General features: G+C 38.0%; 70 protein-coding genes and 3 pseudogenes (1 of these 73 cut by a window edge). 69 read left to right on the top strand and 4 right to left on the bottom strand.

Annotated features, from left to right (window positions below; genetic code table 11):
* The first annotated feature begins 211 nt into the window (after window positions 1-211).
* The 17 genes from fapR to uvrC all read left to right on the top strand — a co-directional run bounded on the left by fapR (window position 212) and on the right by uvrC (window position 22,019).
* Window positions 212-772 (top strand): transcription factor FapR, encoded by a 561-nt coding sequence (gene fapR / locus Q7O55_RS00950; RefSeq protein WP_295817144.1) that lies wholly within the window; start codon window positions 212-214, stop codon window positions 770-772.
* Between the two features lie 3 nt (window positions 773-775).
* Window positions 776-1,804 carry a phosphate acyltransferase PlsX gene (gene plsX / locus Q7O55_RS00945; protein WP_303927713.1) on the top strand — a complete coding sequence of 343 codons (1,029 nt, stop codon included), beginning with the start codon at window positions 776-778 and terminating at the stop codon, window positions 1,802-1,804.
* Complete coding sequence (locus Q7O55_RS00940) at window positions 1,788-2,783, top strand: beta-ketoacyl-ACP synthase III (protein WP_303927712.1); 996 nt, start codon at window positions 1,788-1,790, stop codon at window positions 2,781-2,783. The genes plsX and Q7O55_RS00940 overlap by 17 nt, the downstream gene beginning before the upstream one ends.
* A 15-nt stretch (window positions 2,784-2,798) precedes the next feature.
* The gene (gene fabK / locus Q7O55_RS00935) at window positions 2,799-3,743 is read left to right on the top strand and encodes an enoyl-[acyl-carrier-protein] reductase FabK (protein WP_303927711.1); all 945 of its coding nucleotides are present in this window, start codon (window positions 2,799-2,801) and stop codon (window positions 3,741-3,743) included.
* A gap of 11 nt (window positions 3,744-3,754) precedes the next feature.
* A complete protein-coding gene (gene fabD / locus Q7O55_RS00930; RefSeq protein WP_303927709.1) occupies window positions 3,755-4,696 on the top strand; it encodes an ACP S-malonyltransferase in 942 nt (313 codons plus the stop codon).
* 1 nt (window position 4,697) lies between these two features.
* The gene (gene fabG, locus Q7O55_RS00925; protein WP_303927708.1) at window positions 4,698-5,441 is read left to right on the top strand and encodes a 3-oxoacyl-[acyl-carrier-protein] reductase; all 744 of its coding nucleotides are present in this window, start codon (window positions 4,698-4,700) and stop codon (window positions 5,439-5,441) included.
* Window positions 5,442-5,492: 51 nt separating this feature from the next.
* Window positions 5,493-5,723, top strand: a complete 231-nt coding sequence (locus Q7O55_RS00920) for an acyl carrier protein (protein ID WP_004693441.1) — start codon at window positions 5,493-5,495, stop codon at window positions 5,721-5,723.
* Window positions 5,724-5,800: 77 nt separating this feature from the next.
* Window positions 5,801-6,757, top strand: coding sequence for a nitronate monooxygenase family protein (locus Q7O55_RS00915; RefSeq protein WP_004697026.1), 957 nt, complete (start codon window positions 5,801-5,803; stop codon window positions 6,755-6,757).
* A 35-nt stretch (window positions 6,758-6,792) separates the two neighbouring features.
* Window positions 6,793-8,037, top strand: coding sequence for a beta-ketoacyl-ACP synthase II (fabF, locus tag Q7O55_RS00910; protein WP_303927707.1), 1,245 nt, complete (start codon window positions 6,793-6,795; stop codon window positions 8,035-8,037).
* Window positions 8,037-8,777, top strand: a complete 741-nt coding sequence (gene rnc, locus Q7O55_RS00905) for a ribonuclease III (protein WP_303927706.1) — start codon at window positions 8,037-8,039, stop codon at window positions 8,775-8,777. Before fabF ends, rnc begins: the two co-directional genes overlap by 1 nt.
* Before the next feature lie 117 nt (window positions 8,778-8,894).
* Window positions 8,895-10,085: an elongator complex protein 3 gene (locus tag Q7O55_RS00900; protein ID WP_303927704.1), complete on the top strand. Its 1,191-nt coding sequence runs from the start codon at window positions 8,895-8,897 to the stop codon at window positions 10,083-10,085.
* 47 nt (window positions 10,086-10,132) lie between these two features.
* The gene (gene smc / locus Q7O55_RS00895; RefSeq protein ID WP_303927702.1) at window positions 10,133-13,687 is read left to right on the top strand and encodes a chromosome segregation protein SMC; all 3,555 of its coding nucleotides are present in this window, start codon (window positions 10,133-10,135) and stop codon (window positions 13,685-13,687) included.
* A complete protein-coding gene (ftsY, locus tag Q7O55_RS00890; protein WP_004693455.1) occupies window positions 13,687-14,622 on the top strand; it encodes a signal recognition particle-docking protein FtsY in 936 nt (311 codons plus the stop codon). The genes smc and ftsY overlap by 1 nt, the downstream gene beginning before the upstream one ends.
* A gap of 76 nt (window positions 14,623-14,698) precedes the next feature.
* Window positions 14,699-14,995, top strand: a complete 297-nt coding sequence (locus tag Q7O55_RS00885; RefSeq protein WP_259343134.1) for a hypothetical protein — start codon at window positions 14,699-14,701, stop codon at window positions 14,993-14,995.
* Window positions 14,995-17,172: an excinuclease ABC subunit UvrB gene (gene uvrB, locus Q7O55_RS00880; RefSeq protein ID WP_303927700.1), complete on the top strand. Its 2,178-nt coding sequence runs from the start codon at window positions 14,995-14,997 to the stop codon at window positions 17,170-17,172. Before Q7O55_RS00885 ends, uvrB begins: the two co-directional genes overlap by 1 nt.
* Before the next feature lie 134 nt (window positions 17,173-17,306).
* Window positions 17,307-20,159, top strand: a complete 2,853-nt coding sequence (gene uvrA / locus Q7O55_RS00875; RefSeq protein ID WP_303927699.1) for an excinuclease ABC subunit UvrA — start codon at window positions 17,307-17,309, stop codon at window positions 20,157-20,159.
* A gap of 33 nt (window positions 20,160-20,192) precedes the next feature.
* Window positions 20,193-22,019, top strand: a complete 1,827-nt coding sequence (uvrC, locus tag Q7O55_RS00870; protein ID WP_303927697.1) for an excinuclease ABC subunit UvrC — start codon at window positions 20,193-20,195, stop codon at window positions 22,017-22,019.
* 60 nt (window positions 22,020-22,079) lie between these two features.
* Here the strand turns inward: uvrC and Q7O55_RS00865 are convergent, their stop codons facing one another.
* Entirely contained in the window at window positions 22,080-23,438 is a 1,359-nt protein-coding gene (locus Q7O55_RS00865) for an MATE family efflux transporter (RefSeq protein ID WP_303927696.1), read from the bottom strand.
* A gap of 271 nt (window positions 23,439-23,709) precedes the next feature.
* On the opposite strand from Q7O55_RS00865, the gene Q7O55_RS00860 reads away from it, so the two are divergent.
* The 17 genes and pseudogenes from Q7O55_RS00860 to Q7O55_RS00780 all read left to right on the top strand — a co-directional run bounded on the left by Q7O55_RS00860 (window position 23,710) and on the right by Q7O55_RS00780 (window position 37,994).
* Complete coding sequence (locus Q7O55_RS00860; protein ID WP_303927694.1) at window positions 23,710-24,369, top strand: TerC family protein; 660 nt, start codon at window positions 23,710-23,712, stop codon at window positions 24,367-24,369.
* A 201-nt stretch (window positions 24,370-24,570) separates the two neighbouring features.
* Window positions 24,571-25,239, top strand: coding sequence for a TerC family protein (locus Q7O55_RS00855; protein ID WP_278606978.1), 669 nt, complete (start codon window positions 24,571-24,573; stop codon window positions 25,237-25,239).
* Entirely contained in the window at window positions 25,239-26,729 is a 1,491-nt protein-coding gene (gene rlmD / locus Q7O55_RS00850; RefSeq protein ID WP_303927691.1) for a 23S rRNA (uracil(1939)-C(5))-methyltransferase RlmD, read from the top strand. The genes Q7O55_RS00855 and rlmD overlap by 1 nt, the downstream gene beginning before the upstream one ends.
* Before the next feature lie 142 nt (window positions 26,730-26,871).
* Entirely contained in the window at window positions 26,872-27,288 is a 417-nt protein-coding gene (locus tag Q7O55_RS00845; RefSeq protein WP_303927689.1) for a polyketide cyclase, read from the top strand.
* A gap of 360 nt (window positions 27,289-27,648) precedes the next feature.
* Window positions 27,649-28,287: a hypothetical protein gene (locus Q7O55_RS00840; RefSeq protein WP_303927688.1), complete on the top strand. Its 639-nt coding sequence runs from the start codon at window positions 27,649-27,651 to the stop codon at window positions 28,285-28,287.
* Window positions 28,288-28,301: 14 nt separating this feature from the next.
* Window positions 28,302-28,781: a pyridoxamine 5'-phosphate oxidase family protein gene (locus Q7O55_RS00835; RefSeq protein WP_303927686.1), complete on the top strand. Its 480-nt coding sequence runs from the start codon at window positions 28,302-28,304 to the stop codon at window positions 28,779-28,781.
* 113 nt (window positions 28,782-28,894) lie between these two features.
* Window positions 28,895-29,646, top strand: a pseudogene (locus tag Q7O55_RS00830) (hypothetical protein).
* A gap of 28 nt (window positions 29,647-29,674) precedes the next feature.
* A complete protein-coding gene (locus tag Q7O55_RS00825) occupies window positions 29,675-30,094 on the top strand; it encodes a bacteriocin (RefSeq protein WP_303927685.1) in 420 nt (139 codons plus the stop codon).
* Window positions 30,087-30,446 carry a hypothetical protein gene (locus Q7O55_RS00820; RefSeq protein ID WP_303927684.1) on the top strand — a complete coding sequence of 120 codons (360 nt, stop codon included), beginning with the start codon at window positions 30,087-30,089 and terminating at the stop codon, window positions 30,444-30,446. The genes Q7O55_RS00825 and Q7O55_RS00820 overlap by 8 nt, the downstream gene beginning before the upstream one ends.
* Window positions 30,447-30,493: 47 nt before the next feature.
* Entirely contained in the window at window positions 30,494-30,952 is a 459-nt protein-coding gene (locus Q7O55_RS00815) for a glycosyl transferase family 4 (protein WP_303927683.1), read from the top strand.
* A gap of 43 nt (window positions 30,953-30,995) precedes the next feature.
* Window positions 30,996-32,525: pseudogene (locus Q7O55_RS00810) on the top strand (SMI1/KNR4 family protein).
* 95 nt (window positions 32,526-32,620) lie between these two features.
* A complete protein-coding gene (locus Q7O55_RS00805; protein WP_303927717.1) occupies window positions 32,621-33,604 on the top strand; it encodes a DMP19 family protein in 984 nt (327 codons plus the stop codon).
* 123 nt (window positions 33,605-33,727) lie between these two features.
* On the top strand, window positions 33,728-34,213 hold the full coding sequence (locus tag Q7O55_RS00800; RefSeq protein WP_303927682.1) for a prolyl-tRNA synthetase associated domain-containing protein: 486 nt from the start codon (window positions 33,728-33,730) through the stop codon (window positions 34,211-34,213).
* Between the two features lie 129 nt (window positions 34,214-34,342).
* Window positions 34,343-35,683 (top strand): radical SAM protein, encoded by a 1,341-nt coding sequence (locus tag Q7O55_RS00795; protein WP_303927680.1) that lies wholly within the window; start codon window positions 34,343-34,345, stop codon window positions 35,681-35,683.
* Between the two features lie 10 nt (window positions 35,684-35,693).
* Entirely contained in the window at window positions 35,694-36,461 is a 768-nt protein-coding gene (locus Q7O55_RS00790) for an antibiotic biosynthesis monooxygenase (RefSeq protein WP_303927679.1), read from the top strand.
* Between the two features lie 109 nt (window positions 36,462-36,570).
* Complete coding sequence (locus tag Q7O55_RS00785; protein WP_303927677.1) at window positions 36,571-37,350, top strand: protein-ADP-ribose hydrolase; 780 nt, start codon at window positions 36,571-36,573, stop codon at window positions 37,348-37,350.
* 146 nt (window positions 37,351-37,496) lie between these two features.
* Entirely contained in the window at window positions 37,497-37,994 is a 498-nt protein-coding gene (locus Q7O55_RS00780) for a methylated-DNA--[protein]-cysteine S-methyltransferase (RefSeq protein ID WP_303927676.1), read from the top strand.
* A 130-nt stretch (window positions 37,995-38,124) separates the two neighbouring features.
* On the opposite strand, the gene Q7O55_RS00775 is transcribed toward Q7O55_RS00780, so the two are convergent.
* Complete coding sequence (locus Q7O55_RS00775) at window positions 38,125-38,787, bottom strand: fumarylacetoacetate hydrolase family protein (protein ID WP_295815166.1); 663 nt, start codon at window positions 38,785-38,787, stop codon at window positions 38,125-38,127.
* Window positions 38,788-39,074: 287 nt separating this feature from the next.
* On the opposite strand from Q7O55_RS00775, the gene Q7O55_RS00770 reads away from it, so the two are divergent.
* Entirely contained in the window at window positions 39,075-40,097 is a 1,023-nt protein-coding gene (locus tag Q7O55_RS00770) for a branched-chain amino acid aminotransferase (protein ID WP_303927675.1), read from the top strand.
* A 160-nt stretch (window positions 40,098-40,257) separates the two neighbouring features.
* On the opposite strand, the gene Q7O55_RS00765 is transcribed toward Q7O55_RS00770, so the two are convergent.
* A complete protein-coding gene (locus Q7O55_RS00765; protein ID WP_278451605.1) occupies window positions 40,258-40,650 on the bottom strand; it encodes a thioesterase family protein in 393 nt (130 codons plus the stop codon).
* A 324-nt stretch (window positions 40,651-40,974) separates the two neighbouring features.
* On the opposite strand from Q7O55_RS00765, the gene Q7O55_RS00760 reads away from it, so the two are divergent.
* From Q7O55_RS00760 to ade, 30 genes and pseudogenes are all read left to right on the top strand, one after another.
* Window positions 40,975-41,712: a TVP38/TMEM64 family protein gene (locus tag Q7O55_RS00760; RefSeq protein WP_303927672.1), complete on the top strand. Its 738-nt coding sequence runs from the start codon at window positions 40,975-40,977 to the stop codon at window positions 41,710-41,712.
* 56 nt (window positions 41,713-41,768) lie between these two features.
* A complete protein-coding gene (locus tag Q7O55_RS00755; protein WP_303927671.1) occupies window positions 41,769-42,962 on the top strand; it encodes a PLP-dependent aminotransferase family protein in 1,194 nt (397 codons plus the stop codon).
* 120 nt (window positions 42,963-43,082) lie between these two features.
* A complete protein-coding gene (locus Q7O55_RS00750; RefSeq protein WP_303927670.1) occupies window positions 43,083-43,916 on the top strand; it encodes an Mrp/NBP35 family ATP-binding protein in 834 nt (277 codons plus the stop codon).
* Window positions 43,917-44,163: 247 nt separating this feature from the next.
* Complete coding sequence (locus Q7O55_RS00745; protein WP_303927668.1) at window positions 44,164-45,564, top strand: anion permease; 1,401 nt, start codon at window positions 44,164-44,166, stop codon at window positions 45,562-45,564.
* 232 nt (window positions 45,565-45,796) lie between these two features.
* Window positions 45,797-47,146 (top strand): M18 family aminopeptidase, encoded by a 1,350-nt coding sequence (locus Q7O55_RS00740; protein WP_303927666.1) that lies wholly within the window; start codon window positions 45,797-45,799, stop codon window positions 47,144-47,146.
* Between the two features lie 282 nt (window positions 47,147-47,428).
* Complete coding sequence (locus Q7O55_RS00735) at window positions 47,429-50,875, top strand: pyruvate carboxylase (protein WP_303927664.1); 3,447 nt, start codon at window positions 47,429-47,431, stop codon at window positions 50,873-50,875.
* Window positions 50,876-51,073: 198 nt separating this feature from the next.
* Window positions 51,074-51,565, top strand: coding sequence for a transcriptional regulator NrdR (nrdR, locus tag Q7O55_RS00730; protein ID WP_004692976.1), 492 nt, complete (start codon window positions 51,074-51,076; stop codon window positions 51,563-51,565).
* Between the two features lie 60 nt (window positions 51,566-51,625).
* Window positions 51,626-52,552 carry a dipeptidase gene (locus Q7O55_RS00725; protein WP_303927662.1) on the top strand — a complete coding sequence of 309 codons (927 nt, stop codon included), beginning with the start codon at window positions 51,626-51,628 and terminating at the stop codon, window positions 52,550-52,552.
* Window positions 52,552-53,121, top strand: coding sequence for a D-sedoheptulose 7-phosphate isomerase (gmhA, locus tag Q7O55_RS00720; protein ID WP_302498479.1), 570 nt, complete (start codon window positions 52,552-52,554; stop codon window positions 53,119-53,121). Before Q7O55_RS00725 ends, gmhA begins: the two co-directional genes overlap by 1 nt.
* A gap of 94 nt (window positions 53,122-53,215) precedes the next feature.
* Window positions 53,216-54,694, top strand: a complete 1,479-nt coding sequence (gene rfaE1, locus Q7O55_RS00715) for a D-glycero-beta-D-manno-heptose-7-phosphate kinase (protein ID WP_303927661.1) — start codon at window positions 53,216-53,218, stop codon at window positions 54,692-54,694.
* Window positions 54,691-55,656, top strand: coding sequence for an ADP-glyceromanno-heptose 6-epimerase (gene rfaD, locus Q7O55_RS00710; RefSeq protein WP_303927660.1), 966 nt, complete (start codon window positions 54,691-54,693; stop codon window positions 55,654-55,656). Before rfaE1 ends, rfaD begins: the two co-directional genes overlap by 4 nt.
* Window positions 55,656-56,150 carry an HAD family hydrolase gene (locus tag Q7O55_RS00705; RefSeq protein WP_303927658.1) on the top strand — a complete coding sequence of 165 codons (495 nt, stop codon included), beginning with the start codon at window positions 55,656-55,658 and terminating at the stop codon, window positions 56,148-56,150. The genes rfaD and Q7O55_RS00705 overlap by 1 nt, the downstream gene beginning before the upstream one ends.
* A 39-nt stretch (window positions 56,151-56,189) precedes the next feature.
* Window positions 56,190-57,209 (top strand): glycosyltransferase family 9 protein, encoded by a 1,020-nt coding sequence (locus tag Q7O55_RS00700; RefSeq protein WP_303927656.1) that lies wholly within the window; start codon window positions 56,190-56,192, stop codon window positions 57,207-57,209.
* Window positions 57,209-58,249, top strand: a complete 1,041-nt coding sequence (locus Q7O55_RS00695) for a glycosyltransferase family 9 protein (RefSeq protein WP_303927654.1) — start codon at window positions 57,209-57,211, stop codon at window positions 58,247-58,249. Before Q7O55_RS00700 ends, Q7O55_RS00695 begins: the two co-directional genes overlap by 1 nt.
* A 4-nt stretch (window positions 58,250-58,253) precedes the next feature.
* The gene (locus tag Q7O55_RS00690; RefSeq protein ID WP_303927653.1) at window positions 58,254-59,237 is read left to right on the top strand and encodes a 3'-5' exonuclease; all 984 of its coding nucleotides are present in this window, start codon (window positions 58,254-58,256) and stop codon (window positions 59,235-59,237) included.
* A 72-nt stretch (window positions 59,238-59,309) separates the two neighbouring features.
* A complete protein-coding gene (locus tag Q7O55_RS00685; protein ID WP_303927652.1) occupies window positions 59,310-60,701 on the top strand; it encodes an aminopeptidase in 1,392 nt (463 codons plus the stop codon).
* Between the two features lie 50 nt (window positions 60,702-60,751).
* On the top strand, window positions 60,752-61,126 hold the full coding sequence (locus Q7O55_RS00680) for a hypothetical protein (RefSeq protein WP_118091507.1): 375 nt from the start codon (window positions 60,752-60,754) through the stop codon (window positions 61,124-61,126).
* A gap of 129 nt (window positions 61,127-61,255) precedes the next feature.
* Window positions 61,256-62,233 carry an ABC transporter substrate-binding protein gene (locus tag Q7O55_RS00675; RefSeq protein ID WP_303927650.1) on the top strand — a complete coding sequence of 326 codons (978 nt, stop codon included), beginning with the start codon at window positions 61,256-61,258 and terminating at the stop codon, window positions 62,231-62,233.
* 24 nt (window positions 62,234-62,257) lie between these two features.
* A complete protein-coding gene (locus Q7O55_RS00670) occupies window positions 62,258-63,238 on the top strand; it encodes an ABC transporter substrate-binding protein (protein WP_303927648.1) in 981 nt (326 codons plus the stop codon).
* An 11-nt stretch (window positions 63,239-63,249) separates the two neighbouring features.
* The gene (locus Q7O55_RS00665; protein ID WP_303927647.1) at window positions 63,250-64,122 is read left to right on the top strand and encodes an ABC transporter permease; all 873 of its coding nucleotides are present in this window, start codon (window positions 63,250-63,252) and stop codon (window positions 64,120-64,122) included.
* A gap of 10 nt (window positions 64,123-64,132) precedes the next feature.
* Complete coding sequence (locus Q7O55_RS00660) at window positions 64,133-64,930, top strand: ABC transporter ATP-binding protein (protein WP_303927646.1); 798 nt, start codon at window positions 64,133-64,135, stop codon at window positions 64,928-64,930.
* A gap of 171 nt (window positions 64,931-65,101) precedes the next feature.
* Window positions 65,102-65,368: a 30S ribosomal protein S15 gene (rpsO, locus tag Q7O55_RS00655; protein ID WP_004692991.1), complete on the top strand. Its 267-nt coding sequence runs from the start codon at window positions 65,102-65,104 to the stop codon at window positions 65,366-65,368.
* Window positions 65,369-65,479: 111 nt separating this feature from the next.
* The gene (locus Q7O55_RS00650) at window positions 65,480-67,549 is read left to right on the top strand and encodes a polyribonucleotide nucleotidyltransferase (protein WP_303927645.1); all 2,070 of its coding nucleotides are present in this window, start codon (window positions 65,480-65,482) and stop codon (window positions 67,547-67,549) included.
* A gap of 10 nt (window positions 67,550-67,559) precedes the next feature.
* A complete protein-coding gene (dut, locus tag Q7O55_RS00645; protein WP_303927643.1) occupies window positions 67,560-68,009 on the top strand; it encodes a dUTP diphosphatase in 450 nt (149 codons plus the stop codon).
* Between the two features lie 145 nt (window positions 68,010-68,154).
* Window positions 68,155-69,420 (top strand): annotated as a pseudogene (locus Q7O55_RS00640) (methyltransferase regulatory domain-containing protein).
* A gap of 8 nt (window positions 69,421-69,428) precedes the next feature.
* The gene (locus Q7O55_RS00635) at window positions 69,429-69,962 is read left to right on the top strand and encodes an NUDIX hydrolase (protein WP_303927641.1); all 534 of its coding nucleotides are present in this window, start codon (window positions 69,429-69,431) and stop codon (window positions 69,960-69,962) included.
* Window positions 69,963-70,092: 130 nt separating this feature from the next.
* The gene (locus tag Q7O55_RS00630; protein ID WP_303927639.1) at window positions 70,093-71,268 is read left to right on the top strand and encodes a phosphopentomutase; all 1,176 of its coding nucleotides are present in this window, start codon (window positions 70,093-70,095) and stop codon (window positions 71,266-71,268) included.
* Between the two features lie 619 nt (window positions 71,269-71,887).
* A complete protein-coding gene (locus Q7O55_RS00625; RefSeq protein WP_303927638.1) occupies window positions 71,888-73,507 on the top strand; it encodes a DUF2828 family protein in 1,620 nt (539 codons plus the stop codon).
* Window positions 73,508-73,682: 175 nt separating this feature from the next.
* Window positions 73,683-74,996: an NCS2 family permease gene (locus Q7O55_RS00620; protein ID WP_303927636.1), complete on the top strand. Its 1,314-nt coding sequence runs from the start codon at window positions 73,683-73,685 to the stop codon at window positions 74,994-74,996.
* Window positions 74,997-75,009: 13 nt separating this feature from the next.
* Window positions 75,010-76,683 (top strand): adenine deaminase, encoded by a 1,674-nt coding sequence (gene ade / locus Q7O55_RS00615; RefSeq protein WP_303927634.1) that lies wholly within the window; start codon window positions 75,010-75,012, stop codon window positions 76,681-76,683.
* Between the two features lie 393 nt (window positions 76,684-77,076).
* Here ade and rpsT read toward each other — a convergent pair whose 3' ends face one another.
* Entirely contained in the window at window positions 77,077-77,337 is a 261-nt protein-coding gene (rpsT, locus tag Q7O55_RS00610; RefSeq protein ID WP_004692998.1) for a 30S ribosomal protein S20, read from the bottom strand.
* A gap of 267 nt (window positions 77,338-77,604) precedes the next feature.
* On the opposite strand from rpsT, the gene polA reads away from it, so the two are divergent.
* The 4 genes from polA to Q7O55_RS00590 all read left to right on the top strand — a co-directional run.
* Window positions 77,605-80,226: a DNA polymerase I gene (gene polA / locus Q7O55_RS00605; protein ID WP_303927632.1), complete on the top strand. Its 2,622-nt coding sequence runs from the start codon at window positions 77,605-77,607 to the stop codon at window positions 80,224-80,226.
* 29 nt (window positions 80,227-80,255) lie between these two features.
* Entirely contained in the window at window positions 80,256-80,858 is a 603-nt protein-coding gene (coaE, locus tag Q7O55_RS00600; protein WP_303927631.1) for a dephospho-CoA kinase, read from the top strand.
* 160 nt (window positions 80,859-81,018) lie between these two features.
* Window positions 81,019-81,573, top strand: a complete 555-nt coding sequence (locus Q7O55_RS00595; RefSeq protein WP_303927630.1) for a lytic transglycosylase domain-containing protein — start codon at window positions 81,019-81,021, stop codon at window positions 81,571-81,573.
* Window positions 81,557-81,650: the 5' end (the start) of a hypothetical protein gene (locus Q7O55_RS00590; protein ID WP_303927628.1), read on the top strand. 602 nt of this gene lie beyond the right edge of the window; 94 of the gene's 696 nt are visible here — the first part of the coding sequence; it begins with the start codon at window positions 81,557-81,559; its stop codon lies beyond the right edge, outside the window. Before Q7O55_RS00595 ends, Q7O55_RS00590 begins: the two co-directional genes overlap by 17 nt.

The following is an 81,650-nucleotide window of genomic DNA, read 5'->3' as shown; positions in this document are numbered from 1 at the left end:
GAAGTTAATAAAATTGTAGATTTGGATACTGTTCAATTTCATATTGCAATTTAAGTTTTTATAAACAAAAATACTAAAATATAAAAAAACAACTATATTTTGTATATGCTATGAAAATTTTTTACTATATGTATGAAAAGTCTTGCCAATAAGGGAATTATTGTATATACTTAGGACGTAATATTAATACTAGGTCATAAAAGGTGGTCCCATGAGTCGGTTAAAGAAGCAAGAGCGCCAGAAGCAGTTACAAGAAAAACTGAATATTACGCCATTTCTTACTGATGAAGAATTGGCAACACACTTTGGTGTAAGTGTGCCAACAATTCGTCTCGATCGACTAGAATTGGGTATTCCTGAATTGCGTGAACGCATTCGTGTTATGGCTACAGGTCAATCACATGAAATGGTAGAACATGTATCATATGAAGTGGTTGGTGAATTGATTGATGTCACCGAGGGGCACCAAGCATTATCTATGTTACGTACTACGGCTGATATGGAAGATCAATTCGGATATGTAGAACCGCAGTATTTATATGCTCAAGCAAATTCCCTTGCAAAAGCGGTTATGGGGACGACTGTTTGCTCTGCGGAAGTTGGAAATATAAAATATAAGAACCCGGTAGGATCTGGTACTAATTTGGTAGCGAAAGCAGAAATTGTTCGTCGCCGAGGTAATAAGTTCTTTATTTGGGTTATAATAAGAGATAAAATAAAAGAAGTGTTTCGCGCAAAATTTATTATGGAATCCGTAGAGAATAGGGTGTAAATTATGAAAATTGCAATAGACGCCATGGGGGGCGACTTTGCTCCAAGGGAGACTGTACTTGGATCCATTGAAGCCGTACGAGCAAATCAACACATTGAAGTGGTGCTCGTCGGCGATGAGCAGCAAATTTTTGATATATTAGAAGCTAATAATGAAGCTAAGAATCCACGTATATCTGTACATCATGCTAGCCAGGTAATCGGTATGGATGAACATCCAGGTCAAGCATTGCGCAAGAAAAAAGATGCATCTGTTGTGGTCGCTACTTCGTTGGTTCGGGATAATCGTTGTGATGCTGTAATTGCTCCAGGTAGTACGGGAGCTGCTGTTGCAGCGGCTTTGTTTGGGCTTGGTCGCATTAAAGGTATTGATCGCCCTGTCATTGCAACTCCAATGCCAACAGTAAGTGGTATAACAGTTATGTTAGACTCTGGTGCAAATTCTAATTGTAAACCTAAACATCTTGTACAAGGAGCTTTAATGGGGTCTGAATACGCTAAGCTTTTATTAGGAAAAGAAAATCCTACTGTGGGATTGTTAAATATTGGTGAAGAGGCCACAAAGGGGAACGATGTCGTATTGGCGACGTATCCGATTTTGGAGGGTATGAAGACTATCAATTTTAAAGGTAATATTGAAGGTCGTGATATTCCTAAAGGTGCCGTTGATGTTGTCGTATGTGATGGATTCGTAGGCAATGTGGTACTTAAATTTGCGGAAGGGTTAGTAACAGGTCTTACGCAATTAGTAAAGGATAGCATCATGGCAGGAAGTATTTTTGCCAAGATAGGAGCTATGCTTGTAAAGCCAGCCTTGAAAAAGATGGCAAAACGTTTGGATCACACAGAAAATGGTGGTGCTCCACTTTTAGGAGTTAATGGGGTATTCATGATTGCTCATGGTAGTTCTAAAGCAAAAGAAATAAAAACTGCTATTGAAATTGCTAGTGATTTAGTAGAGCGTAAAATTATTCAACACATAAGAGAAACGATGGATATTGAAGGAGCCTTAAAGTATGACTATGATGAATAAACCTGTAGGAATCATTGGTACTGGGAGCTTCCTTCCTGACAATGTAGTAACAAACTTTGATCTTGAAAAAATGGTTGATACCAATGATCAATGGATTAGAGAGCGTACGGGTATAGAAGAACGACGCATTGCACCGGAAGGTATGAATACATCCTATATGGCAACCGAGGCAGCAAAAAAAGCTATGCAAATGGCTAATGTCTCTGCAGAGGATATCGACATGATTATCTTTGCTACCCTAACACCAGATATGATTATTCCTTCGGCAGCTTGTGTATTGCAAGCAAACTTAGGAGCTAAAAACGCTGCAGCCTATGATTTACAAGCGGCATGCTCTGGGTTTGTATATGGATTGATTACTGCCGCTAGTTATATTAGCTCTGGTATTTATAAAAAAGTACTCGTTGTGGGGGCAGAAATTCTTTCTCGTCGAGTAAACTGGAATGATCGTGGTACATGTATCCTCTTTGGTGATGGTGCTGGGGCTGCAGTAGTATCTGAAGTACCTGAAGGCTATGGCATTAAAGGTATTGACATGGGCGCCGATGGCACTGGAGGATCAGCGCTTTGCATTCCTGCAGGTGGCACTGCTGTAGTAGCAAATGATCAACGCGTAGAAGAGGGCTTAACATTTATTCATATGGATGGCCCTGAAGTATATAAATTTGCCGTTAAAACGATGGGACGTACGGTTTTAAAATCCTTAGAACGTGCTGATATGGAGTTAAATAAATTAGATTACTTTATTCCTCATCAAGCGAATATTCGTATTATTGATTCGGCAGCCAAACGTTTACATCTGCCGATGGAAAAAGTTTTTGTTAATTTACATAAGTATGGTAATACATCTGCCGCGTCTGTAGCGATTGCACTTGATGAAGCTAATCGCGAGGGACGTTTCAAACGCGGTGATAATGTTGCGTTTGCAGGATTTGGTGCAGGCCTAACATGGGCAAGCCTGGTCTTGAAATGGTATTAAGGAGGACACATCAAGATGATTAAGACTGACATTTGTGATTTATTGCAGATTGAGTATCCAATCTTTCAAGGTGGCATGGCTTGGCTCGGTACTGCAGAATTAGCGGCAGCCGTTTCTGAAGCTGGTGGACTTGGGATTATTGGTGCTGGTCATATGCCTCCTGATATTTTCCGTAATGAAATCCATAAATTAAAAGAGCGCACTAGTAAGCCTTTTGGCTGTAATATCATGCTCATGTCTCCATTTGTAAAAGAGGTTATGGAAGTAGTCGTGGAAGAACGTGTTCCTGTTATCACTACAGGTGCAGGTAATCCTGGTGTTTATGTTCCCGCTTTGAAAGAAATTGGTACAAAAGTTATTCCTGTAGTTGCATCAGTATTACTAGCAAAGCGCTTATTACGTGGTGGTATTGATGCAATTATTGCTGAAGGTACAGAGTCTGGTGGTCACGTAGGTGATATTACAACTATGGCATTAATTCCTCAAGTAGTTGATGCTGTAGATGTACCAGTTATTGCTGCCGGAGGTATTGCAGATGGTCGTGGTATGGCTGCGGCATTTGCATTAGGTGCTAAAGCGGTACAAATGGGGACACGATTCGTATTATCCGAAGAATGTATTGCCCATGAAAATTATAAAAATGCTGTATTGAAAGCAAAAGATCGTGCTACAGTTATGACTGGTTTAACAACAGGTCATCCTGTACGTATTATAGATAATGCGTTAGCTCATAAATATAAATCCCTTGAATTCAGTGGTGGATCTAAAGAGGAATTGGAAGCATTAGGTGCTGGTACACTTCGTTTAGCTGCTATTGAGGGTAATGTAAAAGAAGGTTCTGTAATGATCGGTCAAATTTCTGGTATGTTAACAGATGTTAAAACATGTGAAACTATCATTAGAGATATTATGACTGAAGCTGAAACTGTGATTAAGAATCTTCAAGGTCTTAGTAAATAAGGAGGCCCCTAATGAAAACGGCATTTGTTTTTCCTGGTCAAGGTTCTCAAAAAGTAGGCATGTTACAAGATTTGTATAATGCGTACCCTATTGTGAAACAACGTTTTGAAGAAGCTGACGAGGCACTTGGTTATTCTATCAGTAAATTATGCTTCGAAGGTCCTGATACAGAGCTCGTTAAAACAGCAAATACACAACCAGCTATTTTGACTGCATCCGTAGCTTGTTATGAAATTCTAAAAGAACAAGGCTTTACGCCTGACATCGTAGGCGGGCATAGTCTTGGTGAGTATAGTGCTCTAGTAGCAGCCGGTGTATTGAACTTTAAAGACGCAGTATATGTAGTTCATAAACGCGGTGAATATATGCAAGAAGCTGTGCCATTGGGTAAAGGCGCTATGGCAGCAATTTTGGCATTACCTCGTGAGCAAGTTGTAGAAATTTGTGAAGAAGTAAATGCTTTTGTAGGTTCTGTACAAGCAGTTAACTTCAATTGCCCTGGACAAATCGTTATTGCCGGTGAAACTGCAGCGGTGGAAACAGCAGCTGAAAAAATGAAAGAAGCAGGAGCAAAACGCGCAGTAATGCTTCCAGTAAGTGCTCCATTCCACAGCCGTTTGATGGAACCCGCAGCTCTTCGGTTAAAGGAAGAGTTGGATAAGATCCAAGTGTGTGATGCACAAATTCCTGTAGTTGCAAATGTTACTGGCAAGATTTTGACTAATGCAAATGACATTAAAGAGTCTTTAGTTACTCAAGCCGCTAACCCTGTCTTGTGGGAAGATTGTGTAGCTGAAATGGTAAACTTTGGTGTTACTCGCTTTATTGAAGTGGGGCATGGGAAAGTACTCACAGGTTTTACTAAAAAGATCAACAAAGATATGGAATTAGCTAATGTTGAAGACATTGCATCCTTAGAGAAAACGCTTGAATTTTTGAAGGGGGTTCGATAAAATGCATTTAGAGGGTAAAGTAGCCATTGTAACTGGCGCATCCCGTGGTATTGGTCGCGCTGTAGCTATCAATCTAGCACAATCTGGTGCTGATATTGTAGTAAACTATAGTGGTAGCGAAGGTGCAGCACAAGAAACTGTTGAAGCTGTACAAGCGTTAGGCCGAAAAGCCATTAAATTTAAAGCTAATGTAGCAAATGCTGATGAAGTTGCTTCCATGGTGGAAGAAGCTCATAAAGAATTTGGTCACATTGACATCCTCGTAAATAATGCGGGTATTACGCGTGACGGTTTGTTGATGAGAATGAAAGACGAAGATTTTGATGCTGTAATTGATATCAACCTTAAAGGTGTATACTTGGTAACTAAAGCAGTATCTAAAATTATGATGAAACAACGTTCTGGTCATATTATCAACATGACATCTGTTGTAGGTGTTATGGGTAATGTTGGTCAAACTAACTATGCTGCTTCTAAAGCGGGCGTAATTGGTTTTACTAAGTCCTGTGCTAAAGAATTGGCTAGCCGTGGTATTATAGTTAATGCTATTGCTCCAGGCTTTATCAACACAGATATGACCGATGTATTACCAGAAAAAGTTAAAGAAGCTATGGTTACTGAAATTCCATTGGGCCGTATAGCTGATGCTGAAGAAGTAGCAACAGTAGTAACATTCCTTGCTAGCGATTTTGCTAATTATATTACGGGTCAAGTCATCAATGTTGATGGTGGCATGGTAATGTAGTTGTAAAATTAGACTATATATAAATACACTTTGAAAGGAGGTGAACCACTAATGAACACTTTCGATAAAGTTAAAGCAATCGTTGTGGAACAATTAGGCGTTGATGAAGCTGAAGTTACCATTGATTCTACATTCATCGACGACTTAGGCGCTGACTCCTTAGATATCGTTGAATTGATCATGGCATTTGAAGAAGAATTCAATGTTGAAATCCCTGACGACGTTGCAGAAAAAATTAAAACCGTTAAGGATACAGTAGAATATATTGATTCTGCTAAATAAGCTGTAAAGCTAACAATTCAACCGAACGGGAGGCCGAGTGGCCTCCCAACCGGTTTTATTTACAGGAGGATTTGATAGTGAAGCTCCCTGAACTTCGCATTGGGAATCTAGTGGCCAAAGTACCTATTATTCAAGGTGGTATGGCGATTAGATTGTCTACAGCTCGCTTGGCAGCAGCCGTTGCAAATGAAGGTGGTATCGGCCTTATTGCGGCATCGGGCTTGCCTTTCGATGAATTACGATACGAAATACAATTAGCTAGAAAATTATCACCTACGGGTATTATTGGTATAAATGCGATGGTAGCAGCAACTCAATTTGCTGGTTTAGTAAAGACTGCCATCGAAGAAGGCATTGATCTTGTAGTAGCAGGTGCTGGTTTTTCAAGAGATATGTTCGCAATGGGCAAAGAGTCTGGTACTCCTATTGTACCAATTGTTTCGTCCGCAAAATTAGCTCGCATTTCTGAAGGTTTAGGTGCTGCAGCTGTAATCGTAGAAGGTTGTGAAGCTGGTGGACACTTGGGAACGGATCGTTCCGCTCGAGAAATCGTTCCCGAAGTTGTAGCAGCGGTAAAAAATATTCCAGTAATTGCTGCTGGTGGTGTTCTAGATGGCCGTGATATCGTTGAAATGTTAAAAATCGGCGCTAGTGGTGTTCAAATGGGTAGCCGTTTTGCTGCTTCTGATGAATGTAATGCATCTGATGAATTGAAAAAAATGTATGTACGAGCTACAAACCCTGAGGATATTGTATTGATTCAAAGTCCTGTTGGTTTGCCTGGTCAAGCAATAAAAAATAAATTTGCTGAATCTGTTTTAGACGGTACTGTAGCGCCTCCGACGGTGTGTGATAACTGTTTAAAACACTGTTCTCATAAATTCTGCATTATCCGTGCTCTTTCTCGTGCACAACAAGGTGATGTGGAAACGGGGTTGGTGTTCTCTGGCAATAATATGAGAAAAGTCGATAAGATTATGCCAGTTAAAGATATCTTTGCACAATTGAAACAGCAAGTAGCAGAGATTGATTAATTTAAAGGGCTGTATAGCTATAAGAGGTGGAATAATTGGAAAAACGTGTAGTAATTACTGGCTTAGGGGCAGTGACTCCTGTAGGTATCGGTAAAGAGAACTTCTACAATGCGTTATTGGCAGGTCAATCTGGTATTGGGCCGATTACACGCTTTGACGCATCTGACTATGCAACACGCATTGCGGGTGAAGTAAAAGATTTTGATATTACAAACTATGGGGTAGACAAAAAAGAAGCTCGTCGTATGGACCGTTCTGTAGAATTTGCTATCGGTGCAGCTGTTCTTGCTTGTGAAGATGCTGATCTTGATTTAGATAAAGCAGATTTAGATCGCTGTGGTACTGTAGTTGGTACAGGTATAGGCGGCATTGACTCTATCCATGAGGTGTATGAAACATTATTCGAGAAAGGTCCTGGCCGCGTAAGTCCATTTGCAGTACCTATGATGATTGCAAATATGACATCTGCACGCGTATCTATTCGCCTTGGTCTTAAAGGTCCAGTTATTACCAACGTAACTGCTTGTACTTCTGGTACAAATGCGATTGGTGATGCATTCCGTATCATCCAACGTGGTGATGCTGACGTGATGTTTGCTGGTGGTACTGAAGCTGCGGTATCTCCGGCTGCTGTAGCTGGTTTTGCGGCTATGAAAGCTATGTCTACACGCAATGACGAGCCAACAAAAGCGTCCCGTCCATTTGACCGTGACCGTGATGGTTTCGTAATGGGTGAAGGTTCTGGTATCGTAGTTCTTGAAGAATTAGAACACGCAAAAGCACGCGGTGCACATATCTATGCTGAAGTTGTGGGTTATGGTAGTAATGGTGATGCTTACCATATCACTGCACCAGCTCCAGGTGGTGTTCAAGCTCGTAAATGTATGGAATTAGCAATTAAAGATGCAGGTATCGACCCTAAAGACGTTAACTACATCAATGCTCATGGTACATCTACTGGCCTTAATGACCAAAATGAAACATTAGCTATTAAAGAATTGTTCGGCGATCATGCTAAAAATATCGCTGTTAACTCTACTAAATCCATGACAGGTCACTTATTGGGTGCTGCTGGTGCTATTGAAACTATCGTAATGGCAATGGCGATTGAAACTGGTAAAGTTCACCCTACAATTAACTGTGACAATCCTGATGAAGGTTTGGATCTGGACTATGTTCGTGAAGGCGCACGTGAACTCCGAGTAAAATGTGCACTTTCTAACTCTTTCGGTTTTGGTGGTCATAACGGTACACTTTGCATTCGCCGTTATGAAGCTTAATGGTTACTATCGAAACGCATAAGAGTAAGATAACACAAGCTCGTGAAGAATCTCTTCATGAGCTTGTTGCTCGTTTAGACATACCTGTGTCAGATATATCCATTATAGATTGTGCTTTTACACATACTTCTTATGCGAATGAACATAAATCAAAGCATATTCATCACAATCAGCGATTAGAGTTTTTAGGCGATGCTGTTTTGGATCTTATTATTGGTGAATACCTATTTAAGACATATCCAGATATGGCTGAAGGTAATTTAACGAAAATTAAGGCCGCTACAGTGTGTGAAGATTCTTTAGCATCTGTGAGCCGTTCTTTGAAACTAGGACAATATTTATTGCTCGGTCATGGAGAACGCGCTTCCGGTGGTAATGATCGAAACTCTATATTAGCGGATACCTTTGAGTCTCTCATCGGTGCTATTTATATTTCTACAGATTATCAAACGGCTATGGTCTTCGTTTTAAAACATTTAACTACTTATATCATGCAAGCCTTAGAAGGTAAGCGGGGCAAAGATTATAAGACATTATTACAAGAATATGTGCAAAGAGATGGGGATAAACATATTGTCTATCATTTGCTCAGTGAAAGTGGTCCCGACCATGCTAAAACCTTTCATATGGAGGTTGAAATTAATGGTATTACTTACGAGGCCGGCTCTGGTAAAAGTAAAAAAATTGCAGAACAACATGCGGCTCAATTGACTTTAGAAAAGTTGATGGCTGATAAATAGAAAAGCGCCGAATGGCGCTTTTTTCTGTATAATAGTATGTGAATAATATAGTATGTGAGTAATAATCTATATAATAGTAGATGAGTAATAATTTTTACATAAGAAGAGGAGGTGTCTATGAAACCATTTGGTATGATTCCTTTTTTTATACCTCACGTAGGTTGTCCCTATGTGTGTACATTTTGTAATCAATCTCGTATTACGGGCCAATCTGGTATTAGTCACCTAACTCCAGATTATATACAACAAACAATTAAAGACTATGTAGGCACAAAACGGTGCGAGAAGTTTTGGGAGGTTGCCTTTTATGGGGGATCATTTACGGCTATTCCTAAAGATTTACAACATAAATTATTGATGCCTGCCTATGAAATGCTTCAACGGGGAATCATTGATGGCATACGTTGCTCTACAAGACCTGATGCTGTAGGTGATGAAGCGATTACATTATTACAGTCTTATGGAGTAAAAACTGTAGAACTTGGCGTGCAGTCTATGAATGATGGTATTTTAGTCGATGCTAAGAGGGGGCACACGGCACAAGAGGTAGTAGAGGCTGTTGCACGATTAAAACAGCGTGATATGACCGTTGGAGTTCAACTTTTACCAGGACTAAAAGGAGAGACTTGGCAAACCATAATAGAAACGGCCATTGCGGTAGCTGCATTACAACCTGATTTTATACGTATCTACCCTGTACTAGTTATAGAGAATACAGAACTAGCCGACCAGTATAGAGCTGGAGAATACGAATCACTAAGTACTGAGCTAGCTATACAGTATTGTGCATTTTTAAAAGATTGGTTTGAACAGCATGGTATTGAAGTCATTCGCACGGGTTTACAAAGTACAGAAGAATTCGATTTCGGTAATAGCTTAGTAGCAGGTCCATATGAGCCAGCTATGGGGGAGCTAGTTGTGAATGAACAATATAAGCAGCGAATTGAACGTTGTATTGATGAGCATGTATCTCAGTATAAGTACTCACTAAGTAACGATTGTTTTAATCTAACTGAATACGCTACTTATAAAAATCTAGGATTTAGTAGAGTTAATGTTGATAATACTGGATGTAAAGATAAGACTAATAAAGATAAAACAAATTATATTGGGAATAATAGTATTGCAATAAAACATAATATTATTATTTCTTATCCTAGAAGCTTAACATCTAAGGTGAGAGGGCTTAAAAATAGAAATGTATTATATTTCGCTGAATTATATCCACAATATAGTATAAGTTGGTGTGAAGAAAGTACGAGAAATACCGTTCGGTGCTGTATTGATGGCCTACAATATGTGTTATAATATAAAAGATATGATTATTTAGGGTTGTTAGTAGAAAGGAGGCAGTCATGCAATTACTTCGGTTGGAATTAAAGGGCTTTAAATCGTTTGCAGATAAGACGGTTGTAAAATTCTCACCAGGAATGACTGCCGTTATTGGTCCTAACGGCAGCGGTAAAAGTAATATTACGGATGCCATGAAATGGGTTTTAGGGGAATCCAATGTTCGTAATTTACGTGGTCAAAAAGCAGAGGATATCATTTTCTCTGGTACGGAAAAGCGCAAACCTATGAGCGCTGCTGAGGTTACTCTTGTATTTGACAATAGTGATCAACAATTAGATTTAGATATGGCAGAGGTGGCTATAACACGCCGTATCTATCGTACTGGTGAAAGTGAGTTCCTCATCAATAAGCGCTCTTGTCGTTTAAAGGACATACATCTTTTACTGGCAGATACCGGTCTTGGTAGAGATTCCATGGCCATTATTGGACAGAACCGAATTGATGCTATTTTAAATTCTAAACCTGAAGAACGTCGTCTTATTTTTGAAGATGTAGCTGGGATTTCTCGCTTTAAAATTAATAAAGAAGATGCTTTACGTCGTATTGCTAGTACAGACCGTAATATGGAGCGCGTACGGGACGTAATGGCTACCATTGAAGAGCAACTAGGACCTTTGTCTGAAAAAGCGGAAAAGACTAAAAAATATATGACCTTAAGCCGCGCAAAGCGCGATTATGATGGGGCATTAGGCTTTCATAATTATAAGACCTCTGATCGCCTTTTAACACGTTTTGAAAACGATAATATTGCCTTTAAAGATGAAGAAATTGAGCTTCAAACTGAATTGTCTAAATTAGAGGCTCGTCGTCACGAATTGCAATCGTCCTCGTCAAAAGAGCAGGAACAGCTTAAGTTGTGGGAGGCTCAATATACTGAAAAGCAACGTGATGAAGAACGCTTATCTGGTCACTTACGTCTTTTAGAAGAGCAACTAAAAACAGCACGCCGTGAATTAGATGAAACGTCTATGCGCATTAGCGAGCTAGAGGCTACGCAAAAGGGCGAGGAGCAACAATTGCGAATCTTAAATCAATTGATTCAAGATGAAAGTGCTCAATTAGTAGAAAAAGAGTCTAATCTAGAAGAATTAGAAGCGAGTTACAAAAAGGCTGTTGAAGATGTAAGGTCAGAACAAGCTAAGTTTCAATCCTTGCAATCCAATCGAGAGGCTTTTGAGAAACGTCAATTAGAAGTTGTGAGTGCTATTGAAACAGCAAAGGCTAGTATTCGAAGCTTAGAAGCTCGCAAGGTGGAAAGTAAAAATCAATGTGCTATTCTAGAATCTGAAATAGCACAGGTAGATAGTGAACTACAAGTCGCTCGTTTTGAATTTGAAGCGCTAGGTCAAAAGTTTAATGCCTTATCTGCTCAACGACAAGCCCTCGTTGATGATGCTAAGAATGCGGCTATGAAAGCGCGTGAAGAGCGTAAGGAATTACAAAAGCTGCGCACCCAAGAACAACGTGCAAAAGGTCGATTAGAACTATTAGCACAGTGGGAGGAACAGCACGAAGGTTACTTAGAAGGCACAAAGAACATCCTCAATGGTAAAGGTTCTTGGCGCGAACAGATTACGGGCGCTGTTGGCGATCTCTTTACGGTAGAGGACAAATATACTACGGCTATCGAAACGGCCTTAGGTGGAAGTGTTAACCATGTTGTGACTACTACAGCTCGCGCTGCTGCAGAGGGTGTCAATTATTTGAAATCTATCCAAGGTGGTCGCGTAACCTTCTTGCCGATGGATTCTGTTAAAGGTAAACCATATGACACACCGGCTTTACATGAAAGCTGTGTATTAGGCACTGCTGTTGATTGTATTTCCTTTGATAATAAATACGCCCATATTTTCCAATACTTATTGGGGCGCACCTTGGTAGTATCTTCCATGGATGATGCCATTGGATTACAGAAAAAATACAATCAGCAATTGCGCATCGTAACTCTTACGGGGGAACAATTTCAACCTGGCGGCTCTTTAACCGGTGGTGCCACAAAGCGCAAGCGTGCTTCTGTATTGAGCCGCAAGGAAGAGGCTACTAGTCTTGAACAAGAACTGGTACAAATTGAAGGACAAATTCGCTCCTTAATAGCCAATTTAGAACGCCTTGAGAAACGGGTTGAAGAGGCTGAAAAGGAACAAGCGACTCTTGATGAAAGCTATCAGCATACGAACTTACTCTATGTGGCTAGCGAAACAAAGGTACAAAATATACAAAATCAGCTGGATCGTAAGAAACGTGTTCTCCATGAAGAAGAGCAACGTTTAGTACAAATTGATATTGATTTGGCTACTACAACAGCTAACTTGAAAGATCAAGAAACAGCATTAGCTTCCTTGCAAGAGGATCATGGTATGAATGGTAATCAAGGGGCGTTGATGGATCGATTGACTGTGTTGCAAAAGGTGCAACAAGAGGCGTATGAAGCTTTTACAGAAGCTCGCCTTACTTGTGATACCTTGCGACATACCATTCAGGAACGGGAATCACAACGTGAACAGCGTAATCAGTCTATTTCTAGTATTATTGAGCGTTTAACACCACTTCGTAATTTGTTAGTTAGTACTACACAACGCTATGAAGAGGAAATCCCTCTGGCTCAGGAAGTTGCAGAACAAGAGTTGACCTCTGCTACGGCTGAGGTTGAACGATTACGTGCTCTTCGCGATGAAGCTTATGATAAAACATCTACGGGGCGCGAGGAAATGGAATCTATCCTCAGTGAGCAAGACCGATTGAATCAACGCTACAAAGTGGTGCAAGGTCGCCTTGTTGATATGGAAGGTAAAATTACACGTCATCGCATGGACTGTGAGCGCTTTGTAGAAGAATTACAAGAGCTAGGCTTTACTTTGGAAGATGCTCAAGTCCTTCGCATTGAAGGCTCCGTTAGCGATTGGAAGGATGAGCAAGCTCGTTTGATGGCCGAAATTGCCGAATTGGGTCCAGTCAATCCAAATGCCGTTGAGGAATACGAAGAGACTAAAGAACGCTATGATTTCTTAACCACACAATTAGCTGATTTAGATACGGCAAAGGCGCAATTACAGGCGGTTATTGCCGAAATGGATAAGGCGATGAGTACACAGCTATACGATGTATTGGATGTGGTAGGCCGTAGATTCCAAGAAGTATTCAGCCAATTATTTGGTGGCGGTACTGCGCAAATTGTACTTACTGATCCAGATAATATTTTGACGGGTGGTATCGACTTCTACATACAACCACCAGGGAAAAAGCGTCAACAATTGACACTCTTATCGGGTGGCGAGCGTGCTCTTACGGTTATCGCTTTATTGTTCTCATTCCTTGACTATCGTCCAGCTCCGTTCTGTGTGCTTGACGAAGTTGACGCGGCGCTTGACGAAGCCAATGTTGAACGATTTAGCTCTTACCTAAATCGAATAAATAAAGAAACACAATTTATCGTTGTATCTCACCGTAAAAAGACGATGGAAGCTGCCGAAGTACTACAAGGGGTAACCATGGTGGAACGCGGTGTATCGCGATTATTAACAGTAGTATTTGAAGATGTGAAGGAGGATCTAGCATAATGGCATTTGGATTCTTTGATAGAATTAAAGACGGTTTAGAGAAAACTCGTAAGTCTTTTGTAAAAAATGTAGAAAGCATCGTTATTGGTTATGCGCAAATCGATGACGATTTTTTAGATGATTTAGAAGCAGTTATGCTTACTAGTGATCTAGGCCCTAAGACGACAGAATACTTGATGAAAGAAATTCGTCGTGGTGTAACAGAAGGTATCATCAATCATACAGGCGATGTAATGCCGTTTATGGAAGACCGCATCACGGAAATGCTCATCGATCAAGAAGATGAAATTACTTTGCACCATCCTGAGGTCATCCTTGTAGTTGGTGTAAATGGTGTTGGTAAAACGACGACAATCGCTAAATTGGCTAACTATTATACTAAAGAAGGTAAAAAGGTTATCATTGCTGCAGGTGATACATTCCGTGCCGCTGCAGCTGACCAATTATCCATTTGGGCTGATCGCGTTGGTGTGCCGATTGTTAAACATAAAGAAGGTGCAGATCCTGCTGCCGTTGTATATGATGCAATGGAAGCCGCAAAAGCTCGTAATGCAGACCTTGTTATCGTAGATACGGCTGGTCGTCTACATACTAAGGTTAACCTTATGGAAGAGCTTAAAAAGATGGGGCGCGTAGCAAATAACCACGTAGAAGGTGCGCCGCATCAAACATTGCTCGTTTTAGATGGTACCACGGGTCAAAATGCAGTAAGCCAAGCTAAATTATTTGGTCAAGCGGTACCAGTAAATGGTATTGTAGTAACTAAGCTAGATGGTACGGCAAAAGGCGGCGTAGTTATCTCTATTAAAGAGGAACTAGGCGTACCCGTACGCTGGATTGGCGTTGGCGAAGGTATGGATGACTTGCGTCCATTTAATGCAAAAGAATTTGCTAATGCACTATTTAATAAAGGAATGATTCAAGGTGACAAATAAATATAACCGGGAATTCTTACTTGAATATGTAGAATCTGAAAATAAAAAAAATGAATGTAATGTTAGCCTAGAAAATATGAATAAGATAGTTAGCTTAATCGAGTACTTCGGGATTGAACTATATCGCCCCATTACGAGATTGCTACTTTCAAACTGGGAAGAGATTACAGATCGTATTAATAACTATACTGAATCAGATTGGATGATGGCTGATGAAATTCAGAAGACCACACCTACACTAGATCGTTTTTCTATTGCTATGCTCATCGAAGTCTTAGAAGGTGAGGATACGTTGAATCAAGCGGAAAATGCAGGTCGTCGTTTGACGGATGAAGAAATGAAAGCCATCCGTAAACATCAGGATGAACAGTAATGAAGCATAGTACATATAATTACGAGGGGGGCCAACCATTTAAAGTGGAGGCGCCCTTTACGCCTACAGGTGACCAACCTACCGCGATTGAATCTTTAACAGAAGGTATTGAACACGGTGAATGGGCCCAAGTTTTGCTCGGTGCCACTGGTACTGGTAAGACCTTTACAATGGCTAAGGTTATTGAAGCAGTTCAAAAGCCGACCTTGATCATTGCTCATAATAAAACCTTGGCGGCTCAATTATGTAGTGAATTTAAAAGTTTCTTTCCAAATAATGCGGTAGAATACTTTGTATCTTACTACGATTTTTATCAACCGGAAGCCTATATTCCTTCTAGTGATACATATATCGAGAAGGATGCATCTATTAATGATGAAATCGATAAACTGCGACATAGTGCTACGATGAGTCTTTTTGAGCGTCGCGATGTCATTATCGTTGCTTCGGTTAGCTGTATTTATGGCTTAGGTGACCCTGAGGACTATTCTGATCTTGTATTGTCCTTGCGCTTGGGTCAAACGAAATCGCGCGATGAAATCTTATCTAAACTCGTAGATATTCAATATACGAGAAATGATATGAACTTTATCCGCGGTACCTTCCGTGTGCAAGGGGATACGATTGATATTTTCCCTGCCGCTTATAGTGAAAGAGCCATTCGGGTGGAGCTCTTTGGTGATGAAATCGACCGCCTCGTAGAGGTAGATTCCTTGACCGGTGAAGTTATTGCGGAACGCAAACACGTTGCAGTCTATCCAGCATCTCACTACGTAACGACGAAAGAGAAGATGAATATTGCTGTAGAGCGTATTGAAGCCGAATTAGATGAGCAGTTGGCGAAGTTAAAAGCTACTGACCGTCTATTGGAGGCTCAGCGCTTAGAACAGCGTACGCGTTATGATATAGAAATGATGCAAGAAATGGGCTATTGCTCGGGCATCGAAAACTATTCACGCCATATGTCTGAACGCAAGGCTGGGGAAGCACCGTTTACATTGATTGATTATTTCCCCGATGATTTCCTTATCATGGTGGACGAATCGCATGTGACGATGCCTCAAATTCGCGCTATGTACAATGGTGACCGTGCGCGTAAAGAATCTCTTATAGAATACGGTTTCCGTCTTCCTTCTGCATTAGATAATAGACCGCTTCAATTCGATGAATTCGTAGAGCGTATCAATCAAATTGTTTACGTATCGGCAACGCCTGGCCCATACGAAATGGAAGTAGAAACGAATATTGCAGAGCAAATCATACGTCCTACGGGCTTATTAGATCCATCTATAGAAATTCGTCCTATTAAGGGGCAAATGGATGACTTGCTTGGAGAAATTCACAAACGAGCTGCCAAGAATGAACGGGTTCTTGTTACGACATTGACGAAGAAGATGGCTGAGGACTTAACGGAATTCTTGAAGGAAATGGGCGTACGAGTTCGTTACCTTCATTCCGATATTGTTACTATTGAGCGGGCTGAAATCATTCGTGATTTGCGGGCTGGCGTATTCGATGTATTAGTTGGTATTAACTTGCTTCGTGAAGGTCTCGATATGCCAGAGGTTTCCTTGGTTGCTATCTTAGATGCGGATAAGGAAGGTTTCTTGCGCTCCGATACGGCTATGATTCAAACTATAGGTCGTGCGGCTCGTAATGTGAATGGTCATGTTATCATGTACGCAGATCGTGTAACAGGTTCTATGCAACGGGCTATCGATGAAACCGATCGTCGTCGTGCCGTGCAAGAGACTTATAATATTGAACATAATATTACGCCTAAATCTGTATCTAAAGATGTAAAAGAGCTTATCGAATTAACGAAAATCGAAGAAGATATGGTTACCGATGGAAAGGCACTTTCACCGAAAAAAGGAAAACAAAAAAAATCCTCAGAGGGCATGGACCATGGACACGAACCATATGTTCAAGATATATCAGCACCTAAGGTGGCAGATATAACACCGGAAGAATTGTACAATAAGATTGAAGAGCTAGATCGTCAAATGAAGGCCGCCGCCAAGCAGCTTGAATTTGAAACAGCGGCTAAGTTACGTGATCAATTGGGCGTATTACGTCAACAATGGTCCGATATGCATAGTGCAGGAGATAGCAAGTTGAAGAAGCCTGCTTCTGCCAAATCTAGAAAGCGGACAAGCCCAAAAAGTAAATCTTAGGAGCAATTTTAAAAGATTGTAAGAAAACACATAGATTATATAGACTATATGTGCGATAATATACATATATTATTTCATGTTAGTAATCGGAGAGATGATGCCGTTTGGTATCATCTCTTTAAATAGGAAAGATAATGAAAGATCAATTGATTGTAAAAGGTGCGCGTCAGCATAACCTAAAAAATATTGATATATCCTTGCCACGTGATCAGTTTATCGTCTTAACTGGTCTCAGTGGTTCTGGTAAATCATCCCTAGCATTTGATACAATTTACGCAGAAGGGCAACGACGTTATGTTGAGTCCCTGTCTGCGTATGCACGTCAATTTTTGGGACAAATGGATAAACCCGATGTCGATTATATTGAAGGTTTATCTCCCGCCATTTCTATCGACCAAAAGACGACGAGTCGCAACCCTCGTTCTACGGTTGGTACCGTAACGGAGATTTACGACTATTTACGTCTCTTATTTGCACGCGTAGGTCATGCACACTGTCCAGAATGTGGTAAGCCTATTACCCAGCAAACAATACAACAAATGACCGACGATGTAATGAGCTTTCCCGAATGTACAAAGGTTTTAGTGCTGGCCCCTATGATTCAAGGTAAAAAAGGGGAACATAAATCGGTGTTTGAACAACTTCGCAAAGAAGGCTTTGTTCGTGCTCGAGTAGACGGTGTAGTGCGCACCTTGGACGAAGAAATCGTATTAGAGAAGAACAAGAAACACTCCATCGATATCGTTGTGGACCGCCTCGTTGTAAAAGAAGGCATTGAATCTCGGTTGGCTGACTCTATGGAGACCGCTTCAAAATGGGCAGAAGGCATCGTTGTGATTCAAGAGGTAGACGGACCTGAACACATGTATAGCCAACATTTTGCGTGCCCAGATTGTCATATTTCATTACCTAAAATTGAACCGCGTATGTTCTCTTTTAATAGTCCGTTTGGTGCGTGCCCATCTTGTTTAGGGATTGGTTCTACTATGGAGGTTGATGAGGAGCGCGTTATTCCAGATGGATCTGTTAGCTTTGCCGATGGTTGCGTGCAAGCCTTGAGCTCCAATCCTAATGCTTGGTTTATGCGTCAAGTAGAAGGTCTATTAAAAGCTAATGGATATTCCTTAGACTCCACCTATGATGAATTGCCGAAAGCATTACAGAAAAAGGTGATGTACGGTACGACGGATAAGGTAAGCTTCACCTATGAAAATATGAGAGGTGAAATAAAGGAATTCTTTACTGAGTACGAAGGTATTTTACCGATGGTTAAGCGCCGTCATAGTGAAGCCTCTACAGACTCTATGCGTGAAGAATTTGAAAAGTTTATGTCTATTAAGCCGTGTACTACATGTCATGGGGCTCGTCTTAAACCTGAAGTATTAGCTATTACTGTAGGGGATAAGAATATCAACGAAGTAACGCAGTTAACTATTAAAGAAGCACTCGATTTCTTTGGTAATCTACAGTTAACTGAACGTGAACAAGTGATTGGTGCTCAAATTTTAAAGGAAATCAATGCTCGTCTAGGTTTCCTTAATAATGTAGGTCTCGATTACCTAACAATGAACCGTAGTGCAGGCACATTATCTGGTGGTGAAGCACAGCGTATTCGGTTAGCTACACAGATCGGCTCTGGCTTAGTAGGTGTATTATATATCCTAGATGAGCCATCTATCGGTTTACATCAACGCGATAATGATCGACTCATCGATACATTAAAAGGGTTACGTGACTTAGGCAATACCTTGCTCGTTGTAGAACATGATGAAGATACGATGCGTGCTGCCGATTATTTAGTAGATATCGGTCCTGGAGCAGGTGAACATGGCGGTCAAATCATTGCAGCAGGTACTGTTAAGGAAGTGATGAAGGTAGACAACTCCATTACTGGTCAGTACTTAAGTGGTCGTAAGTTTATAGCACTCCCCGAAGAACGCCGCAAACCAGGCAAGAATTGTATTGAGATTCGCGGTGCGAAGGAGAATAACTTACAAAATATTAATGTAAAATTTCCGATAGGAATATTTACTGTCGTTACGGGGGTCAGTGGTTCTGGTAAGTCTACCTTAATCAATGAAATCCTTTATAAAGGATTAGCGAATCAGTTGTATCGTTCTTATCATAAGGTGGGAGCTCATAAAGAGATTCGAGGCATTGAACATATTGATAAAATCATCAATATTGATCAAAGCCCTATCGGACGTACACCTCGTTCCAATCCAGCTACATATACAGGTGTATTTGATGCGATTCGCGAACTATATAGTCAAACGCCAGAAGCTAAGATGCGCGGCTATAAACAAGGTCGTTTTAGCTTTAACGTAAAAGGCGGTCGATGTGAGGCTTGTCGTGGTGATGGTATTATCAAGATTGAAATGCATTTCCTTCCAGATGTATACGTGCCTTGTGAAGTCTGCAAAGGAGCACGATATAATCGTGAAACCTTGGAGGTTAAATATAAAGGTAAATCCATTGCTGATGTATTAGATATGACCGTAGATGATGCGGTAGAATTCTTTAGTGCCATCCCTAAAATTAACCGTAAGATGGTTACCCTCCAAGAGGTTGGTCTTGGCTATATTCGTTTAGGTCAGGCGGCTACTACATTATCTGGTGGTGAGGCTCAACGGGTTAAGTTAGCTACAGAACTAGCTCGTCGTAGCACCGGTAAAACATTATACATCCTTGATGAGCCTACTACAGGCCTTCATGCTGAAGATATTCGTAAGTTGTTACACGTATTGCAACAACTTGTAGAGGGGGGCGATACAGTTGTCGTTATCGAACATAATTTAGATGTTATTAAGATGGCTGATCACATCATCGATCTTGGTCCTGAAGGTGGTAATCGCGGAGGCACTATCGTGGCAACTGGTACGCCTGAGGAAATTGTTAAGGTGAAAGAAAGCTATACCGGGAAATTCTTAGGTCCTGTATTGGAACAGACTAAGAAATTTATGAAAGCTGCAAAAAATAAGAAATAAAACATCTAAAAATCTACAAAGAAAGGAGGAAATATGCCGTCTGAAGAATTACTGGAAAAGGTTAGCCATTTGCCAACTACACCAGGCGTATATTTGTGGCGTGATCAATATAACCGAATTATTTATGTAGGTAAGGCTATTAACTTGCGAAATCGTGTGCGTTCCTATGTGCGTAACGATGCAAACCGCGCACCAAAGGTTACGGCCATGATGAAACGAGCCGTCGATGTGGAAGTCATTCAAACAAAAACGGAGATGGAAGCGCTCATCTTGGAGAATACACTTATCAAGGAGCATGAACCGAAATATAATATTAGGCTTCGTGATGATAAGACGTATCCCTATGTTAAAATATCAGTGCAAGAGGACTATCCTCGAGTATATATGACGCGTCGCCTAGAGCGTGATGGAGCCAAGTACTTTGGCCCTTTTACAGATGTCACATCTGTTCATGTGGTACTGAAATTAATACGACAGTACTATCCATTGCGTAGCTGTAAGTCTATGAAGGTAGAACGCCCATGCTTACAGTATCATATGCATTACTGCGAGGCGCCGTGTTTTAATAAAATATCGGTACCCGATTATCGGAAGTATATTGACGAAATCATAGAACTTTTTGAAGGTAAACCTATACCATTGCTAAAGGAAATTAAATCAAAGATGGAGGCTGCTGCAGAAGATTTGCGCTTTGAAGATGCTGCACGTTATCGTGATCAATTGTCTAGCATTGAAAAGATACAAGAAAAGCAACGCATGGTTACCCAACGTGGCGACTTAGACGTCTTAGGATTGGCTGTAGATACATCGATGGCCTGTGTACAGTTGCTATTTATCCGCGGTGGTCGTCTGTTAGGCCGTGAGAATTACTTTGTGCAACATGATGGCGATAGTTCAGAAACCATTATGACAGACTTTATCAAGCAATACTATGGAGATATAAACTTTATTCCTAAAGAGTTGTTACTACCTATGGAGAGTACAGATAGGGACTTATTAACGGAATGGTTTACACAGCTCAAAGGCCAACATGTAGATGTATCTGTGCCACAACGTGGCTATAAGATGGATATGATTAAGATGGCTCATGAAAATGCGGAAACTTTCCTTGAAGAACGTCGTCGTCAGTGGCAGCACCAAATCGATAAGACTGGCGGGGCGATTAAGAAGCTAGCCGAGATTCTCGACTTACCACGTTTACCCGAACGTATGGAGTGTTTCGATATCTCCCATACACAAGGAACTGAAACGGTGGCTTCTATGGTTGTTTTTGAAGGTGGCAAGCCTGCGAAGAAAGAATATCGCCGCTTTAAACTGAAAACCACACAAGGTAAACCTGATGATTTTAAATCGATGGCTGAAATTATGGAACGTCGTTACGGTAATGAAACAGACTGGCCTATGCCAGATCTTATTATCATCGATGGTGGTAAAGGTCAGCTCAATGCGGCTTTGCCGTTAATCCGTGCCGTTGGTGTTACAGATGTGCCAGTTATCTCCTTGGCTAAGCGTATTGAAGAGGTCTTTGTAGAGGGACAATCTGAAAGTATCATTTTGAGTCATCACACGCCGGAGCTTCAATTACTTCAACAAATTCGTGATGAAGCGCATCGCTTTGCCATTACCTATCACCGTAAGTTGCGCGGTAAGCGAAATCTTGAATCTATTCTTGACCATATTGAAGGTATCGGGCCTAAACGCCGTAAGGCCTTATGGGCTCACTTTAATAGTTTAGAGGCCATGAAAGAGGCATCTATCGATGAACTTGCAAAGGTAGAATCTATGAATTATAAGACGGCAGAAACACTATATAATTTCTTCCGTATGTCCAAAGTAGAGAAACAAGAGGTTTTAAAATAAAATTGAAAAAGCACCTATTGATGTCTTACACTGATGTGTAATATTCAATAGGTGCTTTTATTATTTTGTAATAGTTCTAGGTTTGTAATGTTGTATGTAGTATGTGCGAAGTGTAAATAATATACCCGCAACTACTACGCTAGCCAACAAACCAATCCATACGCCAAATGGTCCATAATTAGGATTTTTAGCAAGGGTATAAGCTGTTGGGAAACATACGCCCCAATAGGATATGAGCGAGATGTAAAGCACTACTTTTACATCCTTATAGGCTCTTAGAATACCTTGTAATGGAGTACCTATGGCATCGATGGCAGCAAAGAATACGCCATATCCGAGGAAGTGATAAATAAGCTCATATACTTCATCATCGTTGGTGAATAGATCAGCAATATTATCCATATGGGTGAACGTAAAGGCGCATATAAGAACAGCTATAATGATAGCTAATACACGAGAAATATAAGAGTATTGTATAGCTTCTATTTTTCGTCCTGCACCGAGTTCATAGGCAACGGCAATGGTAGAGGACATGGCGATACTTAATGGCAAGCAGTAGAATACATTAGTAAAAGAAATGACAGATTGATGAGCTGCTACTACAGCAGATCCAAAGTGAACCATTAAAAGCCCAGCAATGCTAAAGATACTAGCTTCAAAAAAGATAGAAAAACCTATGGGAATACCAACTTGTAATTGTTCACGGATAAAGTGAAAATTCGGGCTATGGAAATCTTTATAGATGCGATAGTCTTTTAACTTAGGATGCAATAGAATGACTAAGCTAAATAGAACGAAGTTTGTCCAACAGGCACCAGCAATACCGTAGCCAGCACCAACACCACCAATTTCAGGAAAACCGTAATGACCAAAGATGAGTGCATAATTTAAGAATACGTTAATTACAAAGCTTGTAAAGACGATGGCCATGGAGTAATGCGTTAATCCGTGAGAATCGACAGTGTTACGCAAGGTATTTACCCAGAGTAATGGGAATAAACCAAGTGCAAAGGCTTTCAGATAACTAATACATACCTCGGTGGCAGCCGGCTCAAGATTTAAATATGTCAATAAAGGGCGTAAGCCGAATATACCGATTAGTAAAATTAAAAATGCTAGTCCTGTACCGATGAAAAGGCCTTGATGAAAGATTATTGGAATATCATCTGTTTTCTTAGCTCCTAATAGTTGAGAAATAATTGGTGTGATACCCATTAATGTACCTTGTGCAAAGATATAGAAGAGGAGCCACAAATTATATCCCGTAGCAACACCAGCTAAATCAGTCGTACTATATTGCCCCGTTAAAAAGATGGCGATAAAGGTCGCTCCAATCAGGGAAAATTGAGTGATGCACATTGGAGTAAATAGTTTTATAAACAACCATAATTTTTGCAGTATAGAATATGTTTGATACATACTAACCTCCCTAGTAACGATATACTATACCATACCATAAAGTAGCTTAATTTAATAGCCAAAACCTAAGGGAAAAAGGAATTAAATTTATAAAAAATAGAGCCCATATTGTGATTATGTAAGGGGAGAAATGACCTTATATAAACTATCTTATTTAATAAGAAAGAATTATGATAAAAACGTATATATATGTTGATAATTGAATTTTACACTACTTTACTATATCGATTATAATATATATATACTATTGTTTTATTCTAAGGAGGATACATTGGACATCTTAACTGTACAAGGCTTATTAGCGATGCTTCAAATCATCGTTATTGATATTTTATTAGCTGGTGATAATGCCATCATTATTGGTATGGCGGCTCGCAACCTACCCGCACATTTACAGAAGAAGGCGATTTTCTGGGGCACAGCTGGCGCTATTATTTTACGTCTTGTTATGGCATTCCTATTTGTAGAGGCATTGAACAATATTCCTGCTCTTCGTTTAGTTGGTGGTATCCTTCTTTTATGGATCGGGTACAAGCTTGTTGTTGATGATGATAGCGAGCACAATATCGAGGCTAAAGATAACTTGCGCGCTGCTATCATGACCATTGTTATTGCAGATGGAATTATGGGTATTGATAATGTTATTGGTGTAGTTGGTGCCGCTAGTGGCAATATGACATTAGTTGCTGTCGGTATGCTTATTACAGTACCTATTATCATTTATGGTAGTACTTTATTTGTAAAAGTTATCGAACGCTTTCCAATCATCCTTTACGTTGGTGGCGGTATCCTTGCTTGGGTGGGTGCAGCGATGAGTGTGGAAGATAAATTAATTTCACATACCGTAGAACCGTATGCATTACTCATTAAAATTGGTGCTGTTATTCTCGTAGTAGGGGCATCTTTGTTAGTAAAGAAATTTAAGAAATAATGTAATATATCTCTTCTTCTAGTCATAGGAGGAGAGATATTTTTTTCGTAAAAGTATAGTCATTATAAAGAACCTTATAGGCTAATCTTAAGAATAACAGTGGTAGTCTAAGAGCTTTCTTTTAGATGAGAAAATAGAGAATTTGTGGTATAGTTAAGGGATAGTTATAGAATCAGCTGAGTGAATTGAGGTAAGTATAGAATGGAATTTTTAGAAGCTGCAACGTGGATAACGATTAGTAAAATTATTTTAATCGATATTTTATTGGCAGGAGATAATGCCGTTGTTATTGGTATGGCAGCGGGTAAATTGGCACCAGAATTACAAAAGAAAGCTGTTATCTGGGGTACAGTGGGGGCTATTGGAATGCGCCTTGTATTTGCCACTCTTTTAGTAGAAGCACTTACTTTAATTCCTCTTATTCACTTAGGTGGTGGCCTTGTACTTGTATGGATTGCCATTCAACTCTTAAAAGGTGGAGATGAAGATGCACATATTGAAGCTAAGAATTCCTTAATGGGAGCTATTTGGACAATCATTGTGGCTGATGCGATGATGAGTATCGATAATGTAATTGGCGTAGTTGGTGCCGCTAAAGGACATTTAGAGCTCGTTATTGTTGGTATGTTAATCACTGTTCCAATCATTGTGTTTTGCTCTACACTATTTGCTCGTATCATTAATAAGTTTCCTGTCATCCTTTGGGCTGGTGGTGCTTTATTAGGTTGGGTTGCTGGTGAAATGATTGTGGAAGATCCACTTCTTATGCCATATATTCAAGGTGAAGAATTACTCGTGAAATTCGGCACTGTATTCTTTGTACTTATCGTAACTGGCATGATTAAAATTTGGAAGAAAAGAGACTCGTAATGAACGGTACAAGTCGTACATCTCGTAAAAAGAAATCTAAACAACAACGTAGAAATGGTAATCGTGCGAATACAGGTCAATCAGTTACTAGTACATTATCTAAGAAGCAACAAGATATATTCAATGCTCCAGTTAAGTTAGGTGATGAAGTATTGGTAACTATTCATGGCATCGGTAGCAGCGGTGAAGGGGTAGGTCGTGTAGATGACTTTACTGTCTTTGTGCCTTTTGCCTTACCTGGAGAAACTGTGAAAGTAGCTATTAATATGGTTAAAAAAACCTATGCTACAGGGCGCCTCTTAGAAATTGTTACGATGGCTCCCAATCGTATCGATGCAAGTTGTGATCTTTATGGATTTTGTGGAGGCTGCCAACTACAGCACATTACCTATGAAGGACAGCTTTCATTAAAAACACAAAAGGTGAAGGCCGTTATCGAACGCATTGGTCATCAAAATCCTGACCTTGTTAAACCTACTTTAGGACCTAAAAATCCCTGGGCATATCGTAATAAGATGCAAATGCCTGTAGGAGGGACTAAAGGCGATATTCAAATGGGGTTCTATGCGATGGGATCTCACGATATCGTACAAGGTACGAATTGTCCAATACAATCTGAAGGTAATAATAGTATTGCTCAAGCTTGCTATCAAATTGCTAAAGAATTTGATATCGAACCGTATGATGAACATACAGGCAAAGGTATACTACGCCATGTAATCGGTCGTATTGGACAATCTGGATGGATGATTATCCTTGTAACGGCAACAGAACACTTGCCACATCAAGAGAAGTGGGTTGAAAAATTAATTGAACGAGTTCCCCAAGTAGAAACCATTGTTCATAACGTAAATGGGAAGCGTACAAATGTTATATTAGGGCCTAAAAATAACATTCTCTATGGGGATGGAACGATTACAGACCATATTAAGGATTTACGGTTTACTCTATCTCCACATTCCTTTTTCCAAGTTAATCCTGAACAAACCACGGTGCTTTATGATCAAGCACTAGCGTATGCAGACATAAAAGGAAACGAAACCGTTATTGATGCGTACTGTGGTACTGGGACTATTTCATTATTCCTAGCCCATAAGGCAAAACATGTTATCGGCATAGAAATCGTAGAACCAGCTATTATCAACGCTCGTGAAAACGCCCGACGCAATGGCTATGATAATACAGAGTTTATCGTCGCCGATGCGGCCGTAGAAATGCCAAAACTCTATAAAGCAGGCGTACGACCTGACGTTATTGTATTCGATCCAATCCGGGCAGGCTGTAAAGAAGAAGTACTAACCTCTGCGGCTGGTATGAAACCAAAACGCATTGTTTACGTATCCTGTAACCCAGCAACTATGGCAAGAGACATTGAAATCCTTACACACTACGGCTATGAGCTAAAAGAAATCCAACCTGTAGACATGTTCCCAATGACCGCTCACGTTGAGGCCGTGGCTTTGCTTACTAGGAAAGAAGTGACGCAGTAAGCATTAGCATTATCCTTGTACTCGGTATTTGATAATACTGAGGCGGAGTATGAATTATAACATTAAATGCTTCTAATAAATATGTGTTGTTTCTGGAATTTTTATCGTTTTTGTACTTTTTAATATATGTGAGGTAATCACTATGGCAATTTCTAATATGAAGGTTACTCTTTTATGTCCTGTAGAAATCGTGTGGAATACGGTCACGAATGTAAATGATTTTTCCTGGAGAAGTGATTTAAAAGATGTAAGAAGTATAGATGAGCATAATTTTATAGAGATTACCAAGGACGGAATTGAAACTCATTTTAAAGTTACAGAATGCGTTACATACCAATCATGGATATTTGAGATAGAAAATAAGAATATTAAAGGCACTTGGGTTGGAAAATTCTATGCAAAGGGAGATAAAACGATTCTGGACTTTACTGAAAACGTTGTCTCTAAAAAATTAATATTTAAGCCATTTATAAGTTTATATTTGAAACGACAACAGAAAATATATTTTAGAGATTTAAAAGCGAAACTGAATTGTGAAGAGTTTGACGCTGTTAGATAATATTTATAGATTAGTTTTATCAAAATAGAAGGTGGTGCGTTTTGTGGCTGAGATTAGATTTGAAAATCTTCGAAAACTTCTAAAGAGCATGATAGAAAAGTGATGAAGAGATTATTTGTCAAGTTGCAAAGCGTCATGGTAAATAGAATATCTGTGGAATGCAATTTTTAAATGTGCATGGATTAAAATTTATAAATGTTATTGTTACTTCGTTAAGAAAAAGATAAATTGAGATTTTAGAATTGTATTTGGTATAGGATAGCCTTTCGTTTATGCGAGGGGCTTTTACTATACACTCATATTTATATATGTAATATAATAAAAATAAATTGTTGTAGATTGTGTAACGAGGAATATATTATGGGGTTAATGTTAGATGTTCATGAGATAATGCGCCAATTGAGTCAATGGAGACCAATATTTCACTCAGAAGCAGACTTTCAGTTTTCCTTGGCTTGGATCATTAAAGAGAAATATCCTGATTGTGAAATACGATTAGAGTTTGTACCAGAGTTTAATCCAAACTTACATCTAGATATTCTTGTTATATTAGATGGCAAATGGATTCCTATTGAATTAAAATATACTACTAAAAAGTGCATTAAAAATATAAAGAATGAAACATATGTATTGAAGGAGCAAGGTGCAAAAGATTTAGGTTGTTATAACTATTTAAAAGATATTATGCGTATAGAGGAGTTTAGGGATAAGGCTGATACATTTATTGAAGGTTATACTATTAAGATAACTGGTGAGATGTCTTATTTAAAACCTCCAATAAAAGAAAATTGTACATACGCTGAATTTTCTATTGACAATGGTTCTATTAAAACTGGATGTATGAATTGGTCTACTAACACAGGAAAAGGAACAATGCGTGGAATGGAAGCACCTATAGTATTAACTGGTATGTATCCTATAAATTGGAAAGAATACTCTAAAGTTGATGATACTAATAGTGGTACTTTTATGTATCTTGTAAATACTATTAATAAATAAATTAGGAGGCATATATGTTTAAACCAGTTCGAAAAAGAATAAATGAAATAGACCATAGTACTGCAGAAGCTTTATTACAATCTAATCGTCGTGGAATTATTGCTATGAATGGTGATGATGGTTATCCTTATGCTATTCCTATTAATTATTTTTACGATTGCGATAAGCAAAAAATTTATTTTCATGGAGCAAAGGCTGGTCATAAAGTAGATGCATTGAAAACTTCAGATAAGGTATGTTTTACCGTATATGGTAATGAGCGTATTGATGAATCTGAATCCTGGGCACCGTATGTACAAAGTGTTGTTGTATTTGGGAGATGTCGTTTATTAGAGGCCGGACCAGAATCTATAAATCGATTAAAAGAATTTGCTATGAAATATTATCCTGATGAAAATTTAGTGGATGAAGAAATTGCTCATAGTGGGCGAGCAGCACAAATGTTTGAAATCACCATTGAACATATGAGTGGTAAACAAGTACAAGAGAAATAATAGTTAAGCTCTTCGCTTATGCGAAGGGCTTTTACTATACACTCATACTTATAAATGTAATATAATGTAATTAGTAATAATCATTTTAATACTATAGTTTATGGGAGAGAGCTATGATACAGCTAAAGGATTTAGGTACGTTTGAATCTGTGCCTCATATAGTAACAGATATTGTAAAAGGAAATATCAAAGCTTTAGAAAACGCACTAGCAGATGGATGGGGTATTCATAAACCTATACAATTGGGTAAGTATAGTGAGTATTCCCCTCTAGAATTGGCGTTAGTAATGAATTGTTTACCAAGTGTTCAATGGCTAGTTGAACATGGTGCAGGCTTAAATGATAAAGAGTTTTATTATCTGTACGATATGGAACAAAAGAGATAATTAAATACGTTGTGGAACATGGGGCTAATATTCATGCTTTAAATTGTGTGAAAGTAGATGTTTTTCAGGCCGCTTTATATGGTAAACAATATAAGCATTTACAGCTTATTCATGACTTAGGTCATACAGTCGAGAAATATGGTGGTCAAGCTTTCAGGAATGCTATTACAGATAGAAATTATAAGGTCCTAGATTTCTTTATCAATAATGGTGTAGAGATTAACTATAATAAGCCAGATTCTGATTTTATATCCATAGATTTTCTCCCTCTAATTGATACAATTCCATTTAAAGTAGGCCGTCGTAACCTATTGCGTTTATCTAAAGAGCTAGGTGAGTATAATGATTGGCAAATTGTATGGGATCCTAAGTCTAAAAAGATTGCTTGTTATGATACCGAGCATCAGGAGCTACGGGAACTTTGCAAGTTTGATGAGTTTATGGCAGATATGGCAGGTCAATTAGAAAACTTATTCTAATGTATATCGTAAAGGAGAGTCGATACATATGATAGATACCTTTGAGAAAACATATATTGATTGGTCCATTGATGTGGGTGAGTACAAATATGAAGGGACTACATTGAATGAGGTTGAGCAAAATCTATATGCTATTGAGGATCAAGAGCAAGATTTTGTAGTTATATCACCATCAAATGCAATCTCAATAGATACTAAAAAGTATAACTTTGTACAAGTTTGTAGTGATCAAGATACTGATTTATTACATATAGAGCTTAGTGCAATTAGTGATGGTGAACAGGGCGCTATTATATATGGTAAAAATGAGCTAGGACATCAAGAGGTATTACAGATAATAAAAGAATTTATTGTACATCATAAGGTACCATCGTTAGATGATTGGGAAATCGTGTTAGATTTAAGACCGAAGATGGAAAGCTATATAAAAGGAACAGAAAATGACTAATCCTGCAATATATGATGAACAGTTAAGGCAATATACCATATCCTACGAAGGAATACAGTTTTGCTGGGATGAGAAACCAACAGATATAAATTTAGATACGGCAAGACTATTAGCTACTAATTACCATAAGAATATAGATACAATCGTTACTTTCATCTATAACGAAATAAGCGATTTGTATGGTGAGGTAACTATTGAAGAAGTGAAAAGACGTATTGGTACGCCTATTATTGAACCCGAACGTGATGCTGTAACCTATTGCGAGCAAACCTTTGATGATACCCATATCTTTTCTTTTACATTTTGGGATGATGAATTCAAAGATTTACATTATTTTGCCATAGATGGATGATATATTTTCCATGATTTTGCTATTATGACTTATATGTGGAGTCTATTATGTTATATACACCTAATAACATTTTGTATAAGTATATTCGCTATCGATTTAGACGGATTCAGATTCAGTGCAATATGTTATATGATATAGCACCAGAGAAAGAAGATGAGATTTGTCGTAATCTATTAAAAAAGAGAGCTAAGATATTAATTCCAGCTGGTATATTATATTTTTTGCTTTTGGGGGTTATCTTCGCTTGGCTAGTAGGAACAAGTGAGGAATTAAATCCATTAATGCAATGGGAATTAAGAGTAATAGACTATGTTATACCCATTTTAAATACCATAGATATTAAGTGGTATGCATATCCTCTAGATCTATTATGGGTAGCAATTATATTAGCGCCTATAGCGATTATAAATGCATCTCCTTATATCATTTTTTCCTATATTGTAGATACTATATTGATACGACGTGAGGTAAAAGCTTTAATCAAAACTTATTCTATGAATGAGTAATTAAAAATTTAGATTATATCGGTTTAAACTAGTAGAGGGTATTATGAGTAATCTGAAAGATTTTAATTGGACCGGATTTTGGAACGATGTTGACTATGCATTTGAATCCTATATAGGTAAACCTGTTACTGATGAGGATATTAAAGCAGCTGAAGCAAATCTAGGGTATACATTGCCGGCAGCTTATATTGAGCTACTTAAAAACCATAATGGTGGTGTAGTAAATAAAAATTGTTTTATCAATGATAATAGGGATTGTGTATATATAACAGGTATATATGGCATCGATAGAGATAAGAAATACTCTCTTTTAGGTGAGATAGGGAATGAATTTTGGATTTCGAAAGTAAAATATCCCCCTATCGGTGTCGTTGTAGCCGATACGATTTCTGGTGGGCATGACATGATTTTTCTCGATTATCGTGAGTGTGGTCCTATAGGTGAACCTAAGGTTGTCCGTGTAGACCAAGAATGTGATTACTCAATTACTCTATTAGCAGATAACTTTGGTGATTTTATTAAGGGCTTATATATCAGTATAGAAGACATTACGGACGAAGAGTTTCAAGAATTAAGTGATGCGGAAAAGGTTAAGTTCTTTAATGGTCAAGAGGATATCGATATCAAGCGTGCGATGGAGCTGTTAAATAATATAGGCATCGATAATTTGCCCTTTATATTGCTAAGCACCTTAGGACGTATGTATAACAATAATAGCCGACCGGCAGAGGCTATCGATTTATTTGATCGTATCGATGAGGCACATCGTGATTGGTCTTGGTATTATCGTTGTGGTTGTGCTCATGCGACGTTAGCTATTGGTGAAAGCTACGAGTCTGAACATGTACAGAAGGCATTATAGTTAATAGAGACAGGCATAAAAATGACGAAAGAAGCTCACTTAGATAAACAGCTTGGTTGGTGCTGTGAAGTAGTAAAGTATCAACTATTTAAAATTAAGCCAAAAGAGTACAAGGAGGATTATCCTGTGATATTTGAAACCATTAAGAATCTTTTTGATAAGAAAAATAGTAAAGATACTACAGAAGGTAAAGCTACTACGGAAGGTAAAGCTACTGGAGATATTAATGAATGCGAAGAAGATAACTATCCTACATATGATGTAGTACATTGGGGATTTAATAAGCAAACATATGGCAGAGAAGAGTTTTCCAAAGAATACAATGAAAATGTAAAGAAATATGTAGATGATGAAGCAGATGACGACGATAGATTAGAAGAACCGGAAATTCTAGTAACCTATGAAGCTTGGATTGAAAGTGAAGATCAACTTTTTGATAATGAACGTGTTACCGATGAGGAATTACTTGAAGAAGATAAAGAAGATGGCATGTGGCAGGTAGAAATTATGGCTCATCTTGTGGCGGATAATGGTACATATTTTACTAGAGAAGAATTACTCTTTAAATTGCATAATTTAATGGCTAATAAAGAACTTGGTGATCACGTATTCTTTGAAGGTATTGAATACGAAGGTCATGAATGTGAAGGTTACGGACTTATAGATAATGAAGATGGTATACCTGTATTCTTTATTGTTTGTGGTAGCTAGTTTCTAAATAATGTTAACTATAAGACTATATTTGTAATATGATAGGATGTGGCATCATGACATTAACGGTTGAATAATTTAAAGCTCTTTCTGATATAGAGCAATTACAAACTATAAAAGCCCTTAATGATACTGAGCAAGTAGAAACTATAATTGATGTGTTAACTAGTGTGGGCATAGAAAATTTATCTATATCTCTGTTAGGTGAGCTCGGTAGAGCTTATAACAATAATGGCAATGAAAAAGAGGCAATTAAGGTATTAGAGTCTATTGATGAAGAATATCGTGATGCGGTGTGGTATTATCGCTGTGCCTATGCGTATGGAGCCATTGCTTTAGATAATAATGAATCGTACACATCAGATACTATGAAACAGATACTAAGATTAGTAGCTCAGGGCGTACGTTTAGCTCAGGAACAGAATCTGGATGATATAAAATTGTACTGTTTTGAAGTCATTGATATGTGCTATATGCAAATGGACTTTGAAAAGTGTGAAGTAGAGTATCCTGAGTTAAGTAAAGCTTATAGCAATTATGTAGCAGAGAAAAAGAAGAAACGAGAAGGTGTACCTCATCATCGCACCATCACAGTGGAAGAAATCCAAACTACAGATGATATGTGGAGCATAAATGAGCCTGCTTATTGGTCTATCAATATTTATGGCTCTCATGATGATTATATAGAATCCTCAAAAGGTTTTACCTTAGAGCAACGATACCTTAATGCTATATCGTGGTATTTCGCAGAGATTAATAATGGTGGTCATCATCAATTCTTCTATAACTCTACCGGTATTGTATGGGAAGATGCTTTAGCAGGTTTGCGCCGATTTAAGATGGATGAGCTAGCAGATAATTTACAATCGGTAATCAATTACTTTGGCGGTTCTGTTCCATTTGATAGAGCCGAACGATGGACTATTTTACAAGATTGGGAGAATGAAGCTGAATTATTCGATTTCCTAGATGAAAAAGATGATGTAATATATGAATATGATGGAATCTTTGAAGATGCATTTGTACATGAACATCCTGAATTATTTGTATTTGATGGTACCTATAAAGTTCCAGAATAAGCTTGGTATATATTTAACAAGATATAATCGATGTAACCGGTACAACTGGTACTTTCACTATGTTAATCGATTTTATTATGTAGTAACTTTCACCAAGTAGAAACGATATATTAGAGGTATTACATGTTAGATAAACAAGGCGTATATGATTGTTTGCGTGACCATCATATCGATTTTGAAATTACAGATCACGCACCATTATTTAGTATGGACGATAAGCCAAATGTGCAGTTGCCCTATCCTGAGTGGGATGCGAAGAATTTATTTATACGAGATCATAAACGAGAGCATTACTATTTAATTACCGTTCGTGGTTCTAAACGTGTAGATCTAAAACAATTCCGTAAGGACCATAAGTTGAAAAAGATTTCCTTTGGCTCTGAAGAAGAACTATGGGATATTTTGAAGATTAAACCTGGTCACGTATCTCCATTTTGCTTGCTTCATGATGAGGACCTTAAGGTCCATTATTATATTGATGCGGACTACGAGAATAATTTGATTGGTATACATCCGAACCAAAATGATGCGACTGTATGGCTTCAAGGCAAAGAACTAGTCAAACTTATTGAAGAACATGGTACAACTATTGAATATATAACAATATAAGCGTAACATCCTATTTGTTGGAACTAATATTACTCAATATAGTTTTCATAGATAGGATGTTTTTATATGCAAAAGGTCTCATAATCTTTTATAATAATGTAAGAGCATTTGTTATATAAGAGGTTTTATATGAAAGTTAAATTGATTCAACCACGTATGTTGAAGCGTCCTATGGATACAGATTTAAAAATACGTATGTCCCCACATTTAGGGTTGTTAACGGTGGCTAATATTATTCGTTATGAGTGTGAGGTCACAATTGAAAATGAAAATATTAGAGCTATTGATTTTGATGATGTGCCTGACTTGGTAGGAATAGCAGTTACAGTAGATGTTTTACCTAGAGCTATTGAAATTGCATCTATATATATAGAAAAAGGTGTTAAGGTGATTGCTGGTGGTATACATATTACGACAGCATCCAATACTATACCTAAGGAGGCATTTGATAGTCTTTGTATAGGTTTCGCAGAAAATACATGGCCTCAAATTATAGAAGATGCTAAACATGGTCGATTACAATCTCAATACGTATCTGGTCCTTTAGAGTCTGGAGACGATATTGCATCACCTGCATATGACTTAATAGATAAGACCGATTACTTATGGTACAATGTTGTTTCTACTAGTCGAAGTTGTCCTCATAAGTGCGATTTTTGCTATAATAGTTCTGGAACACACCAATATATTAATCGCAATATAGAGGATGTGTTAGAAGATATCAAAAAATTAGGTACAAAACATATTATGTTTATTGATGATAATTTTATTGGTAATATTTCTTGGACTAAACAGTTTTTAGAACGTATTAAACCTTTGAAGTTAAACTGGAATGCAGCGGTTACCATGAAAATAGGGCAACACCCTGAATTGATGGATTTAATGAAAGAAACTGGTTGCCAGAGTTTATTTATTGGTTTTGAAAGTATCAGCCCTCAATCTTTATCTAGCGTTCATAAAATGCAAAATAATCGTGAAGAGTTTGAACGACTTATTAACGAATTACATAAGCGTGGTATTATGGTTAATGCTAGTTTTGTATTTGGCTTAGATGGAGATACACCAGAGACTTTTAAAAATACGTTAGATTGGATTATTAGCCAGAAAATTGATACGATTACATCACATATTGTCACACCATACCCAGGTACTGAATTCTACAAGAGAATGGAAGCTCAAAATAGAATTTTTGATTATGATTTATCAAAATATAATACGTCTCACGTAGTTGTATCACCGTTAAGTATGTCTAAAGAAGAATTAGAAAAAGGGTATCTTTGGATCTATAAAGAGCTATATTCCATAAAAAATATATTTCGTCGCATGCCTAAAACTATTGGCACAATACCAGCATATTTAACATTTAATTTCTTTTATCGTAGATTTGGACACTTTACAGCAAAAGTATGTAATCTGTTAACTTATAAGCGTATTGGCTTGTTTGCTGAAAAGCTATCAAGATATATGTAAAGGAGTATGTATGAATAAAAATTTATTAAAACGTATTGTACTAACATCTGCCATAGCAGTATTAGGTGTAAGCACATCTTTTGCAGCTCTTGTTATGGAGCGAGATCAATCTGTAGATACAGCACCTAGTGTAGGTATGTATCGTTTCAAAGTGCCTGTAGAGCTACAAGAAACTTATAATAGTGCAGGTGTAGCTAATCTGACAGCATCTATGGAAAAAGAACCTAATACATTGTCCATGAATGTGGCTCATGTAAAGGGGAATCCAGCTGAGTCTTATGTAGTTGAAATCTATAAAGATTTAGCTGCTATTGAAGCGCATCGCAAATCTGATCATTATCAAGCCTTTGTTAATGAAGTCGGTTCTAAATTAACGAATCGTAAGATGTACGATGTACAGTCTGTACTTTTATTTGAAAAGAAAGATGCATTATCTATCATAAATGATGGTAAGGCAGTAGTTACCTTAACTGAGTTTACTGTTGATAGGAATGAAATCGATACGGTACAACGACAATATCAACTCGATATGGAACGTGCCGTTCGGGATGATGCGGGGTATAAGGCCGGTTATGTGCTTCGTGAAAGAAACGCAAAAAATCGCTGGTATGTCATTCAGATCTATAGCGATCAGGAAGCCCTTACTAAACACTTGAATAGCCCAGGTTATCGCTTTATGATGAGTCAAATCCAAGGTAGTCTACAAGGGGTTACTACTAAAGTATTAGAGGGGGATATCCTTGTAAATCATGGTGGTCAAGCTTTTGTCAGACCTTAGTCTTTGATATAATACTAATCAGTAAAGTTACTGCTAGCATATTATGTGCTAGCAGTTTTTTACTATATAATAGGTTTATAATCTAGTTAATTCTATTTAGGAGTTATATATGACACAGCAAGAACGATTGCTCTATCTTTTAGAGGGATTAGTAGCAGAGTATAAAGAGAAACATAAGGAACATATGGATATTCCCGTAAATGAAGAAGAACGGTTTACTCTGTTTAGAACACTATGTAATATTCGTCCTGCAGGAGCCATGTCCGCTGAATGGATGAAGGTAGAGGATGAATATTTAAATACATTGGCTCATGAAAAGGGCATTGTCACAATTAATGATATGGAAGAACGAGAGCCTCAGATTTATTTGTGGCAAGGAGACATTACTAGATTATCTGTAGACGCTATTGTAAATGCAGCCAATAATCAATTATTAGGATGTTTTGCTCCAAATCATAAATGTATTGATAATGCCATCCACACCTTTGCAGGTATTGAACTTCGTATGGAATGTGAAAGAATGATAGAGTATTTAGACATGCCAGAGAAAACAGGTGTAGCTCGTATGACCTATGGGTATAATTTGCCCGCAAAGTATGTACTTCATACGGTAGGTCCTATTATTTATGAAGGTGTAACAGATAAGGAAAGAATTGAATTAGCTTCTTGCTATCAATCCTGTTTAAAGTTAGCTAATGCTTATAACTTACACTCCATTGCATTCTGTTGTATTTCTACTGGTGAGTTTAGATTCCCTAATGAAGAAGCAGCACAGATTGCCATAGATACGGTACGAACATATTTAAAAGAAACAAATAGTAAAATACAAGTGGTATTTAATGTGTTTAAGGATATAGATTATGACATCTACAACAAATTATTGGGATAATATAGACGCATATTATGTATCTATGTATCAGTTAATATGGGAAAATAATCGATTCCATTTGATATTCAGCATAACACAGTATCATTTAATAATGACATACAAAAGGCATTGAATGATTTGTTATTTTAAGAAGGAGTTAATGTACTATGAATTATAAATACACCTATGAAAGTCCATTAGGAACTATGATTATGCTTGGTACTTTATCATACTTAACAGATTTGTTTTTTGTTGATGAAAGTCACGCACCTACGTATGATGATGCAGATTATATAGAACAAAAAACAGGCCCTTTTGAGGTGACTATTATGTGGTTAGATCAATATTTCTCTGGTAGAAAATCCTTTGTTACACCACCAATTGAGTTAGAGGGAACGGAGTTCCGCAAGTCTGTCTGGTCTATATTACAGACAATTCCATATGGGAAGACTACGACCTATGGAGATATTGGTAAAAAGATTGCTACAAAGCAAGGTAAAGAAAAGATGTCTGCTCAAGCCGTAGGGGGTGCTGTAGGGCACAATCCAATTTCTATCATCGTTCCTTGTCACCGTGTTATTGGTAGTAATGGCCAGTTAACAGGCTATGCAGGGGGAATTGAACGCAAGAAATATATGCTAGACCTAGAGGCGGAACATAGATAATAACAAAAAAGATTACTCCTATGTATAGTTGGTTATACATAGAAGTAATCTTTTTTTGTTGAACTATAATTTGATGTTTCTGTAGTTTTTAGAATACGAGTTGATATGGTATTTTAATAACGTACTAATTTTATAAAAATTTATTTTCTAAGGTACCGATACCACTAATTGTAATTGCCACGGTATCTCCTGGTTTTAGCCAAGAATATTTACTTTCATTTTTACCTAATACGACACCACTAGGAGTGCCTGTAAAGATAATATCTCCTTCTTGCAGCGTCATATGAGAGGAGAGAAACGCAATGATATCATAAGGCTTAAATATCATTTGGTTCAAATTTGCTTGTTGACGAACTTCACCATTTACAGTTGTTGTAATGGTAGCGCTTTCAAAATCAAATTTATGCGGTGGAATAATAGTGGGACCAATCGGAGCAAAATTATCTAAGGATTTGCCAAGGATCCATTGAGAGCCTCTAAATTGTAATGTACGGGCAGATACGTCATTGCCAATGGTATAACCTAAGATATGTTCCATTGCCTTTTCAGAAGATATGTTTTTACCAGATTTACCGATGATGATAACTAATTCTCCTTCATAATCGTAATGGAAAGTTTCGTCTTCAATGGTAATTGTATCATGATTACCTGCAAGAGCATTTGATGTTTTCATAAAGATTTCTGGAAAATCATGTGTAGCTAAACTAGTTTCAGCAATATGATCAGCGTAGTTAAGGCCAATACAAATGATACTTTTAGGATTAGGAATTAAAAAATGTTTATTTTCGTTCATAATAGGGACCTCCTAGTAAAATAGGATAATGTATATCTGAAATTATTATAATATAAATAGGGCGGCAGCTATACTGTAAAGAAACAAATTTTATATTCAACGATAGTATAGCTGGTGGCCTATTTGATAATATACATATCTATTAATATGTTACCTATGTATAGATGATATATCTTAATAGATACTATATCTGTATATATAATTTATCATCTCTATAGAATCTATTGAAAATACAAGATGATAGTGATAAGATTAAGTGTATATCAATATAAATGGAGGTTATTGTTATGAGCAAGAATATCGATTGGGATAATCTCGGTTTTGGTTATGTAGAAACCGAATACCGTTATTTGACTACATATAAAGATGGTAAATGGGACGAAGGTGGTTTAATTACTGATGCTAACGTTGTCCTTAATGAATGTGCTGGAGTATTCCAATACGCTCAAACTGTCTTTGAAGGGTTGAAAGCATACTACACAAAAGATGGTCACATCGTATGCTTCCGTCCAGATTTGAATGCAGAACGTTTGAATCAATCCTGTGAACGCCTTGTAATGCCTACATTACCTGAAGGTCGTTTCCTCGAAGCTGTAAAAGAAGTTGTAAAAGCAAATAAAGACTTTGTTCCTCCATATGGTCATGGTGCAAGCCTTTATATTCGCCCTTACATGATGGGTACAAACTCCGTTATCGGTGTAAAACCTGCTGATGAATATCAATTCCGTGTGTTTACAACACCAGTAGGCCCTTACTTCAAAGATGGTGCTAAACCAATCAAAATTCGTATCACTGATTTTGATCGTGCAGCTCCTCATGGCACTGGGCATATTAAAGCTGGCTTGAACTATGCTATGAGTTTGTATGCTATCACTGATGCTCATAACAAAGGCTATGCAGAAAATATGTATCTTGATGCGGCTACTCGTACACATGTAGAAGAAACTGGTGGTGCTAACTTCATCTTCATTACTAAAGATGGTAAATTAGTTACACCTAAATCTGATAGTATATTGCCATCCATTACACGTCGTTCTTTGATGTATGTAGCAGAACACTACCTTGGTATGACTGTAGAACATCGTCCTGTTCGTAAAGATGAATTAAAAGATTTTGCTGAAATTGGTCTTTGTGGTACAGCGGCTGTTATTTCTCCAGTAGGCCAAATCGATACTCCAGAAGGTACCATTAATGTACCTGCTGGCATGGATGATATGGGTCCTATCACTAAAAAATTATATGACACATTACTTGGCATTCAACATGGTGAAATCGAAGCTCCTGAAGGCTGGGTAGTTAAAATTTGCTAATCCTTTAGTAGATTATATAATTTAATATGTAAATAGAAACTAATATGTAAATAGAAACGGCATCTATCATTTGATAGATGCCATTTTTGTTTTGTATTTTATTATTTTAATAAAGTAAATAAGATATTAGCAATAAACCTATTAGTAAAATAGTAGACTATTAGTTAGATTTTGCTCTACTATGCACCTTAGCCATAAATTTTTCGTTGTTAATAACAAATCGTTCATGTGTGCCACGACCAATAATACCAACACCATCAGAGGCTTCAATATCGAATGTTATTTTACGACCTTCTACAGCACTTACAGTAGCTTTTGCTGTTACTGTTGCGCCTAAAGGCGTAGGGGCCTCATGAGTAATAGATAGGGAGATACCTACTGTGCCTTCACCGTCCTCTAAATATGGCTGTACTGCAGCTTGTGCAGCTTCCTCCATAAGTGCACACATCGCTGGTGTAGCAAAGACCTCTAAAGAACCAGACTTCATTGTTTTTGCAATATTAGATTCAGTTACTATAACTGTTGCTGTAGCTGTTTGACCTGCTGATACCATATTATACCTTCTTTCACTAAGAATATTCTCATTATACTAGATACTAGTATTATACATCTAAAGTTAATTATTATGCTATTGGAATTATATATATTTTAACTGGTAGTACCTTAGAAAATAGAATGTTTATGCTCTAAAAACAATAGTTTTAACTGGTGGTATTTATAATATAGATATATTTATACGCCTCTAAAGCTATATGGTTACCAATTTTAAATATATTAAAAATAGCTATTCAGATTAGAATTAAAGAAATGTAACTAGTTATAACTCTTCTATAGAATACGTGATATAATGAAGCTAGTCTTTTAATACGAGGTATATATGAGTAAAAGAAATTTAAAACCTTCTGGTGAAGGTTGGGTACAGTTAATAGCAGGCATTGGTTTCATTGTTTTATTAATTGTCATAAATATAGTAGATCCTACGTTTTATCCGACTATGTGGCACTTGGCAACGAGTGGCTCTATGGAGGAGGTAGCGGAGTATATTCAAAGCTTTGGTCCTATGGCCATGGTGGTAAGTATGGTCCTCGATATTTTTGTTAATGCCGTAGGCTTTTTACCGTCAATTTTTATATCTACAGCTAATGGTCTAGTATTTGGTATGTGGCCTGGGATTATTATCTCTTGGCTTGCTGAGACGATTGGCGTAGTCATTAGCTTTTATATTATGCGTTACTTCTTACGTGATACAGCGGACAAGTTGATTGCTAAGAGTACAGTATTGATGAAAGTAGATGATTTTTCTGGTAAAAATGGTTTTATGGTCATGTTATTTGCCAGATCCTTACCATATTTTCCATCTGGTGTTATCACAGCATTGGGTGCCATTAGTAAAATCAAACCGAGAGATTATATCTTAGCGAATTTAATCGGTAAATTCCCATCTACAGCTCTTGAAGTAGCTATCGGTACAGATATTGTAAACTTCCAAGAGAATATGGGACGCTTAGGAATCATCGTAGTTGTTGCAGGGGTTGTATACTTCATTCTTTGGAAAGTATATAAGAACTACATCAATAAGAAAAATGCTGAACAAGAGCATGATCCTAATGCTTAATAATCTCTAATTAATTAAACGTTATTCAATTTAGTATATATGAAAGAGGCGATAGTATGAGCTTTTCACTTCCTGAACGCGTAACCTTAAAAGGTCCAAATTTTATTCGTGAAGTATTCGAACGTGGCGTAGGTGTAGAAGGTTTTATCAGCTTTGGTATCGGTAATCCAGCACCAGAAGCGATTCCTGTAGAAATCATCGAAAAGGCTTTTGATGAAGTGGTTCACTCTAATCCAATGAGTCTTTTACAATATGGACCAATGCAAGGTGATGCACGCTTAGCAGAACTTACGTTAGAACGTTTAGTACAAACTCATAAGATGAATCCGGAAGGACAAGGGCTCATTATCTCCAATGGTGCAGGTCAACTCTTAGGTCTTGTACCGATTACTGTATTAGAGCCTGGCGATGAAGTATACATGGATGAATTCACTTTCACTAGTGCAATTAATTCTGTACGTAACATGGGTGGTAAAGCATTAGGTATTAAAACTGACGAGTACGGTATGATTCCAAGTGAGTTAGAAAAAGCGGCTCAATCTGGTAAAGGTAAATATATTTATCTAATTCCTAACTTTCAGAATCCAACAGGCATTACTATGCCTTTAGAACGCCGTAAGGAGATTTACGATATAGCATCTAAATATGATTTATTTATCTATGAAGATGATCCATATGGTGAAATTCGTTTTGCTGGCGAATATATCCCAACATTTAAATCTTTTGATACAGAAGACCGTGTTTTGTATGCAGGTTCTTATTCTAAGACATTATCTGCAGGCTTACGAGTAGGATTTCTATTTGGTCCTGCTAAAGTGATTGAAGCCATCCAAGCATTGAAAAATAATACGGCAGGGCAAATGCCGTTGGTTACTCAAAAAGTTGTAGCTAAGGTCCTTGATACTATCGATTATGATGCACATTTGGATAATGTGCGTAAAGTATATAAAATGAAATGCGATGCTTTACTTAATGCTTTTGAAAAATATGCGAGCTCTAAAGTTAAATTAACACACCCTACAGGTGGTATGTTTGCATGGATGACGATGCCTGAGGATGTAGATTGTGATGTATTTTTTGAAACTTGTATGGATCGCAATGTAGGAATTATTAAATGTGGTGCCTTTGCGGCTGATGGGGCAGGAGAAGGACATGCATTTCGTTTGAGCTATACGGTACCAACAGTAGAGGAAATTATAAAGGGGATGGAAATTCTCGGCGGGTTAACTAAAGAATTTTGTGGTGAGTAATATATTGATAATTTTTGATATAACGTGATACAATGTAAGCGTAGATACATTGTGTTTACCATATAAAAAAGTTTTTAATATAGATGTGAGGTATAGCCTCAAAGAAAGTAGGTGTTTACTATGGGTTGCGGTAGCAGCAGTGATTGTGGCGGATGCCCATCTCAATCTTCTGGTTGCGGTGGTGGTGCGCCTCAACAACCTCAAGATCTTACAGCTCAATTACACGAGCTTAGTTCTGTTAAACATGTAATCGGCGTAGTATCTGGTAAAGGCGGCGTAGGTAAATCCTCCGTTACTAGCTTGATGGCCATTACAATGGCGCGTAAAGGTTATAAAGTCGGTATCCTCGATGCGGATATTACAGGTCCTTCTATTCCTAAGATGTTTGGCATTAAGGAAAAGGCATATGCTGACGAAATCGGTATGTATCCTGTAAAATCCAAAGACGGTATCGATGTTATGTCTGTTAACCTTCTTTTGGAAAACGATACGGATCCTGTTTTATGGCGTGGTCCTATTTTAGGCAATGTAGTAAAACAATTTTATACAGATGTTATTTGGAAAGATATCGATTATTTATTTGTTGATATGCCACCAGGAACAGGTGACGTTGCTATTACTGTATATCAATCCTTGAAATTGGACGGTATTATTATCGTTACATCTCCTCAAGACTTGGTATCCATGATTGTTGAAAAAGCAGTTAAAATGGCTGATTTAATGCAAGTGCCTATTATTGGTGTGGTGGAAAACTACTCTTACTTCCATTGCCCAGATAACGGTAAGGATTATCAAATTTTCGGTGAAAGCCACATCGAAGAAATCCTTCAAAAATATGGTCTATTATTGTTGAACCGTTTACCAATTGATCCTACTATTGCAGACCTTTGTGATAAAGGTGATATTGAGTCTATCGAAAAAACAAATTTAGAGGACGTATCTCTACCTGAATAGGATTCATATGATGAAAGCTGTGCATACTTAGTAATGCACAGCTTTTTATCACATCTTTTTATCTTGAAATATATTATATTTATGATAAGAAGAGATAAATATATTTCTAACTTCACATACTACTGATATATACTGAAGATACCGTAGCATAGAGGGGCTGTTGTGTGTATAAACTTGACCTTCTTGTGGTGCCTTGGTATATCAGTAGATATATATTTTAGTTTTTTCCTATGTAGGAGGTATGTGTATGAAAAAACTATTGAACTGGATTATTCCAGTAGTCTTTGGTTTAGGATTGTGGTTTGTTCCAACTCCAGAGGGGCTAACTCCTCAATCATGGCATTTATTTGCCATTTTTGTTGCTACTATCGTAGGCTTTATTACTCAGCCGTTACCGATTGGTGGCGTATCCATCGTTGTTATTACTGTGGCTGCACTAACTAGCACATTAAAGATTGGTGAAGCAATCTCTGGTTTTGCTAACACGTCTATCTGGTTAATCGTAGGTGCGTTCTTATTCTCTCGTGGTTTTATTAAAACCGGTTTGGGGAAACGTATTGCGTATAATTTGATTGCTGCTTTTGGTAGTAGTTCCTTGCGTTTGGCCTATGCATTAGCTTTGTCTGATTTGATTTTAGCTCCAGCAACACCATCTAATACAGCTCGTGTAGGCGGTGTAATCATGCCAATTACAACTAGCTTAGCAAAAGCTTTCGGTTCTGAGCCACAAGATGGACCTCGTAAAATCGGTTCTTTCTTGATGCAATCTATTTATCAAGTAAATACGATTACATCTGCGATGTTCCAAACATCCATGGCTGGTAATACATTGGTTGCTGCATTGGCACTTCAATCCTTTGGTATTGGTATTACTTGGGGTGACTGGGCTATGGCAGCTATTGTTCCTGGTATCATTGCATTGATTATTATGCCGTACTTTATTTACAAAGTGTATCCACCGGAAATTAAAGATGCTCGTGAAGCTCAACAAATGGTTCGCGAAGAGTTAAAAGGTCTTGGAAAGATGTCTTTCCAAGAATGGGTAATGCTTGGCGTATTTATTTTAGCATTAGTTTTATGGGCTACGTCTCAATTCACAAATCTTGATGCTACCACTGTTGCATTCTTAGGTATTTCTATTTTACTTGCTACAGGCGTTCTAATTTGGGACGATGTTAAGAGTGAAAAGGGAGCTTGGGATACCTTGGTTTGGATGGGGACATTGATGGGCTTTGCCGGATTCCTTTCCAAATTGGGCTTTATCAAATGGGCTACAGTTCAAGTTGGTGGTTATATTCCAGAAGGTTCTTGGATAATTGCCTTTGTTGTAGCTGTTCTTGTTAATACATATGCTCACTATGTATTTGCATCTTTAACAGCGCATATTTCTGCAATGTTTGTAGCATTCTCTGCAATCGCTATATCTGCAGGTGCGCCACCAATGTTGACATTGTTGATGATCGCATTCACATCTAACTTGTGTATGTCTTTGACTCACTATGCTGCAGGTCCATCTCCAGTAATCTTTAATACTGGGTATGTTCCTCAAAATACATGGTGGAAACTTGGTTTCTTCACATCTGTAATCAACTTAATTATCTTCATGGGGCTTGGCTCTGTATGGATGAAGTTGATTGGTATGTGGTAAAATCCATTACTGACAATTTTATAGGATTGTAATGCATGCACTTTAATTTTTTTAGACTTAGTGTACTATGCATTTACATCGTATATAAAAAGCCGTCCCGATAGGGGCGGCTTTTTGTGATAAAATATGAGTAGTTAATAGATAATTAATGTAAATATTGTAGAATAATATACATAATAAACTATTCAAGCTAATTGTACAAATTTATGTAATTTGTGCATAGGAGGGATCTATGAAGTTTGATAATGAACAATTATTAAAGTATATTGGCGCTTGTACATCTCCGTATCACACAGTAGATACAAGTTTACAAATGTTATTGGACTCGGGTTTTACAGAGCTCAGTTTAGAAGATGAGTGGCAGTTAGATTCTGGGTCTTATGTAGTTAATGTGTTTGGCACCACTTTATTTGCCTTTCATATAGGAAAGAAACCAGAACATACATTACGTATTGCGTCAGCTCATACAGATTTTCCTGCTATTCGTGTTAAACCTAATCCTATAACATCTGTGAAAGGATACACAAAGTTAAATGTGGAAATGTATGGCGGTCTCATCGAAAATACATGGCTTGACCGTCCACTAGGTGCAGCAGGTACGGTTGTGTTAAAAGGAAAAAATGCCTTTGATGTAGATTCTGTTTTAGTCGATACAAAACGGCCTATCGCAATTGTTCCAAATCTAGCCATTCATATGAATCGTTCTGTTAATGATGGGGTTAAACTAAATCGTCAAAAAGAAATGCTTCCTATATTGACGATGGAACGTAATAATGAAGATAATCCTACAAAACTTTTAAATAATAGAAATAATCCAAGTTTATTCCCAGAATCAGATACTCAATACGATGAGTGGACAAAGTTTTTAGCTGATGAAGTAGATTGCGATCCTTCCGAAATATTATCTTATGAAATGACGTTATATCCTACGGAACAAGGCTGTGTACTCGGTACGGAAGGTGACTTCATTAGCTCACCTCGTTTAGATAATTTAACATCTTGCTTTGGTGTATTATCTGGTATTATTCAAGCTCGAAAAACGAATGTCAATGGTGTTCGTTGTGCTATACTCTTTGATAACGAAGAGGTGGGCAGTCGTACAAAACAAGGTGGGGCGGGTATGATATTACCAAATCTCATTAAACGCGTGTATGACGCATTAGGATATTCTAATCAAGAGATGGACAGTTTTATTTCTAAAGGTTTTATGATTTCCTCCGATGTGGCTCACGGATTACATCCAAACTATCCAGAGAAAAATGATATTACGAATATTCCTGTACTTAATAAAGGGTTATCCCTCAAGATTGCATGTAGCCAATCTTACGCCGGAGATGCTAAGGCCATTGCTATCGTTAAAGGCCTTTGTGAAGAAGTGGATGCACAGTATCAGATTTATGTAAATCGTTCGGATATTCCAGGTGGATCTACTGTAGGTTCAATTTCATCAGCTATGTTACCAATGCGTACTATTGATGTAGGCGTGCCTCTTTTAGCAATGCATTCAGCTAGAGAATTGATGGGGGCAGCTGATCAAGAGCAATTAAATCGATTAATGAATCACTTTTTAGGTGGTAAATAATATAAAAATGGAATTTATTCGATGTGCATTATTGAAAGACATATGATTTTTTGTAATGAACAGTAAAAAATATATTTTATACTTTCATAATTGGTATAATCCTTTAAATATAATGAAAATATTGTATAATAAGTATATATTATTATGAATATAAAAACTCATCATAAATTTTGATGAGGTCTTCCGTAATATTGATTTATCTATAAGTATAGGGAATATTCATATATTAATAAAAATGAAAGCTGATAGTTCACATTTGTGGAAGCTAGTAGGAGGCAATACATGAGAAAAATTAAATCCGTATTGGTTGCCAACCGTGGAGAAATTGCAATCCGCGTGTTCCGTGCATGTAATGAAATGGGGATTAAAACTGTAGCCATTTACTCTAAAGAGGATACATTATCCTTGCACCGTAACCAAGCCGATGAAGCCTATCTCGTAGGGGACGGTAAAAAACCAGTTGACGCATATCTTGATATTGAAGATATTATCCGTATTGCAAAAGAACATGACATCGATGCTATCCATCCAGGTTATGGTTTCTTATCTGAAAATGAAGGCTTTGCTCGTCGTTGTGAAGAAGAAGGTATTATCTTTATCGGGCCTAAAATCAAGCATTTGAATATGTTTGGTGATAAAGTAAATGCTCGTGAGCAAGCTAAATTAGCAAAAATTCCAATGATCCCAGGTTCTGATGGGGCTTTAAAAGATTATGCTCAACTAGAAGAATTTGCTGATACACATGGGTTTCCATTGATGATTAAAGCTGTTAATGGCGGCGGCGGTCGTGGTATGCGTGAAGTTCATCATAAAGAAGACCTTCGAGATGCATATGATCGTGCTAAATCTGAAGCGAAAGCTGCGTTTGGCGATGATGATGTATATGTAGAAAAACTTATTGTAGAGCCTAAACATATTGAAGTTCAAATCTTAGGTGATGAACATGGCAATGTAGTTCATTTGCATGAACGTGATTGCTCTGTTCAACGTCGTCACCAAAAAGTAGTTGAAATGGCGCCAGCTTTTGCATTGTCCTTAGAAACTCGTAAAGCTGTATGTGATGCTGCCGTTAAAATCATGAAAAATGTTGGCTATGTGAATGCAGGTACTGTAGAATTTTTGGTAACTGCTGACGGTAGCTTCTACTTTATCGAAGTTAATCCACGTATTCAAGTAGAGCATACTGTAACAGAAATGATTACAGATATTGATATTGTTCATGCTCAAATTAGAATCGCTGAAGGCTTTAGCTTACATAGTCCTGAAATAGGTATTCCTGAACAAGATAAAGTCCCTTGTAAAGGTACTGCCATCCAATGTCGTATAACCACAGAAGATCCTAAAAACAACTTCATGCCTGATACCGGTAAAATCTTGGCATACCGTAGCTCCGGTGGTTTTGGTATCCGTCTTGACTCCGGTAATGCATTTACTGGTGCTGTTGTAACACCTTATTATGACTCTTTGCTTGTGAAAGCGACAGCATTTGGTCCTAATAACGAAGAGACTATTCGTAAAATGCTTCGTTGCTTAAAAGAGTTCCGTATTCGTGGTGTAAAAACAAATATTCACTTCTTGATTAATGTATTGGAACATCCTGAATTCCAAAGTGGTTCTTACAATGTAAACTTTATTGAAGAACATCCTGAATTATTCGAATTGAAACCAGATCGTGACCGTGGTACTAAATTGTTACGCTATATTGCTGATGTTACAATTAATGGTTATTCTGGTTCAGGGGCTCAAGAGGTTCCTGACTTTGAACCGATTCAAATGCCATCTACTTTGGATGTAAGTCCAGCATCTGGTACAAAACAAAAATTTGATGAACTTGGACCAGATAAATTCAGTAAATGGTTATCTGAACAAAAACAAGTATTCTTCACTGATACCACATGGCGTGATGCTCACCAATCTTTGTTTGCTACACGGCTTCGTACAATTGATATGGCTCGCGTAGCTGGTCATGCTGCAAAAGGTGTACCTAACTTATTCTCTTTAGAATGTTGGGGTGGTGCTACTTTTGACGTATCATATCGATTCCTACATGAAGATCCGTGGGAGCGTTTGCGCATGTTCCGTCGTGAAGTACCGAATACATTGCTTCAAATGCTCCTTCGCGGTGCTAATGCTGTAGGTTACACATCGTATCCAGACAACGTAGTTCGTCAATTCATTCAACGGGCTGCTGCTAATGGTATTGATGTATTTCGCGTATTTGATAGCTTGAATAGCCTTGATAATATGCATGTTGCTATCGATGAAGTGCGTGCACAAAATAAAATAGCTGAAGTTGCATTGTGCTACACTGGCGATATCCTTGATGGGGCTCGTACAAAATACAATTTGGATTATTATGTAAATATGGCAAAAGAGCTTGAAAAATCTGGTGCCAATATTATTGCCATTAAAGATATGGCCGGTCTTTTAAAACCACAAGCTTCTTATAATTTGGTATCTGCCTTGAAAGATGCTGTCTCTGTGCCAATTCACTTGCATACTCATGAAGGCTCTGGTAACTCTATTTATACATATGGCCGCGCTGTAGATGCTGGTGTTGACGTAATCGACTTAGCATACTCCGCATTTGCTAATGGTACTTCTCAACCTAGTATGAATTCCATGTACTATGCATTGTCTGGTCATCAACGTCAACCAGAAATGAACATTGATTACATGGAAGAAATGTCTCATTATTTTGGTAGTATTAGACCATACTACAAAGGTGTAGATAAAGCAGAAGCATATCCTAATACTGAAGTATATCAACATGAAATGCCGGGCGGTCAATACTCTAACTTGCAACAACAAGCTAAAATGGTAGGGCTTGGTGATCGTTGGACAGATATAAAAAAAATGTATCACCAAGTAAACATGATGTTTGGTGATATTATTAAAGTTACACCATCCTCTAAAGTGGTAGGGGATATGACATTGTACATGGTACAAAACAACTTGACTGAAAAAGATATCTACGAAAAAGGCGATGTATTGGATTTCCCTCAGTCAGTAGTTGAATTCTTTGAAGGCCGTCTTGGTACTCCATATCAAGGCTTCCCTGAAAAATTACAAAAGATCATCTTGAAAGGTGCTCGCCCAATCACAGTTCGTCCTGGTGCTGTATTACCTCCAACAGATTTTGAACATATTCGTCATGAATTAAGCGAAATGGGAGCCCAAACAACTGATGAAGATATTAGTGCATATTGCTTGTACCCTAAGGTTTACCAAGATTACAATAAATTTGTAAAAGACTTTGGCGATGTATCCGTATTAGATACTCCTACATTCTTCTTCGGTATGAAACGGGGCGAAGAAATTCAAGTAACTATCGAAAAAGGTAAAACACTGATTATCAAGATGAATGGTTTTTCTGAACCTGATGAAGATGGTAACCGCATCGTATTGTTCGAGTTTAATGGTCAGCCTCGTAGTATTAAGGTTCATGATAAACATGCTAAGACAACTGGTGTAGTTCGTCGCAAAGCGGATGAATCTAACCCTGGTGAAATAGGTGCTACATTGTCTGGTTCCGTTGTTAAGATCCTCGTTAAGAATGGTCAATCTGTAACTAAAGGTGAACCATTGATTGTTACAGAAGCGATGAAAATGGAAACAACAATTACAGCTCCTATCGATGGTATCGTAGAAGAAATCCTTGTACGTGAAGGTAGCCGTATCGAATCTGGTGACTGTTTGCTTCGCATTGAAGATGCTTTGAAACGATAAGTTAAAAACCATTTAAAATTAAAAATATTATTTCTCAAGTATTTCATAAAATGAAAAATTGAAGAATAATGGAAGAATCCCTAGGAAATCCTAGGGATTCTTTGTATTTTAAAGGGTTTCATGGTACTATATATAGTAGAGAAAATGGGCGTATTATACGTTATTTCAGAATGATTAGTAGAAAAGGAGTAGTAACAGATGAGATGTCCTTATTGCCAACACACAGACACGAAGGTAACAGACTCTAGAACGACTGATGAAGGAAATAGTATTCGCCGTCGCCGTGAATGTATTAATTGTGGCCGTCGCTTTACTACCTATGAAATTATAGAAGAAGTACCACTCATGGTATTGAAGAAAAATGGACGACGTGAATTATTTGACCGTGGTAAATTATTGAATGGTCTATTGCGCTCTTGTGACAAGCGTACAGTTCCTATGTCCGTGATGGAGCAAGTAGTTAATGATGTAGAGCGCGATATTCGGAATGAAATTAACCAAGAGGTTACAACTGATCGCATTGGTGAGCTCGTGTTACAACAACTGAAAGACATAGATCAAGTTGCATATGTTCGTTTTGCCAGTGTATATCGTAAGTTTGATAATATTGATAGCTTTATGGAAGAGTTAAAGGCTCTGAAGAAGTTAGATGCTAAAAAGCCGAAACGCAAACCTGTCGTAGAAGAATAATGGATTTTGTATTACTGATTGGTTATACATGGTTTTGAAATTAGCGATGTGTGAGGCTTTATGATAGATTTACATTGCGATACGATGATGCAACTGCTAGATCATCCTGATAGTGGTGATTTATATCGTAATACTTGGAAAATAGATATAGAAAAATTACAAAAGGCTCATAGCAAGATACAAGACTTTGCGCTCTTTATTAATATTGGTGAAACGAATGACCCTTATGCTCGCTATGAAGAGATGCGTAATTTGTGTGTATCACAAATTCATCACTATGGAGAGCACATACAACATGTGCTCTCTTATCAAGAGATAGAGTCTGTATACAAGTCTGGTAAGATTGGGGCGCTCATATCTATTGAAGAAGGTGGCGTACTACGTGGCGATTTGAATAAACTTAACCAAGCTTACCAAGATGGGGTTAGACTTATAACACTAACGTGGAATTATCCGAATGGTCTTGGCGAGCCACATTGTGGTGAGCAGCATAAACAATTAACATCTAAAGGTGTTGAATTTGTTGAGGCTATGCAAGATTTAGGGATGATCGTTGACTGCTCACATCTCAATGATGCTGGTACAGAGCAACTAGGAGATATTCTAGATGTTCCTTTTATAGCATCCCATTCAAATGCACGGGAAGTTAGGGCTCATACGCGAAATTTGCCGGATAATCTTATTAGACTTATCGCTAATAAGGGCGGTATTATAGGACTTAATTTTGCACAGAATTTTCTCGGCACATCGCCAGTTAGTCGCATTGAAGATATTGTAAAGCACGGTCTATATCTCATCGACAAGGGCGGTGAAGAGGTAGTGGCGTTGGGAACTGATTTTGATGGGATTCCACCAGATACAGAGATTGCAGATATGTCTCAAATAAGTCGTCTTTATGATGCATTTAGAGAGGCAGGCTTATCTGTGGAACAGTGTGAAAAGTTGTTCTGGAAAAATGCAGATAGACTACTAAAGGAGATTTTATAATGACTGATTTAAATCCAATCATTGCGGATCGTTTTACTGAGCATCTCGAAGTGTTTGGTAAGACGATGGAACATATGGATACCATTCAAGAAATCGGATATCGCTGTAAGACAGCTATCGATAATGGTAATAAAATTTTATTCTGTGGTAATGGTGGTTCTGCTGCGGACTCTCAACATTTAGCGGCAGAATTAATCGGTCGTTTCAAAAAAGAACGCCGTTCTTTTGCGGCTATTGCATTAACGACAGATACATCCGCTTTAACAGCTATTGCCAATGATTATGATTTTGATGCTGTTTTTGCTCGTCAAGTGGAGGGCTTAGGCCGTACAGGTGATGTTCTTATCGGTATTTCCACCTCTGGGAATTCCAAGAATGTTGTGAAAGCGGCTGAAATGGCTCGCTCTATTGGGATGCATACCATTGCTTTCACCGGTGAAGGTGGTGGCAAATTAGCTGAACTATGTGATATTACATTGGCGATTCCTAGCAATGTGACGGCGCGCATTCAAGAAATGCATATCTTAGCTGGCCACATTATGTGTGAAATCATTGAAGAAGATTACTAACCACTAGGTTATTAGATATAGGTACATGTTATTTCAAACAAAGGTTTATTATAAATAAGAAGACATGTATATTTGGGTAAGGAATAGGTGGATTATGATAAATACTACCATTAATCAATTTTTAACAAAACAACTACCAAACTTAAAGATTGCCGTTGTAGGTGATGTAATGGTAGATCGTTATGTTTTTGGTGATGTAAGTCGTATTTCTCCAGAAGCACCGGTTCCTGTAAACCGCGTGTCCAAGATGAAAGAGGTCCTTGGTGGAGCTGGTAATGTTGCATCTAATTTGTCTAATTTAGACTGTAAGGTGTATCTTGGTGCATTAGCAGGTAATGATGACCATGGCCGTTTATTACAACATTTACTTGATACTGATAAAATCGATACGACTGGTTTAATCACTAGTGATGACCGCTCTACTATTACTAAGATGCGCATCTTAGGTGATCGTCAACAGATGATGCGTCTTGATTTTGAAACGATTACAGATCTAACGTACCAAGAAGAGCAACAACTATCTAGTTGGCTTGAAAATCTATGTAAAGTTGGTATTGATGGTATTGTCGTATCCGATTATGGTAAAGGCGTTTGTACACCTACCTTATTGAAGACAATCTTTAGTTTGGCTAAGGAATATGGTGTGCAAACAATCGTAGATCCTAAGGGTGCTAATTGGTCTAAATACAATGGTGCTACATGTATTACACCGAATGTGAAAGAACTCGGTGAATGTGTAGGCCGTAAATTAGAAAATGATGATGCTATCATCGTAGAGGCTGCTAAGTCTGTATTCACTACTGTAGATTTAGATTATATTGTAGCTACGCGCTCTGCAAAAGGAATTACGGTTATTGCAAAGGATGGCCGTACATGGCATAATCCTGCTACTCAACAAGAGGTATTCGATGTGAGTGGTGCAGGAGATACCGTTGTATCCATGATGATGACCTGTCTTGCAAGTGGTTTATCGATGCGTTTAGCCTTGCATATCGCCAATGGTGCAGCAGGTATCGTAGTATCTAAGGTTGGTACGTATCCAATACATCGTTCTGAGCTATTAGACTTATGGCATTCCTATAAACATAGTATTCAATCTAAACCATTATATACAAAGGAAGAAATGAAAGAACTCGTATCACAATGGCAAAGCAAAGGTGAGACAGTAGTGTTCACAAATGGTTGTTTTGACATTCTTCATCGTGGACATATCACGTATTTACAAGAGGCTGCACAACTGGGGGATCATTTAATCATTGGATTAAACTCTGATTCATCTGTTCAACGCTTAAAAGGGAAAACACGGCCCATCGTAAGTGAAGAGGATAGAGCGGCCTTGTTGAGTGCGTTGCGATGCATCGATGGGGTTGTGTTATTCGAAGAAAATACGCCGGCTGAATTACTAGCGTACTTACGTCCCAATACTCTTGTTAAGGGCGGAGATTACAAAATAGAAGATATTATCGGACGGGAGTCCGTTGACAATGTAGAGGTTCTTTCGTTTAAAGAAGGTTACTCTACATCAGATATTGTAGGGAAAATAGCCACTATGGCTAAGGAGGGCAAATTATGATTATCGTAACAGGTGGTGCTGGTTTTATTGGCAGTAATATTGTGAAAGCACTGAATGATCGCGGTCGTACAGATATTCTCATCGTAGATGATCTTACTGATGGTCGTAAGATTCGCAATATTCAAAATCTAGAATTTCTAGATTACATCGATTGTGATGATTTTGATTGTGCTATTGCTGATGGTACATTCGATGTAGGCCCGATTGAAGTCGTATTCCACGAGGGGGCTTGTGCAGATACGATGGAATATAATGGCAAATATATGATGAAGAACAACTATGAAGGTTCTAAAAATCTATTCCATTATTGCCAAGACCGCCGTATTCCATTTATCTATGCATCCTCTGCATCTACATATGGTAATGGTATAAATGGTTTCGTAGAAAAGCCTGAAGCTGAAGAAGCACTTAATCCATATGCGTATTCTAAGCTGTTATTCGACCGTTATGTACGCAAATATGAAGGTGAATATACTGCACAAGTGGTTGGTTTACGTTACTTTAACGTATATGGTCCTAATGAAGCTCATAAAGATAAAATGGCTTCTTTAGTACGCCAAATGTTCTACAAAAATAAAGAAACAGGTATCATTAACCTCTTTGAAGGTACGGATGGCTACGAAGATGGTGGTCAAACACGTGACTTTATCTATGTAAAAGACGTGGTTAATGTAAACTTTTATTTTTGGGAGCATCCTGAAATCTCTGGCACTTTCAACTGTGGTACAGGTAATGCTCATAGCTTTAACCAATTCATGCAAGCTGTAATCGACTACAATGGTCAAGGCAAAATTGAATATGTGCCATTCCCAGAGGTGTTAAAAGGCAAATATCAAAGCTTTACAGAGGCTGATACTACTAAATTGTTAGCAGCTGGCTATGATAAAGGGTTCCATAAAATGGAAGATGCCGTTAAAGAATACTGTGAACTATTAGATAATAATGAAGGGTATTTACGCTAATGCGCAAGGTATTATTTTTAGATCGCGATGGCGTTATTAATAAAGATGTTAGATATCTATATAAAGTCAGTGATTTAGAGTGGGTAGATGGTGCAAAAGAGGCGCTTGCCTATGCGTATAGCAAGGGATATGATCTCATTGTAGTGACAAATCAGAGTGGTGTGGCTCGCGGTTACTATAAAGAGTCTGATGTTCAAATTTTACATGACCATATGGCTCATGAACTAGATCGCGGTGGTGCACCGATTTTACATTTCTATTACTGCCCTCATCATAAAGAAGGATCTGTTCCATTATACGCGGTAGAGTGTGAATGTAGAAAACCTAAACCTGGCATGATTAATCAAGCCATTAAGGATTATAATGTAAATCCTGCAGAGAGTTTCCTTATAGGCGACAGTCAGCGTGATGTTGATGCTGCTGAAGCCGCTGGGGTTAAAGGTTACCTATTTACAGGTACAAATTTATTAGATTTTATTAAAACAATAATTTAGTATGTGTATTGAGTTGTTGTGTTTGGGTGTGGAGGCTATATGAAAGATTACAAGAATATACTCATCATCAAGATGAGTTCCTTAGGTGATGTAATTCACGCATTGCCTACCTTGTACGCTATGCGCAAAAATTGGCCTAATGCTCGTATTACATGGGCCATTCACGAGCAGTTTGCTAGCCTCTTGCCTGGTACACCTTGGGTCGATGATGTGATTATTATCGATAAAAAACGACTTAAAAAGCCTGCTTATTTATATCAATTGCGCAAAGATTTGCATAGTCGTCATTTTGATATGACCTTGGATCTTCAATGTATTGCTAAAAGCGCTATTGTATCTTTATTATCTGGTTCTCCTGAAAAGTATGGCTACTGGGAGCTTCGCGAAGGAAGCAATCTAGTTAATAAAGCCTTAGTAGGTGAGCATAAATACGACCATGTTATTGAACGTTATCTAGATACCATACGCGCCCTTGGTGGTGAGGTGGAGGAAATTGAATTTCCGATGCCTGCTTATGTTGATGCCGAGAAATCCGTAAAATATAAGTTGAGATCTTATGGTGTAGATGACGAATATGTTGTAGTTGTACCCGGTGCTCGTTGGATTGTTAAAGAGTGGCCACTTCTTAATTTTGGAGAACTTTGTATTCGTCTATGCGAATTCGGTAAAAAGGTTGTTGTCGCCGGTGCCCCTGATGACGCAGAGAAGGGTACTTTTATTGAGAACTACGTAAAAAATGATAATCTCATTAATTTAGTGGGATCTACAACAATGCCTGAACTCATTGAGTTGATTCGTCATTGTCAAATTTTTATTAGTGCTGATACGGGACCATTGCATATTGCAAATGCCTTGAAGCGTCCTTTGATTGCCATGTTTGGCACAACATCTCCTAAGCGTACAGGTCCTTATGGTGGCAGTCATGTACATCTCATTATTTCACCTACATCTAAGGCTACACCTGAGCAACCACTAGTAGATGATCCAGACTGTATGGCACAAATTCCTGTAGACGCAGTATGGTCAGTGTATGAACAAGTACTTGGAAAGGAACTATAATGGAACTAGATTATAAGCGCATTGTGGTAACCTTTTTAATGCATTTAGGAGATGTTATATTAACGACTCCATTTTTAGAAGTGCTTCGCAAAGCGGCTCCTCATAGTCATATTACGTATGTAATAGATGAAAAATTACAACAAGTAATGCAATATAATCCAAATATTGATGAACTTATTGTTGTTGATAAAAAAGGTCGCCATAATAGCATCTCAGGTCTCAATGAAGTTGCTCGTGAAATTAATGCTAAGGGAAAACCTGATATTGTCATTAATTTACATCCTAATGAGCGTACTTCCTATTTAGCATGGAAGATTCATGCACCTATCACAACTGGTATGAGCCACTTTCTATTTAGACCATTCATGACAAAGTATACGCGGTTGGATCGTAAAACTCGTCATGCTGCGGATATGTACATTAATGTACTAGAGCAATTAGGTGTAACAGATACTTCTAACTCTGGTTTATATATTGAAACCTGTGAAGAATGGCGTCGTCAGGCTCAAGAGTTTTACGGTACACATGGATTAACTGATACTGATATACTCATTGGTTTTAATATCGGTAGTGCCGTTCCTGAGAAACGCTGGCCTGCTGAACGTTTTGCTCATGTAGCAGATTACTTTGGTCGTTTAGGTTATAAGACAATTTTCTTTGGGGGACCTATGGACCTTGAAATGGTGCAGCCCGTAGTAGAACAAATGGAAACAAAGCCTATTGTGGCTACGGGAAAATTTCAGTTAGGGCCTTTGGCAGCTGCTATGGGCCGTTGTAATCTGTTAATTACTAATGACTCTGGACCGATGCATGTAGGAATCAGTCAAGGTGTGCCAATTGTGGCACTGTATGGGCCATCAAATCCATTCTTTTATGGACCTTATCAAGCTCATGCTATCGTTCTTGAAACGATGGATTCTTATGAGATTGGTAAAAGCATGAAGAAAATTATTAAAGAAGGAAATTATAAAGGATTATCCGTAATTTCTGAAGAACAGGTTATTAAAGCTGTGGAAACGTTGCTTTTAGAATCGAAATAGACATATGAACTATATTGTATTTGATTTAGAATGGAATCAACCTTATAGCAACGACATTAGCTTTATGAAGCGCACTAAAATGCCGTTGACAGGGGAAATCATTCAAATCGGAGCGGTAAAACTGAATGAAAAGATGGACATTATAGATCATTTTACAATGTTCATCAAACCTCAATACTTGCCACGTATGCATAAACATGTGCGCGAATTGACGGGCATAACTTCTCGTGAACTCGATCATGGTGTGCCGTTCAAGACGGCTATGCAATACTTTCAAAACTGGTGTGGTGATGAATATATGCTACTTTCATGGGGGTCAGACGATATTCTCATCCTACGAGAGAACCTTATGCTCCATAAGATGAAAGCATTATCTTATGATCAATGGGTCGATGCGCAAATGATTTACTCCTATCAACGATATGGAACAAGTCAGCAGTATTCTGTGGCTCATGCTATGGAGGATCTCAATATATCGACGGAGCATTTATCTGCTCACAATGCTTTGCATGATGCTGTCTTTACGGCTCATATATGTCAGACTCTAGATATTGCACAAGGGATTTTGCATTATGATCTAATTCGCAAGGAAAGTAACAATCCTTTCCTATATCCTCCTATTTTGACATTTTTTATGTATGAAAATTTCTCTGAGAAAAAACGTATTATTCATGATAGAAGAGTACGTATGTCCTTCTGTCCGTACTGTCAAACCCGCTTAGAAATGACAAGACCTGAACGATTACAAGGAGATAAGCACTTAGCCATTGGAGTGTGTCCTAAACATGGCGATTTTGCGGTGCAACTTAAAGTTGGAAAATATACGATTAAGTCCGGTAGTTGTAAATTCTACGTTACAAAGGTACTGACCCATTGTACGGATGAAATTCGTTTTCTATATACTCAGAAGTCTGAAATCAATCGCGAAAAGGAGCGAAAATATTTAGAGTATTGTAAGGCGGAACATGAAAAAGTCTGCCAAAAATAATTTTGTAAACTTAGGTTCATCACTCTAAGCTGTGCTGAATATTAGAGTGTGAATTTTTAGAAAGGATAGATTATGGAACGTAAATATGCATGGCATAATTATGATGATGCCACTATGGAAAAGGTATATGCTTTAAGTGATACATATCGTCAATTTTTAGATAATGGTAAAACAGAACGTGAATGCGTTGTGCAAGCTGTAGAATTCGCAGAAGCAAAGGGCTACGTAAATCTAAATGATATTATTAAAAGCAATACGTCAATCAAAACTGGTGATAAGATTTATTACACACATATGGATAAATCTATTGCTTTATTTAATATTGGTGCTGATGATATTGAATTGGGTATGAATATTTTAGGTGCTCATATTGATTCCCCACGCATCGATGTAAAGCAAAATCCACAATATGAGGATAGTAATTTAGTATTTTGGGATACTCATTACTATGGAGGTATTAAAAAATATCATTGGGTAGCTATGCCTCTTGCCATTCATGGTGTTGTGGTAAAAACAGATGGTACCCGTATTAATATCAACATTGGTGATAAAGAAACGGATCCTGTGTTTTGCATTACTGACCTGTTACCTCACTTGGGGCAAGAACAAATGCAAAAGAATGCAGCTAAAGTAATTGAAGGGGAAGCTCTTGATTTACTAATCGGTAGCCGTCCAGTTAAAGACGAAGAAAAAGAAGGGGTTACTAAGTTTATCAATACTTTTCTTGAAAAAGAATATGGTTTTGTTGAGAGTGACTTATTATCTGCTGAATTAGAAATCGTACCAGCGGGTAAAGCTCGAGATATGGGCTTTGATCGTTCCATGGTAATGGCGTATGGCCAAGATGATCGCGTTTGCGCGTATACATCCTTGGTGGCAATGCTTGAAGTGGATAATGTAAAGCGCACTACCTGTTGCTTACTTGTAGATAAAGAGGAAATTGGTTCTGTTGGTGCAACAGGCATGCAATCACGTTTCTTTGAAAATGCGGTAGCTGAAATTTTAACACTTATGGGTAAACCTAACTCGGTGAGCGTGCGCCGTACGCTGGAGAAATCCCGTATGTTATCCTCTGATGTAAGTGCAGGCTATGATCCACTCTATGCGTCTGCATATGAAAAGAAAAATGCTTCCTACCTTGGTATGGGTGTAGTATTCAATAAATTTACTGGCTCTCGTGGTAAAGCTGGTTCTAACGATGCCAATGCTGAGTACATGGGCTTTATCCGCCGTGTAATGGAGTCTAATAACGTAACTTATCAAACTGCTGAACTTGGCAAGGTAGACCTCGGTGGTGGCGGTACGATTGCGTACATTATGGCCCTTTATGGTATGAATGTCATCGACTGTGGTGTGGCCGTACTTAGTATGCATGCTCCTTGGGAGGTTACATCTAAGGCTGATATTTACGAGGCAAAACAATGCTATGTGTCGTTTTTAAATGCAGCTGATGAATCAATCTAAGATAATGAGACTTTCACCAATGGTGAAAGCCCATTCTATGTGAGGTATATATGAAGCAAACAGAATTAGGCGCAGCTATAGAGTCTGCCAAAGGAGAGGCTACAGAGGTCAAGACTGTAAAGGTAGATATCTTTGACATTCCCGAAACGAAGGCTGAAGAGTATATTGCAAATCGAGAAGAGGTAGCAGAAGCGGCAGCACAAGTAATGAAACCATACTGTGTTACAGTAAAACGTGAAACTTTAGATTCTGAAGAAGGTGAAGCTGTAGTTGGTTATTATGTGACGGGTGAAATTTTAATGTGCGTTATCCTCGATCCCTTTGAAGTGCCTGTTATGAAGGTGGCTCTCGACAAAGGAACTCTTAAGGACTATATTTTAGCGGCAAATGAATTGACTGAGGATATGTTAGCATCGTTAGATTAATAGGTGAATTTCTTATTTTATTTTCGCACATATAAAAAATAAAATACTTTAACCTGCTACATTGATGTAGTAGATAAATTTGTTTATAATAAAAGTATTATAATCTTTGCAGATAGGAAGGAAATCCCCATGAACTTAAAAAAAGGTATTGCCCTAGCGCTCACGGCGGCAGCACTAATGGCGTTTACAGGCTGTAGCTCAAATGGAACTACATCGAATGGTGAATACAAAGTTGGTGTTGTACAATTGGTAGAGCATCCTGCATTAGATGCGGCAAATAAGGGTTTTGTTGATGCGCTAAAAGAAAAAGGTTTAGCAGAAAAGATTACTTTTGATCAACAAAATGCGCAAGCTGATCAATCTAATTTGAATAGCATTGCGCAGCGTTTCGTATCCGATCGGAAAAACTTGATTTTAGCAATTGCTACGCCAGCGGCTCAATCCATGGCGAATGCAACTCATGATATTCCAATCTTAGGTACAGCTATTACTGATTACGAGGCAGCTAAACTTGTTAAATCCAATCAAAAACCTGGTGGTAATGTGTCTGGTACATCCGACATGAATCCAGTAGAGCAACAAGTAGATTTAATTTTACAAGTAATGCCAAATGCGAAAACAATCGGCACTATTTATAGCTCTAGCGAAGTAAATTCTCAAATTCAAGTGGAGAAGATGAAAGCTTATGCAGCTACAAAAGGCATTAAAGTTGAAGAAGTTACAGTTTCCAATGTAAACGATATTCAACAAGCGGCACAAAATCTAGTATCCCAACGTGTGGATGCAGTTTATGTGCCAACAGATAATGTGGTAGCTTCTGCGATGAGCAATCTTGTAGCTATTACCGATCCAGCAAAAATTCCTGTGTTCGGCGGTGAAGATAATCACGTAAAAGGTGGGGCAGTTATGTCCTTGTCTGTAGATTACTACAAACTTGGTTACCAGACTGGTTTGATGGCAGCTAAAATCCTAACTGGAGAAGCTAAAGTTGAAGATATGCCTATCGAAATGCAGAAAGAATTTAAATTAGTTGTAGGGAAAGATAAATTAGAAAAATTGGGCATCACCTTACCAGAGGATTTGATGAACAAGGCGACTATGATTTAATACATAACTGGTAAGGAGTTATACATGAACTGGAAAAAAAGTATTGCAGTGGCACTTAGTGCCATTGCTGTTATGGCAATGGTAGCCGGTTGTGGTTCCAATACTGCAACTAATGACCAAAAAAAAATTGGTGTTATTCAATTAGTAGAACATCCATCTCTTGATGCTGCTAATAAAGGATTCGTAGATGCTTTAGCATCTAAAGGATATAAGGATGGTCAAAACATTAAAATTGACCAACAAAATGCACAAGCCGATCAATCCAATCTAAATAGTATTGCACAACGTTTCGTATCTGATAAAAAAGATTTAGTATTAGCTATTGCAACGCCTGCTGCTCAGACGATGGCAAATGCTTCTCATGATATGCCAATCATGGGTACAGCTATTACAGACTACGTGACAGCTAAACTCGTTCAATCTAATGAACGCCCTGGTGGTAATGTATCTGGTACATCCGATATGACACCTGTTGAAAAAGAGGTTGATCTTATCATAGCATTAGTACCGAATGTAAAGCGCATTGGTGCCATTTATACATCCTCTGAAATCAATTCCCAATTGCAAGTTGAAAAAATGAAAGCCTATGCTGCTACAAAAGGTATTACTGTCGTAGAGGCAACTGTTTCAAATGTAAATGATATCCAACAAGCAGCTACAAATCTTGTGAACCAAGATGTACAAGCAATCTATACGCCAACAGATAATGTATTGGCATCTGCTATGGCTAACTTAGCACAAATTACAGATGCTGCTAAAATTCCAGTATTTGCTGCCGATGAAGGTATGACAATGACTGGTGGTGTAGCAACATATTCTGTTGATTACTATCAATTGGGTTACCAAACAGGTTTAATGGCTGCTAAAGTTCTTGCAGGAGAAGCAAAAATTGCAGACTTAGCTATTGAGACACAAAAAGAGATTAAGTTAACTGTTAACGAAGAACGTGCTAAAAAATTAGGTATTACGATTCCTGAAGCTCTTCGTAAAGACATGAAACAATAGAGGAGATTTTAATGTTAGATTTAGTGGTAGGCACCATAACCACAGGCCTTTTATGGTCTTTATTAGCGGTCGGCGTATTCATAACCTTCCGTGTATTAGATGTGGCTGACTTAACTGTGGAAGGTACGTTCCCAATGGGGGCGGCCATTTCCGCTATTTTAATTATAAGTGGTATGAATCCAATCCTTTCCATTTTACTTGCCGGTGTGGGTGGTATGATAGCAGGTGCTGTAACAGGCTGGATTCATACAAAATTAAAAATTCCTGCATTATTGGCCGGTATTTTGACAATGATTGCATTGTACTCTGTAAACCTTCATATCATGGGCAAAGCTAATGTATCTTTGCTTCGAATGGATACAATTTATACGATTCTTGGTGGATTTTTCCACACGCCGAATATGTGGTCTGCAGCCATCGTAGGTATTATCGTTGCTGTAGTTGTATGTTTGCTCTTATTTTGGTTCTTCGGTACCGAAATTGGTACAGCCTTACGTGCTACAGGTGTTAACCCTCAAATGATTCGCGCTCAAGGCGTAAATACTGATAATATGATCGTTCTTGGCCTTTTGATTTCCAATGGCTTTGTTGGTATGTCTGGAGCTCTTATCGGTCAATTCCAAGGCTTTGCTGATGTAGGCATGGGTATTGGTACCATCGTTATTGGTTTGGCCTCTGTAATCATTGGTGAAGTAGTATTTGGTACGAAATCCTTCGTACGCAGTCTCATCGCTGTAGTACTTGGTTCTATAGTATATCGTATCGTTATTGCTGCCGTTCTCTACATGGGTATGCCACCAAATGATTTGAAATTATTCACTGCAATTCTTGTTGCCATCGCGCTTTCCCTACCTACATTGAAAGCAAAATGGTTGGCTCGTTAAGGAGGACACTATGTTAGAAGTAAAAAATATGGTAAAAACCTTCTTTAAGGGCACAATTAATGAAAAGACTGCATTACAAGGCATCAACCTTCGTCTAGAAGAGGGTGATTTTTGTACTGTAATTGGTGGTAATGGTGCTGGTAAAAGTACTTTGCTAAACTCCATCGCTGGTGTATTTCCAGTAGATGAAGGATCCATTACAATTAATGAGATTGATGTGACAAAAATGCCAGAATACAAACGTGCTAAATACATTGGTCGTGTATTCCAAGACCCTATGGTTGGTACTGCTGGTAATATGCAAATCGAGGAAAACTTGATTCTTGCTATGCGCCGTGGTAAAAGCTTAGGTCTTACATGGGCTTTCAAAGATAGTGAACAAGCATTTTTCAAGGAACGTCTTGCATTATTAGGCTTGGGCCTTGAAGATCGTTTATCTGCTCGTATGGGCCTACTATCTGGTGGTCAACGTCAATCCATTACATTGTTAATGGCTACCATGCTTCGTCCAGAACTCTTATTATTGGATGAACATACTGCGGCACTTGACCCTAAGACTGCAGAAAATGTGTTGCAACTAACAGATAAACTCGTTGCAGAACATAATCTAACAACTCTTATGATTACCCATAATATGCGTGATGCATTGCGCTTTGGTAATCGCCTTATCATGATGGACGCTGGTCGAATCATCTATGATGTAAAAGGGGACGAAAAGAAACAATTAACAGTTGCTGACTTACTTCAAAAGTTTGAGGTAGCTGGTGAAAATGCACTGAGCGACCGTATGGTGCTAGGTGCTAAATAATAGAACGAAGTTGTAATCCATCTTTGGTTAAATTACTGTATTTTTGCTTTACAAGATAGGGCAGATACTGTATACTAAATTAGGTCGTAAGACATATCGTAAGCGAAGTATTCGATTCTCCAACGGTTACTTAGGCTTATCGGGATTATAATTTTTTAGGAGGTAACATTAATGTTAACTACAGAAGCTAAATTAGCAGTAATTAAAGAATACGCTACTCATGAAGGTGACACTGGTTCCCCAGAAGTACAAGTTGCGATTTTGACAAGTCGCATTCAATACTTAACAGAACACTTGAAAGAGCACAAAAAAGACCATCATTCCCGTCGTGGTTTGTTGAAATTGGTTGGTCAACGCCGTAACATGCTTGACTACCTTCGTCGTAAAGATATCGAACGTTATCGTTCTCTTATCGAACGCCTTGGTCTTCGTAAATAATAAAATTAGCCGTCCTTTAGGACGGCTTTTTTATTTTGAATTGGCTATTTAGCTTTAATTGATATATAATTAGAAGGTATACATATAAGAAGATTTTTAGGAGGAATAGGAATGGAACAATTCCAAATGGACCTAGCTGGTCGTACGCTTACGATTGAGACTGGGGAACTTGCAAAACAAGCTAGCGGTGCTGTAATGGTTGGCTATGGTGATACTCGTGTACTCGTTACTGCTACAGGCTCTAAAGAGGCGAAGGACATCGATTTCTTCCCACTTACAGTAGACTATGAAGAAAAAATGTATGCGGTTGGTCGTTTACCAGGGGGCTTCATTAAACGTGAAGCGCGTCCACCTGAATCTGCGATCTTGAATAGCCGTTTGATTGACCGTCCTATTCGTCCATTATTTGATAAAGGTGTACGTAACGAAGTACACGTAGTAGCAACAGTTATGTCTGTGGACCAAGATTGTGATCCAGCCATTTGTGGTATGATTGGCGCTTCCGCCGCATTGTCTATTTCTGATGTTCCTTGGAATGGTCCTATTGCAGGCGTTCGTATGGGACGTATCAATGGTGAATTTGTTGTAAATCCAACGAAAGCACAATTAGAAGAAACAGATCTTAATATCGTTGTGGCTGGTACTAAAGAGGCTATCCTCATGGTTGAAGGTGGCGCTGAAGAAGTACCGGAAGATATCATTCTTGAAGTTATCATGGCAGCTCACGAAGAAATCAAAAAAATCGTAGCATTCCAAGAAGATATGACTGCAAAAGTAGGTAAGGAAAAACGCGTATTTGAATGTAAAGATGTTCCTGTTGAAATCAGTGATGCAGTTCGTGCCTATGGTCATGATAAACTTGATGCTGCAGTTCGTTGTGCAGATAAACAACAACGCGATGCACAAGAAAGCGAAGTACGTTCAGATGTATTAGCTCACTTTGAAGAAATCTACCCAGATAACTTGGCTGATGTAAATAAAGCATTTGATGCAATGACAAAAGAAATCGTGCGTCATATGATTACTGTTGAAAAAATCCGTCCAGATGGTCGTCAACTTGATGAAGTTCGTCCAATCTCTTGTCGTACAGGCGTATTACCTCGTACACATGGCTCTGGCTTGTTTACACGTGGCCAAACTCAAGTGTTGAATGTCACAACAGTAGCGCCTTTGTCCGAAAAACAAACCATCGATGGTCTTGGTGTTGAAACTGAAAAACGTTATATTCATCATTATAATTTCCCATCTTTCTCCGTAGGGGAGACTCGTTCTTCCCGTGGCCCTGGGCGTCGTGAAATCGGTCATGGTGCATTGGCTGAACGCGCGTTGGTGCCTGTGATTCCGAGCGAGGCAGACTTCCCATATGCGTTGCGTTTAGTATCTGAAGTATTGGAATCGAATGGTTCTAGCTCCATGGCTTCCGTATGTGGTTCTACATTATCTTTGATGGATGCTGGTGTACCTATTAAAGCTCCTGTAGCAGGTATTGCTATGGGTCTTGTAACTCAAGGGGAACATTATACAATTTTAACTGACATTCAAGGTATGGAAGATGCTCTTGGAGATATGGACTTTAAAGTTGCTGGTACAGCTAAAGGCGTAACAGCAATTCAAATGGATATCAAGATTTCCGGATTATCCCGTGAAATCCTTCAAGAAGCATTAGAACAAGCTCACAAAGGCCGCATGCATATCATGGGTATCATGCTTGATACAATTGCTGAACCACGTCAAGAAATGTCTCAATACGCTCCACGTATTATTACAATGAAAATTGATCCTGATAAGATCCGTGACGTAATCGGTTCTGGCGGTAAAGTAATCCGCAGTATCATTGACGAAACAGGCGCTAAAATTGATATCGAAGATGATGGTACAGTATTTATCGCTTCTGTAGAACAAGAAGGGGCTGCGAAAGCTCAAGAAATCATCACTAACCTTACTAAAGAGGTTGAAGTAGGTGAAGTATACCTTGGTAAAGTAACTCGTTTAATGGCGTTTGGCGCATTCGTAGAGGTATTACCAGGTAAAGAAGGTCTTGTACATATTTCCAAACTTGCAAAAGAACGCGTTGAAAATGTAGAAGACGTAGTAAGTGTAGGGGATGAAATCATGGTAAAAGTTATCGAGATCGATAAACAAGGCCGTGTAAACTTGTCTCGTAAAGATTGTTTAAAATAAGAGGTGTTACATGGATATTCGTGGCTTTGAAGTAGTTTCTGCTTTTGAAGAACAAGATATCAACTTACCAACACGTAAAACAACTGAAAGCGCAGGTTATGATATTGAATGTGCTGAAGCTGTTACTTTAGAACCTGGTCAAGTGGTTTTGGTGCCAACGGGTATTAAAGCTTTTATGGCATACGATGAATATCTTGCCATTCACATTCGTTCTAGCATGGCTATTAAACGACATCTGGCACTTGTGAATAGTACAGGTATCATTGATAGTGATTACTACAACAATGAGGATAATGAAGGTCATATTATGATTGCCCTTCTTAACTTTGGCAAAGAAACAGTTACCCTTGATAAAGGGGAACGCGTTGCTCAAGGTATATTCTCTAAATACCTTATTACAAACAATGATGATGCCACAGGTGTAAGAACTGGTGGCATTGGAAGCACAGGGACTATGTAAATAATATATGGTTTTGTATAAATTAGTAAAAACCGCTCAACTTTGTTGGGCGGTTTTTGTGTGTTAATTAATCTCTTCAACTATAATTCTTTTACATAATACTATATAATAATTATTATAGTGAGTAGAAAATTCGGGAGGCTTTATGAAACAGGAGTCTAAACAAAAAAAGAACGTAGGTACATCAGTTATGGGGAATGATATTGAGACTACACAAAATACTATGCATGTATTGGATGAGAATAAGGTACTTAAAAAGAGTTATGAAGATGTAGTATATATTTCTCAACCCTTTGGGGCGACCTCGTTGAACACTTTAGCGGCACGAGCTTTGTTATTTGGATTAAACCCAGTGCCTTAAAAAAAAGGCTCGTGTCCTTGAGCTTGGATGTTCTTTTGGTGGGAACATTATTTCTCAAGCTTTATATTATCCTGAAGCGTCTTTTACGGGCATCGATTTATCATCTTCCCAGATTAAGAAGGGAAATGAACTGATTATGTTGATGGGACTTACCAATATACATTTGATTGAGAAGGATATTCTAGATATTGATGAATCGTTCGGCACTTTTGACTATATTATTGTACATGGTATTTGGTCCTGGGTTCCAGATGTGGTAAAAGATAAAATTCTATCTATCTGCAATAAGAATTTATCCGACAACGGTATAGCTTATGTATCGTATAATACGTATCCTGGATGGAAACGATTAGAGCAGTATCGAGAAATTATGCAATATGCAGAGCAAAAAGAGTTGGAGCTACCATTGATGGAACGGACTTTATATACGAAGAATATATTGAAGCTCGTAGCGGATACGATGGGGTTGGATAATCGGATAAGTCAAAAAGCGAGCTATAAAATTGATAACATCCAAAATGTGTTAAGCTCTAACGATTATTATGTGGCTCATGAATATTTAGAGCCTTTTAATGATCCTGTATATATACATGAATTTATAAAACGTGCCAATGATCAAGGTTGTGTATATATTGGGGATGTATTTCTTTTACGATCTTTTATAAGTTGGCTACCAGAGGATATTCACGATAATATAGCTCAATTGGCAAATGATGATTATATTGCAAAAGAGCAATATTATGATTATACCTCAACGTTTTATAGATTTTATTTCTACTATAGTAGAAAAGGAAGGCAGCTCCTATATTGGTATAGGCGACATGTACAATAAAGTACAACAAGATATAGATAATGGATTTCTTTTTGTAATAAAGCAAATGGTGGAGCCTACAACAAGAGAAAAGATTCTTGCTATTATGGATGACAATATTACAGTTCAGCGTCATACGCGGGATAATATTGATTTTATTGTTCCTAATAAAGTGTACTTAGAGGAAATTTTACAACGTATAAGAAGGCTCCGGGTTTTTACATAAAATAGAAGATTAGAGGTATATATGGCAATTAGTAAGGAAATACAGAAGTCTAGTGAAGTGAAATTTGATGGTAAATTGATTCAAGTTACCTATGATATTGCCGATGTAAATGGCAAAGATGCATGGCGTGAAGTGGTGCATCATCCTGGAGCTACCGCTATTGTGGCGGTAACAGAGGATAATAAGATCGTTATGGAACGTCAATTTAGATATGCTTTGCAGCAGCCATTACTGGAGGTACCTGCAGGAAAACTAGATCCAAATGAAGAACCCATTGTTTGTGCTAAACGGGAGCTTGCTGAGGAAACAGGCTATCGTGCAGCTCAATGGATCTCACTAGGGACTATTGCTACGAGTCCTGGTTTCTGTAATGAAGTATTACATTTATATCTTGCGAAGGACCTTACCATGGGGGAAACTAATTGGGATCCTGATGAATATGTAGAGTTAGAATACTACACATTGCCAGAACTATTGGAGGCTATCAAGAATGAGACTATTAAGGATAGTAAATCTTTGGCGGCCCTTATGCTTGCTATGCCATATCTTAAGTAAGTTTTAGAAATTTTATCTCTCAATATATTATGTATTTTATTAATTCATATTGATGATTTTAATTGTAATATGTTACAAAGTATTTTTACATTATATGAGTAACTAATCTCATATAGATTTAGGAGTACATATGTATAATCGAATTATTCTACTAGTAATGGATAGTGTCGGCGTAGGATATGCAGCTGATGCGATTAAATTCGGCGATGAAGGTTCGAATACATTAGGACATATCGAAGCTGTAGCAGGACCTATTCGCTGTCCAAATTTAAAATCCATAGGTTTAGCTAATATTGCCGATATTTCAGCGTTTGATGAGCCTGTTATTGGTGCTTATGGTCGTATGGCGGAAATGAGTACCGGTAAAGATACGACAAGCGGACATTGGGAGATGATGGGGCATCCTGTAATGGTACCATTTCCGACATTTTATGAAGGATTTCCGAAGGAATTGATGGATACTTTCACAAAAGAAACGGGATATGGAGTTCTTGGTAATGAGGTAGCCTCTGGAACAGAAATTATTGAACGCCTCGGAGAAGAACATATAAGAACAGGTAAGCCAATCGTTTATACATCGGCGGATTCTGTCTTTCAAATTGCTGCTCATGAGGATATCATTCCTTTAGAAGAGTTGTATCGCATGTGTCAAATTACACGCGATAAGGTATGTGTCGGTGATTATTATGTGGGGCGCATCATAGCTCGACCTTTTGTTGGTACACCAGGGCATTTTGTACGTACTTCAAATCGTCATGACTATAGTCGCATGCCTGAAAAGAAAATGGTGCAACAAGAGTTACAAGACGCAAACATTCCGACAGTGGCAGTTGGCAAAATCGGCGATATTTATGCTCATGTTGGCTGGGATGCATCATATCCGACAAAGTCTAACGCGCATGGTATGAACGTAGTTCCTTATCTATTGGGCCAAAGCTTTGCACGGGGATTCATGATGGTCAACCTTGTTGAATTTGATAGTCTGTACGGTCATCGGCGTAATGTAGAAGGGTATAAGCGTGCTATTGAAGACTTTGATTACCAATTAGGTGGTTTGTTGGACTTGCTTAAAGATGACGATTTACTTCTCATCACCGCAGATCATGGGAATGATCCGACTTGGAAAGGTACAGATCATACGAGAGAAATGGTGCCTTTGCTAGCTTATAGTCCAAGTATGAGTTATTCAGTAGCTTTGGGTGATAGACATAGTTTTGCGGACATAGGTGAAACAGTATTGCAAAATTTTAGATTACCACTATGGCATATTGGAAAATCATTTTTGGATGTTCTTAATTTGAAGTAATTTACCTGTGTAGAGTATAGGATAAAAGATGTTGATTTTAATGCCGATACAACTAGTAAATAACTAGCTGCATCGGCATTTTATCTTTTGGAGTAATTTTTAAAGGCCGGAGAAAATGTGTTGCAAAAAAACTAAAAGCCATACCTTATTATAGAGAATATCTAGTCTTGTAGTTGTTATTTCTAATGATGTAACAAGATTTTCTAAAAAATTTAAAAAAAATATTGACACACACGGATACGTGTATTATACTTACATCATCAGGTGAAAGAATTCACTAACATGTAGAACAGAAAGACTTAGATTCTCACAGCAATTCTTTAACATTTTACAATTAAAAAGATGAGGATAGAATCTAGTATAATTTCATAGTTATCGTTCATAAACGGTTCATAAGGTTAGACACAAGCAGCAAATTCCTATTGATTAAATTAAAAGAGTAATGATAGAGACCATTTGGTCTCGGATATCGTGTCTAGTTAGCCTTAGCCTCGATGAGGTTAGTAATTGTATTGAACTTTGTATTGTAACCGCTCATGGTTATCTTGTTTATTTTGCTTTCAAAATTTACGTTGTGATAATCCGCAGCGGTTTTTTATATGCCAAGGAGATATGAACTATGAATACATTTATGGACGCATTAACAACAAATGAAAAATCCTATACCGGTAATGGTGGAACGGCGTATCGCACGAGTGGTAGTACTCTCGTAGACCTAAATTTTTCCGTTCCTTCTTTGCGTAATGCAGCAATTAATTTCTATGGTAAAAGTAAAAGCCAATCCTATTTTTATGGAGAGTCACATAAGATGGAAGCAGTTGACGCATTGCGTTTATTTATTACATCTTATGAGGAAGATCCTTTTTATACCATGAAGTGGCTTATGTATGCACGCCACATTAAGCTTGGTCTTGGTGAACGCGATGTATTTCGTATGATGCTCACTAAAATCGGTGATTTGTATCCAGAAATGGCTTTGCAATTTATCATTGGTACTGAGTTGTGGAATTATGGTCGTTGGGATGATGTATTGCGTATCTATTTTGATACGACTAGTGATGTTCTTCATGACGGATTGGGGAAACTAATTAGGAATCAATTTAGTCATGATGTGATAGGCTGTGGTCTTGGCGATTCTATTAGCCTTCTAGCAAAATGGATGCCTTCTAATAATACGTCATCTAAGCCGGCTCGTTCTGAGGCGATTATTTTACAATCCTTATTGAATTTGAATGCTCGTGAGTACCGTAAGACCTTATCCATGTTACGTAAATACCTAGCAGTTGTTGATCGTAAGGCATCTCTTAACCAATGGAATGATATTAATTATAATCACGTGCCATCTAAGGCAAATTTAAAATATCGAGATGCCTTCCTAAATCATGACGAGGAACGTCGTAAGATTTATCTTGCATCCTTGAAAAAGGGTGATACATCTGTTAGGATTAATGCTAATTCTATGTTCCTTTACGATATTGTTCATGCCTATACGAATCCCAATGGCTGGGTAGGTACCATTAAAGAAGAGGATCCTACACTAGAAGAATTGTGGAAGGCTCAAGAGCCACCCAAAGCGTATGATGATATATTGATCATACGAGATGGCTCAAGCTCTATGTGGCAACCAGTAGCAGGCAATAACTCTGTGACGGCCCTTAGTGTGGGCGATTCCATTGCACTATATTGTACAGAGCATAATAGGAATCGAGCTTTCAAAAATCGATTTATTACGTTTAGTAGCAATCCCGAAATTGTTGATATTTCAATGTGTGAGTCATTGCATGATAAATTAAGACGATTACGTAGATTCGATGATTTTCGCACTACGGATATTGAGGCTACCTTTGATTTGATTCTAGATACGGCTATTAAGTATCATATGCGTCAAGAGGATTTACCTAAGACGTGTCTTGTCATTTCGGACATGCAATTTGATCAAGCTACAGTTCATAGTGATACGGTTACAGTAATGGAAATGTGTCGTAAGAAATTTGAAGACTGTGGTTATAGTATGCCACGCCTTATTTTTTGGAATGTGTCTCTTTATGCGCACAATACAATACCTGTACAATCACATCCAAGCGGTGTCATTCTCGTGTCAGGATTCTCTAAATCCATCGTTGATATGGTCGTATCTGGAGACCTTGATTCTGAACGAGCATTAAAGGCAGAGTTAGATGCTAAGTGTAGTATTGTTGATACTGTATTAAAAGACTATGTTACCCATAAGGTAGCATAGTCTTTATTGATGATTTAAATACCGCAATACATAGTAATTTGAAGTAATCACTATGTATTGCGGTAATTTTGTATACAAAATTTTAAACATATACAGGAAATTTATGTAGTTATGTGGAAATATATAAATATACATGAATACGCCCATGATTGTAAGTACGAGAGGAGGAATCATTATGAGAGAACAAGTACAAGGTAGTGTATGGGACAAAGTATTTAAGGTTTCAGAACGGGGCTCATCCGTATCGAGAGAGTTATTTGCGGGGGCCACCACATTTCTTTGTGTTTCTTATGTATTAGCCGTAAATCCGGTTATTCTTGGCGCTGCCGGTATGGATGTAGGTGCCGTATTTACGGCGACGGCTGTGAGTGCCATCATCATGACTTTATTGCTGGCTCTGTATAGCAATATGCCGTTTGCAGGATTATCCGGTATGGGTATCAATGCATTTTTTGCTTATACTATTGTTGTCCAGATGGGGCATAGTTTTGCCTTTGCTTTGACGGCTCAATTAATTGCAGGTTTAGCATTTTTACTGATTGCGGTTACACCGTTAAAAGAATACCTGTTCAATGCCATACCTCATACGATTAAACTGGCGGTAACGGCGGGCATCGGATTATTTATCGCCCTCATCGGTCTCAGCAGTGCAGGTCTTATTGTCAGCAATCCTGCCACTATTGTGAGCATTGGCGATTTACAAACTCCATCCAGCCTAGTATCTATATTGGGAATTATATTGATTGCCGTTTTTACGGGTCGTAATGTAAAAGGTGGAATCTTTCTGGCTGTTATTATTGCTGCGGTCGTAGGATTTTTCTGCGGTATTACCAAATTGCCGGATACGGTAGTTTCTATGCCGCCGTCGTTGGCACCAATTTGGTTTCATTATGATTTGAGCGAACTTTTGTCTGTGGATATGGTGTTTGTGGCCTTTACATTTTTATTCGTCAACTTATTTAATGTGGTCGGTGTATTGATTGGCCTTACAAATCAAGCTGAGGTACCTCAGGAGAAACAGATGAGTGTTCAGAGTTCCTGTATGAAAGTATCCGCTTTAGGCACTATCATCGGTAGTGCACTGGGTACATCGCCTCATATCGTGGCTGTTGAATCGGCTGCGGGTATCGCAGAGGGTGGACGTACGGGGCTGACCGCGTTAACCATTGCGGGGCTCTTTATAGCATCCTTATTCCTGGCACCGTTACTCATGGTTATTCCTGTGGCGGCTACTGCTCCGGTACTCATCGTGGTAGGTCTATTTATGATGGCATCCGTTAAGGACATCGATTTTGGTGATATTTCGGAAGGACTACCGGCATTTTTGACCATTATTATGATGCCATTTGCTTACTCAATAGGTGTGGGTATCGAATGGGGGCTCATCAGTTATGTTTTGATTAAAGTGTTGACCGGTAAGTATCGAGACATTTCCGGTGTCATGTATTTCTTGGCGCTCATTTTCGTTTTGAAAGAAGTCTTTATGTAGGGAGGACCCTTATATGATACAATTCAATGCAAAAATTTCTCGACAGGCACAGGGGTTGGATAAGGCTCCTGTCGTATTGAAGGGGGCATCTGTTTTAAATGTATTCACCGATGAATGGGTAAAAGCGGATATTGCGATTCATGATGATACGATTATAGGTGTAGGAACATATACCGGTGAAACAGAATATGATTACAGCGGTAAATATATTGTGCCCGGATTTATAGACAGCCATCTTCACCTGGAATCCACCTTGGTGAATCCGAAAGAACTCGTATTTGAGGCCTCTCAAGTGGGAACGTTAGGATTTATTGTAGACCCTCATGAAGCCGGTAATGTAGCGGGTATTGCAGGTGTTGAGTATATGATTAATGAAACGGCTACTGCTCAGGGTGATGTGTATGTTATGGCTCCATCCTGTGTGCCCGCTGTACCAGGTGAAGATAATGGCGCTATTTTAGATGGCGATATGTTACATAAGCTACAAGCTAATCCACGTATTTTAGGATTAGGTGAAGTCATGGACTGTTATAGTGTTATCAATAGTGATCCATACATGATGAAAAAGTTAGATTACTTTAAAGATACAATTATGGATGGACATATTATTGGACTTTCACCAGAGCAAGTAGCAAGCTATCGTTTGGCAGGAATTACTACAAATCATGAATGTATTTCCTACAAAGAAGCAAAAGAGCAAGTTAAAAATGGTATCTATGTATGGATTCGTGAGGGCAGTGCGGCTCATAATCTAGATTCCATTGTGAAAGGGCTTGTAGAAGAGCAAGGGAATACGGAACGTTATGGTTTCTGTACAGATGATAAACATATTGAGGATATTCGTTCAGAAGGCCATATCAGCTATAATATTCGTCGTTCTATTGAACTGGGACTGACACCAGTCCAAGCTTATAAAATGGCCTCTACTCATCCTGCATCATGTTATGGTTTGAAACATTTAGGTGCTATTGCGCCCGGTTATAGTGCTAATCTTGTAATTCTTAATGATGAACAACGCGTAGATATTTACGAGGTGTTTTATAAAGGAAAACCGATTGAACGCACTCTCGTAAGAGAAGAGAAGGTTGTACCAGCTGAATTACTGCATACGGTTAATATAGGTACTTTCACAAAGAAAAAATTAGACGTTTTTGTTGAAGGTCCGCAAGCGATTATTAATATTGTTCCGGGACAGATTGTAACGAAGAAAACGGTGGAAGATGTACCATCAAAAAATGGATTATTCGTGCCTAATGATGTATTTAATAAAATTACCTGTATAGAACGGTATAAGGCGACCGGACGAAATGGTGTAGGAATCTTGAAAGGGTTTAACCTTAAGAACGGTGCCATTGCCACATCCTTTGCACATGATTCACATAATTTGATTGTTGTTGGCGACAACGATGCAGATATGATGGTTGCTATTGAGCGTATTCGCGAAATTGGCGGCGGATATGTCATTGCTAGTGAAGGCAAAGTAGTAGAGGAACTAGCTCTTGAAGTAATGGGCTTAATCACAAATCGACCTCACGAAGAAGTAGATGCAAAAGTGGCTAAGATGAAAGATATTGCTTACGGTATGGGCGTGCCGAAAGGCCTAGATCCTTTTATTAATTTGAGTTTCCTTGCATTAACTGTAATTCCAGAAATTAGAATCACTACTACAGGTGTGATGGAGTTCTAGTGTTAAGTTTAATGAAAAGCTAATATAAAAAGGGGCTGTAACAGAATGTGGTTTTACCACATTCTAGTTGCAGTCCCTTTTGCTTTTATCCTTGAAACAGGATGAGTTTATTTAATTATAGCAAGCCTTGATTTTCCATCATATCTTTAATATCAAGTATGGTAGATTTACATACTACATCATAATCTAATGAACCAAGGACGTCTGCAAATTTAGTGTCATTTTCATTTTTACAGTTTCAATATGGAATTAATAGTCCTCTAATCTGACCATAGGGCTTAAAAAAATATAACTGTATAACAAAGAAAAAATTATTTTATAATTAAATAAGAAAAGGGTATAAAAAAACAGTCTCAACGGATATCCGAGAGACTGTCTTGCTTGCTTTTAAAATTATAAAGCGTTTACTTTAGCTGCAAGGTTAGATTTTTTGCGAGCTGCAGTGTTTTTATGAAGTACACCTTTGGAGGCTGCTTTATCAATTACGCTAGTAGCATGAACAAGTGCTTGTTTTGCTTCTTCTACTGCGCCTGCTTGAACAGCTTCAACGGTTTTACGAGCTGCTGTACGAATTTGAGATTTTACAGCGGCGTTTTTCGCACGACGTTCAGCATCCGTTTTTACGCTTCTAATACTGGATTTAATGTTTGGCAATTGAGTCACCTCCTTAAAAATCGTTTCTTATACCTGAATGATTATATCATACCAAATATTGATACGCAAGGACTTTTCAGCCCAATATTTTCCTTAATGACATGATTTGTAAAACATTTTCTACTGTTTATTAACGAAAGCACATATGTAGTTTTTAAAATCAAATTACTTACTCATTTTCTAGTGTAACAATATATTAATTTTTATTTATGAAAGTTAAAAGGATCCTTATGTTATAATGAAGAATAGAATTAAGTGAGGTGTATTATGAAAAAATTAATGATTATAGATGGTAGCAGTTTGTTATTCCGTGCATTTTTTGCATTACCACCATTAAAATCCGCTTTGGGAACACCAACGAATGCAGTATATGGCTTCTTAACAATGCTCATTAAATTGTATGAAGAAATTAATCCTGACTATATTGCCGTAGCATTTGATAAAGGTCGTCAAACATTCCGTACTGAAATGTATAGTGAATATAAAGGAAATCGTCCAGATGCACCTGAGGATTTGCGTCCACAATTTAGTTTAATTCAAGATGTATTAAAAGCATTGGGCATTTGTGTCATCGAAGAAGAAGGTTTTGAAGGGGATGATATCCTTGGATCCTTGAGTAAAAAGTTTGGAGCCCCTGAAATGGCTGTTCAAATTATTACAGGTGACCGTGATAATTTACAGCTTGTAACAGAACATAGTCATGTGTTCTTAACTAAAAAAGGTATTTCTGATATGTTAGAAGTTACTCTAGATAATATGGAGGAGCTTTATGGTTATGGTCCTGATAAGGTTATCGAAATGAAGGCGCTTATGGGTGACTCTTCCGATAATATTCCAGGTGTACCAGGCGTAGGTGAGAAAACAGCGCTTAAATTAATTACCGAATATGGCAATCTTGAATCTGTATACGAACATATTCAAGATGTTTCTGGTAAGAAATTAAAAGAGCGCCTCGTAGAGAATAAAGAGTTAGCCTTCTTATCTCGTGAATTGGCAACAATAAAAACAGATATGGAGTTATCTTATAAAGTGGAAGATTTTGTACAAAACTTCCATACCTCTGAAGTACAGCCTTTATTTGAAACTTTAGGCTTTACTAAATTAACACCTCGCATTGTTCAAGTAATGGGGGGCGAGGAAGCAACTTTTGGAGATCCAGGCTCTTTATTTGCACCACAAGAGGAGATTTCTTTAGATGATTTAGCGGATGCTAAAGCATTAACAGCCGACTTCTATAAAGATAAAACGGTAGCAGTGCATGTCATATTAGATGGTAAGACTCCATTTAGAGCGGTAACGAATACGTATCTATATAATGGTGATACTATTGTAAAAACAGACGATACTAAAGCTGTTTTAGCTGTATTACAAAGTGCTAAAGTCATTGTTACAACTCAAACTAAGGAGATTATCGAAGCCTTTGGTGCAGATGTGCCAGCTGAGATCTCTTTATTTAATGCTGATAAAACTGCTCGTGTTCACGATATGTCTCTCATTGCGTATTTATTAGATCCTACGCGTACTAATTATGGATATCTATATCTAACTGAGCGCTTCTCTGTACCTAGCATTGCTAGCGGTAGTGTAGATGTAGAATGCGTATCCATGGTGAAAGCATTACTCGACATGAACGAAGCAGCTTGTGAATCTGCTCGTCGTGAAGAGTTATGGTCTTTATATGAAACGATTGAGTTGCCTTTGATTCATACTTTAGTAGTGATGGAAAAGAATGGTATCTATATCGATACAGAGAAGTTGGCGGAAACAACAACTCGTTTTAAAGAGGAACTAGCTCAAGTACAACAAGAGATTTATGAACTAGCCGGAGAAAATTTCAATATCAATTCACCTAAACAATTGGGTGTAATCTTGTTTGAAAAGATGAACTTGCCAATCATCAAGAAAACTAAGACCGGCTATTCTACAGATGCGGAAGTACTGGATATGCTTCGTCACGAAAGTCCGATTGTTGAAAAAATCTTGGCATACCGTTCTGTTGCTAAATTAGTATCTACCTATTGCGAAGGTTTGGCAGTTCTCATCAATGATAAGACTCGTCGTATTCATACGACTTTCAATCAAATGGTTACGGCTACAGGTCGACTTAGCTCATCTGATCCGAACTTGCAAAATATTCCTGTTCGTACCGAAAAAGGCCGTGAAATTCGTGCCTTATTCTATCCGGGTGCTGGATATGATACATTGGTGAGTGCCGATTACTCCCAAATTGAGTTGCGTATCTTAGCCCATTTATCTGGCGATGAAGCATTGATTAAAGCCTTCGTAGAAGGCAAGGATATTCACCGCTTTACTGCGGCAGAGGTGCTTGGTAAAGCTCAAGATGATGTAACTAGCGAAGAACGTTCTCATGCGAAGGCTATTAACTTCGGTATTATTTACGGTATTTCTGACTTCGGTTTATCTCGTGACCTTGGTATTACACGTGGTGAAGCTAAAAATTATATTGATCTTTATTTTAGCCGTTACCCTAAGGTTAAAGAGTATATGGATCGAATGGTTCAAGAGGCTCATGAAACAGGGAAGGTTCACACTATGTTTGGTCGTCAACGCGAGTTACCTGATATTAATAGTCGTAACTTTAACCGTCGTTCTTTTGCTGAACGGACCGCAATGAATACGCCAATTCAAGGTACTGCCGCAGATATTATTAAGTTAGCCATGAACCAAGTGGAGAAAAAATTAGAAGAACAAAACTTTAAGTCTCGACTTTTATTACAAGTACATGACGAACTAGTACTTGAAGTGGTGAACTCTGAATTAGAAGCTATAGAAGAATTATTACGTAGTACAATGCAATCTGTTGTAGAGCTACAAGTACCTCTTATTGTAGACGTACATCATGCAGAAAACTGGGCATTAGTAAAGTAATATATATTTATAATTAATAGAAGGGATATATGTTTAAAATTGGCTTAACTGGTGGCATTGCATCTGGCAAAAGTACAGTTCTTACATATTTTAAGGATAAAGGTATACCGTATATCGATGCTGATATTGTGGCTCGTGAAGTTGTAGAGCCTGGTACAAAAGGGTTAGAAGCAATTGTAGCTGTATTTGGAACCGATGTATTGCACGATGATAGGACATTAAACCGAGAAGCATTAGGGGCTATTATCTTTCACAATGAAAATAAACGCCAACAATTGAATGGTTGTTTAAAAGAGCATATTCAAAATCGAATCAAGGAGCTCACAGCTCATTATGAGGCACTACATACACCCGTTTTACTATATGATATTCCCTTACTCATCGAAGGAGAGTGGTATACCATGATGGACGAGGTGTGGCTCGTATATGTGAATGAGTCGACTCAAATTGAGCGCTTAATGAACCGCAATGGATTTACCAAAGAGGATGCATTGGCTCGTATTAAGAGTCAAATGCGTCTTGATGATAAACGTCCTTATGCAGATGTAATCATTGATAATAATGGTACACCTTTGGATTTAAAGAAACAATTAGATACCATCTGGAATGAGCGTATCGAATCAGTTCTATAAGAAAATCAATAATTGCCATTTTATGTGTCAAATTTGGTATATAAATAATAGTAATAAATGGTATAATAAGCCCATAAAATTTAGCATAATATTAGTTTAGCATTTGTTATATGTCAGATTTTGATGACTATTTTCAGTTTGTATGTAGAAAGGGGGATATATGAAACGTGCAACGGCAACGGCACTATCCTGTGTCGTACTTGGGTGGTTTTATTTTATATACCTAGATGATCCTTTGGCGCGTCAAATCGCGTATCCCTTTAACTATAAAGAGGAAGTTATAGCTGCAGCTGAGAAAGAACAGGTGCCGCCATCCTTGGTGGCTAGTGTTATCTTAGCTGAAAGCAAGTATAAAAACACAGCGGAGTCTGAAACCGGTGCGCTTGGATTGATGCAACTCATGCCAGATACAGCGCGTTGGGTGGCACAACAAGTAGGACATGGCAACTATACGGATCGTCAACTAAAAGAGCCTACTATAAATATTGAGCTAGGTACTTGGTATTTAGGTCATTTGCTGAAAGAGTTTAATGGGGATCAGGTGCTTGCACTAGCTGCCTACAATGCTGGTCGTGGTCATGTGGAATCGTGGATTCACGAAAATAATTGGAATGGAATGGTTGATACGATTCCATTTCCTGAGACTCGTAGCTATGTAAAAGCAGTCTTACAGTATCAAGAAAGATATGAGGCGTTATATGGAAACAATTATTGAAGCTTGTAAAGCCTTAGACTATTCCTGGTTGCCTCAATCTATTGAAGGCTTTACGTTAGTTACCTCTACTGAAAGTG

The organism is Veillonella parvula, assembly GCF_945949885.1.
Taxonomy (GTDB): Bacteria; Bacillota; Negativicutes; order Veillonellales; family Veillonellaceae; genus Veillonella; species Veillonella parvula_B.
Note: the sequence above shows the minus strand (reverse complement) of the source record. Positions and strands in the feature narration are given on the sequence as shown.

Coding starts and splice junctions, on each gene's coding strand:
- fapR (WP_295817144.1), top strand. CDS start 212: ATGAGTCGGTTAAAGAAGCAAGAGCGCCAGAAGCAGTTACAAGAAAAA.
- plsX (WP_303927713.1), top strand. CDS start 776: ATGAAAATTGCAATAGACGCCATGGGGGGCGACTTTGCTCCAAGGGAG.
- Q7O55_RS00940 (WP_303927712.1), top strand. CDS start 1,788: ATGACTATGATGAATAAACCTGTAGGAATCATTGGTACTGGGAGCTTC.
- fabK (WP_303927711.1), top strand. CDS start 2,799: ATGATTAAGACTGACATTTGTGATTTATTGCAGATTGAGTATCCAATC.
- fabD (WP_303927709.1), top strand. CDS start 3,755: ATGAAAACGGCATTTGTTTTTCCTGGTCAAGGTTCTCAAAAAGTAGGC.
- fabG (WP_303927708.1), top strand. CDS start 4,698: ATGCATTTAGAGGGTAAAGTAGCCATTGTAACTGGCGCATCCCGTGGT.
- Q7O55_RS00920 (WP_004693441.1), top strand. CDS start 5,493: ATGAACACTTTCGATAAAGTTAAAGCAATCGTTGTGGAACAATTAGGC.
- rnc (WP_303927706.1), top strand. CDS start 8,037: ATGGTTACTATCGAAACGCATAAGAGTAAGATAACACAAGCTCGTGAA.
- Q7O55_RS00900 (WP_303927704.1), top strand. CDS start 8,895: ATGAAACCATTTGGTATGATTCCTTTTTTTATACCTCACGTAGGTTGT.
- smc (WP_303927702.1), top strand. CDS start 10,133: ATGCAATTACTTCGGTTGGAATTAAAGGGCTTTAAATCGTTTGCAGAT.
- ftsY (WP_004693455.1), top strand. CDS start 13,687: ATGGCATTTGGATTCTTTGATAGAATTAAAGACGGTTTAGAGAAAACT.
- Q7O55_RS00885 (WP_259343134.1), top strand. CDS start 14,699: ATGAATAAGATAGTTAGCTTAATCGAGTACTTCGGGATTGAACTATAT.
- uvrB (WP_303927700.1), top strand. CDS start 14,995: ATGAAGCATAGTACATATAATTACGAGGGGGGCCAACCATTTAAAGTG.
- uvrA (WP_303927699.1), top strand. CDS start 17,307: ATGAAAGATCAATTGATTGTAAAAGGTGCGCGTCAGCATAACCTAAAA.
- uvrC (WP_303927697.1), top strand. CDS start 20,193: ATGCCGTCTGAAGAATTACTGGAAAAGGTTAGCCATTTGCCAACTACA.
- Q7O55_RS00865 (WP_303927696.1), bottom strand. CDS start 23,438: ATGTATCAAACATATTCTATACTGCAAAAATTATGGTTGTTTATAAAA.
- Q7O55_RS00855 (WP_278606978.1), top strand. CDS start 24,571: ATGGAATTTTTAGAAGCTGCAACGTGGATAACGATTAGTAAAATTATT.
- rlmD (WP_303927691.1), top strand. CDS start 25,239: ATGAACGGTACAAGTCGTACATCTCGTAAAAAGAAATCTAAACAACAA.
- Q7O55_RS00845 (WP_303927689.1), top strand. CDS start 26,872: ATGGCAATTTCTAATATGAAGGTTACTCTTTTATGTCCTGTAGAAATC.
- Q7O55_RS00840 (WP_303927688.1), top strand. CDS start 27,649: ATGGGGTTAATGTTAGATGTTCATGAGATAATGCGCCAATTGAGTCAA.
- Q7O55_RS00835 (WP_303927686.1), top strand. CDS start 28,302: ATGTTTAAACCAGTTCGAAAAAGAATAAATGAAATAGACCATAGTACT.
- Q7O55_RS00825 (WP_303927685.1), top strand. CDS start 29,675: ATGATAGATACCTTTGAGAAAACATATATTGATTGGTCCATTGATGTG.
- Q7O55_RS00820 (WP_303927684.1), top strand. CDS start 30,087: ATGACTAATCCTGCAATATATGATGAACAGTTAAGGCAATATACCATA.
- Q7O55_RS00815 (WP_303927683.1), top strand. CDS start 30,494: ATGTTATATACACCTAATAACATTTTGTATAAGTATATTCGCTATCGA.
- Q7O55_RS00800 (WP_303927682.1), top strand. CDS start 33,728: ATGTTAGATAAACAAGGCGTATATGATTGTTTGCGTGACCATCATATC.
- Q7O55_RS00795 (WP_303927680.1), top strand. CDS start 34,343: ATGAAAGTTAAATTGATTCAACCACGTATGTTGAAGCGTCCTATGGAT.
- Q7O55_RS00790 (WP_303927679.1), top strand. CDS start 35,694: ATGAATAAAAATTTATTAAAACGTATTGTACTAACATCTGCCATAGCA.
- Q7O55_RS00785 (WP_303927677.1), top strand. CDS start 36,571: ATGACACAGCAAGAACGATTGCTCTATCTTTTAGAGGGATTAGTAGCA.
- Q7O55_RS00780 (WP_303927676.1), top strand. CDS start 37,497: ATGAATTATAAATACACCTATGAAAGTCCATTAGGAACTATGATTATG.
- Q7O55_RS00775 (WP_295815166.1), bottom strand. CDS start 38,787: ATGAACGAAAATAAACATTTTTTAATTCCTAATCCTAAAAGTATCATT.
- Q7O55_RS00770 (WP_303927675.1), top strand. CDS start 39,075: ATGAGCAAGAATATCGATTGGGATAATCTCGGTTTTGGTTATGTAGAA.
- Q7O55_RS00765 (WP_278451605.1), bottom strand. CDS start 40,650: ATGGTATCAGCAGGTCAAACAGCTACAGCAACAGTTATAGTAACTGAA.
- Q7O55_RS00760 (WP_303927672.1), top strand. CDS start 40,975: ATGAGTAAAAGAAATTTAAAACCTTCTGGTGAAGGTTGGGTACAGTTA.
- Q7O55_RS00755 (WP_303927671.1), top strand. CDS start 41,769: ATGAGCTTTTCACTTCCTGAACGCGTAACCTTAAAAGGTCCAAATTTT.
- Q7O55_RS00750 (WP_303927670.1), top strand. CDS start 43,083: ATGGGTTGCGGTAGCAGCAGTGATTGTGGCGGATGCCCATCTCAATCT.
- Q7O55_RS00745 (WP_303927668.1), top strand. CDS start 44,164: ATGAAAAAACTATTGAACTGGATTATTCCAGTAGTCTTTGGTTTAGGA.
- Q7O55_RS00740 (WP_303927666.1), top strand. CDS start 45,797: ATGAAGTTTGATAATGAACAATTATTAAAGTATATTGGCGCTTGTACA.
- Q7O55_RS00735 (WP_303927664.1), top strand. CDS start 47,429: ATGAGAAAAATTAAATCCGTATTGGTTGCCAACCGTGGAGAAATTGCA.
- nrdR (WP_004692976.1), top strand. CDS start 51,074: ATGAGATGTCCTTATTGCCAACACACAGACACGAAGGTAACAGACTCT.
- Q7O55_RS00725 (WP_303927662.1), top strand. CDS start 51,626: ATGATAGATTTACATTGCGATACGATGATGCAACTGCTAGATCATCCT.
- gmhA (WP_302498479.1), top strand. CDS start 52,552: ATGACTGATTTAAATCCAATCATTGCGGATCGTTTTACTGAGCATCTC.
- rfaE1 (WP_303927661.1), top strand. CDS start 53,216: ATGATAAATACTACCATTAATCAATTTTTAACAAAACAACTACCAAAC.
- rfaD (WP_303927660.1), top strand. CDS start 54,691: ATGATTATCGTAACAGGTGGTGCTGGTTTTATTGGCAGTAATATTGTG.
- Q7O55_RS00705 (WP_303927658.1), top strand. CDS start 55,656: ATGCGCAAGGTATTATTTTTAGATCGCGATGGCGTTATTAATAAAGAT.
- Q7O55_RS00700 (WP_303927656.1), top strand. CDS start 56,190: ATGAAAGATTACAAGAATATACTCATCATCAAGATGAGTTCCTTAGGT.
- Q7O55_RS00695 (WP_303927654.1), top strand. CDS start 57,209: ATGGAACTAGATTATAAGCGCATTGTGGTAACCTTTTTAATGCATTTA.
- Q7O55_RS00690 (WP_303927653.1), top strand. CDS start 58,254: ATGAACTATATTGTATTTGATTTAGAATGGAATCAACCTTATAGCAAC.
- Q7O55_RS00685 (WP_303927652.1), top strand. CDS start 59,310: ATGGAACGTAAATATGCATGGCATAATTATGATGATGCCACTATGGAA.
- Q7O55_RS00680 (WP_118091507.1), top strand. CDS start 60,752: ATGAAGCAAACAGAATTAGGCGCAGCTATAGAGTCTGCCAAAGGAGAG.
- Q7O55_RS00675 (WP_303927650.1), top strand. CDS start 61,256: ATGAACTTAAAAAAAGGTATTGCCCTAGCGCTCACGGCGGCAGCACTA.
- Q7O55_RS00670 (WP_303927648.1), top strand. CDS start 62,258: ATGAACTGGAAAAAAAGTATTGCAGTGGCACTTAGTGCCATTGCTGTT.
- Q7O55_RS00665 (WP_303927647.1), top strand. CDS start 63,250: ATGTTAGATTTAGTGGTAGGCACCATAACCACAGGCCTTTTATGGTCT.
- Q7O55_RS00660 (WP_303927646.1), top strand. CDS start 64,133: ATGTTAGAAGTAAAAAATATGGTAAAAACCTTCTTTAAGGGCACAATT.
- rpsO (WP_004692991.1), top strand. CDS start 65,102: ATGTTAACTACAGAAGCTAAATTAGCAGTAATTAAAGAATACGCTACT.
- Q7O55_RS00650 (WP_303927645.1), top strand. CDS start 65,480: ATGGAACAATTCCAAATGGACCTAGCTGGTCGTACGCTTACGATTGAG.
- dut (WP_303927643.1), top strand. CDS start 67,560: ATGGATATTCGTGGCTTTGAAGTAGTTTCTGCTTTTGAAGAACAAGAT.
- Q7O55_RS00635 (WP_303927641.1), top strand. CDS start 69,429: ATGGCAATTAGTAAGGAAATACAGAAGTCTAGTGAAGTGAAATTTGAT.
- Q7O55_RS00630 (WP_303927639.1), top strand. CDS start 70,093: ATGTATAATCGAATTATTCTACTAGTAATGGATAGTGTCGGCGTAGGA.
- Q7O55_RS00625 (WP_303927638.1), top strand. CDS start 71,888: ATGAATACATTTATGGACGCATTAACAACAAATGAAAAATCCTATACC.
- Q7O55_RS00620 (WP_303927636.1), top strand. CDS start 73,683: ATGAGAGAACAAGTACAAGGTAGTGTATGGGACAAAGTATTTAAGGTT.
- ade (WP_303927634.1), top strand. CDS start 75,010: ATGATACAATTCAATGCAAAAATTTCTCGACAGGCACAGGGGTTGGAT.
- polA (WP_303927632.1), top strand. CDS start 77,605: ATGAAAAAATTAATGATTATAGATGGTAGCAGTTTGTTATTCCGTGCA.
- coaE (WP_303927631.1), top strand. CDS start 80,256: ATGTTTAAAATTGGCTTAACTGGTGGCATTGCATCTGGCAAAAGTACA.
- Q7O55_RS00595 (WP_303927630.1), top strand. CDS start 81,019: ATGAAACGTGCAACGGCAACGGCACTATCCTGTGTCGTACTTGGGTGG.